Source organism: Persicobacter sp. CCB-QB2 (assembly GCF_001274635.1).
GTDB classification, from domain to species: Bacteria; Bacteroidota; Bacteroidia; order Cytophagales; family Cyclobacteriaceae; genus Persicobacter; species Persicobacter diffluens.
Window position 1 is genome coordinate 2,652,890 of record NZ_LBGV01000001.1, and the last position, 115,343, is coordinate 2,768,232.

The 115,343-nt window shown below is 42.4% G+C and carries 79 protein-coding genes, 12 tRNA genes and 1 pseudogene (1 of these 92 cut by a window edge); 15 read left to right on the forward strand and 77 right to left on the reverse strand.

The features are described 5' to 3' along the window. The 4 genes in view from NG22_RS11710 to NG22_RS11720 are tightly spaced (at most 59 nt apart) and all read right to left on the reverse strand, a layout consistent with a single transcriptional unit that may run on beyond the window. Positions 1–20: the 5' end (the start) of a NeuD/PglB/VioB family sugar acetyltransferase gene (locus tag NG22_RS11710; RefSeq protein WP_053405904.1), read on the reverse strand. 616 nt of this gene lie to the left of the window's left edge; only the first 20 of its 636 coding nucleotides appear in the window; its start codon is at positions 18–20; its stop codon lies off the left edge, out of view. 59 nt (positions 21–79) lie between these two features. After that, positions 80–211: a YccF domain-containing protein gene (locus NG22_RS18150; RefSeq protein ID WP_253275724.1), complete on the reverse strand. Its 132-nt coding sequence runs from the start codon at positions 209–211 to the stop codon at positions 80–82. After that, on the reverse strand, positions 157–447 hold the full coding sequence (locus NG22_RS11715) for a YccF domain-containing protein (RefSeq protein WP_253275687.1): 291 nt from the start codon (positions 445–447) through the stop codon (positions 157–159). The genes NG22_RS18150 and NG22_RS11715 overlap by 55 nt, the downstream gene beginning before the upstream one ends. Before the next feature lie 10 nt (positions 448–457). Next, positions 458–1,246 (reverse strand): class I SAM-dependent methyltransferase, encoded by a 789-nt coding sequence (locus tag NG22_RS11720; RefSeq protein ID WP_053406939.1) that lies wholly within the window; start codon positions 1,244–1,246, stop codon positions 458–460. 145 nt (positions 1,247–1,391) lie between these two features. Here NG22_RS11720 and rlmD point away from each other — a divergent pair, with 145 nt between their 5' ends. Then, on the forward strand, positions 1,392–2,798 hold the full coding sequence (gene rlmD / locus NG22_RS11725; RefSeq protein ID WP_053405905.1) for a 23S rRNA (uracil(1939)-C(5))-methyltransferase RlmD: 1,407 nt from the start codon (positions 1,392–1,394) through the stop codon (positions 2,796–2,798). A 13-nt stretch (positions 2,799–2,811) separates the two neighbouring features. Then, complete coding sequence (locus NG22_RS11730) at positions 2,812–3,198, forward strand: hypothetical protein (RefSeq protein ID WP_053405906.1); 387 nt, start codon at positions 2,812–2,814, stop codon at positions 3,196–3,198. 77 nt (positions 3,199–3,275) lie between these two features. On the opposite strand, the gene NG22_RS11735 is transcribed toward NG22_RS11730, so the two are convergent. After that, positions 3,276–4,550, reverse strand: coding sequence for a DEAD/DEAH box helicase (locus tag NG22_RS11735; RefSeq protein WP_053405907.1), 1,275 nt, complete (start codon positions 4,548–4,550; stop codon positions 3,276–3,278). Between the two features lie 490 nt (positions 4,551–5,040). Here NG22_RS11735 and NG22_RS11740 point away from each other — a divergent pair, with 490 nt between their 5' ends. Beyond that, entirely contained in the window at positions 5,041–8,400 is a 3,360-nt protein-coding gene (locus NG22_RS11740) for a malectin domain-containing carbohydrate-binding protein (RefSeq protein WP_053405908.1), read from the forward strand. 151 nt (positions 8,401–8,551) lie between these two features. Here the strand turns inward: NG22_RS11740 and NG22_RS11745 are convergent. The 13 genes from NG22_RS11745 to NG22_RS11805 all read right to left on the reverse strand — a co-directional run bounded on the left by NG22_RS11745 (position 8,552) and on the right by NG22_RS11805 (position 11,620). Further along, a tRNA-Asp gene (locus NG22_RS11745) sits at positions 8,552–8,625 on the reverse strand. A gap of 23 nt (positions 8,626–8,648) precedes the next feature. Next, a tRNA-His gene (locus tag NG22_RS11750) sits at positions 8,649–8,725 on the reverse strand. A gap of 107 nt (positions 8,726–8,832) precedes the next feature. Continuing rightward, positions 8,833–8,906: transfer RNA gene (locus NG22_RS11755), tRNA-Asp, on the reverse strand. Between the two features lie 23 nt (positions 8,907–8,929). Continuing rightward, positions 8,930–9,006: transfer RNA gene (locus NG22_RS11760), tRNA-His, on the reverse strand. A gap of 109 nt (positions 9,007–9,115) precedes the next feature. Further along, a tRNA-Asp gene (locus NG22_RS11765) sits at positions 9,116–9,189 on the reverse strand. Positions 9,190–9,212: 23 nt separating this feature from the next. Continuing rightward, a tRNA-His gene (locus tag NG22_RS11770) sits at positions 9,213–9,289 on the reverse strand. Between the two features lie 111 nt (positions 9,290–9,400). Continuing rightward, positions 9,401–9,474: transfer RNA gene (locus NG22_RS11775), tRNA-Asp, on the reverse strand. A gap of 26 nt (positions 9,475–9,500) precedes the next feature. Further along, positions 9,501–9,576 (reverse strand) — tRNA-His (locus tag NG22_RS11780). A 107-nt stretch (positions 9,577–9,683) separates the two neighbouring features. Further along, a tRNA-Asp gene (locus NG22_RS11785) sits at positions 9,684–9,757 on the reverse strand. A gap of 35 nt (positions 9,758–9,792) precedes the next feature. Then, a tRNA-Asp gene (locus tag NG22_RS11790) sits at positions 9,793–9,866 on the reverse strand. Positions 9,867–9,903: 37 nt separating this feature from the next. Beyond that, positions 9,904–9,977, reverse strand: a tRNA-Asp gene (locus NG22_RS11795). A 47-nt stretch (positions 9,978–10,024) separates the two neighbouring features. Further along, positions 10,025–10,098: transfer RNA gene (locus tag NG22_RS11800), tRNA-Asp, on the reverse strand. Positions 10,099–10,279: 181 nt separating this feature from the next. After that, positions 10,280–11,620 (reverse strand): dihydroorotase, encoded by a 1,341-nt coding sequence (locus NG22_RS11805; RefSeq protein WP_053405909.1) that lies wholly within the window; start codon positions 11,618–11,620, stop codon positions 10,280–10,282. A 101-nt stretch (positions 11,621–11,721) separates the two neighbouring features. Between NG22_RS11805 and NG22_RS11810 the strand changes: the two genes are divergently transcribed. Then, a complete protein-coding gene (locus NG22_RS11810) occupies positions 11,722–13,131 on the forward strand; it encodes a DEAD/DEAH box helicase (protein ID WP_053405910.1) in 1,410 nt (469 codons plus the stop codon). Positions 13,132–13,443: 312 nt separating this feature from the next. On the opposite strand, the gene NG22_RS11815 is transcribed toward NG22_RS11810, so the two are convergent. From NG22_RS11815 to NG22_RS11935, 26 genes and pseudogenes are all read right to left on the reverse strand, one after another. Further along, positions 13,444–13,935 carry a hypothetical protein gene (locus NG22_RS11815; protein WP_157601046.1) on the reverse strand — a complete coding sequence of 164 codons (492 nt, stop codon included), beginning with the start codon at positions 13,933–13,935 and terminating at the stop codon, positions 13,444–13,446. A 652-nt stretch (positions 13,936–14,587) separates the two neighbouring features. Then, positions 14,588–15,565: a SusE domain-containing protein gene (locus tag NG22_RS11820; protein ID WP_053405912.1), complete on the reverse strand. Its 978-nt coding sequence runs from the start codon at positions 15,563–15,565 to the stop codon at positions 14,588–14,590. Between the two features lie 10 nt (positions 15,566–15,575). Continuing rightward, positions 15,576–15,875, reverse strand: coding sequence for a RagB/SusD family nutrient uptake outer membrane protein (locus tag NG22_RS17640; protein WP_053405913.1), 300 nt, complete (start codon positions 15,873–15,875; stop codon positions 15,576–15,578). Beyond that, positions 15,869–17,242, reverse strand: a complete 1,374-nt coding sequence (locus tag NG22_RS11830; protein ID WP_053405914.1) for a RagB/SusD family nutrient uptake outer membrane protein — start codon at positions 17,240–17,242, stop codon at positions 15,869–15,871. The genes NG22_RS17640 and NG22_RS11830 overlap by 7 nt, the downstream gene beginning before the upstream one ends. 346 nt (positions 17,243–17,588) lie before the next feature. After that, positions 17,589–18,119: a hypothetical protein gene (locus NG22_RS11835; protein WP_053405915.1), complete on the reverse strand. Its 531-nt coding sequence runs from the start codon at positions 18,117–18,119 to the stop codon at positions 17,589–17,591. Further along, positions 18,080–18,952: a hypothetical protein gene (locus NG22_RS11840; protein WP_157601050.1), complete on the reverse strand. Its 873-nt coding sequence runs from the start codon at positions 18,950–18,952 to the stop codon at positions 18,080–18,082. The genes NG22_RS11835 and NG22_RS11840 overlap by 40 nt, the downstream gene beginning before the upstream one ends. Positions 18,953–19,237: 285 nt before the next feature. Then, positions 19,238–22,162 carry a TonB-dependent receptor gene (locus NG22_RS11845; RefSeq protein ID WP_082305069.1) on the reverse strand — a complete coding sequence of 975 codons (2,925 nt, stop codon included), beginning with the start codon at positions 22,160–22,162 and terminating at the stop codon, positions 19,238–19,240. Positions 22,163–23,287: 1,125 nt separating this feature from the next. Continuing rightward, a complete protein-coding gene (locus tag NG22_RS11850; protein WP_053405918.1) occupies positions 23,288–24,757 on the reverse strand; it encodes a SusE domain-containing protein in 1,470 nt (489 codons plus the stop codon). Positions 24,758–24,807: 50 nt separating this feature from the next. Further along, complete coding sequence (locus NG22_RS11855; protein WP_053405919.1) at positions 24,808–26,442, reverse strand: RagB/SusD family nutrient uptake outer membrane protein; 1,635 nt, start codon at positions 26,440–26,442, stop codon at positions 24,808–24,810. A gap of 11 nt (positions 26,443–26,453) precedes the next feature. After that, positions 26,454–29,405 (reverse strand): TonB-dependent receptor, encoded by a 2,952-nt coding sequence (locus tag NG22_RS11860; protein WP_053405920.1) that lies wholly within the window; start codon positions 29,403–29,405, stop codon positions 26,454–26,456. A 673-nt stretch (positions 29,406–30,078) separates the two neighbouring features. Then, positions 30,079–32,964, reverse strand: a complete 2,886-nt coding sequence (locus NG22_RS11865; protein WP_053405921.1) for a S8 family peptidase — start codon at positions 32,962–32,964, stop codon at positions 30,079–30,081. A gap of 2 nt (positions 32,965–32,966) precedes the next feature. Then, the gene (locus NG22_RS11870) at positions 32,967–33,341 is read right to left on the reverse strand and encodes a hypothetical protein (RefSeq protein WP_172674373.1); all 375 of its coding nucleotides are present in this window, start codon (positions 33,339–33,341) and stop codon (positions 32,967–32,969) included. Then, on the reverse strand, positions 33,311–33,481 hold the full coding sequence (locus NG22_RS17840) for a hypothetical protein (RefSeq protein WP_157601052.1): 171 nt from the start codon (positions 33,479–33,481) through the stop codon (positions 33,311–33,313). The genes NG22_RS11870 and NG22_RS17840 overlap by 31 nt, the downstream gene beginning before the upstream one ends. An 83-nt stretch (positions 33,482–33,564) precedes the next feature. Next, positions 33,565–34,167: a hypothetical protein gene (locus NG22_RS11875; protein ID WP_157601054.1), complete on the reverse strand. Its 603-nt coding sequence runs from the start codon at positions 34,165–34,167 to the stop codon at positions 33,565–33,567. Positions 34,168–34,189: 22 nt separating this feature from the next. After that, positions 34,190–34,417, reverse strand: coding sequence for a hypothetical protein (locus NG22_RS11880; protein ID WP_053405924.1), 228 nt, complete (start codon positions 34,415–34,417; stop codon positions 34,190–34,192). A gap of 22 nt (positions 34,418–34,439) precedes the next feature. Continuing rightward, positions 34,440–34,982 (reverse strand): RagB/SusD family nutrient uptake outer membrane protein, encoded by a 543-nt coding sequence (locus NG22_RS11885; RefSeq protein ID WP_053405925.1) that lies wholly within the window; start codon positions 34,980–34,982, stop codon positions 34,440–34,442. Between the two features lie 29 nt (positions 34,983–35,011). Next, the gene (locus NG22_RS11890; RefSeq protein WP_053405926.1) at positions 35,012–35,863 is read right to left on the reverse strand and encodes a RagB/SusD family nutrient uptake outer membrane protein; all 852 of its coding nucleotides are present in this window, start codon (positions 35,861–35,863) and stop codon (positions 35,012–35,014) included. Positions 35,864–35,875: 12 nt separating this feature from the next. Next, entirely contained in the window at positions 35,876–38,839 is a 2,964-nt protein-coding gene (locus NG22_RS11895) for a TonB-dependent receptor (RefSeq protein ID WP_072159067.1), read from the reverse strand. Between the two features lie 379 nt (positions 38,840–39,218). Beyond that, the gene (locus tag NG22_RS11900) at positions 39,219–40,655 is read right to left on the reverse strand and encodes an IS66 family transposase (RefSeq protein ID WP_053405928.1); all 1,437 of its coding nucleotides are present in this window, start codon (positions 40,653–40,655) and stop codon (positions 39,219–39,221) included. A gap of 58 nt (positions 40,656–40,713) precedes the next feature. After that, positions 40,714–41,058, reverse strand: a complete 345-nt coding sequence (gene tnpB / locus NG22_RS11905; protein WP_053405140.1) for an IS66 family insertion sequence element accessory protein TnpB — start codon at positions 41,056–41,058, stop codon at positions 40,714–40,716. Further along, the gene (locus NG22_RS11910; protein ID WP_053405141.1) at positions 41,046–41,366 is read right to left on the reverse strand and encodes a hypothetical protein; all 321 of its coding nucleotides are present in this window, start codon (positions 41,364–41,366) and stop codon (positions 41,046–41,048) included. Before NG22_RS11910 ends, tnpB begins: the two co-directional genes overlap by 13 nt. 123 nt (positions 41,367–41,489) lie before the next feature. Continuing rightward, positions 41,490–42,881, reverse strand: coding sequence for a SusD/RagB family nutrient-binding outer membrane lipoprotein (locus NG22_RS11915; RefSeq protein WP_053405929.1), 1,392 nt, complete (start codon positions 42,879–42,881; stop codon positions 41,490–41,492). Positions 42,882–42,900: 19 nt separating this feature from the next. Further along, positions 42,901–46,017 (reverse strand): SusC/RagA family TonB-linked outer membrane protein, encoded by a 3,117-nt coding sequence (locus tag NG22_RS11920; protein WP_053405930.1) that lies wholly within the window; start codon positions 46,015–46,017, stop codon positions 42,901–42,903. Positions 46,018–47,699: 1,682 nt separating this feature from the next. Beyond that, positions 47,700–49,591, reverse strand: a pseudogene (locus tag NG22_RS11925) (ABC-F family ATP-binding cassette domain-containing protein). Between the two features lie 1,114 nt (positions 49,592–50,705). Then, entirely contained in the window at positions 50,706–53,198 is a 2,493-nt protein-coding gene (locus NG22_RS11930; RefSeq protein ID WP_053405931.1) for an outer membrane beta-barrel protein, read from the reverse strand. A 196-nt stretch (positions 53,199–53,394) separates the two neighbouring features. Beyond that, the gene (locus NG22_RS11935; RefSeq protein ID WP_053405932.1) at positions 53,395–54,213 is read right to left on the reverse strand and encodes a helix-turn-helix domain-containing protein; all 819 of its coding nucleotides are present in this window, start codon (positions 54,211–54,213) and stop codon (positions 53,395–53,397) included. Between the two features lie 201 nt (positions 54,214–54,414). Between NG22_RS11935 and NG22_RS11940 the strand changes: the two genes are divergently transcribed. Further along, positions 54,415–55,893 (forward strand): carbon starvation protein A, encoded by a 1,479-nt coding sequence (locus NG22_RS11940; protein WP_053405933.1) that lies wholly within the window; start codon positions 54,415–54,417, stop codon positions 55,891–55,893. Positions 55,894–55,921: 28 nt separating this feature from the next. Here the strand turns inward: NG22_RS11940 and bshC are convergent, their stop codons facing one another. Beyond that, complete coding sequence (gene bshC / locus NG22_RS11945; protein WP_053405934.1) at positions 55,922–57,487, reverse strand: bacillithiol biosynthesis cysteine-adding enzyme BshC; 1,566 nt, start codon at positions 57,485–57,487, stop codon at positions 55,922–55,924. Positions 57,488–57,922: 435 nt separating this feature from the next. On the opposite strand from bshC, the gene NG22_RS11950 reads away from it, so the two are divergent. After that, on the forward strand, positions 57,923–60,805 hold the full coding sequence (locus tag NG22_RS11950) for a DEAD/DEAH box helicase (RefSeq protein ID WP_053405935.1): 2,883 nt from the start codon (positions 57,923–57,925) through the stop codon (positions 60,803–60,805). Positions 60,806–61,254: 449 nt separating this feature from the next. Here NG22_RS11950 and NG22_RS11955 read toward each other — a convergent pair whose 3' ends face one another. The 3 genes from NG22_RS11955 to rimO all read right to left on the reverse strand — a co-directional run bounded on the left by NG22_RS11955 (position 61,255) and on the right by rimO (position 64,536). Beyond that, positions 61,255–61,830 (reverse strand): outer membrane beta-barrel protein, encoded by a 576-nt coding sequence (locus NG22_RS11955; RefSeq protein ID WP_172674374.1) that lies wholly within the window; start codon positions 61,828–61,830, stop codon positions 61,255–61,257. Between the two features lie 297 nt (positions 61,831–62,127). Continuing rightward, complete coding sequence (locus NG22_RS11960) at positions 62,128–62,766, reverse strand: outer membrane beta-barrel protein (protein WP_082305072.1); 639 nt, start codon at positions 62,764–62,766, stop codon at positions 62,128–62,130. Between the two features lie 459 nt (positions 62,767–63,225). Then, entirely contained in the window at positions 63,226–64,536 is a 1,311-nt protein-coding gene (gene rimO / locus NG22_RS11965) for a 30S ribosomal protein S12 methylthiotransferase RimO (protein ID WP_053406940.1), read from the reverse strand. A gap of 938 nt (positions 64,537–65,474) precedes the next feature. On the opposite strand from rimO, the gene NG22_RS11980 reads away from it, so the two are divergent. After that, complete coding sequence (locus NG22_RS11980; protein ID WP_082305073.1) at positions 65,475–66,248, forward strand: sulfotransferase family 2 domain-containing protein; 774 nt, start codon at positions 65,475–65,477, stop codon at positions 66,246–66,248. Between the two features lie 117 nt (positions 66,249–66,365). On the opposite strand, the gene NG22_RS11985 is transcribed toward NG22_RS11980, so the two are convergent. After that, positions 66,366–67,334: an ABC transporter ATP-binding protein gene (locus tag NG22_RS11985; RefSeq protein WP_053405941.1), complete on the reverse strand. Its 969-nt coding sequence runs from the start codon at positions 67,332–67,334 to the stop codon at positions 66,366–66,368. Positions 67,335–67,518: 184 nt separating this feature from the next. Between NG22_RS11985 and NG22_RS11990 the strand changes: the two genes are divergently transcribed. Genes NG22_RS11990 through NG22_RS12000 form a run of 3 tightly spaced genes read left to right on the forward strand, consistent with a single transcriptional unit; the run spans position 67,519 to position 69,294 of the window. Then, the gene (locus NG22_RS11990; RefSeq protein ID WP_053405942.1) at positions 67,519–67,935 is read left to right on the forward strand and encodes a hypothetical protein; all 417 of its coding nucleotides are present in this window, start codon (positions 67,519–67,521) and stop codon (positions 67,933–67,935) included. A 23-nt stretch (positions 67,936–67,958) separates the two neighbouring features. Beyond that, positions 67,959–68,507, forward strand: coding sequence for a hypothetical protein (locus tag NG22_RS11995; protein ID WP_053405943.1), 549 nt, complete (start codon positions 67,959–67,961; stop codon positions 68,505–68,507). Between the two features lie 49 nt (positions 68,508–68,556). Continuing rightward, complete coding sequence (locus NG22_RS12000) at positions 68,557–69,294, forward strand: DUF6048 family protein (RefSeq protein ID WP_053405944.1); 738 nt, start codon at positions 68,557–68,559, stop codon at positions 69,292–69,294. A gap of 947 nt (positions 69,295–70,241) precedes the next feature. On the opposite strand, the gene NG22_RS12005 is transcribed toward NG22_RS12000, so the two are convergent. The 12 genes from NG22_RS12005 to rlmN form a co-directional block, all read right to left on the reverse strand. Further along, positions 70,242–71,672: a RagB/SusD family nutrient uptake outer membrane protein gene (locus NG22_RS12005; protein WP_053405945.1), complete on the reverse strand. Its 1,431-nt coding sequence runs from the start codon at positions 71,670–71,672 to the stop codon at positions 70,242–70,244. Between the two features lie 26 nt (positions 71,673–71,698). Further along, positions 71,699–74,653, reverse strand: a complete 2,955-nt coding sequence (locus NG22_RS12010) for a TonB-dependent receptor (protein WP_082305074.1) — start codon at positions 74,651–74,653, stop codon at positions 71,699–71,701. Positions 74,654–75,709: 1,056 nt separating this feature from the next. Next, positions 75,710–75,925, reverse strand: a complete 216-nt coding sequence (locus NG22_RS17650; RefSeq protein ID WP_053405947.1) for a hypothetical protein — start codon at positions 75,923–75,925, stop codon at positions 75,710–75,712. Next, positions 75,910–76,830 carry a RagB/SusD family nutrient uptake outer membrane protein gene (locus NG22_RS17655; RefSeq protein ID WP_053405948.1) on the reverse strand — a complete coding sequence of 307 codons (921 nt, stop codon included), beginning with the start codon at positions 76,828–76,830 and terminating at the stop codon, positions 75,910–75,912. Before NG22_RS17655 ends, NG22_RS17650 begins: the two co-directional genes overlap by 16 nt. A 5-nt stretch (positions 76,831–76,835) precedes the next feature. Then, positions 76,836–77,321 (reverse strand): hypothetical protein, encoded by a 486-nt coding sequence (locus NG22_RS17660; RefSeq protein ID WP_157601056.1) that lies wholly within the window; start codon positions 77,319–77,321, stop codon positions 76,836–76,838. Between the two features lie 4 nt (positions 77,322–77,325). After that, complete coding sequence (locus tag NG22_RS12030) at positions 77,326–80,541, reverse strand: TonB-dependent receptor (protein WP_082305075.1); 3,216 nt, start codon at positions 80,539–80,541, stop codon at positions 77,326–77,328. Between the two features lie 686 nt (positions 80,542–81,227). Then, on the reverse strand, positions 81,228–82,721 hold the full coding sequence (locus NG22_RS12035) for a SusD/RagB family nutrient-binding outer membrane lipoprotein (protein ID WP_053405950.1): 1,494 nt from the start codon (positions 82,719–82,721) through the stop codon (positions 81,228–81,230). A gap of 17 nt (positions 82,722–82,738) precedes the next feature. Next, on the reverse strand, positions 82,739–85,900 hold the full coding sequence (locus NG22_RS12040) for a SusC/RagA family TonB-linked outer membrane protein (protein WP_053405951.1): 3,162 nt from the start codon (positions 85,898–85,900) through the stop codon (positions 82,739–82,741). 535 nt (positions 85,901–86,435) lie between these two features. Further along, on the reverse strand, positions 86,436–87,236 hold the full coding sequence (locus tag NG22_RS12045; RefSeq protein ID WP_053405952.1) for a hypothetical protein: 801 nt from the start codon (positions 87,234–87,236) through the stop codon (positions 86,436–86,438). Between the two features lie 2 nt (positions 87,237–87,238). After that, positions 87,239–88,621, reverse strand: coding sequence for a RagB/SusD family nutrient uptake outer membrane protein (locus NG22_RS12050; RefSeq protein WP_053405953.1), 1,383 nt, complete (start codon positions 88,619–88,621; stop codon positions 87,239–87,241). 12 nt (positions 88,622–88,633) lie between these two features. Continuing rightward, a complete protein-coding gene (locus NG22_RS12055) occupies positions 88,634–91,597 on the reverse strand; it encodes a SusC/RagA family TonB-linked outer membrane protein (protein WP_053405954.1) in 2,964 nt (987 codons plus the stop codon). Between the two features lie 829 nt (positions 91,598–92,426). After that, complete coding sequence (gene rlmN, locus NG22_RS12060; RefSeq protein ID WP_053406942.1) at positions 92,427–93,476, reverse strand: 23S rRNA (adenine(2503)-C(2))-methyltransferase RlmN; 1,050 nt, start codon at positions 93,474–93,476, stop codon at positions 92,427–92,429. A gap of 447 nt (positions 93,477–93,923) precedes the next feature. Between rlmN and NG22_RS12070 the strand changes: the two genes are divergently transcribed. Beyond that, the gene (locus NG22_RS12070) at positions 93,924–95,075 is read left to right on the forward strand and encodes a lactonase family protein (protein ID WP_053405956.1); all 1,152 of its coding nucleotides are present in this window, start codon (positions 93,924–93,926) and stop codon (positions 95,073–95,075) included. 160 nt (positions 95,076–95,235) lie between these two features. Here the strand turns inward: NG22_RS12070 and NG22_RS12075 are convergent, their stop codons facing one another. From NG22_RS12075 to NG22_RS17945, 8 genes are all read right to left on the reverse strand, one after another. Beyond that, the gene (locus NG22_RS12075) at positions 95,236–95,994 is read right to left on the reverse strand and encodes a hypothetical protein (protein WP_053405957.1); all 759 of its coding nucleotides are present in this window, start codon (positions 95,992–95,994) and stop codon (positions 95,236–95,238) included. A 1,187-nt stretch (positions 95,995–97,181) separates the two neighbouring features. Further along, complete coding sequence (locus tag NG22_RS12080; protein WP_053405958.1) at positions 97,182–97,928, reverse strand: DUF3575 domain-containing protein; 747 nt, start codon at positions 97,926–97,928, stop codon at positions 97,182–97,184. A gap of 282 nt (positions 97,929–98,210) precedes the next feature. Then, a complete protein-coding gene (locus tag NG22_RS12085) occupies positions 98,211–98,918 on the reverse strand; it encodes a haloacid dehalogenase type II (protein ID WP_053405959.1) in 708 nt (235 codons plus the stop codon). Between the two features lie 74 nt (positions 98,919–98,992). Continuing rightward, positions 98,993–99,949, reverse strand: a complete 957-nt coding sequence (ftsY, locus tag NG22_RS12090) for a signal recognition particle-docking protein FtsY (RefSeq protein WP_053405960.1) — start codon at positions 99,947–99,949, stop codon at positions 98,993–98,995. A 183-nt stretch (positions 99,950–100,132) separates the two neighbouring features. Continuing rightward, a complete protein-coding gene (locus NG22_RS17435; protein WP_071932164.1) occupies positions 100,133–100,282 on the reverse strand; it encodes a DUF4295 domain-containing protein in 150 nt (49 codons plus the stop codon). A 2-nt stretch (positions 100,283–100,284) separates the two neighbouring features. Next, complete coding sequence (gene rpmG, locus NG22_RS12095) at positions 100,285–100,467, reverse strand: 50S ribosomal protein L33 (RefSeq protein WP_053405961.1); 183 nt, start codon at positions 100,465–100,467, stop codon at positions 100,285–100,287. Between the two features lie 55 nt (positions 100,468–100,522). Next, on the reverse strand, positions 100,523–100,762 hold the full coding sequence (gene rpmB / locus NG22_RS12100; protein WP_053405962.1) for a 50S ribosomal protein L28: 240 nt from the start codon (positions 100,760–100,762) through the stop codon (positions 100,523–100,525). A 1,234-nt stretch (positions 100,763–101,996) separates the two neighbouring features. Then, on the reverse strand, positions 101,997–102,170 hold the full coding sequence (locus NG22_RS17945) for a DUF5522 domain-containing protein (RefSeq protein WP_172674375.1): 174 nt from the start codon (positions 102,168–102,170) through the stop codon (positions 101,997–101,999). A gap of 98 nt (positions 102,171–102,268) precedes the next feature. Between NG22_RS17945 and NG22_RS12110 the strand changes: the two genes are divergently transcribed. Together NG22_RS12110 and rocD are read left to right on the forward strand one after the other, a co-directional pair. Further along, complete coding sequence (locus NG22_RS12110; RefSeq protein WP_053405964.1) at positions 102,269–102,691, forward strand: hypothetical protein; 423 nt, start codon at positions 102,269–102,271, stop codon at positions 102,689–102,691. A gap of 202 nt (positions 102,692–102,893) precedes the next feature. After that, the gene (gene rocD, locus NG22_RS12120; RefSeq protein WP_053405966.1) at positions 102,894–104,144 is read left to right on the forward strand and encodes an ornithine--oxo-acid transaminase; all 1,251 of its coding nucleotides are present in this window, start codon (positions 102,894–102,896) and stop codon (positions 104,142–104,144) included. A gap of 274 nt (positions 104,145–104,418) precedes the next feature. Here rocD and NG22_RS12125 read toward each other — a convergent pair whose 3' ends face one another. The 5 genes from NG22_RS12125 to NG22_RS12145 form a co-directional block, all read right to left on the reverse strand. Then, positions 104,419–104,886: an energy transducer TonB gene (locus tag NG22_RS12125; protein WP_053405967.1), complete on the reverse strand. Its 468-nt coding sequence runs from the start codon at positions 104,884–104,886 to the stop codon at positions 104,419–104,421. A gap of 73 nt (positions 104,887–104,959) precedes the next feature. Further along, entirely contained in the window at positions 104,960–105,454 is a 495-nt protein-coding gene (locus NG22_RS12130) for an energy transducer TonB (RefSeq protein ID WP_053405968.1), read from the reverse strand. A gap of 76 nt (positions 105,455–105,530) precedes the next feature. Next, positions 105,531–106,985 carry a M56 family metallopeptidase gene (locus NG22_RS12135; protein WP_053405969.1) on the reverse strand — a complete coding sequence of 485 codons (1,455 nt, stop codon included), beginning with the start codon at positions 106,983–106,985 and terminating at the stop codon, positions 105,531–105,533. Between the two features lie 43 nt (positions 106,986–107,028). Then, positions 107,029–108,489, reverse strand: coding sequence for a M56 family metallopeptidase (locus NG22_RS12140; protein ID WP_053405970.1), 1,461 nt, complete (start codon positions 108,487–108,489; stop codon positions 107,029–107,031). Between the two features lie 16 nt (positions 108,490–108,505). After that, complete coding sequence (locus NG22_RS12145) at positions 108,506–108,877, reverse strand: BlaI/MecI/CopY family transcriptional regulator (protein ID WP_053405971.1); 372 nt, start codon at positions 108,875–108,877, stop codon at positions 108,506–108,508. Positions 108,878–109,038: 161 nt separating this feature from the next. Between NG22_RS12145 and NG22_RS12150 the strand changes: the two genes are divergently transcribed. Beyond that, a complete protein-coding gene (locus tag NG22_RS12150; protein ID WP_053405972.1) occupies positions 109,039–109,608 on the forward strand; it encodes a 5-formyltetrahydrofolate cyclo-ligase in 570 nt (189 codons plus the stop codon). On the opposite strand, the gene NG22_RS12155 is transcribed toward NG22_RS12150, so the two are convergent. The 3 genes from NG22_RS12155 to NG22_RS12165 form a co-directional block, all read right to left on the reverse strand. After that, positions 109,605–109,880, reverse strand: a complete 276-nt coding sequence (locus NG22_RS12155) for a helix-turn-helix domain-containing protein (RefSeq protein WP_253275689.1) — start codon at positions 109,878–109,880, stop codon at positions 109,605–109,607. The two genes, NG22_RS12150 and NG22_RS12155, sit on opposite strands and share 4 nt — an antisense overlap. A 23-nt stretch (positions 109,881–109,903) precedes the next feature. After that, the gene (locus NG22_RS12160) at positions 109,904–110,263 is read right to left on the reverse strand and encodes a type II toxin-antitoxin system RelE/ParE family toxin (RefSeq protein ID WP_053405974.1); all 360 of its coding nucleotides are present in this window, start codon (positions 110,261–110,263) and stop codon (positions 109,904–109,906) included. 92 nt (positions 110,264–110,355) lie between these two features. Further along, positions 110,356–113,697 (reverse strand): exodeoxyribonuclease V subunit beta, encoded by a 3,342-nt coding sequence (locus NG22_RS12165; protein ID WP_053405975.1) that lies wholly within the window; start codon positions 113,695–113,697, stop codon positions 110,356–110,358. A gap of 96 nt (positions 113,698–113,793) precedes the next feature. On the opposite strand from NG22_RS12165, the gene NG22_RS12170 reads away from it, so the two are divergent. Beyond that, positions 113,794–115,005 (forward strand): acyltransferase, encoded by a 1,212-nt coding sequence (locus NG22_RS12170; protein WP_053405976.1) that lies wholly within the window; start codon positions 113,794–113,796, stop codon positions 115,003–115,005. The last annotated feature ends 338 nt before the right edge of the window (positions 115,006–115,343 follow it).

Genomic DNA, 115,343 nt, shown 5'->3' on the forward strand with positions numbered 1-115,343 from the left:
ATAATTACCGGATTTTCCATTTTATTTCTTCATGCTTAATTTCGTGCGCAAAGATAGTAAATCTTCTTGGTAAAAAGGTTTAAACTATCTCCCGACCAAAAGGTCTCAAAGCCAAACCGGCTAATTTAAAATGTTGCTTCCCAAAAGGAATACCTATTATAGTAATACAAAAAAGGATGCCAAAACCAATATGGGAAAGCCAGATCCAGATTCCCCCACAAAGAACCAGACGATATTCATGATCGTCCACAGACAACCATGATCCGTCTCTCTTTTGCGGACTTCCTTCCCAAATGGAAATAGTGCCAACTCCGTTAACTTTATCGACTGCAAACCAAAGGGAATCCCCACTACCGTGAGCATCATCGCCACGCTGGCCAATAAATATTCTATGGCAATAAAAACACCGCCAAAAACAAACCAGATAATATTACCCAGAAGACTCATAACTAAAGATTTATTTTTTCATTTTTAATGCATACACCATTGGGATCAGGCCTTCCATCCCTTTAATCTGATAGCCTTTTTTGCTCTTCACCGTATTGGGAAAGCAGTCATAGGGAGAATAATCAAATTCCTGACATACTTCCAGTTCCAATCCGGCATCCAATAGCGCCTGAATCACTTCACTCATGCCATGGTTCCAGCTGTAGGAAGTGTTTTTAATAGGAGCTTCACGATCCGCATAAGTTCCTTCTATTTCCTCCACTATGGTATCTGCCTTTAAATAAGGATAGGTAATTTGGGTAAAATTATCATCAAACATCCAGACCACCGGATGAAACTCCGCGAAAATGAAAGTTCCACCAGGCTTCAGGTGTCGGGCAATTTGCCTTGCCCAAAGATTAATATCATGCAACCAGCCTACCGTTCCGTAGGAGGTAAAAACCATATCAAAAGTTTTACCTTTTAACACCTGATCCATTTCCAAAACATTCCCCTGATGAAAAGTAGCCGCCAATCCGGTCTGACTACTTAAATCCTGCGCCGCCTTTATCGCTTCATCGGATAAATCAACACCAGTAACCTCTGCCCCCATTCTAACCAAAGAAAGACTATCCTGCCCGAAATGGCATTGGGGGTGAAGAATACTTTTGCCCTTCACCTCTCCCAAAAGGGCTAATTCTATCTCCATCAGCGCATTCCTACCGTCAACAAAGCTCTCATTATCATAGAATTCCGATTCCAGATGATGCGGTGTTTTCGCATTCCAAAGTGCGCGATTGGCTTCTATATAATTATCCATAAAATCTAATTGATGTGGGTAAACAATCCTCACTTCCTCGGTTTTTTTATAAAAAAATCAGGGCTAAAGATCGGATTTCCTTATCTTTGCGCGTTAAAATAGTGATTTAGCGTTGGTTGTCCAATTGAGGACAATAATTTGTATTATGGCGAGAAAGAAACTGAAAGATATTAAGGGATTGACCATTGAGAAGGTAGCAGCAGAAGGCAACTGCCTGGGTCATGATGAGGAAGGTCGAATTGTGTTTGTATCCCATGCAGCACCCGGAGATGTGATGGATGTGCGCGTGGTAAAAAAACGCAAGAAATTTATACAGGCTGCTCCCGAGGTAATTCATACTTTCTCGGATTTGCGACAGGAACCGTTGTGTGAGCATTACGGCCTTTGTGGTGGCTGTAAGTGGCAGCACCTGAAATATGAGCATCAGGTAGAATTTAAAACGCAGGTGGTTCGTGAAACTATGGAGCACCTGGGAAAAATTGAAATCCCGGAGATTCCATTGGCGCTTGGCTCAGAAAAGACCGAATTCTACCGCAATAAAATGGAATTCTCTTTTACGAATTTCCGTTGGTTGACAAAAGAAGAAATTGCTTCAGAGGAGAATCAGGATCGTCGTGGCCTTGGCTTCCATATTCCGGGTGGCTTTGATAAAATTATCCATGTGAACAAGTGCTGGTTGCAGCCGGATCCATCCAACGCCATCAGAACGGCGATTGATACTTTCGCCAAGGAAAATGAAATCCCTTACTACAATGTAAAATTTCAGGAAGGCCATTTACGAAATGTGACCATTCGTACGGCCAATACTACCGGCCAGATCATGGTGATTTTACAAGTGTTTACTGATGAGGAGAAGTGGACCTTACCTTTGGTGGATCATTTGAAAGCAGAATTCCCGGAAATCACTTCTCTTTACTATGTGGTGAACAAAAAAGGAAATGAAACCATTTTTGATCAGGAATTGATTTTGCACCACGGCACCCCTTATATTGAGGAGACCATGGAGGATCTGACGTACCGTGTGGGACCTAAATCTTTCTACCAAACCAATTCAGAACAGGCTTATCAGCTGTATTCGGTTACGCGTGATTTTGCCGGACTAACCGGAGAGGAAGTGGTTTATGACTTGTATACCGGTACCGGAACCATTGCCAATTTTGTAGCCAAGAAAGCGAAACAGGTCGTGGGAATTGAATATGTGGAAGCTGCGATTGAAGATGCCAAAATCAACTCCGAAATCAACAAGGTGGAAAATACCTTATTCTACGCCGGAGATATGAAAAACGTATTGACGGATGAATTTGCCGCTAAGCACCCTGCGCCGGATGTAGTGATTACTGACCCTCCGAGGGCAGGAATGGATACGGAAGTAGTGGAAATGTTGTTGAAATTGGCCCCTAAACGCATTGTTTATGTGAGCTGCAACCCCGCTACCCAGGCAAGAGATCTGAACCTGTTGGATGCCAAATATAAGGTAACCAAAATTCAGCCGGTGGATATGTTCCCGCACACCCACCATATTGAAAATGTTGTCGCACTGGAATTGAAATAAAAGAAAACGACCTATGCATAATGATCCGGAATTAGACGGTAAATACCTGGGCACCATCACCCAGGATTTTGCTAAAATCGCAGATAATTTGAAGGAAGCTTCCTATGCGGTTCGCCGTAAAGGGTTTTCTGACTTTCCTATTTTCCCTATTTCCAAAATGGGAATGCCTGTCGGGCAGGTTTTCCTAAAAATGGGAGAGCTTGATTTGCAATGGAATTACAACATTACCTTCCTGGAAGAATTTGTTCAGAGAGGCCTGATTGAAAAAGGAGAGAAAGAAGAGGGCTTTAAAAAATCTTATAAAAATCCGGATGAGTTTTGTTGCTTGTTCGTGATGGATGGGGCTTTCACGAATTTTGTCTTTATTCCTTATCCGGAAGATGATAAAGCCGTGCTGTAAAACCGGTTGAAAGCCATAAAAAAAGGTTCGGGGAATAGTCTCCGAACCTTTTTTATTTTCTTTAACACCAAAAACAATTAAGCATCTTGGTTTTTAGGGCGACGGTTGTAATTGCCTTTACGGCCTCCGCCACCTTTATTTCCGCTGTAGTTTCTTTTCTTATTGAAACGTCCGCCATTTCCTCTGCGCTCCGTGGAATAGCTTGGCTGTCCGCCGAAAGATTCCGGCAATGGCACCTTCATCACTTCTTTTTCAATCAACTCCTCAATTCTGCGGAACTTGCCACAATCCCTCGGGTTTATCAAAGTAACCGCAAAACCTTTACGCTCTGCTCTTGCTGTACGGCCCACACGGTGTACATAGTCCTCCGGGTCATTTGGCACATCATAATTGATCACCATCGATACGTCATCAATATCAATTCCTCGGGAAACAATATCGGTAGCCACCAAAACCTGGAACTGCTTGTTTTTAAAGCTCTGCATGATCTGCTCACGCTCTTTCTGCTCCAAATCCGACTGGAATGGTTCAGCCTTCAAGCCCCATCGTTTCATTTCATGGCCCAGCTCCTTTACTTTGGATTTAGTAGAACAGAAAACGAATACCGTGGGCAATTTCTCCTCATTCCCAACCAGAATACCTTTCAAAATGCTGGCCTTTTGCTCATCATAAGCCATAAAAGCTCCCTGAAGCACTCCCTCAGCAGTAGTAGATACTTTAAAGGTAATCTCTTCCGGATCTTTCAGGATATTTTTGGCTAAGCTGCGAATCTTTGGTGGCATGGTTGCAGAAAACATCAAGGTCTGACGGCTCTCCGGAAGTTTTCCCACAATTTGGTTAATATCTTCCTGGAATCCCATGTCCAACATTCTGTCAGCTTCATCCAGTACCAAAAACTGTAAATCATCTGTTTTCAGATAGCCCTGGTTAAAATGCTGAATCAGACGGCCAGGCGTGGCTACAATAATATCAGCACCATTTTTAATGGCTGAGCGCTGCTTTTCCCAGTTCCCTGCATCATTCCCTCCATAAATGGCCACTGTACTCAAAGGGGCAAAATAACTCATGCCTTCCAATTGCTGATCAATCTGAATGGCCAGCTCACGAGTTGGGGCAATGATAATGCAACTAACCGAATTACTTTTCGGAGCATCTCCCTCCAACAATTTGTGCATTACCGGCAATAGATAAGCTGCCGTTTTTCCGGTTCCTGTCTGTGCACAGGCGATCAAATCCTTTCCTTCTATCGCAAGAGGAATAGCGGCCTCCTGAATGGGCGTCGCATCTTCAAACCCCATTGCCAGAATGGCATCCTCTATGTTGGGGTTAAGATCAAAGTCTGTAAATTTCAAATCCTATGGGTTAATAAGTTTTTATTGGTCCAAAGGGATTTAAAATGATACCCGACCCTTCGGACGACCAATTTTTTTTTCACTATGTGGTCTCTATCAAATGTAAATCTAAAAAAAAGCAGGCATTTAATGCAGTTTTACTGATTTTTTAGGAAGAAAGGCCCACTGATCCACAAAGACACTAAATATTTTACGATAAAATATAACTAAATAAAGTCGTTTATGTGATATTTTTTAAATGATTAAATTAAAAGGCATAAAAACCATATTTAAAAATTGATTCATCTTGACAATGAAGGCTTTAGGTGGGTTCAATAGAAATTCTTGGAATTGATCAAAAAACACCAAAGCAGGTAATGATTAAGGTTTTAGTGACTAACAGCCGTTAATCGGCAGGGTTTGAACAGTGATATCTCTTGAAATAGGCATGAAAGAAGTCCATGTAATGTTTAAGCGAATTTCACCAAATCACTATAACCATAATTATCACATGAAAGAAACCTACTTTAATCAGATTTTCAGAAAAAAGTCATTTTTGGCTGTTCTGGTCTGTATGATGATGGTGGCCAGCCCGGGTTTATGGTCATCTATGGCAAAGGCGGATCCCGTCGATATTTTTGAATGTCTACCGAATATAGAGGTAAATAACGATGCCGGACAATGCGGAGCAATTGTCCATTGGGAATATCCGGCCGAGCCTGATGGAGTTTATTGGTCTTCCACGCATGAGCCTGGCTCTTATTTCGAAGTAGGAACCACCAAAGTCACCATTACGGCCAAAGAAAACGGAAATGAAGCATCCTGTTCTTTTTATGTTACAGTAAAAGATAATGAGAAGCCCAAGCTAAAAGTGCCGGATAATTTCACCGTTTATGCGGGCTCCGGACTTGACGACGGAGAGGTTTGTTATGCGAAAGTAATGTATGAATATAAAGTCTCGGATAACTGTGAAATCGCCTGGACCAAAGTGGTGAAGGGTAATGAATCCGGAACTATTTTCCCACTTGGTGATACCGAGGTAGAAATATTGGTTTGTGACGTCAATGGAAACCGTAAAAGCAAAAGTTTTATTGTGACGGTAAAAGACGGCAGCAAACCTGTACCCGCCAAGGAATACTTACCTGTCGTTGAGGGTTATTGCAAAGTGGAAGTAACGGATATCCCAAAAGCCTTCGATAACTGCGATGATTTAATCCTGGGACAAACACAGGATCCTTTGTATTACGATCAAAAAGGGGAGTATGAAATTTCCTGGTATTATGCAGATGCTGCAGGAAATATTTGTGAGCAAAAACAAACGGTCATCGTAAAAGCCAGCCCCCTTGCAATCAGTATTAAGAAAAATCAGCCTTCCTGCTATGAAGGAACCAATGGATCCATAAAGGTAATTGTTGAAGGTGGCTGTGAACCCTACGCCTACAAATGGTATTACGAAGGCCAGGAAATGGTTGGGGAAGAAGGGAATTATCAGGGAGACCTCCTTGCCGGAACCTACAAAATTAAGGTTTGGGATGCTGCAGGGCAGATGATTATGAAAACTGTTGAGCTCAAGCAAAAAGATGAACTGGTTGTCAAAGTAGTAGAAGTAAGCAATCTGGAATGCCGCAATGATGACAATGGAATTGCGGAGGTCTATGTTGAAGGAGGAAAAGCACCTTATAATTATGCTTGGTATGAAATTGATGGCAGCCAAATTGAAGGGGAAACCGAAAGTAGAATTGAAACCCTCTCCAAAGGGGAATATTATGTATTGGTAACGGATGCCCGGGGTTGTAATAAGGTGTGTTATTTCACCATGATCAATCCTCCACGATTGAAAGTTGAGTTAGCAACTACTGATGCGCTATGCTATGGAGATGCCAACGGAATGGCCGCTGTAAAGGTTACCGGCGGAACGGGTATGTATATGGTGGAATGGTTTGACCGCAATGACAGACCTATTCAGTCTATTGGAGACAAATTCTCCATCATGGGATTGGCGGCCGGAGACTACAAAGTAGTGGTAACAGACGCGAAGGATTGTAAAAGAACCAAAAGATTCACCATTGGGGAACCGGACTTATTGGAACTAGTACAGGGGCAGGCGTACGGCGCTTCTTCTTATTCAAAAGCAGATGGTGGTTTTGAAGTAAGTGCGCAGGGTGGCACTCCTCCTTACCTGTTTAAATTAGAAGGAGGGGAATACCAGGACCACGGTAAATTCATGGGACTGAAACCAGGGACATATAAAGTCTATGTGGAAGATGCCAATGGTTGTGAGGCGTACATTGAATGTGAAGTTCCGGTAACCGGACCAAAATGTCTTAATGCTTGCGGAGGAGAATACCGCTCGGATGCCGGCATTCCTTTTTATGCAGATGATCATTATGTAGAAGGTGGACGTTGTTATTCCCGCGAAGCCAGAATTTACAATACTCAGGATCCTTACCTATACCAATCTGAAAGATACGGGCATTTTACCTACCAAATTCCGGTGGATAACGGAGCCTATGAGGTTGAGCTTCATTTCGCTGAAATCTATTGGGACCGGGAAGGCAAGCGTAAGTTTGCAGTAGACATCGAAAGAGAAAATGTTTTAGACTGCTTCGATATTTATAAAGAAGCCAATGAGGAGAATCACGGACAAGGGGGTAAAAATGTGGCCATCGTACGAAAATTCACCACGGAAATTTCAGATGGCTATGTGAATATCCGCTTCTATGGAGGTAGCTGTAACAGAGATTATCCAAAAATCTCGGCCATTTGTATCAAACCAAAAGAAACGTTACCGTATAATGCTGCGCCGAAAATCGTCCAGATGGAAAATAAAAAAATATATGTGGATGATTACGTGAGTTATTATGTGTCCGCTCATGATGAAGAAGATCATAACCTGCATTATTATGCCACTAACCTGCCTTACGGTCTGGAAATTGACGAATACACCGGACAGATCCATGGTACCGTTGCTTCAGAAGCCGGGTATTATGAGGTTGAGGTAAGCGTTAAAGATGATGGATATCCATCACGGGAAGCTAAGATGAAATTCCAAATAGAGGTATGTATCACCCCCGAACAATGGGGCAAACTTTGCATCAATGCCAATGGACGTGCACTTATAGATGAATATGGCAACGAATTCAAAGCAGATGATGGGTCTTATTTTATTGGGGCTAACCGTTATAATGTAAGCCGTGAGATCTATGGTACTGATGACGACGCCCTCTATCAAACAGAACGTTGGGGGGAATTCTATATGGAATTGAGAGATCTTCCAAATGGAAAATATAAGGTGACTATCTACTGTGCCGAAATTTACTTCCGAGAAGCGGGACAACGAAAGTTCAATATATATGCCAATGGCGAACAAAAGTGGTATGATTACGACCCATTCTATGAGTCCTATGACAAAAATGGCTATGGCAAGGACTATGCAAATTATGACTACTTCTATTGCATCGTAGAAAATGGAAGGCTGAAGTTGGAATTCAAAAGAGGAAGAGCCAATTATCCGAAAGTTTCTGCTATCTGTATTGAGGGTGTAAAATACGAATACACAGATGATAATCGCACCATTGCAGATGAAAACCTCCTGAATGGGTTTGATCAGGAAGAGGAAGCCGGCGTTTATCCGAATCCTGTAGTGGATCAATTTACCGTGAAGTTAGAAAATGCCACCTCTACTTTACCTGCAGTAAAAATTGTCGATGGTGCCGGAGCTGTAAAAGTTTTAGCTACCCAACAATTAAAACTGAAAGGAAAAGAACTAAAAGTTAACCTGGGGGGCGATCGCTTCAACTCCGGTGTTTATCTCATGGAAGTTTCAGGTCAGGAAGGCTGGAAACAAGTGGAGAAAGTGATGTTTAAATAATAGAAATCAACAATCGAAAAGGGGCTGTCTCAGGGTTTGGGACAGCCTCTTTTTTATTTTTTAGGATCTGAATCTGAAAACTGTCCATCACCAACATTCCTGATTCAAACCCCCAAACACAAAAAAGCCCGGAATCATTTCCGGGCTTCTGCGGTCTGGACGGGACTCGAACCCGCGACCTCCTGCGTGACAGGCAGGCATTCTAACCAGCTGAACTACCAAACCAGGCTTTTTAAGGGGCTTAGCCCTGGGGTGAAAGACCGGTCTCGAACCGGCGACCTCCGGAACCACAATCCGGCGCTCTAACCAACTGAGCTACAATCACCATTTATGCTTTTCGGAATTATCTTAAATCCTTCCAGTACAGAAAGGGCATGCCCTTTCTCTACGTATTATTGAAATGATTCTTACTTCAATAATTCCACACTTCTGCGGTCTGGACGGGACTCGAACCCGCGACCTCCTGCGTGACAGGCAGGCATTCTAACCAGCTGAACTACCAAACCAAGCTTTTTAAGGGGCTTAGCCCTGGGGTGAAAGACCGGTCTCGAACCGGCGACCTCCGGAACCACAATCCGGCGCTCTAACCAACTGAGCTACAATCACCATATGCTTTTGCGGAATTATTTTAATTCCTTATGGTACAGACAAGGCATGCCTTGTCTCTACATTTTAATATTGAAATACTATCTATTTCAATAACTCCACTCTTATGCGGTCTGGACGGGACTCGAACCCGCGACCTCCTGCGTGACAGGCAGGCATTCTAACCAGCTGAACTACCAAACCAGGCTTTTTAAGGGGCTTAGCCCTGGGGTGAAAGACCGGTCTCGAACCGGCGACCTCCGGAACCACAATCCGGCGCTCTAACCAACTGAGCTACAATCACCATATGCTTTTATACGGAATTATCTAAAATCCTTCCAGTACAGACAAGGCATGCCTTGTCTCTACATTTTTATATTGAAATACCATCTATTTCAATAATTCCACTCTTATGCGGTCTGGACGGGACTCGAACCCGCGACCTCCTGCGTGACAGGCAGGCATTCTAACCAGCTGAACTACCAAACCAAGCTTTTTAAGGGGCTTAGCCCTATGGGTGAAAGACCGGTCTCGAACCGGCGACCTCCGGAACCACAATCCGGCGCTCTAACCAACTGAGCTACAATCACCATATGCTTTTATACGGAATTATCTAAAATCTTTCCAGTACAGAAAGGGCATACCCTTTCTCTACGTATTATTGAAATGATCTTTATTTCAATAATTCCACTCTTCTGCGGTCTGGACGGGACTCGAACCCGCGACCTCCTGCGTGACAGGCAGGCATTCTAACCAGCTGAACTACCAAACCAAAAAAGCAAAAGCTTTGTTATGTGATGAATTTTGCGGTCTGGACGGGACTCGAACCCGCGACCTCCTGCGTGACAGGCAGGCATTCTAACCAGCTGAACTACCAAACCTTTGCATTAGATTTATCAAGAAGCTCCGAAGAGCTAGCGGTCTGGACGGGACTCGAACCCGCGACCTCCTGCGTGACAGGCAGGCATTCTAACCAGCTGAACTACCAAACCTAAATAAATCTTTTGCTAAAACATCAAACACAAACTGCTATTGCTTGCGGTCTGGACGGGACTCGAACCCGCGACCTCCTGCGTGACAGGCAGGCATTCTAACCAGCTGAACTACCAAACCAATAATTTATGCAAACAGTGTGATGATCTTTTTATAGTACAAAACTCAATCACCAAAAATTTCAAATATTTCAGGAGAGCTATTCTCTTCCTAACCCCTCAGGCAACTGTTGTTGTCTTTTGGGATTGCAAAGGTAGAATCGTTTTTTTAAAACGCAAAACTCTCCTGAAAAAAAAGTCGATTATCTGTCAAAAGTTAAACGTTTCCCCTTAACTGATTCGTTGAAATTTCCATCTTTATAGGCATGATGCCCCGAAACGATTGTATGCTTCACAGAGGACTTAAAAGTTTGACCCTCAAAAGGAGACCAACCACATTTAGAATGTACATTATCCCTGCTCACGGTCCAGGCATCTTGTAAATCTACCAAAACGATATCAGCAAAATAATTTTCACGGATATAACCCCGTTTTTCTATCTCAAAAAGAATGGCTGGATTATGACACATTTTTTCTACGATTTTTTCCAATGTGATTTTGCCGGCATGGTACATTTCAAGCATAGTCACCAAAGAATGCTGCACCAAAGGCCCACCTGATGGCGCTTTGAAATAGCTGTTATCTTTTTCTTCCAAAGTATGAGGAGCATGATCGGTCGCGATCACATCGATTCGGCCATCCAATACGGCTTTAAAAATTTCATCGCGATCATTGGCGGTTTTCACAGCGGGATTCCACTTAATCAGGGTGCCTTTTTTCGCATAGTCTTCCTCCGAGAACCACAAATGGTGCACACAGGCTTCTGCAGTAATGCGTTTTTCTGTTAGGGGCGTTTGATTCTCAAACAACTCCAACTCCTTTGCCGTAGAAATATGCAAAATATGAAGTCGGGTGTTATGTTTCTTCGCCAGCTTCACCGCCATGCTGGAAGACTTATAACAAGCCTCTGCTGAACGAATCTCCGGATGGCAGGCAATCGGCACTTCTTCTCCGTATTTTTCCTTATAAGCCTCCGTATTCGCTCTGATGGTCGCCTCATCCTCACAGTGGGTCGCGATCAACATGGGCACCTTAGAAAACAGTCCTTCCAACGTCGCCTCATCATCTACCAGCATATTTCCGGTGGAGGAGCCCATAAAAGCTTTGATCCCACAAACATTTTTAGGGTTGGTTTTCAACACTTCCTCAAGATTGTCATTGGTCGCCCCCATAAAGAAAGAATAATTCGCTAAGGAAACTTCTTCCGCCCGCTTATATTTATCCTCCAACAGCTCCTGGGTGACCGCCTGAGGTACCGTATTAGGCATTTCCATAAAAGAAGTAATCCCTCCGGCCACGGCCGCTTTGGCCTCGGTATAAATTTCCGCCTTATGCGTCAGGCCCGGCTCACGGAAATGTACCTGATCATCAATTACGCCCGGCAACAGGTGAAGACCGGTCGCATCTATGGTTTCATCCGCCTCTTCGGTCAACTTTTCTCCGATTTTTGCAATCTTTCCGTCTTTGATTAAAACATCGGCCTGAAAGATCTTATCTTCATTGACTATATTTGCATTCTGAATGAGAATAGAGGGAAGCTTCATTGGTATTGTATTTATTTGATGAATATCCTTTCCCCGCTCTCTGACAGGTGAATCGCAGAGGCGAGGAACACATTTCCACAAAGATACAAGGCTAAAAACAGATGGCAACAGAAATAAAGAGTTTCGAGGACTTCAAACTTAACCGTCAATTATTAAATGCGATATCAGAGGCCGGCTATGCTGAGCCCACTGAAATCCAGCAAGCCGCCATTCCCCTGACCACCTCCGGGCATGATTTATTGGGTATTGCGCAGACGGGAACAGGAAAAACTGCTGCCTTTGTGCTTCCTTTGTTAATGAAAATAAAATACCCGCAGGGAAATGATCCCCGCGCCGTTATTTTAGCACCTACCCGCGAGTTGGTCATGCAGATTGATGCCAACATCAGCGAATTGGCCAAATACACCGAAATCCGACATGTGCCGCTTTATGGAGGGCAGGGACCCAAGCGACAAAAGGAAGCGGTAGAAGCCGGCGTGGACATCATCGTGGCCACCCCCGGAAGGTTTTTAGACATCTATAAGACGGGCGCTTTCAATACCAAGCAGATCAAGACCATGATTCTGGATGAGGCCGATAAAATGATGGACATGGGCTTTATGCCACAAATCCGGAACATACTGGAGATCATTCCTACCAAGCGACAAAACTTATTATTCTCTGCCACTTTCCCTCCACGGGTGGAAGAATTGTCCCATGAATTCCTTGAATTCCCGGAAAAAGTGGAAATCGCCCCGCAGGCCACCACTGTGGATACGGTGCAACAGCAGGCCTTTAAAGTGCCGAACTTCCGCACCAAAATTGAAATGGTGGGACATTTTCTGAAAGAGGAGGAAGTATTCAAAAGAGTCATCATTTTTGCGAATACCCGGACTACGGCGGATAATATTTTCAAATTTATTGAAAGAAAAGTCAAAGGAACGGTAAAAGTTATCCACGCCAACAAAGGACAGAATACCCGTATCAACGCCATGGAGGAATTCAAGTCCGGCAATGTGCGGGTATTGGTGACCACCGATGTATCCGCCCGCGGGATAGATGTCTCGGAAGTCAGCCACGTGATTAATTTTGATGTACCTCCCATTTATGAGGATTATGTGCACCGTATTGGGCGTACAGGACGGGCAAAAGCTGTGGGAAATTCCATCACGTTTATAAATCCGGCAGAGGAATATCATTTCAAAAAAATTGAGGAACTGATTCAAATGGAAGTTCCCCTGGCTGAAATACCGGAAAGCGTCAAGATTTTTGACACCCCAAAAGAAGAACAACAGGGCTATCTCCGCCATATTGATGACCTGAAGAAAAAAGAAGATCCTAACTTTAAAGGAGCTTTCCATGAAAAAAAGCGGGTGATTCAGGCCAGAGAAGATAAGGAAAGAAGGAGAAATACCGGCAACGCCTTTAGTAATTCCTCCAGAGGCAGGAGTAAAGGGGGCGGCAAAAACCGGAACCGCTCGGGAAGCAGCCGAAATGCCAAAAATCGCGGAGGAGGAAGAGGAAAAAGGTAATCAGCATTTCCCAAAGAAAGGCCCTTTGAAAAGCAAAAAGCCCTCAATATGTTGAGGGCTTTCTGTTTTCCTAAAAGTTCAGAGCCTATTGAATCCGAATTATGCACCGACAGACTCACCAATACACTGTTACAAGTGTTTTTCCTTTGATGTTTAACAAGCCAAATAGGGCAAACTTAGTTTCTCTCTTTCGTACCCTTACCTGGAACAACCGAAACAGGGACGCTTTCTTTCATTTTTCCCGCATTGCAGCTAAAAGAGGATTATAGCATGATTAATTCGGCTTATGAAAAAGCTTATGATTATCGCCTATTACCTGGCAATAAACTCTAATTCATGAGTGCCATAGTATCGGGGATCATCCGCACTTTCAACCCGAAATCTCACCAAAATTTTGCTTTGATTATTGGGTATTTGAGGATTTCCGCTTTCATCCACAAAAATAATTTGTGGATAAATCACATTGGCATTCTCTCCACTTAATTTAATTGTATAATAGGTTCCGTTGACATACTCCCAATCTGTTCCTAAATCAAGCCCCTCAGGAACATTACTCCCATAAATCTTCCCTGAAGCTGTTCGTGGGCTACTACATAAAATGGAAAGCTCAAGGTCGCTGAACAAATTATTCACATCGGACTGCGCATTTAAAGTCCAATCTCCATGAATCGCCCGGGCGAAATCAGCCTCCGGCCTATCTTTTGAATCACTAGAAGTCTGAGGAGAAACAAGGGTATCATCATCCGAGCAAGAGAAGGTGAACAACAAAACACAGATTCCGAGTAAATACAATAAGTTTTTCATAATAGTGGTGTTTTAAGGTTTGGTATTTACCACCACTATTGCCAAGGGAGTGCCAGAAATCAAAAAGGCTTCTCAGGAAGCTAAAACCCTATTTTCTAGAAAACGATGCTTCAACTGTGTTCAATATTAATACACTTATTGTAAAGGATCCGTACAGCTGTAACAAAAGATCCTGTTTTCAAAAACGAACATTATTAAACTACAAATCAATGAATTCCAAAACACCCACAATAAAACATTGGGAAAATTAAAATCCATTTAGCTTTTCAAGCCCAATATCCTCCCATCGTCTACCTCAAATCCTGGAGGTTTTTAAAATCCACCTTCAGCATTTGCTACTTCAACTTATCATAAGCCTGCTTCAGCGCTCTAAATGCATTCGACTTTACGGGCGCGAACTCTATAGCCGGGTATATGCTGCTTTCGTTTAGGCTTTCGCTGGCTGAAATGACATAAAAGAGGGCATAAAAAAACCCACCGCAATGGGTGGGTTTTTGAATTCTATTATAACAGATCTATTATTTCGGAGTCACTTCAAATGTTCCGGCACGCTTATCAACAACCACATTGTAGGTTCCTGTTGCTCCAACAAACAAAAAGTTTGGATCATCATGACCTTCGGCAACGATCAAATAATTCTCATCAAATGTAGTCAAAACGTTCCATCCATAACCAACAGGCCCCAATCTTTCTGCTCAAAGCATCTGAAAGCACCATCTTGATTAAAAGTAACCTCACCTTCCCAAATTTCATGTCCTACCCATTTTAGCTCAGTGGTGGAATCCCAGTTCCAACCATGAACTGCATCACCGGTTAGATATAATATTGGCTCTGAAACAGCTTCCATTTCTATTGTTCCTGTATTTCGATCTACTTTTAAGAAATAGTATCCAGATTCTCCTAAAAATGTAAAGTTACTGTCCTCATTTGCTCCTGGTTGAGGAGCCAGTAAATCAGTCGGATAATTCGTAAAGACATCAACTCCTCCCAAATTTGACCCCCAATCCGGTGCTGTGAAAAATCTGAAATAAGGATAATCAGAAGATGCAAAATAAGCGATTGTCTCATAAATATTTTCTTCTCCCTTATTCGCTACCTCAACCGCCTTATTTGGATCCCAACCGCCAACAGCCTCTCCAATCATGTAAATTGATGGAAAAATGGTGGAATAGGGAGACACTGAAAAACCAACTACTTCCGAAACTTTTCTTTCAGTTTGGTGATTCAATTGAGTGGTAACCCGAATCTCCACATCACTGGCTTGTTCGCTAGGTAAGCCAAGCCCCAAAGCCTCCACATTTAATTGACCATGAGTAAGTGAAACGAAGTTATCAGTCGTTATTCCTAAAGCACGTGTTTCAGCGAAATCAGTACCTGCTACCGCCATTTCAACAACATAATTCAACACTACAGACTGATCATAACTAATCTCTGACCACTCAACTTTTAATGCTTCATCGCCTTGTGTTTCTCTGGAAAGAACAATACTTGATCCTTCAAATGATTTGTCAAGTTTCGGAGCTCCAACAGTAGAGTCCTCCACAATTTTCGTCAACTCTTTCTCAGGACTACAAGACCAAGTTGTTAAGACCCCTAAGAAAATAAATATATTTAAAAAATTCTTTTTCATGATTCAAGGATTAATAATTTGGATCATTTTGTTGTGCATTAGGATTGGCAGCCAATTCTGACGCCGGAATCGGATAAAAGGCACGGTGATCAGCCAGACCACGACCATCCTTAATTCCACCTTTCCATTGCCATAAATCTTCAGCAGCTGAAGAGGTAAACTTACCCCAACGATTCAAATCCTGACGACGGTAACCTTCCCAGTAGAACTCACGACCTCTTTCATCAATCAAAAAGTTTAAAGTTAATTGAGATTCAGAAATGTTACCTCCATTACTTCCGTATGCACGGGTTCTAATTTTATTTACCAACTCAGTTGCTGTTGCTTTAGAGCCCCACCACCGCGAAGTACTGCCTCTGCATACATCATATAGGAGTCAGCCAAGCGGAACATTGGCCAGTCAGTTGCTACAAAATAAGTTTCAGTGAAACCGTTAGAAGACCCGTCTGCGTTCTTGTTTCTGAATTTAGTTACATTCAGGCCATGAACATAATTCAGTGGATCTTTCATATCCAAATCATCATAGATCGCAAGAAAAGTGGTATAATCCGTCATCTCCTTATCATCATCTGCCATTCCTCTCATGTCCTCGGTTTTTCCTCTCATATCACCAGCTGGTTGATCCTGGAACCAATCATAAATTTCACGTGTTGCATGGTTTCCTCCCCATCCGGCACTACCTGCAATCCCAACATGATTTGCATAAAAGCCATTGGTACCAGCCGATATTACATATTGCGTAGCAGAGAAGCCTTTAGTATTTTCAGGGTGCAAAGGAACAGAATGAATAATTCCTTTTGCCTCCTTATTATCAGCAGAGAACAACTTCAACAAATTTTCTTCGAAGGTATAAGCAGCATTAATCTTCTCCGTAAGTGCAATTACTTCACTTAAAGAAGTTACACCGGAAACCGGGTTATCCTCCCCAGTAAAAACCTTAGCATTCAGGAACATTTTTGCTTTCACCATCCAAAGAGTTCCTTTGTCCATACGACCATACTCTGCCATATTCGCTTCAGGAAGCAATTCTTCGATAGCATTTAATTCCTCAATTACGAAGTTAAATAACTCCTTTTCTGAAACCGGTGTTGGATAAGCCTCATTAGAGAACTCGGTAATAATCGGTAACTTTCTGTAGAAATCAAGCCCATGGTAATAAGAGATCGCACGGATCAATCTGGCTTCAGCACGCATCTGCGCAACCTGCTCTTTCAAAGATCCCTGACCTCTCTCGTCTAATTTCGCATCGCTGGATTGGGACAAGAACTCATTAGACAAGGCTATCATATAGAATAATCTATAGAACATACCAGCCACATACTGGTTATCGGCAGACCACTGCCCATTTTGCAATGGAATCAATCCACCATCACCCCAGGCATTCATGGCCTCACCGGTAGGCAATTCCTGAAGGTTCCAATAATTTCGCAAGTAAGAAGACATACCACCATCAGGAATAGTAGACACATCACTTTCATTATCATCACCTTTCTGACCTGCTACATGGTAGCCTGCATATAATTTACCCAATACCTGCTCGTAGCCGGTGATATCTTTAAAGACATCCTGCTCAAAATCCAGGTTCGGATCAATAGGATTTACATCCAAATCGCCAACGCAAGAAGAAAACATTGCAACAAAGGCGATAACAAATAATCTTTTTATATTGATTTTCATTATTTCAAAAAATTAGAAGCCAACATTAAGACCTAAAAGGAAAGTAGTCGGACGAGGATAGATATTATTATCAATACCTGAGAATACCTCTGGATCCAAACCGGAATAATTAGTGGCTGTAAGAAAATGAAACACAATATTTTAAAATATAACAGAAACAATATTGTTGTGCACTATTGGTATGGCTTGATTATTGGATATTTATCCTTTGATTGCTAAAATCTATCATTTTTGACAGAAGAAGACATTGAAGGTTATTTTACGACAATTATTTGAAAATTAAGACATACAGAATTTAGCCTTTAGTAAATCTAGAGGCTTTATTCCATTCTAAAAGGCAGCTTCTTTAAGCGGCAGATATAATTTTTTTATATCGTGTTTTTTCCTTTTTAATTTTTATTTCATTTAATCGTTTTCCTATTTTATGCAAATTATATGCTGTAATTCCCAGGGCTACATAATTTCGAAATTGCTCAGGAGATCTATTTGGACACCTATCTAACCCTCTATTCTCCAATTCATTGATGTTAGATTCTATAGCAGAGTGCGCATTTTTTAATAATTTAAAGGGTTTACTCTTTTCTTCAGCCTCTTCCGTTTTATTTCGTTTACCTAGTTTAGGCATTATCAACTGCAAATCAGGGAAAACTTCCTGAATTAACGCTTTATTTTCTTTTGAAGAAAATCCTTTATCTGTACTCCAAGATGATACTAATTGATATTTTTCTAGTACTCGATCAATAATATCCATAATCGAATCTCTGTCTGATAAATTATCCCCAAGACAATGATCAACAATAAGCCCAAATTGATCTGTTGTGACAAATAACTTTTTCCCTATTTCAATTGGGGGCGTTTCTTTCCCTTTTTTATCCATTCTGTGAAAGGAAGATAGAGGGAATAGACTTTTTCTGATGCTGGGATTTTCTCTTGGCCAATTATTCTTCGCTCCAACAAGTTTATATGTTTTTCAAACATCAACTTAAACCACTCAACTTTAATAAGAACCAACAGTGTCTTTTGGTCAATAAGCAATGCCGGCATATCTTTTTCCCAAAAATCAGCAACCTTTTTGTATAGTGATTTTGCTTTATTCAAATATGCCTGGCAAGCTTCAATTTCATTTTTAGCTTTATTTTTCCCACCTGCTGAGGTAGCTCTCCCAAAAGATCTACAGAGTGATTTTAATTTACTTGATTCGCTTTTTACTTCTCTCCAACCTTTTACTTTATGCTGTTTTGCTATTTCACCGATCATATTTAGGCATTTGCGACCAGCTTCAAAAAGTAATACATAATCCGATGGAAAAGTCGTATTTGTTTCAACAACAAAACTATCTGTTTTTAAGGATAATGGATCCGAGTCTTTTTTTTTAAATATACCATGTCCAAATTCAACAATAACAGCATTAATTTTTTTTAGTGTTTCATCATCAACCAAGCTAACATTATCATAAATATTTTGAAAGGTATATTCATCCACTGATTCACCAGCAAGACCAAGATTAATTTGTTTTCCCAGCATCCTTCGAACCAAAACGTTATAATTTGCCAAATTTAGAAGATCATCGTATGATAAATTCTGACACAATCGTAATTGAGCCAAAACAAAAACTTCCCATAATCCCATCCCTTTCCTTCCTGAAGTCTGACTAGTCCCAATGGCCTCTTGCAAAAGTTTTTCTATGCGAACACTAATTTCCTTATTCATGTAGATCGCTTGAAGAGCCCGTAATAAATTAACAATATGATCTCGTGTGTTGCTAGGAAATTGAACCTCACTTATAGGTATTGTGTTAATTTTGAGTTGTTGGGTGAATCCGCTGCGCATAGTTAAAAAAAGTATGAGTTTTGAGCCTTAAATGAGTGTTATCCGTGTATTACGATTAAATAAAAGCATTTTCTTTGACTTTTTCGAAAAAACTCATTTTCAATTATCACTAAAAATCGATGATATTAGGCCTATATAAACGATTTTAGAGTTTTCGGACAAGCACTAATTAGAGATTACAAACAGGTTCTGGCCAGTGGCATAAACTCTCATATTTGTTTTCTCCATGCCGAAGAATGAATCGAAATTGTATCCAATGGTAATATTATCCATTCTGAAAAAGTCTGCATTTTCAATCCAGTGCGAGGAGAATGCTCTCTGGTTGTCCGTATACAAAAACTGCGTATCACCAGAGTTGGCCATTTTATTAGACAGCGCCTGAGTAGTAGGGTTATACACCATGTTCCAGTTCTGACTTCCCTGAGCCACCTGATTGTAAATCTGAGCACCTAACTGCAAACGACCGCTTAAGCTCAAATCCCAGTTTTTATAGCTCACTTTAGTATTTAAACCGATCAGGTAATTAGGAACGGAGCTACCGTAGTGTACCAAATCCTCAGAGTTGATAATACCGTCTCCATTTTGATCCACATAAACCCCTTCCAAAGGATTTCCAGCCTGATCATAAACCTGCTCATATACGTAGAAGGCATTTACAGAACGACCTACGCTATTCATTTGAATAAAACGTCCATCTCCGATCTCACCCGTTGGAACACCAGCATAAGATGGGTCATCAACAGCGGTTAATTGAGTAATTTCATTCTGATTGTAAGTAAGGTTAGCACCAACTTCCCAGTAGAAATCATCCGTCATTACCGGAATACCCAACAAGTTCACTTCAAAACCCTGATTCACCAATGAACCAATGTTTGATACAATTCTGTCCGAGAGGTTTGTACCGGCAGCAACTGTAATCGTGTTGATCAAATCATTCGTAGTTCTGTGATACACATCAAAGGAACCTCTTAATCTCTGCTCCATCAACACAAAGTCAATACCCATGTTAATGTTAGTTGTTTCCTCCCATTTCAGGTTCGGATCCAAACCATTCGGACGGTATGTATTGAACCATCTGTCTCCAAAGACGTATCTTGCACCATTATCTGAAAGCGTATAAGTTGCATAACCTACATAATCGTTTCCGGAAATATCTTGCTGGCCTGTGATACCCCAACCTGCACGCAGCTTCAATTCGTTAACAAAATTACTACTTTTCAGGAATGCCTCTTCATGGATTTTCCAACCTGCAGCTACAGATGGGAAAGTACCCCAACGGTTATCCGCATTGAATCTGGAAGTTCCATCCTGACGAACAGTACCTGTTAACAAGTACTTATCAGCAAAAGTATAGTTAAATCTTCCGTAGAAAGACACTAAGTAGTTCTCTCCGGCAAATGGAAGGTCTTGCAACGGTACAGGACGTGCGTTATCAAAATCATTCTTAAAATTATGACCTTCATTTAAGAAATGCTGCCATGAATAACCACCCATGATATCGAAACGGTGCTTACCTACTTCTTTATCATACTTAGCAAACAAATCAAATACAGTATTTGACTTATCCTGAGAATAAATATACTGCTCACCAAAGAATGCTGGAGACTCATCATCAGAGTTTGCCCCGATATAGGCAAAAGAAGCATCTCTTGAAGTCCATTTCTCTCCACGGCTTTTTGCAATATCCACCCCAATATTCATATTCACAGACAAATCAGGAAGGAAGTGTAATTTATAATCCAGTCCTAAATTTCCAATGAAACGATTAACGTCAGAACGATCATCCACCTGATTTAACATTGAAACCGGGTTAGTCGGAGTAAATGCCTTTGGATTTCCACCGTTATCTAACCATTGCCAATAACCACCCCACTGATCAGTTCCAGAATAAACTGGTTGTGTTGGGTCAAAGCCTAAAGCTGCACCGATAGCACCTTCATTGGCAAATTGATTCTTCACAAAAGTTCCTTTTGTGCTTAAATTCACTTTTAAATGATCATCTAAGAAGGTAGGATTCAAGTTCAAACCTAGGGAAACACGTTCAATATTAGATGTTTCCAATACACCATTTTGATTGCTATAACCAACAGACAATCGGTATGGTAAAGCCTCAATACCACCTGAAATACTTACGTTATGGTCTGTTCCGAAAGCTGGACGATAAATTTCATCCTGCCAGTTAGTATTCGCCTCTCCCAAAGCAGCGATTGCTGAAGGATTATTCTCAATCACTGGGTTATCTACACCATACAATTTATTAACCAAACCACGGTATTCATCAGCTCCATATACCTCAATTCTGTTTGAAGTTACACCTACTGAAGCGTTAGCTGAATAATCAACTTTCACACGGTTACTGCCTTTTCCTGTTTTGGTGGTAATAATGATTACACCATTAGAGGCACGAGAACCATAAATTGCGGTAGCGGAAGCATCTTTCAAAATAGTGAATGACTCGATATCGTTCGGGTTAATGGTTGCCAATGGGTTGGCCATACCATTAATTCCATCAGAAGCTACTGGTACGCCATCTACAACGATCAAAGGATCATTGGAAGCCGACATAGAAGCCCCACCACGAATACGGATAGTAGCGCCAGCACCCGGAGCACCACCCGCTGTGGTAATCTGAACACCGGCCGTTTTACCTACGATCAAATCCTGAGGGGAAGTAATCGCTCCTTTGTTCAAATCTTCAGCGGTAATCGCTTGTACAGACCCCGTAGCATCCTGCTTTTTCACGGAACCATAACCGATAACCACTACCTCTTCCAGATTGGTTACATCCGTAGCAAGTTTCACATCAATTCTTGTTTGTGTGCCCACCGGAATTTCAGTTGGAGAATATCCGACGAATGAAACAACCAGAACATCCTGATTTGACGCCTCCAACTGGAAAGCACCATTAAAGTCAGTGATAGTACCGGAAGCAGTACCTTTGATTAGCACGTTAGCCCCAGGGATGGGCTCATTGTCCTCTGCCGATGTTACCGTCCCGGTAATCATCTTTTGTGCAAATGCTGCCACCGAAAACAAGGTGAAAAGCACAGCCAGCGAGAACGTTCTACGCAATTGGTAGTATTTTGTCATAGCTGTTGGTTGAAAATAGTTTTATTGGACTTTATTAAAAAAATGTAAAAAGTAAGTTTTGAGCATTTTTTGCGAAATAATCTGATTTCAGGTCTTTTTTTAAAAAGTTTTAAAAACAGGAGTCCTTTGTCAGTAATTATTTATACAATCTTAAAAAAGATTTAAGTCAGAATCTCCGCACGATATAGAGTATTTAGCAAAAAAAGGCCGCAATCGTTTTCGGGCAGATCGATTAAAACAATAGCAATTTTCAACACCAAGAAACCCCTGAAATGTAAATACCAGCAATAATATTGGTTGATTATTAACAATTCTTTAGTCAAAAAATGAGAACCTTCGCCTTTTCCCCTAAAAAATGAGATATTTTTAGCCTTACTGCGGATTTTTCAAAAAACCGGGAATTAATTTAACCTTAAACAATAGCCTGAGGCTCATTCCAAATTTTAAAAAAACACCTCCTTAAATTAAAATTCCAATAATAAGTCTATTCCTCTATTATCAATTTTAATATTGAGTCATTTTAAGGTTCCATAAGGACATTACTATCCGGCGCTATCAGTGATTAAAGCTCAATATTGGAAGTCTAAGAAGCGATCGGTCAAAAAATAGAAGTCCGGCTGCGGTTTCTTGACTTTAAGGGGTTCATCATTAATTCTGACATCCGGCCACAGCCGAATAAGACCATAATTTGGACTTTCGTAATATCTTCAAAAAATAGGAAGTAAAATTTCAGCCCCATCATTTGCTTAGACCGCTGCTTGTTTAAAAAAATGTATATACCCTGCGCCCCCTAAACTTGTTTTTTTTAATATCAGATAAAGTAGAATTAAAACTGAGTAATTCGCTGTTAGCTTTCGTTAGTCTCAAAAAAGAACCTGTCATCGATTTATTGCTATCTATATTACTGAAATATCAAAAACCCCAATTCGGAGAACTAACTTTCTCCTCATTCCTCTACCGCCTTGGCAAAAAACTCGAAACAGGAAGTTATTCCTTCATTTTTCCCGGCAAGTGGTAAAAAGAGGATTTAACCATTAATAACTCAGGTTATATAGGAATAGCTCAGAAACAAAAAAAACCGCCACTAGGGCGGTTTTAAAAGAAATGCGATAAGGTATTAAATGCTTATTGCGCTATTACCTCCAGTATTCCGGCAGCTATATCCATTTTCATGGAATAGGTTCCGGTGCTTCCATTGAACTCAATGTTACCATCACCTGATAATTCAGGAGATTTCACTGGGAAAGTAGCGCCACTTAGTTCTCCGTTCCAGCTACCTGCCTCAGGAACAAACTTAAACTCTTCTCCAGAGACAAAATCAAGGGTCCCCTCGAAAACGCCGTCGTAACGCTTATAAAGCTTGAATTGATCGTAGTTCGGGTTGGAAGTATCATTCCAGCCATTTTCAGAACCTACTTTATAATATATATCCTCGGACTCAATTTCTTCGAAGAAAATAGTTTGCGCGTTATCATCAACCACCAATTTTCTTACTTCAGATGAACCATTATATACAAGGTTTCCATCTCCATCTTCTGAGAAATCTGCATCTGCACCGCCTGAGAAATAGGCATAACCCAACCAGTCCTTTCCAGGTAAAAACATCTTGAAGTTTTCTCCAGCTTCAAATTCGTGAATGCCAGTGTACACTCCTTTTTCTAATTCATAGAAACGGAAAGAATCCTGATCACCGGGATCCCAACCATTACGGCTTCCAACTTTCCATCCAAACATTGGCATATCCAGATAAGGCAAAATACTTACCGCGTCAGAAGCCTCAGAAGATAAAGTTTCGTACGCAATACCATCTTCCTCGCCGCCTTCCACCATCGCATTAATGGTAAAGGAAACCTGTCCTACTTCATCAGCCCCAATGCCTAATGCCAATACGGCGCGGTTCACTTCCTCCACGGTAACGGTAAGCTCGGAAGCCTGACCAGAAACCGATTTCACATCAGCAACTGCCGCTTCGCCATTTACCTGCGCATGTGCTACTACCGTATATTTATAGGAAACATTCAATCCGTAGTCGGCCAACTCCCAGGAGAATGTTGCCCAGTCACTTTTTGCATTTTCCTTCAGCAACTCTTCCTCCACTCCTGCGAGGTCAGAAGTTTGAACCGGAGAAACGTACGCATAAGGCGTTACATTAAATGGCTTTGCCATGGAAGACAAATCATAGCCATCTACTACATCATTTTTGTCATTATACACTTTTGAGGTAACGAAAATATTCAATTCGCCTGTAGTCCCCGGCGCAATCCCTAATGCTATTGCAGCATTATTAACTGTTCCGTTTAATACCTCCGTGCTTGCCTCCGGACGGCTTACTTCCGCGATTGTGATAGGAGACTGATCTTCCACCGCCAAATTCACATAGTATTTTACCGCTAGTGACAATCCATAGTCTGCATCAGACCAGGCCACATTGTCCCATTGCTCATTGGCATCAGTAATTTCAAAACTGTTCTCAGCTTGAATATCTGTAATGATTTCTGGCGAAACAGGGTCAGAAGCCACTACATGATCATCTTCTTTACATGATGTCGACAAAATAGACAAGGCCGACAACATATAGATCATATATTTTTTCATGATGATAAAATCAAAGATTAGTAGGCCTGCCAGTTGACAGGCCCGGAAAATTAATATCCTTGGTTTTGGGTAAGGTTCGGGTTAGCCCCCAAATCTGCTGCCGGGATTGGATACAAAGCAAAATGGTTAGCAACATCAGTTCCTTCTTTGCTTCCTCCTTTAAATGGCCAGCTCATGCCCTGGGTAAATTTCCCAAAACGAATCAAGTCCGTACGACGGTGACCTTCCCAGTAGAGCTCACGGTTACGCTCCTCCAGAAGAAAGTCGTAATTCCACGAGCCATTGTGGGCTTTGGCATTGGAACGGGCACGTACCTGATTGACCAATCCTTGTGAAGTAGCCGTTACTGCTCCTGAAATTCTCAGGTCAAACTCCGCCAACATCAGGTAGGCATCTGCTAAACGGAAAACCGGAATATTGGTCGCACAAAATACGCCATCATTATTCTCTCCATCTTCTCCGTTTTGCTTCACATTCTTCCATTTTTTTACACCATAGCCCTGGGTGAACTGCTCATAAGCATCAATTTCCAGCGACTGGCCTTCCTCTTCCGTAGCAAAAATGGCACGATCTCCGGCATTATCCGCATCAAAGTTTTCCACCATGGTCTTCGTTGTACGGTTACCGGCCCAACCGGAACCAATTCCCATTTCAGCGGCATCCATTTCTCCACCGGTTGCAGCAGCAATCATATAAGTTGTGCCTCCCCAGTGCGTCATATTCAATCCATCAGACATGATCATGAAGATGGCTTCCTGATGCGTTCTTTCATTATCCGCCATAAACAATCGCTGGTAAGCAGAAGAAGCATAACCATTATCGGAACCGCCCTGCGTATATAGGGAATAACCTCCTTCAGCAATCATTTTATTCAAGTAGTTGCGTCCGGCCTGATAATAACCTTCCACTTCTCCACCTAAATAAACGGCATGGTTCAAATATAATTTTGCCAAAACCATATAGGCAGCCCCTTTGTCAGCACGACCCAACCAGGCTGTTTTCGCTGCCGGAAGCACCTCTTCCTGGCTTTCTCCATCCCCAACGATTTCCTTCAATTCCTTTTCAATAAACATGAAAAGCTCTTCACCTCTTTCCTGTGTACCTGCCGGATTTGGGAAAAATTTCCCAATCGGATCTTCTTCCGTTACGAAAGGCACCTTATTTCCAAAGAAATCTAATGCATGCCAGTAAGAATATGCTCTTAAGAAACGTGCTTCCGCTTTCCATGCAGGTAGATCCTCATAGCTTGCCGGCGCATTTTTAGCCTGACGCAGGAACTCGTTTGTGGCAGAGATCTGATAATAGATGCGGTTATACAATCCCAAAACGAATGGGTTGTTGGCCGACCAGGTCATGAATGACATCTGAGGAGCTCCCTCATCGGTCCAGGTATTCACCACTTCATCAGTAGGAAATTCCTGAGCGTTCCAGAACACCCGCCAGTATTGGGTGGCTCCTTCATCGCCTCCCCCCAGGTCACCGCCAGCGTTACCACCCTGACCTGTGTTCGCCAGACCTGCGTATAGCTTCACCAAATACTGAAAGAACTCTTCTTCGGTGTCGATGGTCGTTTTATCGTTCGGATCGATTGGTTCCAGATCCAGTTTACCAAGACAGGAAGTCAACAGGGTAGCCGCCATTAAAACCACGGCTACCATTGCTTTATTGATATATGATAATTTCATTTTGCTTCAGATTAGAATGTCAAATTCACTCCTAACATATAAGTTCTTGGACGAGGGTACAGGTTGTTGTCCATACCACCGAATACCTCAGGATCCAAACCACTGTATGGGCTGAAAACAGCCAGATTGTTTACGGTACCGTAAACGCGGGCGTTCATATCAGAACCGAATACATTGAAGAAGTTGTAACCGACCATCACGTTGTCAATACGGAAGAATGAACCATTCTCCAGATAGTGATCTGACAACAATTGTGGGTTTTCAAAACCAGTCTCCAATACGGATGAGTGTACGTTGTTGGTGATCTGACCAGAAGTGTGCATGGCGTTATAGTTCCCTTTGTCCGAAGAAACGTTGTTGTAGATTTTATTCCCAAGGTAAGCACGGCCGGCCATAGAGAAATCCCAGTTCTTATAGGTTAGTTTAGTTGTGAAACCAAGCATCCATTTCGGAGCAGGGTTACCGGAGTAAACCAAATCGTTTTCATCAATCACGCCATCACCATTCTGATCCACATACATTCCTTCCACAGGTGTGCCATTGGCATCATATACCTGCTCGTAAAGGAAGAATGAAGATGCCGGATAACCTACGCGGTGACGCTGCGCATATAAATCCTGTCCACCAGCAATACCTCCGGTTCTAACCCCTTCATAGTTCGGGTCATCCGTCATGGTCAAGGAAGTGATTTCGTTGACATTATAAGTCGCATTGATACCGAAATCCCAGTGCAAATCAGAAGTCTGGATCAATTTGGTGTTAATATCAAATTCGAAACCTTTGTTCATCATTGCCCCAACGTTAGTGGTCAGCATATTGGTCAGGTTAGAACCTGCCGGTACCGGCACATAGTTCAACAAATCATCTGTTGTTCTGTAGTAAACCTCCAGGGAACCGGTTACGCGGTCATTGAATAAACCGTAGTCCATACCCACGTTCCAGGTCGTGGTTTCTTCCCACTTCAAATTCTCATCGTATCCGGAAGGACGCATGGTATCAAAAATCTCCCACTGACCGGTGGTCGGATTGTAGAAAGAATACTGATGACCAGGACGAGAAGTAGAATAAACCGGCATATAACCGAAGTTAGATCCGATATCCTGCTGACCGGTGATCCCGTAACCCGCACGGATCTTCATGCTAGAGATCGCCTCAACACTGGAAAGGAAACCTTCTTTGTCAATGTTCCACCCCAAAGCCAAGGAAGGGAAGATACCCCAACGGTTCTCTTGGTTGAATCTTGAAGAACCATCGGCACGAACGGTCGCAGTTACTAAATATTTACCTTTAGCCGAGAAGTTGGCTCTGGCAAAGAAAGACTGCAGGTTGTTGTGGTTACGGAAAGTTTGAACGGAATCCTGTTGCCAGTTACCGTTTCCGAACATATTCTCGGCATAATCCTCTGTTCTGAAATACTGGTAGGAATAACCTCCCATCACATCGAACTTACCATCAATTGCTGGCAGGTCATCTGCGTATTGTAAGTAGAAATCCAACAACTCATTTCTTTTGGTTTGCTCGTAATTACGGATAGTTCCGTCATTACGCGCCGCACCCTGATCGAAACCAGCCTGACCGGAAACCAATATATTTCCGTTGGATTTGGAGTAATCGTAACCCATGTTCAGGTTCGCCTTCAGTTTAGGAAGGAAATGGAATTTATAATCCAACTGTAAGTTACCCACCGAACGGAATACATCTGCCTGATCAGCACGCTGATCAATCAAGGCCATTGGGTTGCCCGGCGCAATAGAATACTGAGGCGTTCCATTGGCATCTAACCAGGTGTAATAACCACCAAAATTGGCATACTTATCATCTCCTGAGCGGATAGGTTGCGTAGGATCAAAAGAAGTGGCTGCCCCAATGGCTCCTTCGTTGGAGAAGTTATTGGAAACACCCATCACTTTTACCGAAGCATTTGTGCTCAGGTGATCATCAAAGAATTTAGGGTTCAAATTCAATGCAAGCGTGGTACGCTCCATGTCTGAATCCTCTAAAACCCCCTGGCTTTTATTGTATCCTACTGATACGCGGTAAGGCAAAAAGTCTTTTACAGAACCCGCTAAAGAAACATTGTGATCGGTAGACACTGCCGTACGGAATACCGCATCCTGCCAGTCTGTATTCGCATCTCCCAAAAGGTGTGCATTTTCCGGGAATACCTGCTGTGTTAATTCACGGTACTGATTGGCATTCAATACATCAGCCGTCTCCACCACCTGACCTACCGATACCGTTCCTGTATAATCCACTGACATCTTACCCTGAGCTCCTTTTTTGGTGGTAATGATGATTACCCCGTTGGAGGCACGAGAACCGTAAATAGCAGTAGCGGAAGCATCCTTCAATACGGTGAAAGTCTCAATATCATTTGGGTTAATGGTGTTCAATGGGTTACGCATACCGGCTACACCACCGTTATCCATTGGAACTCCATCAATAATGATCAAAGGATCATTGGAGGCATTCAGGGATGCTCCTCCACGAATACGGATGGTTGCACCAGAACCGGGAGCACCACCAGCAGTGGTAATTTGTACCCCTGGTACTTTACCGTTCAATAATTCCTGAGGAGAAGAAATGGCTCCCTGGTTAAAATCAGAGGCGGTAATGGCCGTCACAGATCCGGTAAGGTCTTCCTTCTTTGCCGAACCGTAACCGATTACCACGACTTCTTCCAGGTTTTTCACATCTGTGGATAAAACCACATCCAATTTCTCTTGGTTCCCTACCAAGATCTCTTGTGGCAAATATCCGACGAAGGATACCTGAACCACATCATCATTTTCGGCTTCCATTTGAAAGGTTCCATCAAAACTGGTGATGGTTCCGCGGGTAGTACCCTTGATCAACACACTGGCACCGGGAATAGGCTCACTATCATCTCCTGAGATTACCGTTCCGGTAATTACTCTTTGTGCAAAACCTGTTAATGTTAATAAAGTGAACAGGATTGCCATTGAAAGCGACCTACGGATTAAGTAGTAATTAGTCATTGCTTACATTGGTTAATAAAGTTTCCATCAAACATCACATTAGAATAATACAAATAGGGGCGTTTTGAAAATTTCAAAATTTGACCGTATTAAACCTTTGTAATTTTGCTCAATTTTAAAAAATAGGAAGTCAAACAATGCACAATAAGGGAGGACTGAGTTGATTAATTTTCCGCAATCGTTTACGCATCCGATTGCGAAAACCATCATAATCCATGGATTTTTCTACTAAAAACTCAAGTAAAACAGGATTTTGATTAGATTTGAATTAAGAATCGTGATATAGATTTGACTTCAAACAATCTGATTTAAAAAAATCAGGAGGAAACTAACTGTTATTGATGTTTAAATTCAAATAATCAAAGATGACGATTATCATAAATTAAACTAACATTAAATAATGCAAATTCAAGGATTCACACTAAATATCAATCACTTACCAACAAGTAAAGGCCTACAAACTTCCCCCTCTTTTTCCAACAAAAAAAACCGACCTCAAAGAGACCGGTTTTTTCAACAATTTCTAATTTTATTTTATGAACCAAGCAGATACACGCTATAAAAGAGTAAAACGTATTTAATCAGGTTATTCCAACTCTCTCCACTCGAGCATTATCATTTTCACAAAATACCCGTCTTATTTTTTCACAAATCGCAAAACCTTGCGATTTCCTTCTGTGATTATTTCCAGCAAATAGACGCCGGTGGGCAGCTGATCCGTCAATAAATTCAATTCTTGCTTATCTGAAAAATATTGTCGATCGAGGGCCACTCCCTGATGATTTAATATCACCAACTCTACCTGGCCCATTACATTTGGCAAAAACAAGGAGGCCTGGTCGGTCACTGGATTGGGCACTAATCTGACCTGGTCCAGCGAATCTACAGATAAGACATTTTCATAGGAAAGCACCACTCTACAAGTACCATCGGCGACAAAAAGCTCAATATTCCCCACCTCTCCTTCAGGCTGAAAATAGCCTTGATTATAATCCGGAATAACCTCCCCGTCCACAATCCACTCATAATCGGTTCCTACGGTTTGGGTAATATAAAAGCCGGATTCCTGCACCAATGGGCGCGCATTAATGGTATTCTCCGCTACCCAAACAATTTCCGAAAAACTGTCTCGCTCATTATTTTCATTGGAGATGCTTAAATTCACCTCATATTCTCCTGACTCCGGGAATACAAAATCAACATCCTCCCCCTGAATCACTTCTGAATAATCCTCCTTGGTGATGGTCCAGGTGGTTTCTGAAATCCTCCCTGAGCTCAGGGAAGTCAAAGAAGCCACCCCTTCTGCACAAGCAAAGTCCACGTCCATTTGCGCGAAAATGATGTCATCACAATCTTTTTCCACCCAGCCTGTCGCATTGGTAATAAGACTATGATCTCCGGAAGCAAATACCGCCGCCCCATCCACACTCAGGCCGTCTATATTCAGATAATCCATGCAAAATCTGCGGGCATTACTATACAGCACCGAAGCCGCTCCGCCACTGATATTCATCAAGGCTCCTTCCTGCCCCATGCCTTCCATATGTTCGGAAATACTCAATCGCTGGTCCGCCTGCACCTCCAGTGCCGCCCCAGTCCTTAGGAAGAGGCTGTCAATGGTGGCATCACTCAGAACGTTTAATGGAGAAGCGGTTACAATCGACTGAATTTTACCCTCACCTCCGGAGAGGTTAACAGGCACATTTGCGGCAATTGCGCCCAATAGGGCATCTCCCGTGGATAAACTAATGGTGCTACTGTTATCATTGGTCAGCGCCAGTCGTACCTGATTTAAGTCTGCATTTCCCCCACTGGAAAAATCTATTCGATTTGCCACAGTCCAATCCCCTTCTGAATACATCAATGTAGGCGCATTCGTATTGCTGACCTCTATATCTTGTAAACGCAGATTTTCGATATAATAGGTTCCTCCGTTGAGGTTCAGGCTTTGGGCATTCAGCTCACCACGGATATTCCATACGGCAGATTCCGCCCCGGTGAGGTTAATGCCTCCATTGACAATTTCATTTTGAACATTTACATTAATTAAATCTCCTCCTGAAGCCCGAAGGTCGATCACCCCTGAATTACTGATTTGACCAATCCCCTTTAATATTAATGCCCCATTCAAAGCCAGGGTTCTGTTGGATAAATTCAGATTTCCGGCAGAAATGGTCAAAGAATTAGCCACCGGTGCTCCAATCAGGGCTACCGTAGGGTTACCGGAATTGGTATCAATCAATACATCGGTTCCTTCATCCGGAATTCGATTAACCGCATCCCCACCGGACTGCTCGGCCCAATGCGTACCGTCTGTCCAATCTCCACTGCCACCTACCCAGTACAAAATATCTTTTTCTTCTTCTAATGGACCAGCAGAAGTAATCAAACTAAAAGACTGCCCTCCATCTCTTAAGGCACCTCGATGCGATACCTCTACCGTATAGGTTCCTGCGGCAGGAAGGGCGATTTCAACTTTTTCATTATTATCCACATCATTTTTGGCAGCATTGGTAGCGGCTCTGGAAGGAAATTCCGGATCTAAAGACCAGGCATAATAAGAGGTCCCGGCCTGATCTTTCACCACTACATCCAGATTGTTTACCAGTACCGGATCCCGCGGATTCAAAGATTTTGCCGGAGAGCTTCCTTCCGGATCTGTCCAGGAAAGGGTGACCATTAAAGGGTGCTGTCCGTCACTTACTACCTCATAGCGCTTGGTCTGACTCTGAATTAAGGAATCTTCCAATATTTGATAATTCGCCTGGTGTTCATTCTGAATTAAATAAGCCGCTCGATCGGCTGCAAATAAACCAAAACCAAAGGAATAATCGGGCCCTACTGAGGAACCTGCTTCTCTGGCAGCATGAATGGCCAAACCTTTTAAAGTAGCGGCCCGCATATATTCTCCCTGATGATAAAGCCCATACAATTCCTGCAGAATCAAAAGAGAACCAGCCACATTAGGAGCCGCCATGGAAGTCCCCTGAAGGGTTTTATAAACCTCATTATCCAACTCAAAAGAGGAATTATAGGCCGCCGCAGACAGCACGCCTACCCCATTCCCCACCAACTCCGGCTTAATGCGGCCATCATCTGTAGGCCCCCAGGAGCTAAAATCACTCATGTCCACATCTTGGGGCCCGGAATAATTCAACACTTCCCTTACCGCTCCGATGGTCAGGCTATTTTTGGCCGTCGTTTCCGGAGGTAAGCAATCATAGGGACCGTCCACTCTTTTTTCCACTTCAGGGCGAACGGTGGAATTGGAGGGAGCATCTCCCCGGTCATTACCTGCCGCCCAGACGATTAAATAGTGTGGCGCATTATAGGCCAGGCGATCAATATCCTGTGCCTTGGAATCATAAAAACCGAATAAGTAATCTTCCTTGGTCGTAACACTGGCATCCCCGAACCAACGGTCTCCGTCCCATCCACGGATGGTGCCGTAACTATGGTTAGAAATCAACAAACCTTCCTCCGCCTGTGTGGCCATTTTATTCAAGTCTCCTGCTGCTGACATGCTCACAAGCTGCGCCTTGGGGCCATTCCTTTAGCGTCGGCATTTACTCCGACGCCCACCATGGTTCCTCCGACATGCGTTGCATGGTCCTGAGATCCCGGTGTATTGGAGGAGGAACTATTCCCAAAACGTTCAATATGGCCCACCAATTCCACATGGTTAAAATTCGGATCGCCGATTTCCACCAGGCCGATACGCATGCCCTCCCCCTCTAAATCCAGGCGAAAATCACCACCATCCCCCAGCTTTACCGTCCCGGTGGTTATGGCGGCTTGCTTATTATAATTGGTGATATAAATTAGCTGTTCGCCCCGGTGTCCATCCAAAAATGCCGTCCGACCATCTTTCAATTTAAAAGACAGGGGCGCATTTTGCATTCGGCCAAAGCACGGGCTTTTTCCATATTGAGCTCATAGGCTACTTTTAAGTCACCTCCAACCTTCCGGAGGTTATCGGTACTTTGGGCCATCAGGAAAGAAGGCAGGCAAATAAAAAGAAGTCTTATTAATATTTTCATTACTGTTGTGTTAGGCAAAGTTTATAGGTTAAGCTTTCTCTTTTCCTTATTAATTTGGAAAGAAATCAGGACTATTCCATACACTAAGGTGTAAACTCGGTGTAGATATCATAGGGATCATCACTGAAGAGCCCCACTTGCACCATATGAATAAGGAAGCGGTCTTCACAAGGGTCATAGATGGCTTCCATTTCATCCACCAAAATTTCCACATCTTCAAACCCAACCATTTGCGCATCGATAATGGTCACATTTCCCTGTTCGTCAATTCGAAAATCCATGGTAACCGGAAATCCTCCGGAGAATTCCGGGTTTTCGGTGAGATAAGCCACATAGTCGCCCCATATATTATTAAAGCGATAAACCCCATTCGAGATTTCTTCCAGCCGCGCCGGGAAAACGTGATTTCCGTCCCCAACGGTTCCAAAGGTAGATTGCACCACTTCTCCTCTATACCGCTCTGAAAGCAGTACCGGGCAATCATTATCCCGAAAATTCACCAGCAGAGAAGAATAAACGGTTCCATTCTCATAGCCGATGACCAACTCTTCCGGCGCACTGACCTCTATGATGCGAATGGTCACCGAACGGCTCTCGAAATTTTCTTCCGTATCTTCCAGGGCCTGAATGATCAGTTCCCCTACTTGTTTTCCTTTGGGGATAATCACCTGCTTGGTGCTCAACACATAATCCACGCCTTCTCGGCATTCACCTCTTCCAGCTTAAAGCTGATTTTTGTATCTTCTTCTCGGGCAATGACATATTGACCTCCAGCAGTACGCCCTCCCCTTCGGTCAGGTCAAAAACGGCGGCATCTGTCAAATTAAAAGTGACATAATTAGCCCCTTCATAGTATTCGCTAGGGGTATCCGCACAGCCTGATAGCATTAAAGGAAAGCTCAGCGACAGGATTAATATTTGAAGTATATTTTTCATCTGTTCAGTTGCTATATAAGGTTTAATAACCGGAGTTTTGTCTCATATTATCATTGGCCAACATTTCATGTTGCGGGATGGGCATCACAAAGCGGTGATCTGAAGACACCAGCACTTTGGGGGTGTTGACCGTGGTCACGTCTACCCGAATGACCGGATCTCCCCACCGTCTTAAGTCGAACCATTGGTGCCCTTCAAAGCTCATTTCCAAAAGCCTTTGTTGCTTAATAGCATTTAAAATACTAAGACCATTTTCTCCCCCATTGGTAAATCCGCTAATGCGCTCTGACCTCAAACGGTCAATATCCTGCAGGGCATTGGATTGCTGATTATTGAAGTAATAAGCCTCGGCACGAATCAACAACATCTCCGAAGACCGAAAGACGATCAGATCTCCTGCGTTGACCGCCGAATTTCCACCAATATATTTCCCTACAATTTGCGTTTGCTCAATTTGATCGGCATCCTCTGCGACCTGTACTTCAAAGCGGACATCCAGCTCCGGATCTCCAAAGGAATTAGAAGCAAAGGCATTGATAAAATCCTGTGTCGGGAAGAAATTCACCAGTCCGCTATTATCCCGCCAGAGATTCCCTATTCGACCGGACTCCGCGGGATGTCAAATTTGAATAAAACTTCCGCATTATCAGGGGCATCAAAGTCAAACATATCGGCATAGTTACCCTGCGGAATAATGTCTTTCACGTTCAAAACCTCCGTGGCTTTCTGTATAGCCGTGGGATAGTCTTTTTCATATAATGCGATACGAGCTTCCAGGGCTTTGACGGCATTTTCATTGAAATAAATGTACTCCAATTCATTATCCTCCCGGCTCCCCTGCTGCTGAAAGGCGGCAGATTGCTGAAGGTCTTCTTTTAAGAAGGCGTAAATCTCCGCCACCGTATTCCTGGGGGGCTCCCCTACTTGTGGCGCCAGCATATAAGGCATGGCAGAAGCTCCTTCCTGCGTATAGGATTCTGAGAATATTCGAAATAATTCAAAATGCGCTAAAGCCCTTAATCCATAAGCTTCCCCTTTAATTTGATTGGCCAAAGCCACATCAGCATCTGTTGGTAAAGGCACCTGATCCGCAGCGATTAATAACAAGTTCAGCGCATTAATAACACTATAATAACCGGACCAGCCATAATCACTCATCAGGCTGGGCGTATCCGGAGTATATTGCCAGTTATAGGCCGAAGAGCCAATATTTCGCCCTTTGGAGGCCATCTTACATAAAGCCGTCTGGTAGGTGGAAGTCCGAAGGGTTGGACTTTTGGGAAATAGGGCATAAACCGCTGCCAGGCCCGACTCCAGATCAGCTACATTTTCATAGGCCACCCCACTGTCGATTAAATCCGTGGGGGCGATTTCCAGGTCATTGGTACAGCCCCAAACGAAAAGAACTGTCAACAACAAAAATATTTTTTGATATGATTGATTCATGTCATGGGGTTTTTAAAATCCAACGTCAATTCCCAGGGTATAAATTTTCGGTGTAGGGTACTGGAATTGGGCAATATTATTTCCAATCTCCGGATCAAAGCCCGTAAATTCCGTCCAGGTATAAAGGTTCTGCCCTTGCAGGTATATCTTCAGTCGATCCAGTCTGATTCTGGATATCAATTTTCGCGGAAAGTTATAACCTAAAGTCACGTTTCTTAACCTTAGGAAAGAGGCATCTTCAATATCCTGAGAGGTAAACTGTCTTTGATATCTGGGAGAAGGAATGTTGGTCACATCTCCTTCTTCCTGCCACATGGTCAACATCACCGTGGACTGATTATAAGGCACATTATGATTTTCTATGAAGAAAGATTGGTTATTGAAAAGGGTATGCCCGGCCTGAAAGTTAAAGAAGAAACTAAACTCAATACCTTTAAAGGTAAGGGTATTGGTCATACCGCCCACATGCGGAGGGTTGGAGGTTCCCCAATCAGAAGTGGCATTGGAAGAATTAAAAATCGGTGTCGGATTGCCGAATTGATCCAAATACAGGGGCTGTCCATTGGCCGGATTTACCCCTGCCCAACCCACCGAATAATGAGAACCTAAAGGATAACCTTCCCGCACCAGGGAAGTACCGAACTCAAATTCTGTCACCTGCCCCAAGTCCAGAATTTCATTATCATTATAAGCATAATTGAGATTAGTCGTCCATAAGAAATCACCAATGGAAACATTGGTGGTATTCAGCGTAATTTCCACTCCTCGGTTACGCATTTTACCGGCATTCCGCCTTACGGAGGTAAAACCGGCGGTGGCAGATAATTTTTGATCTAAGAATAAATCCGAAGTAATGTTATTGTAAGCTTCAAAAGAGCCACTGATGCGATCCTTGAAAATGGAATAGTCCAGGCCCACATTCAGCTGATTTGAAATCTCCCATTGCAAATCCGGATTCCCTACTGAAGCCGGATAAATCCCACTCACCCCGGCATAAGTACTCGTCGCTACAAAGGTCTGTACACTTTGAAAATCCCCTACCGAACTATCGGTATCATCCTGATTCCCTGACTTTCCATAAGAGGCCTTTAGCTTCAGGCTATTCACCCAGGAAGCACCAAAAAAATCTTCCTCCGAAATATTCCAGGAAGCCCCGACCGACCACAAGTTTGCCCATCGATTATTCTGACCGAATTTAGAGGAACCATCGCGGCGGGCACTTAATGCCAAATTATATTTACTTTTATAAGTATAGTTTCCGATAAAGAAGTAAGAATTCAGGGCATTCTCTGTATTCCCTCCTCCAACGGTTGGAATAAAGCCATTGGAGGCAGTTCCGGGCGTAATCGCTGCTGGTGTATTGGGTAATTTGGAATTCAGACCAAATCCGGAATAACCAAAGGAGGATTCCTGCTTACGGATTAATTCCATATACAAACCACCGGAAAAATCATGATCTCCAATGGTGCGGGTGTAAGTTACGCTATTCAGCCAGATGTATTTGAAATACTTATTATCTGAGGCCCCGTAGGAACCTTCCTGTCCGCGCTGGCTACTGCCGGGCTGGGAGTCCGGACTGATATAGCTGGTGGATTTGGAAGAGCGATAGTCCAGACCAATTTTTGATTTGAAAGAGAATCCCTCATAAAAGTCATAGGAAACATCAAAAGTCAGATTGGTTTTTAATTGTCCTTCCTGAAATGAGGTTTTTTCATCCCATTCCAGAGGATTGGCATCCAAAGGACCATAGGTATAATTCCCTTCTGCGTCCAATGGAGGTTGATAAGGCATATTCAAAGTGGAAGCGAAAGGGTTGGCGATGCTTAAAGACTCCGAGGGCAGGAAATCAGATTGAGAATAACCTACAGAAGAGACCAGGTTAAAACGTAAGCGTTTGGAGGCTTCGTGGGCAATATTGACCCTACCGGTTATTCGCTCTAAAGCAGAGCCAATACCCACGCCTTGTTGTTCCAAATATCCGCCGGAAATGAAAAAACGGGTTTGTTCTTTTCCTCCCTGAGCACTTAACTGGTGCTGCTGTGTAAAGCCGGTGCGCGTAACGACATCTAACCAATTGGTATTGTACTGACGAAGACTGTCCAGAGAATTATCGGAACCTGACGGTCGTTCCGGATTATTGGGAGAAAAATCCCAACCCGGACCATTCTGCACCATTTCTTCATACTGCAAACGCTCCTCGGTATTCATCATATCATATTTCCAATCCCCAATTTCGGAAACACCAAACTGACCGGAGTAGTTAAACTTTGTCTTTCCAACTTTTCCTTTTTTTGAGGTAATCACAATCACCCCATTCGCCCCACGAGAACCATAAAGGGAGGTAGCGGAAGCATCTTTCAGCACACTGACACTTTCAAAATCATTGGCATTTAAGGCTGCAAACTCCGCTGCTTCTATCGGCACTCCATCCATCACAAATAAAGGGGTATTGCCTCCCAAAATGGAGCCGTTCCCCCGAATACGTACCGTGGCTGCGGCACCGGGTTGCCCTGAACCGGCATTGACATACAAGCCGGCGGCTTTTCCCTGTAACACCTGATCAAATGAGGGCATCGGCACCGATTCAATTTCGGAGGCATCAATGGAGGATATCGATCCGGATAATCGTTTTTTATTAATATCGGTATAACCGGTCACGACCACCTCTTCTAATTCTTTGAGGTCTGCTTCCATGTCTACATCCAAAACCGATCGTCCCTGAACAGATAGTTCCTGGGATTCCAGGCCGATAAAGGTGAAAAGTAACACCACATTTTCATTGGGAACACTCAGAGAATAGTAGCCGTCCACATTGGTGACCGTACCAATAGAAGTGTCTTTCACCATCACATTCACCCCGGGTAAAGGCTCACCATTTTCAATGGATTTGATGGTACCGCTGACGGTATGTTGAGATTGGGCTTCCGCTGCGAGGCAAAAAAGCAACAGTAGCAAAAAGGGTATAATCCGCTTCATGCAAGGATAGGTTAGATGTTTTGGGGCCAAGGTTGATGCCCGGGTTTTAGGAGTCCTCCAAGGTAACCGAAACATTTTCAATCGCTTGGATAAAATTAATAACGAATTAGAATGAGCAATGAACAACGCAGGTAAGGTTTTACTACAATAAACCCTAGCTTACTCCAATACCATTCCCCCAATTTGAGCCAGCGCTAGGGAAAATCTACACATGGTCTGTTTAATACCCATTTTACTAATTAAAAAGGTAATCCAGCCCAACGAACATCTACCAAAGGAGCAGGTAAGTTTTCCTAAAATAATGGCAGAAACATCTAATTTTCATCAAAAAAAGAATACAAAAAAAGTAAACCTTCAGCCAACCACACTTGCAAAAAAATCAAAGCCATTGAGGGTTGGCGGCCAAATTTTCATTTAGCGGGAGGAGCTCCCTGATTTTGGAAATAGAATGGTTATTAATTCTTCGAAGCACATCCTCCAGCCATTTGGATGGATTTATTCCATTAGCTTTACAGGTGCCGAAGAAGGAATAATACATCGCAATATTTTGGGCAGCAGCATGTGAGCCCGCAAAAAGAAAGTTCTTTTTTCCGAGGGCTAAAGGTCTGATCAGGTTTTCAATCAGGTTATTGTCCGGATGTAATTGGGGATCTTGTGTAAAGGTGATTAATCGATCCCAGAGGTTAAGCATATAGTTAATCGCTTTTCCGATGAGCGATCTTGGAAGCGCATCTTTCTGTTCTTTAAGTGCCCAACTTTTGAGTTCCTCCAAAATCTTTATGCTATCAGATTTTCTCATTTTCAGGATTTGTTCCGGGGAAAACTGCTCCTCTTTAGCTTTGGTCTCCAGGGCATAAAGCCTCCCTATTAAATCCAGTGCAATTTGCGCTTTCTTCCTGTGGTTTTTGAGTGCGGCGTCAAACTTTCTCCGGACATGTGCCCAGCAAGCCAGCAAGTTGATATTCGGAATTTGACCAAACTGATCATAGGCGGCGTAACCATCGGTTTGCAGGAAATCAGGCAGCTTTTTTAATAAATCTTTTGGGATTTGCTTCCCTCTCCCTTTGGCATAATCAAAAATGACCAAACCGCTTTCGGGGACATGCCTGACCCACATATATCCCCGGTGAGAGGAACCAGGTTTTTCGCCATCAAGTACCTGAATGGGTGATTCATCCATTTGTAAGTATCCCGCCTCTAGGGCCATTTTCACGGCCTCTTCAAAAAGTGGTAGCATTAAACGGCTCACATTGTTGAACCAGTTAATCACGGTACTCGGTGCAAGGGATTCACCGGTTTCACGAGCTAAAATTTTAATCTGTCTGTCCCAAGGAAGGTGGTCGTCAAATTTGCCAATAAGCAAATAAGCAATTAATGACGCATCTGCACCACTCTTAGGCAAAACAATATCCGGAGGAAAATCAGCGATAACGATATCGCCGTTTGGCAGCTTGTATTTATAACGGATGATCTGTCTGACCACCATCCGTTCGGGATAAATCTTCCTATATTCGGAAACCTCTGTGCCTAAAAAATGAGCTCCCGGGATCTCCAGCTTACAATGTTCAACCTCACGCTCCAAATGGTCGCTAATCGGCTTTCTTACCGGTGGGATAGAACCTTCTTTTGGAGCTTTTCTGGCAGGCTTTTCGATATCAGAATCTTTGGGCGATTTTTTTCGTTTTTCGGACTTACCTGTCTTTAGTAATTTCAGGACGGCATCCAATTGTTGTTGCAGAGAATTAACCTGTTCTTTCAATGAAAGAATTTCATCATCCTTCTCTTTAATAACTGATTCAAAATGCTGCTCTGACATACCTAAAGATACGAAAAAACCGCCTTAAAACATAAATTAAGGCGGTTTTTGATGTCTATCAGGCATATCTTTTTCTCTGAATTCTTTGCTCCAAACTTATCCCACAGAGCATCATTTCCAAGGTGTGTTTCGGGATTGGAATGGATTTATCTCCAGCTTTATGACTCGGAATTTCAAACGTCCCTTTTTCCAACCTTTTATAGTAAATGGCAAACCCTCCAGCTTCCCATTGCAATAACTTGATTTTATTTCTCGCCTTATTAATGAAAATAAATATCTCTCCATTGGTGGGGTCTCTTTCCAGTTCATTTTCCACCAGGCCACTCAGGCCATCAAAACCTTTTCTCATATCTACAGCCTCCGCATAGAAATTGAGTTTATCGTTAGGACCTACGCTAAGCATGTGGAAAGAATTAATTCAATAACATGTGACGGTGCGGAGACCGGAATTTCTATAGCATTACCAGTCTTCAGCCTGAATACTATCACTGCTGAAGCATGGGCTGCTTCTTCTAAAATCATATCGGTTTTGATCTCTACAAAACGCGGTTCTGGTGTTTTTTCAACATCCTGCTCTTTCCTCCAGGCAGCTAACCACCCTCTGAAGGACCCTGAAGGGATCCCATTTTTCCTACAGTAATCTGCCTGACTCAATCCACTCATCTCCCACTTTTTGATATGAGCCTCTTTAACGGCCTTTGTTTTCCTCATTTTTTTTAGAGCAAAGGTATGTGATGGGGAGGTTGGAGGAAACAGTGGTTAGCTGAAGGCTTACCAAAAAAACCCCGGAAGGAATCTCCCGGGGCTCAACATTATCCATTCTTAATTTATATCTTAATTAACATCCCACCACATTCTTTGTAGTAGTCCGTCCTCTTTGTTCAAATCAGGAACATTAACTGCATTGTACAAATACTCTGACTCTGCATAAGGAAAACGACGTGGAATTTTCCCTGATGGAAGCTCTGAGTTATCCGGAGGAGTCAACATTGGGTAACCTGTTCTTCTGTAATCCACCCATGATTCAGGGTGCGTGAAAAGGGCCACATATTTTGCCTCCATTACTTGTTGTAACTCAGTACCGGAATTCAAAGTACCGTGTGCCATCAAATAAGCATCAGCATCTGCTTCATCTACACCTACTTTAGCCATATGAGAACCGATTGCTTCTTGGAAGGCCATTTCTGCCTCTGTGACCATATTCAAAGAAAGGTAAGCTTCCGCCTCAATGAATTTCAACTCTTCATAAGTCATAAAAGCGATAGGAGAAGTTGGTGAGCTATAGAATCCTTCCTCTGGTACGTCCACTGTTCCGGTTACAACACCATCCTCTTTCACTTCTTCGAAAGGGCGATAGATCGTCAAGCGAGGGTCCATATCTGCTTCCATCATGTCGAACATTTTACCTTCGAAACGGATATAATCCGCACGATTCACCAAGAATCTATTCCACAAGTTAGACTGCTCTTGAGCGGTCTCAAAAGTAATCTCAGCAGACTCAGAAGAGGCTGCAAAAGAGTTCCCTAAAAGATCCAATACCTCTTGAGCATCATAACCCGCCACTTTAGACAAGTGAAGTGTATAACGCGCTTTTAATCCCCACGCTAGCTTGGTCCATAAGTCCAAGTTACCGTCGTAGATGAAGTCATCAACACTCGGAGAAGAAACACTGGCCTCTGCAGACAAATCCTCAATAGCATCAGTAAGCAACATCTGAATCGTCTGGTAAATCTCCTCCTGACTATCGTACTTCGGTTTCAAATTAGCATCACCTTGGAAAGCTTCCGTATAAGGGATGTCTCCAAAAGCATCAGTCAATACACCCAAATTCACCGCCAATAACACTTTTGCTACCCCTGCATAGTGTGGAGAACCCTGTGCGTCTGCCACCGCAATAATGTTCTTCAAACCTTTCATCGCACCCGAGTAGGCACTACCCGACCAAACTTGGTCGAAGTCTCCGCGCTGGATATTATAACGGTTTACAGCAAGCATCTGGCGGTCAGCACCGGTTACCTGCTGCATCACTACTGCAGTGTAACGAGCGATGTCATCCGACTGCGTATAAACCGTAAATAGTTCAGAGGAAGACAACATCAAATCCATTGTAACGTCCAGCGGTCTTGTAGGGTCATCCTCAAAGCCATCGACGAAACTATCACATGATGCTAGAAAAAGCACCGCTACAAGAGCCGAAGCCCATTGAAATAATCTATTATTTTTCATTTCAGTCAGTTTTTAGGGATTAGAAAGTTAATCTAATAGTTCCAGATACCCCCTTAGTGGAAGGCATGTTGAAATAGTCTGCACCCTGAGCGTTAATCGATCCACCCAAGTTGGTTTCAGGATCTACACCTGTATAGTCGGTCTTCAACCAAAGGTTTCTTCCCGTTACAGAAACATTCACTCCGGATACACCTGGGATTCTGCTCACCAAGTTGCTTGGCAAAGTGTAGTTCAAGGAAAGCTCACGTAAACGAATCCAACCACCATCTTCAATATATGGACTAGAAGGACCTGTAAATCCAGAGCCCGGTCCTAATACGTACCAAGACTCATCTTTTGCAATTGACGTTTGGTTAGGAGAACCAGCCTCTACAGACTGACCATCTGGCGTCTGGCCACTTTCCGCATAAACTCCTTCGAATAAGAATTCTTCGCCACGACCGTCTACAGACTCCTGTGACATACCGAAGTAATTCAGTGCACCACGCGTACCATTCCAGATATCTCCACCCACTCTTACATCAATCAAAGCGGACAGCGAAAGTCCTTTATAGGATAAGGTATTACGGAATCCCATCAACCAGTCTGGGTTTGGATCACCAATTACCGCTTCGCCAGCAGCTACTTTAGGCACACCGTCAAGACCTACCAATACACGACCTTGCTCATCTGTCTCCCAAGTCGAACCATACAAAGTACCGTAAGCCATGCCTTTCACCAAACGCTGGTTAGCACCGGAGAAACCGTAAGGTAAACTTACTACATCTACCCCTTCAGCCAATTCCAATACTTCGTTCTTGTTTTTAGACCAGTTCACATTCATATCCCACTGGAACCCTGAAGGAAGTTTCACTGGTGTTGCATGAAGGGCAATCTCAACCCCTCTGTTTTCCATTACCCCTGCATTCAAATACTGTGACTCATAACCGGTAGAACCTGCTACTGGCACCGAAATGATCAAGTCTTCAGAACGCTGAACATAGTAAGCCACATCAAAACCAACGCGATCTTCGAAGAAGTTCATTTCTAAACCGATTTCTTGAGAAATTAGCTTCTCTGGACGCAATTTAGAGTTTCCTAACAAGTTAGACTCTGTAAATGCTACTTGCCCTTGGAATGGGAAGTTGAAGTAATCAATGTATGGAGAATATGGAGAGGAAGGCGTAAAATACGTTTTCGTTACGTAAACAGGTGGCTGGTTACCTACCTGAGACCAGTTCGCTCTAACCTTACCGAAAGAGATCACATCATTTGAATTCAACAAGTCAGAGAACACGAAACTTGTAGAGAAGGAAGGATAGATAAATGCGTTATCTGTTGCCTTACCGAAAGTTGAAGCAGCATCACGACGAACAGTAGCACCTACAAAGAAGATGTTTTTATAATCGAAAGAAGCATCAAAGAATGAACCCGAAGTTCTGATCACATACTTATCTTCTGTGGAAGTCACCGTTTTTGCATTGGAGATGTTATAGAAATCTTTAATCGCTAAGTTATCTCCTTGTACACGGTTAGACTCATTCTGACGGTGGTTCAAAGAATGACCAAGCATCAAGTTCATTCCAATATCACCAAAAGTCTTATTGTAATTGATCATGAAATCAGAAGTAATCTCTGTATTGAATACATCGTAGTTGATGATACTACCAGCTGAATTCGCATTGGAACCAACCGCAAACTGCTGCTTACGCTTATCAGAATAATGATCCATTCCGATACGGTAAGTTACTTTCAGATCCTCCAAAGGTGTTACTTCTACTTGAGAGTATCCCATGATACGGTTTACATCATCTGTCAATGGGTTTTGATTGATGGTCCAATAAGGGTTATCATAACCTGTTACCCCACGGTAAGAACGCTGTGACCCATCTGGATTCAAATAAGCGATAGGATCCTTAGGATCAGAAGCACCATTGGAGTTATCAAAAGAAGGTGTTGTTCTCAACAAACCAAGCATCAAACCGGATACATTGGATCCTTGTTGGATTCTGCGTCCACCTGAATTAGTGTAGTTGGCAGAAGTGGTCAATTTCACATATTTACCAAGCTGGCCTACCCCTGTGATTCTAGCAGTAGTTCTTTTAAAATCATTCAATGGTACAACCCCTGACTGATCCAAGTGGGAAACAGATGCGAATACAGATGCTACATCATTACCACCAGAAATATTGAAGGAAGTCTCATTCTTAATACCTGTCTGGAAGAAAGATCCTACATTGTCATAAGCGTTCAAGTTTGCATCCTCAGAAATTTTAGGACCAAAAGACAAAGCATAACCTTCAATGAAGTCACCGCCCCAACCCTGACCATAAGCCATATTGGTTTCTGGTAACTTGTTTACGGTAGAGGCTTCAAAAGTGTAGGACAAACTCGCTTTTAGCTTTTGACCCATCGCACCTTTTTTGGTGGTGATCATTACCACACCATTTGCTGCACGAGAACCGTAAAGAGCAGCAGCTGATCCACCTTTTAGGACGGTCATATCAGCAATATCATCTGGGTTAAGGTCAATCAGACGGTTTGATTCCGCAGCACCATCACGAGGGTCTTCAGTAAAGTTCATCGAGTTGTTTACCGGTACACCATCAATCACGAACAATGGTTGGTTATTACCAGTCAAGGAGGCGTTACCACGGATTTTGATGTAGGAACCACCACCGGCAGCACCTGAGGATTGCGTAATCTGAACACCGGCTACTTTACCGGAAAGTGCAGATACCACGTTAGTTTCCTGTGCGGATAAAAGTTCTTTTGCATCGACTGTCTGTACCGCGTAAGCCAATGCTTTTTTACTCTTCTCAACACCAAATGCTGTAACGACTACCTCTGTCAACTGCTTGATATCAGCAGTCATGGTCATATCAATTTTGGACTGGGAACCAACTTTTACTTCCTCACTGGCCAAACCAATGAAAGAAAAAACTAAGGTAGTGTTGGATTCTTCCACATTGATCGAATACTTACCTTCAATATCGGTAACAGTACCGGTCGCCTGACCTTTGATCAATACGTTCACACCAGGGATGGGATCCCCGTTCTCTTCAGCAGTTACCGTTCCGGTAACCACTCGGCCTTGCGCGAATGCTGCGGACATAGTAAGCAGCATGGCGAAAGCCATCAGTAAAGCTTTTTTCATAATAAGTGGTTAAGATTAGGATGACAAAAGAAGAGGTGTTCAAACAAAAAAATGAGCCTCTCTTCATTTTTATCTAACTCAAATTTAATACAATATTTTATTCCTTCGCAAAGATGCTTAGCGAAATTTTATTGGGAAATCAGCTCAGGAGGGCGCACAAATTGACCTATTGACAGAGTCTAACAAGAATAGCAGCGTTTCGCAGGAAGTAAATTAAGGCTACTTTATTTAAATTTTAACGCTTTATTAATTTGATTAATTCAAACAAAAAAAATTTTAATCTCCTGATAAATAGTCGATTATGATTTAAAAAATTGTACTAACTAATCCTCTAAAATCCCTAATAACAATAATAACAAAACATGACATTTATCATGCTTATCAACCCCCTAAAATTGCATTATTCTAATCTGATAAATTCTAAAAAAAAATAAAAAAGGGCGCTAATTACAAAATAGAAGAGATTTGATTTTCAACAATCCATTTCGAAAAACGAAAAATCATCAAAAAAACAAGCTGCTTTTTGCCAAATTAACAATCCTAGTTTTGACTACTTTTCCCAAGGATGACTAACAAGACCAGATTTTACCTCCGAAAAAAATCGGATTTCACTTTCGGCTTAAAATATTATTCGCTCAAACCACTAAAACATGAGATTTTCAAAAAGCAACTCCCCCCAAACCTCCTCCTCTATCCTCCCTATATCCATTTTAGTGAACATGGATCCTACAAAATAGTACCACACCTATATTTCATACCACCTGATTACCGACCAGGAAAACCATCTTTCATCAAAGAACCGTAAACTGCCTAGTCCATTTGAAAAATTAACCCGGATTAGTTCATGCTTAAATCCTCGTTTAGCTGTGAGGCGGAAAAAATGAAGGAATAGTTTCCTATTTCTAGTTTTTTCCAACGAAACAGATGAATGAGGAGAAAGCAAGCTTGCCCAAATTTGGGCTATTATCAACCAAAGAAAACAAATTACAATGAACTGAAAATAAACCCCTTGCACTTAATTAATAAGTATAGCGGTGAATAATTCGGGTTAATGTCCCCCTCATCTGAGATGCTTTTAAAAACCATATTATGTGATTTCAAATTTGAAATATCAGAAGTGAATTCGGATAATTTCCAACAACAGCGATACTATTCGCTTAAAATAAGCGGGAGTCTCTTCAATTCTAATTCTTCTTCCAATTTTTGGCAATTACCAATGCTCCCGCCGAAGAGATGCTTTATCCCCAATGGCTCAAGGTCAGAATTATCAACAATACACAGGCTACTCCTTTAAGCCGGATGACCCACCGCTAAATGCGCTACCCTAACCAAGTCTCCCCCGCCTTCAATTATTTACAGTTAAGCCAGCTTATTTCTGCATAAATCCCGGTTTAGCTGCAAGGCGGGAAAAATGAAGGAATTGTTCCCTATTTCAAGTTTTTTTCCAACGAAGCAGCTGAATGAGGGGAACGCAAGCTTGCCCTAATTTGGGCTATCAAAAATTTAAGAAAAGCACATTTAAAATCCTGAAGTAATCGCTTTGAACTGACTTAGTGAATATCAGCGGTGAATAAATCGGGTTAAAGAATGTATCGTCCGTCATTCACCTGCTAAGAAATATCAACCAAAAAAAACCGCCCCAAATAAAATGAGGCGGTTTCTAATTATACTATCACTTAAAACTATTCCGCAAATTCGGAAAGCTCTAACCAACGAAGCTCTTTTTCATCGAGTTGGTCTCCGATTTCCTCAATTTCCTTTGCCCAAGTAGCCAAATCCTCATGAGAGCCTGTTCCTGCATTCATTTTCTCGACCAGTTCCGCTTTTTGAATTTCCAGCTGCTCAATATCTTCTCCGAGCTGCTCAAACTCTTTTTGTTCTTTAAAGCTCAGCTTCTTTTTGGGCTGTTCTTTCTTTTGCTCAGCCTTCCAATCCGCCTTAGGTTTTTCTACCGCTTTGGCCGCCTCCACTCTTGCTCTTTCTTTTTCCGCCTCCTCAGTTCTGAAATCAGAATAATTACCGGCAAAGTCACGGATCAACCCCTGCCCTTCAAAAACAAAAGTATGATCTACCAGGCGATCCATAAAATAACGGTCGTGAGATACCAGCATCAGACAACCTCCGAATTTCGCCAGGAAGTCTTCCAAAACATTCAGGGTGATCAGATCCAGGTCGTTGGTCGGCTCATCGAGAATCAGGAAGTTCGGATTCTTTATCAACACCCGCAGCAACTGCAGCCTTTTGCGCTCTCCCCCGAGAGTTTCCCGACCACATTATACTGCATTTTCGGCGGAAAAAGGAACAGGTTCAAAAATGCCGAGGCACTCAACGTTGATCCATCAGCCAATTCCACCACCTCTGCGACATCCTTGACCACATCAATCACCCGGGCTTCCGGATTAAAACTTGCATCCTCCTGGCGATAGTAACCGATATGAGTATTGATTCCCCGGTCAATTTCTCCGCTATCCGCTTCCAGTTGGCCGGTAATGATATTCAAGAAAGTGGATTTACCCACCCCGTTTTTACCAATAATCCCAATACGGTCTTTCTTTTTAAAGATATAGGAGAAATCCTTCACGAATGGCTGGCCGTCGTAAGACTTGTTCACCTTGTCCAGCTCCAGAATTTTCCCGCCCAGGCGTCTTTCCTGAACACTGAGCTCCATTTCATCTTTTTTCAAATTCTTATGCGCCGCCTTTTTCACATCCTGAAAGGCATCCACACGGTATTTGGCCTTTGTCCCACGCGCTTTTGGCTGACGACGAATCCAGTCCAGCTCCTTCTTATATAAATTCTTAGCTTTATCAACCTCAGCAGCTTCAATCTGCTCCCGCTCCGCCTTTTTCTCCAGGAAATAGGAATAGTTGCCCTGATACTGGAAAATCTGACCACCATCCAACTCTATAATATGGTTCGTCACTTTTTCAAGAAAATAACGGTCGTGCGTCACCAGGAGCAAAGCCATATTGGCCGTAGATAAGTATTGCTCCAGCCACTCAATGGTCTCCAGATCCAGGTGGTTGGTCGGCTCATCCAGAATCAAAAAGTCTGGTTTTTCAATTAATGCTCTCGCCAGAGAGATCCGCTTGCGCTGCCCGCCGGAAAGTTCACCTACTTTCTGCTCCAAATCATGCAGCCCCAGCTGCCCTAAAATTGTCTTGACCTGTGCCTCATAATCCCAGGCATTGGCCGCATCTATCTCCCCAATCAACTCCTGCAGACGCTCCGCAGACTTTTCATCCGTTGCAGAGCGCTCCAAATGGTATTCATAATCCCGAATTAGTGACAGTGTAGAATTCTCCGCATCGAAAACGGCCTCCCGAATGCTATCCCCTTCCTTAAAAACAGGTGACTGGGCCACAAAGGCGACTTTCACCCCTTCCCGAAAGGCCACAACGCCCTTATCTGCCTCTTCTCTTCCGGCAATGATTTTCATCAGGGTGGACTTCCCGCAACCGTTCACCCCCACCAGGGCAATTTTCTGCCCCTGATTGATTCCAAAACTCACCCCGTTTAACAGCAACCGCTCGTCAAAGCTCTTGTGCAACTCTTCTATCGATAGGTAATTCAATGCTGATCTATTTTTATGCGGCAAAGCCGCTGTGACTCATTATATATCAGGGCGAAGATAGTGATTTTCTAGAGAGCATGTTAAAAGTTCAGATAGACAAATAAAAAATTGATCCCAAAACTTGGGCTTAATAGTCAGGCATCATTTCCACCATTATAATTGCTCCAAAAGAGATCCTTCCTTACCTCACTCATTATTGAAAAAAAACAGCCATCAACAATAAGCACCCCAACCATTACAGCCGTAATCACTGATATTTTAAAAAAAACAGTATTATTGAAATATAAATATTTTTTGAAATTACACCTATATTTTTTTCAACAAAACACAACATCTAACTGTAGGTATCCATTTTAGACGCCAAAATTATAACATCAAAAAGCTATTCACAGAAGACCTTGGACTTCCAAAGAAATAGAAGTCCATAAAGATTGAGTTTCAGTCCAAACAACGAGTATTTAATTTATTCTAAATCCCTTTCTCCCAATAGGTGAGACCTAAGTAGTCAAAAAAGGCTACAGGAATAAGTTTGATGAGGTACCGCAAGCCATTTCATCACTGGTAAGTGAGGTATAATAAAACGTACCCCCTGTTTTTGCTACTTCCTTATTGGTTCGGTGCACTCATCAAAAATAGGGATCAAAATTCAATAAATCTATGATTTATACATTACACCCAAAACAAAAAATTTATATTTTCATTACATTTAATACTATATCATATCAAAAAATAACAATCTTTTCCTGCCATGAAACCTCATTAAAACAATCCCACTTCAACCACTAATTATTAATAAGCATTATTCTCCGTCAGATACAAAAAGCACAACAAAGAAAATTATTTTCAGTGCAATGGTGGCCTATTGCTATTTTTTAATTTACCCAAATTGGGCTAGGCTTACTTTCTCCTCCTTCATCTGCTTCCCTGATAAAACTCGAAATAGGAAACTATTCCTTCATTTTTCCCGCCCTATTACCAAACGAGGGTTTTAGCATGAAGAATACAGGATAATCGAGGAAAATAGCCCACCTAAAAAGCTCACTCAATAAAAAAAGCACCTCATTGCTGAGGTGCTCGACGTTGTTGTTTGGAAGTAATATCAATTTCCGTAGTTCTAAAACTGCTCCTTACCAAATGAGCCGTTCGTCTTTTTCACTTTCTTCGATTTACCGGACTGGAATCTGTAGGTCAGGCCTAATTCCATGATCGGGCCATAGCGGTAGTATTCCGTATCCTGGAAGAAAATCTGATCTCCCTGACCGTTATATCCTGCAGTATTCAACCCCTTGATATTGGAGCCGAACACATCCTCTACGCGCAAAGCGATCTGTAATTGATCCATCTTCTTTGGCGTATAATTCAGTGCCACATTGGAAAGATAGAACAAATCATTTTCTCCTTGCGCGGTTACCGTAGCCGATTTCACCTGCATGTCCCAGGCAAAAGCCAGCCCCTTCACGATCGGTGCATTCAGGTTGGTATTGATCGTCCAGTTGGTGGATTTGGTATCAACGGTATAGTCAAAAATATCTCCCTGAATTGCGTAGGAATAAAGGGAACCACCCACGAACAATTTCACCTTGCTGCCCAGTCTCCAGTTGGTATTCAACTCCAGTCCCAGCGCCTGATCATTTCCTGCATTGGTATAAGAACGCATCAGTACGTTCTGCTCCTGATCCACGGTATTCACGCGGAAAATCGCATTCTCGGTAGCGCGGTAGAAGGCCGTCATCGTCACATCCACTAAAGCCATATCCTTGGAATAAGAAGCCTCAATATTGTTGATGTACTCTGGCTGCAAAGTCGGGTCACCAATTTCATACACCTCATAATGTCTTCTCCATAAGAATGGCGCCATATTCTTTGTTGGCGGACGGTTGATTCTTCTGGAACCGGAAAGGATCAATCGCTGATCTTCTGCCAATTGATAATCCAGCATCAAAGCGGGGAACAGGTTCGGCTGCTTGGTTTCATAAATCTTCTCGCCTTCGCGCTCCGGATCAAAGATATTTTGGTAGTCGGTATTTTCCAGCTCCAACTCCTGATCGGTATACTCAAAACGTAAACCGGCATTCATCTTCAATTTATTAAAAGAAGCGCCATAGTTCACATAAGCGGCATAAATATCACGACGCAGGTCTACTCCATTACTGTAAGGCGTTTCCCATTCCCCGGAGGAGAGGTTGTAATCTTCATAATCAAAATCACCACCCTGTCTCAACCACTGTGGTTGGAAACCAGTCTCGATTTTCTGATTCTCCGCTACCGGAATGGTAAAATCAAAACTCAGGCGATAACCGTCCAATGGGTTATTATCATGCTGACGGTAATGCACCAAAAGCTCACCACGGTCATGATCATGATTAGAGGCCTGATTTTTGTTATCCAAATCGCCCCAAAGTCTGGACTTTTCATAAAGACCGGCCACATTCAACTGAATGCCCGACTCCCATTTTTTCTCATAATCCATTGCCCAGGACTGGAAGGAACCTTTTTTGGCGTGGGTGTTGGGGTTAAAAATCACCTCATTTTCACGGCCGGCAATCGGATTTCCATCAATATCTCCGATGAAGTTATGGTAGTAATAGTCAGCAGTTCGCGTTTCTTCTTTAAAACCGTAGTAATAAGAAGCATTCAGTTTACTGCTCTCACTAAAATCATAAGATACGCCCAAATTTACCGTTGCATTTCTATGCCATTCCGGACGGTCACCGGCAGCCTGCATATGGTAGTAGCTACCATCTTCCTGCAAAATACGGGCATCCCCGGTACGACTTCCTCTTACATCACGGCTGCTATAACTTGCGCCTCCGTATAAGGTCCATTTGTCTTTGGCATGGGTAAAGTTCATCGAGCCCGAATATCTTCTTGGGTCCATTCCTTCATGCCATGGCGTTCCCCCACCCATCACATCCGCAGTGAAAGTAGTCCCCTGCATCACATTTCCGGTCGTGGTGATGTTGATGATGCCTGCATTTCCCTGTGCCTCATATCGTGCAGAAGGAACGGTGATCACCTCAATATTCTTGATAGAGGCCGCCGGAATTTGCTGTAACAAAACGGAGGGTTCAATTTGGGTCGGCTTCCCATCAATATATACCAGGAAACCGGAAGTTCCACGTAAACTCACTTCACCATCAGGGCTGATGCTTACCGAAGGAATATTTCTCAAAAGATCAGTAGCTGCTCCGGAGCGGGCAGTGGCAAAATCTTCTGCATTAAATACTTGTCGGTCAATCTGACGGGTGGCCGTTTCACGCTGTCCGGTGACCTCAACGGATTCAAGCTGTTTGGCATCTATCCCTAAACCGATTTTTCCCAATTTCAAATCTTCTCCTTTTGCCAGCTTCACGGCAGTCTGATGAGCATGATAACCCACGAAACTGACCTGTAATTGAAAGTCTCCCGCGGGTACTTTCTTCAATTCGAACTTACCATCCAAATCCGTCATCCCGCCGGTTACTAATTGGTCTTTTTCAAAAAGCGCCACCTGGGCAAATGATAATGGTGCCTGATTTTCTCCATCGACTACCGTCCCGGAAATTTTGGACTGCGCCCAAAGCAATTGGGGAACAAACAGCAGCAGGCTAAATAAAAAATGTTTCATTAATAATGTGTGTTTACAATAATTTTATCATTGATGACTTAGTGGAAAAGCACATAAGGAATTATCCAAATCCCCTATTACAAAATTAGGGCAGACTGGATGGACAAAATGGTGCAATTTTCCCAAAAAGTGGTCAATTTGAAAATCAAGATTAGATTTGCATTAATATTGGTTTTTTCAAAGTCAGATCGTGCTATTATTGTTCAGACTTAAACCGTTTTGGAGTAAGCCCCGTCTGCCTTTTGAAAAACTTCCCAAAATAAGAAGCATCCGGAAAATGGAACCTGTAGGCCAATTCTGCAATAGACTCCTCCGATGTTATCAGCCAGCGTTTAACCTGAAGCAGCAAATACTCTTCGATCAGCGCACCTGCATTTCGTTGAGCCGCTTTTTGACAAATTTGATTCAGACGTTGTGGGGAAATGTTCAGTTCCTGCGCATAGTACTTCACGGAACGCTCCGGAAATTCCTGTCCTTGTAACAATTTTTGAAATTCAGAAAATTTCAACTGGTATTCTTCCTTCTTACTGTCGCCTTCTTCCTGAGAGGCTAAGGCTAAATAAGTTTTGAGTAAACCCTGTACGATTTGCTTTTGCCAAGAACCACTTTGTTGCAAAGCTTCTGAAAGTTGCTGGAATAATAATTCATAAGGAGCAGCCTTACGAAGCCTGGTTAAATCTTCTGCCTGGAACTTTCTGAAAAGCACCAACAGATCAATATCCAGCATATCTTCCAAAAAGGCCTCTTTAAAAATCATGACATGGCCTTCCGCTTCCCTGGGCATATCAAAAGAATGTAACTGATCCTTCCCTACAAAAAACATACAAGGTGCATGAATAGGGTAATTAATATCATCAATTTTATGATAGCCTTCCGCATCTGAAAAGAAGATGAGCTCAAAATATTTATTATGGCGATGATGTGACGTTTTCAAGATATTTTTCCTGAAAGGAGCGATCTTCACCGCGGATTTTTGGTCAGATTTATCTTTCGTAGGGAGTTGCTCTTCACACATGTCCGATATTAATTTTGTACAAAAAAAGCACTTTCGTCACCACAAATCAATACAAAAGGCAAACTATTCAGGGGGGAAATGTTCATAAAAAATGGGCTATTGACTTTAATTGAAGAAATCCCGAATTTAATGAGAAATAGCATTGGCTATCTGACCAATATCATCTCCATTCAAGCTGTTTTCTAAAAAGTTATTAACCCCATGTGGACATTTTTTATTGCTATTGCCGCCCTGATCACCGGATATTTTTTGTATGGCCGCTGGATGGAACGCCTTTTTGAAGCCGACCCAAAGCGGCAGACTCCTGCTTTTAGCAAGGAAGACGGTGTGGATTTTCAGCCTATGCCCTTATGGAAAGTATTCCTGATTGAGTTCCTGAATATTGCCGGTCTGGGTCCCATTTTCGGAGCCGTACTTGGAGCGCTTTATGGCCCGATGGCCTTTCTCTGGATAGTGATCGGCTGCATCTTTATGGGTGCGGTCCATGATTATTTCTCCGGCATGCTTTCGCTCCGAATGGGCGGTGCCTCTATTCCTGAAGTGGTCGGAAAATATTTGGGACCTGCCGGCCGGCAGGCTATGCGCATCCTTTCCTTATTGCTATTATTAATAGTGGGGGTCGCATTTGTGGCAGGGCCTGCAGATTTATTGACCTCCTACACTGGCGGTGGGCTGGTCTATTGGCTGTATGGTATTTTTGCTTATTATCTATTAGCCACCCTGTTGCCGATTGACAAAATTATTGGAAGAGTATATCCCATCTTTGGAATTGTTTTGATGATCATGGCGCTCGGAGTGGCAGGGGCCATGCTGCTGGGAGAATTTAGTGGATCCGTTCAAATGCCGGAACTCCATTGGCGCCATTTATCCAATGCCCATTACCAGCCCGAAGTTCACTTGTTGTTTCCAATGTTGTTCATTGTAATTTCCTGCGGCGCACTTTCAGGCTTTCATTCTACGCAGGCCCCCATGATGGCACGCACCCTTAGCAATGAAAAAGAGGGGCGAATGGCTTTTTATGGCGCCATGATCGCCGAAGGAATACTGGCGATGATTTGGGCCATGGCCGCCATGACCTATTTTGGGGATGTAGAAGGGCTGAACCGGGAAATGCAAATAGCCGGACATGGACCGGCCTGGGTGGTGAGCGAAATTTGCAATAGTTGGATGGGAAAAGTCGGCGGACTATTAGCGCTCATTGGGGTGGTGGCCTGTCCGATCAGTACGGGTGATACCGCCTTCCGCTCGGCCAGACTCATATTGGCCGACATATTCCAATGGGATCAGGGAGCGATCAAAAACCGGCTTATGATCAGCATTCCCCTTTTTCTGCTTGCTTTTTTTATGAGTCAACTGGACTTTACCACCATCTGGAAATATTTGGGAATCACCAATCAGCTCCTGGCAGTTTTGGTATTGTGGACGATCGCCGTTTATTTACAACGATCCGAAAAAATCCATTGGATCTCCTCCATTCCGGCTACTTTTATGTCGGTGGTATGCAGTGCTTACCTTTTGGGAGCGCCTTTGAACCAGGGTGGTTTAGGTTTACCGGCGAACTGGTTTTACCCTTTAAGTATTATTTTCGGCTTAACATTACTGATCATCTTCCTTTACACGGGACGTAAAAAAGCCCAACAACAAAGGGTTTACCAATACAAAAAATCCCTGCAATCGTAATCGATCACAAGGATTTGCTCTGCTTGGTCTAGCTCATCACATTAAACCTGAAGTCAAAAGCGATAAAAGCTGCTTTCAGTTCTTCCAGAAAATCCTCATTATTCAAATAGAAATTCAGAAAGTTATCATGACGCTCCTGTAAGCCACCGCCCGGAAATAATTTTTCCAATACGCTGTCGATTTGCTTCAGGCCCGTTTCATGCTTGCGCTCTTCCGATTTTTTCAATCGCTTTTCGATATTATTCAAACTTTTCAAAGCTTTGGCTTCCTCTGCCCCAATAAAACCTTCCAGGCTTTGATCCACCTCGTGGGCTTTTGATTTAATGGCGGCAAACACCTCCGCTAAAGCCTTTACATTTTCCTCCAGATTGATTTCCTGCTCCGATTCTTTATTGATGTAATCGGCTTTGATGTCTTCCGCATTTCGGAAAATCTCATCTGCCGGCAGGCCGATCTTCTCCCATTTATGTTGCAAATTCTTACTGAAAATCATGCCGAAATGACGAGGCAACAAAATCGGGAAAGGCACTTTAAAATGCTCAAACATGGGCTTTAGCTGCAACCAATAAGCCAATTCTCCGGGACCACCGCAGTATCCCAAATTCGGTAGAATCCATTCCTGATACAGTGGACGCATTACTACATTGGGGCTAAATCTTTCCGGAGATTTCTCAATGAGTTGATCAATCTCTTTGGCACTCATTGTCCAGCCTTTGTTCAGTACTTCAAAATCGCCATTTTCATTCTTGACCAAACGCTCCCGAACATCCTTCATCAAATAGAAGAAATTGATTTCCCGGGGGTGTACCTGTGCTTTATATCCGGCATTGACCAGCTCTTCTGAAGTTTGCTGTACAATTTGCTGCGCCTCATGCTCAAAAAGATCTTTGCGAATCACCGGGCGAAACAACGATTTCAATCCATTATTATCTGCATCCAGCACTAACAGACCATCTTTTCCGAACAATTCATTCACATAGTGTGCTACTGCTTCCGCCAAAGTTTTCTTTTTCAAATAGGCTTCTTCAAACAAAGGTAAAGCCTCTGGCAGTGCTTCCAGAATGACTTTCAATTCCTGTGGATTCATTCGCCCCACGGCTCCGGACTGCTCTGTTTCCCACCGATATTTTTTCCCAAAAAGATGGAAATAGGCAATCTCGGCAAAATCATGATCCTCGGAAGCCATCCAGTAAACCGGCACAAAATTATATTCCGGATAGGCTTCTTTTAGCGCCTTACAGGTATTGATCACCGATACAATTTTGAAAATAAAATATAAGGGTCCGGTGAAGATATTCAGCTGATGGCCGGTGGTGATGGTGAAGGTATTTTTATCCTTCATCATTAATCGCAAATTTTCCTTCACCGCATCAAAACGCTGCAAAGAAGCGTATTGGTTACGCAAAACCTGTGCGGTAATCATCCGGTGCGCCATCGGAAAGGAAGCAGCCTTTTCCCTAAGCTGTTCTCCGAAGTTTTCTACTGTAGGAAATCGATGATAGAAGGGGCTTAATTCCGGTTTTTGATCCAAATAATCCAGGAAAAGGGAGGAAAAACGCTTGGTATCCTTCAGGGCGATTTTAGTAGTAGTCATGATTATTTTTTGAGCTTAAATTGTCCGCAGCAAATATCTACATATTGTGCTAAGAACAAAAAAAGTAGGGAGTCCGTTTTGGGGAATGTTGTTCTACTGACTTTTGAAAGGATGAATCCACCACCAACTTTTATTGGTAAGCCCCTATCCCGAATAAAAGGGCTTGCCTCTCCCCAATTATATAAATATCTTTAAAGCTGAATTATTCACCGCTGGATTTAATGATTCATTAAAAGCATCCTGGATGGGTTGACTGTTTTTTTTATAGCCCAAATTGAGGTAATCTTGATTTCTCCTCATTCCTCTGCTTCCCAGGGAAAAGCTCGGAATAGGAAAAACCCCTTCATTTTTCCTGCCTGGCAGAGCTATACGAAAATTTTAGCATGAATAATCCGGATAAAAACGATTTCCAATTTTTCATCAATACTCAGGTATATGCAAGGAGATTTTTATAGGGTAATTTTTGGTTTAAAAAGGGTTCCGGCTTTGGCGGTTTTTCATGGAACACACATTCCGGAGAGCTGGCCGAATATCATTGGCTTTACTTCAAAGGTGAATGCGAAAGACCAATTGATACAGGCGCCACGATTCCTTCGAAGCAAAAAGGATTTTAAGAAATCCGATGATGCCGCCGCCTATTTTGCTAGTGGTTTTGAGCGCATCATGCCGCTGGATTGGCTGAAATTTCTGCAAAGGAAGCGTAAACCTTCTGACTATACTCCCAAGCGTCAGGAGCTAATAGAGGCACATGAGCTGATGTGGGAAAACCGCAGGCAGCTGATAAATCTTACGCCTTATTTGTTGCCTGAAAATGCACGGCCTGATCATCCCAAATTGCATGAAAAAGCGCGGGAATTACACTGGATGGAGTATTTCCAATTAACCTTTGAGCAACAGAAGGTTAATCAAAAAATACAAATTCGGGCCAGGGTGAGCTACGGTCAACGAAGCTATCAACTGAAGAAATCATTAGGAATAGGATTGTGGTTATGCGAAAATGATTTGCTGGTATTATTCCCCAGAGAACAAGCCTTATTATTACATGACTTAAAGCTTGAGGAAACACTTTCTTTGGATAAAAAAAGTTTTCAATCTCTGGATTTATCCGTTATCGTCCGGCTGGAAAGCCAATATGACATCCAATTTCCGGAGGCATGGAAGGCTGCCCGGGGGCTAAAGTATCAGGCGCTAAAAAACAGAATTCTTTATCTGGATACACTGGACGGCTTTTTATTGATAAAACCTCGCGTTGGCTATGAAATTGAAGGGAATTACAAGGAATTTTCTCTATCGGAGGAAAAAACCATCATGTTTACCTCCCCAAAAGGGACGATCGCCTTCCATCGGGACCTCACGGGGGAAGCGGCTTTTCTGGATTCTCTGACCCAAATGCACCCGCGCTTTGGCAGGCAACGGCAAAATGACAAATTTTTATCCTTTAATGAGGCCCTGGATGGTTTTTGGTTTTTAAAAGCTATAGAAAGATGGAAAGAAGATGGGGTAATCGTTTATGGAGAGACCAACCTGAAGTCCTTCAATTTTTCGGCACATTACCCCAAAATGATGCTCAACTCTTCCAGTGGAGAAGACTGGTTTGACCTAAAAGCAGAAGTACACTTTGGTGAACAGCGGGTGGCCATTGCTGATATCAAAAAAGCCATTGATCGCAAGCAAAACTATGTGATGCTCTCGGATGGGAACCGTGGGCTCCTGCCCGAAAGCTGGCTGGATCAATATATGGATCTTTTCCGAGGGGCACGCATCACAAAAAAAGGGTTTGAGCTGAGTGCTTTTGATGTACACCTGATCAGACGCTATCAGGAGGAATTAGCACAACAGGAGCATATTGAAAAGCATTTGGAAAAAGTAGACCAACTCAAAAACTGGCACTCCAGCGAAACTATACAGGAATTACCCAAAGACTTTCAGGCCACCCTTCGTCCCTATCAACAAAGCGGTTTTCAATGGCTCAATAATCTACAACAAATTGGATGGGGAGCCTGCCTGGCAGATGATATGGGACTGGGGAAAACGGTACAGGTATTGGCCATGCTACTGAAAATACATCAGAAGCATGCGGGGCAGCAATCTCTGATCGTGGTACCAAAGTCATTATTATTTAACTGGCAGCGGGAAATTGAAAAATTTGCCCCAAGCCTGAGCGCCTATGTACATCAGGGCCCGCTTCGAGATAAAAGCGGTGAAGCCTGGGCGGATTATGACTTGGTCCTTTCCACCTATGCCACCGTGCGCCAGGATATTTTGGTTCTGAAAAAGCAAACTTTTTTATATACAGTGCTGGATGAATCACAAGCCATTAAAAACCCGGCGGCACTCACCACCAAAGCCATCAAGCAGCTAAAAACACGCTACCGATTGATCATGACCGGTACACCGGTGGAGAACAATACTTTTGATTTATATGCGCAGATGGATTTTATTAATCCCGGCATGTTGGGAACCATGAGTCATTTCAAAAAGACCTTTGCACAGCCCATAGATAAAGATAAAAATGAACATGCTGCCCGCCAATTAAGGGAAATGGTCTACCCATTTATGCTAAGGAGGAAAAAAGAGGAAGTGGCCAGGGAACTACCGGAAAAAATAGAAACCACTCTCTATTGTGAAATGGAGGAAGAACAGCAGCAGGTGTATGATTACTACAAAAACAAAATTCGTGAGGAAATTCTGGACAATGAGTCAGAAGGAGGAATCTCCAGCCCCCTGACTGTTTTACAGGGTTTATCTAAATTGCGGCAAATATGCAATAGCCCTCAACTGATCACAGAAGGAGAAGAGGTTCGCTCCTCAGGCGTCAAATTAGAAATGCTGCTTTCCAAAATCAAAGAGATTCATCGGGAAGGGCATAAAATATTGGTCTTTTCCTTTTTCACCGGAATGCTGGACCTTATTGAACAGGCCCTCCATGAGCAAAACATTGGCACGGTCAAACTTATCGGAAAAAGCAAAGACCGGGAACAGCTGGTGGAGCAATTCAAATCCGAGGAAGACAAAACTGCCTTCCTGATTAGTCTGAAGGCGGGTGGTTTTGGACTCAACCTTACCGAGGCATCTTATGTCTTTTTGGTCGATCCATGGTGGAATCCGGCAGTAGAGCAACAGGCCATAGACCGTAGCCACCGAATCGGACAGGACAAAACCGTCTTCACCTATAAACTGATCTGCAAAAACAGCATTGAGGAAAAGATTTTGAATTTACAGGAAAAGAAAAAGCATTTGGCTGAAGAGCTAATCTCCACGGATGGGGCCCTGTTAAAACAACTGGATGGAACAGAAATAGCGGCGCTGTTTGAATAATAGCGATGAGAATACTTTTTCATCAATTTATGCGTGCCTAAATGAATAGAAATCCCCATTCAAATTATTGTTTGGGGATTTTTTCTTTGTAGCGTAGGGTACTTAAAGTTGATTCATATGCCTGTTTATATAAGCTGAATTCTACTTCACCCGGATCAATAAACCCAACAAGCTTATTCTCAACACACTAAAAGTATTTTCACCATTTTTTAAAGCCCGATTTTAGGTCAAATTACTTTCTTCCCATTCATCTACTTCCTTTGAAATAATTCGATGTAAAGCACTTTTCCTTCATTTTTCCCACTTTGCAGTTAAAGGAGGCTTTTAGCATGAATAATCCGGTTTAAGCTTACAAATTCAGGTTAAGCAAACCCAAATTATGGTTATTCAAACTAAACAACCCGCCCAACATCCATCAAAAAAATGAATTACACACCGAATGATCCGGTTTAAAAACAAAAACCGACGCTTAAACGCATCAATCGCTTTTCAAATTTCGCTTCTGAATAAGTATCACCATTGACATCCATTAAACCAATGTTATAGCTCAGGCCAAAATCAATTCGCTTTACGCGTATGGAACCTCCCAACGTCACACCAGCATCTAATTGGTGATACATGGCATCTTCATCTTCTTCTGGTCTTAAACTACCGTTATAAAAGTCGCCTCCCTGATAATCAATGGAACCGGTTCTACCTCTGACCACTCCAATATAGGGACCAAGAAAACCGGATAAAAACACCCCTTCCCGAACCATAAACGTCCCTTTTGCGGTAACTGGAATGGAAATATCCATTAGCATATTATCTGCAAAAGTATAGTCGGCAATACCATTAGTCGCTGCCGGATCTATACCATATATGGAGAAAATGGCCCCTGTCTCTATTCCTACTACAGGATGAATAGGAAAAAAGTGCACATAGCCTAAATGACCTCCCTTCATCGGGTTACCTTCATAGGTCCTGTTGCCTTCAAAAACCTGCATTTTCGCAAAATCTCCGCCAATAAAAACTTTATTGTGCATTCGGGATTCCGGTTTATACTTCCTTTTTTGCTTTTTTTTGTACTTATGCTTTTGAGCTAAAGCCGGTGATATTGAAATACAGCAAAGAAGTGCTATAAGTGTAAATAGGTTTTTCATGATAATGGGTATTAATGAAATGGCAAAGTAAATATAGTTTATTTATATAAAATATTGCACTATTCACCTCTACTATTCTCTCCAAAATCTTCGTGACTTGCGCCAGACACCCGTTAAAGCATTTAGTAAAAACAACTTACCCCTTTAAACCTTCCTATTAATGACGCAAAGCAATTTAGTCTAAAATATATATCCGAACATCATGCTGAAGGAGTAGTTCGACTTGCGTATTATTGGTTCTTCCAACTTCCATACATTGGTCACTCCCATATCATACTTCACTTCAAAGACCAGCTGTCTATAAAAGGCCCCTCCCCCAAAAGAAAAACCAAAGTCCCATGGGTTCATTTCCGGTTCCATCTCCTTAGGAGAGGTCGCCATTGAGGAACCCACATTTTGGGCACCATTGGGTTCAACCGTATCTCTTTTAGCGCTAAGTGATCTGGCTACATATGGACCGGCAAATGCATAAGCACTTAAATGCTCCTCCAGTTGTAGATTCGCCCTGAATCGCATGGGAAGTTGCAGGTAATAAGCCTGAATTTCCTCTTCTGTCACCACATCATCAAACTCATATTTGCTCTTAGCCCCAAAAGACTGCACACTCAGGCCGGTATAAAAGGAAATATCTTCTCCCAAATCCCAATCAGCAAAGAACTCCCCAGAAATTCCCCATTGCTCGTCCATGGATAGAATTTCCACATCATTACTGGCAGAAATCTTATGATTAGTGATATTGGGCCCAATCTTCACCCCATATTTTTGGGAAAAAGCAATGCCGGCCACCATTGTTAAAAGAAAGGTCAGTATTAATCTCATCCTGCAATATGCTTTTGATCGGGTGAAAAACCGCGCCTCACAAGGCAAATTTGAAGGATTGGAATTGATTTCGGATTACAATTCAACAATAAACTTTTTATTCTTAAAAAAATAAGCCTTTTGCCATGCTGCCCTCCTCAATTTTTCGTGATACTGCCCTGCTGCATTTTAGTCTAATTATTTCTGGATTACTCCTCGTTTAGCGGCAAGGCGGGAAAGATGAAGAATTGGTTCCTTATTTCGAGTTTTTCCAACGAAGTAGATGAATGAGGAGAAAGCAAGCCCACCCCAATTGGGCTGACTAAAAAAATCAGTGGGACCACTCGAAAGACATAGTCCTAAAAGCCCTTAGAAAAAAGCTGCTGAGTTTAGTGGTGATTACTTCAGCTGATACACACGCCATAAATAAAAAAGGCCGGTTAATAACATAACCGGCCTAAAAATATCGTGTAAAACGCTTTAAACTGGTTTTCCAAATAGGTCAAACTCAGAGGCATCTTCAATTTCAATATTAGCAAAATCTCCCAAACGCAATAGGTAATCATTCGCAGGAATCAACACCTCATTATCTACCTCCGGGGAATCAAATTCTGTACGGCCTACCCAATAACCGCCCTCTTTCCGGTCGATCATGGTTTTATAAATACGCCCAACTTTCGCCTGATTCAGTTCCAAAGAAATCCCTTCCTGCAACTGCATCACCTCGTTGGCTCTGGCTTGTTTAATTTCCTCAGAAAGGCTGTCTTCCATAGAAAATGCATGGGTGTTTTCCTCATGAGAATAAGTAAAGATACCCAAACGCTCAAAACGCATTTTCTCCACAAATCTCAGCATCTCTTCATGATCAGCCTCCGTTTCGCCCGGGTGGCCGGCAATCATAGTAGTACGGATGGCAATTTCCGGTACTCTTTCGCGAATATCAGTGATCAGCTGCTCCGTCTTTGGGCGATCAATTCCACGGCGCATGGCTTTCAGTACATTGGACGAACCGTGCTGCAATGGAATATCCAGGTAATTACAAATATTATCGCGCTCTGCCATTACGTCAATTACATCCATTGGGAATCCCGCCGGGTAGGCATAATGCAGACGAATCCAGTCGATACCATTGACATCAGAAAGACGACGCAATAAATCAGCAAGATTACGTTTTTTATAGATATCTAATCCATAATAAGTCAAATCCTGGGCAATTAGCAACAATTCCTTAGTCCCATTTTTGGCCAGACTTTCCGCTTGTGTCACCAAGTCTTCTATCGGTTGAGAAACATGCTTCCCTCGAATTAATGGAATGGCACAGAAAGAACATGGACGATCACAGCCCTCTGCAATCTTTAAATATGAATAATGGTTTGAAGTAGTGGTCACGCGATCTCCCAAAAGATTTGCCTTATAATCGGCTTTAAATCTTTGCAATAAAGCTGGCACTTCATTGGTACCGAAAAAGGCGTCAACCGTTGGAATTTCAGCGGTTAATTCTTCTTTATATCGCTGAGATAGACAACCCGTCACGAACAGTTTATCAATATTTCCGGCTTCTTTTTCCTCGGCAAATTTCAGAATCATATCAATGGATTCCTGCTTGGCATTGGCTATGAATCCGCAGGTATTGACGATGACAATATTGGAGTCATTCTTTTCTGACTCATGCTCCACATCAATATTGTTGCCCTTCAACTGTGTGATCATCACCTCAGAATCTACCAGGTTTTTGGAACATCCCAAAGTAATCACATTTACCTTATCTTTTTTAAGACCTCTAGCTTTCAAACTTTTATCGTATTTTTTTCGACTGCAAAGGTAGCTAAAGCATTTTACAAAAAGTAATTTGATCACTTTATTAGCTTGAATTCCTATTTTTTCAAATAATGTGAATGTAAGGCGGCGGACCTTTCAATGCTCCACAATTCGTAATTTAGCCCTCCTTAATTACCTCCTCCTAATTCTCAGCCTTTTGCTTAATAAAAAAAATCATCCCTCCAATTTCAACATCAATTCAGCTTAATAAACCGCCCTATTCACCACCGTCTCTTCCTCTCAGTACTATCAAAAATAATTAGTGATAATTTGTGTAATTAGTGCAAAAAAATCACCGCTCCAACAAACTAAAAAACACCCACCTAATCCACCTCCCCTACCAAACTTCTAAATCAGCTTCAGGCTTTTCTTTTTCATTTTTTCTTGATAAAAAACGAAACAAAAAAATCAAGGCTGTGATCAATGTTGGCGGGACGAGGAACCTGCTGTCGGAATCCATCAAGGCGACATTTGGATAAGGAGACAAACTAGTAACGACCTTGCTGAAATGTCGCTGTGATGCCTTCTTTTCGACAGCAGAACCCTCACCTTTCCGCCCATTGATCAAGGCCGCGGTTGTTGGAATCGAAGGTGACGAACAAAAAGGCGGTGGACAGAACAGCTTGTCTGATCAACTTTTTATTACGCCATTAATAAAAATCATTCGTGATAATTCGAGGCAAAAAAATCATCGCTCCAACAGACATACAGCTCCCCCACCATCCACGACAAAAAACTAAACACCACAAAATTAGCCAGCTCCAGCGTTGTTGATAGCCCTTGAGTTTGGCGATGAAACACCTACCTTAAAATCAACTATTCAATATTGATCATTAATATTCTTTGAAAATCAAGGGATATTTAACCTTTAGGCTAGGCAGGGGTATTAAATGTGAACAGAGCAGTTTAAAATGACCCTTATCAAACAAAGCCTTAAAAATATATGGGACGTCAGGTTCTTTCTTTATAAACAACCTCACCGATTGCTATTCGAGCATGTCCCTAAATGCGGAGGTACTTCAGTGGTAACCTACCTCAGACAACAATATCCCGGATTTCAAACCTTTTCCATGGACAATCGCGCCCCACTGGAATCGGTAGAATTGTTCCGTAAATTATCCGAAGAGAAAAGATTCCAATACCGTTTTTTATATGGTCATCAGGCGCACCTGATTAAGGATTTTGTCCATCCGGCTACCAAAAAGTTCACCATTCTCCGAGATCCAATCGACCGGATGGTGTCTCATTATTATTACGTTTTACGTCGCCCGACCCACTACCTTCATCAGGCTGTTATCGAGCAGCAGCTGGACTTAAAAGACTATATCACGCTGGAAATTAGCAAGGAGCTACGTAATAATTATGTGCACCGTTTTACCCAATTAGAGGAAGGTCAAATGTTGGAGTTGGGGGATGCTGCGGTAGATATGGCTTTTCAGGTACTGACGCAAGAATATGCCTATGTTGGTCTTTTGGAACAGCTGGAACAGGATTTGGCCGTGGCTAAAAAACACTTCAATTTTATTTCGGCTTTCAAGCCTGTTTTGGCCAATGCCACGGCAGGGAGAATTAAGGTGGAAGAATTGGATACAGTAACTCTGGAGCGGGTGCAGGAACTTAACAGATTGGATATTCTGCTTTATCAAAGAATAAAGACTTATCGTCAGAGAAGCTTTCAGTATTAGAAGTCCATTGTTGCGATCAATAATATTACAAAGCCCGCCAAGCTGATTTCAAGCTGCGGGCTTTTATGTTTCTGTATCTTCTCCAACCTGAATTTCCCTCACCACCTTATATTCCGGCTACTGAAGCGCCACATAACGCTTAATGGAAATATGCTCCTCAGGTGCTTTCGTGCTATTCAGAAAAAGCCTGATCCCCTCCGACTCTATTTCATATTGCGTTGTATGCCCTAAAAATTGGGCGGAAAGCACTTTTACCGGCATCCCTTCATTTTCCCAGTGGATATCCTGATGACGAATGCAGACCGATTGATCCGCAGACAAAGCCAAGCGATGGGCTTCCTCCCGGGATAGAATATTGGCATTTCCGAAAAAACCAGCCACATAGGCATTCCTGGGCTGCTCATACAGTTGTTGCGCCGTGCCACTTTGCACCACTTTTCCGGTATCCATCACCACTATCCGATCCGACATTCGCAAGGCCTCATCCATCAGGTGCGTCACCATGATGGCCGTAATGCCCAGATCTTTGATGATTTTTTTCAAATCCTGAATTAAAGCCAATTTGGTGGGCGTGTCCAGATTACTAAAGGGCTCGTCCATTAATAACACTTCCGGAGTTTTGGCAATGGCCTGCGCAATGGCCACCCGTTGCTGTTGACCTCCCGAAAGTGCGCCCGGTAGTTTATCTTCGAAGCCTTCCAGACCCACCAAAGCAATTAGTTCTTTTAGTCGCTTGTCCCTTTCCGCTCTGACTAAACCGCGAATGTGTTCGCCAATATTGCCCGCCACAGTATGAAAAGGCTTTAAATCAAAATGCTGCTGGATAAAACGAACATTCGGATGGCCCCGCAAAAGCTTCTTACTTACTTTCTCCGCCTGCTGATCACCAAACCAAATAGCCCCCTCGGTCGGATCATCATATCCGCCAATAAGGCGCAGCAAGGTGGTTTTCCCGCAACCGCTCCCTCCTACCAGGGATAAAATCTCTCCCCGCCCCACTGCCATATTGACCTCATGCACAGCAGGGAATTCCTCATTTTCGTAGGTTTTGCTAATATTTTCCAGCCGGATATGGCTCATCATCATCGCTCGTTTTGGTTGAAGGTGCAAGAAAAGCAATCAGCGCGGCACGGGCAAATTGATTGCTTTGATACCACCCGAGGATAAAACTATATCCATGGAATTATTAGGACATTTCACTGAATAAATAAATCGGAAACACTAACTTTGGCAGAATTAGTATATTTGAGGAGATGCCTCATTTTTGTTTATGAAAAATAAAAAATTTAGCCTTTTTCAACTTTTCTTCCACTTGCTGTTCATCGCCCTGTTTATGTTCAGTATTGCGGCCTGCCGTGATAATCAAGAATGCTTTGATGAAAACAATGCTTTCGTCGTGGGGACTTTTTTGATCACCGAAGCGGGACGTGAAACCGCAGTAGGGGCTAGCGTGGATTCCCTTTTCGCGATTACAGAATCGGAGGAAGGCCTCAGGAAAATTTATTATAATGACATTTCAGAAACCACCGGAGAATTATTGCCCTTCAATATGGGCGTTCCTTTTGGCCTGGAACTAAGTCCGCTAACGACAAAAACCACCTACTACCTTTTCCAAAAAGGCTACGGTACCCAATTGGATTTCACCTATAATACCACCCCCAGTTCCTATCGGAAAACTGCGGGGTAAGCTTCATTTTCAATAATTTGGAAATGATCCAGGATGAACAATCCCAGCAGGTACTCCCCAATGGGCAGACGGTCAATGATGAATTAAAAAACAATCAGACCAATATCCTTTTCACCTTAGAATGCGAAAAAGTGAAGGACAATAATGATTTTGTGAAGGTGGAGTTATTGGGCAGTGATGGTAATCCGGGAGTGGAATTTGATTCTATTTACACTTTTCGCCCCATTTTTAATGACACCCTGGTCATTGCCGGAACAGGCGCGCGAGTGTCATTGGATCTACCGGTGGTTATCCCTGCTGAAGATCAGGAGGCCTTTCAACAAACGTATTATTTTAAAAGAGGAGCAGCTGATTTCGCCGAGCCCGACTCTATTGTTATACAGGTGAATGCCCAGCGCTATTTTGCAGCTAACGGCTGTGGCCCGGGGGTGACTTTCACCGAACTCGATGTAACAGAACAATCCAAGATCACCATTATTAGCGATATTACAATTGGCAATGAAAATAAAAATCTCAGAGGGAGCGAGTTTAACTTTAATATTCAGTTTAATACTAATATTACTGAGCAGTAATTTTGCTTCGGCCCAGTATGTAGATCCTTCCAACCGAAATGATGGGATTATGGACAAGGATATATCCCTGGATTCCGCAGAGCTTGCCCGTATGCCCGCCCGTCCGGAGCGCGAGAAGCTGGGCGAGGAGTTCAAATTAAGGGCCGTTGAGGGCTGGTTTATTCCCTCCTACATTCGGGTAGGGACAGATATGGTCAGCTGGGGCAGAACCGCTTTTGAAAAAGGCTTCACCGATATGCGCATACATGCCGACACTGATATTGGCCGCTGGAATCTGTCCGTTGAAATGGGCCGATCCACCTTTTCCGCTAACCGAAGCCCAATTGAGGACCGTCCGCTGGAACCAATTTATGATTATGAAGCCCAAGGCCAGTATATCAAAGCAGGCATCGATGTTAACCTGACGCCAAGAAACTGGGACAACTCCATGATCTTCTTCGGAGTACGCCGGGCCGATAGCTTCTACAGTGAGGATTTTTCCTATGTGGTCAACAATGTATGGGGGCAAACGCAGGAAAGCCTCAGCCAAAGCGGCAATCACACCAGCTGGTATGAAATTTTATTTGGCTACCGTACACATGTTTGGCAAAACTTCTCCGCCGGCATGACCGGTGGCGTACAGCTCGCTACCAACACTCCCACTGATGATCTTCAAAGTTTTGTCCCTTCTTACGCCCCGGGCTTCGGACATTTGCAGAGAAACACCCGCTATTTCCTGGAGTTCAACATTTTCTACACCATCCGCTTCTGGGATAAGGGAAAACCACTAGCCAAGCCAAAGAAATAAAAAATACTCCAAGCCATTTGCGACAGCAGGTGGCTTTTTTTTGGGGCTGCTGCCGCTTAGCCCAAATTATTTATGCTTAAATCCTCGTTTAGCTGCAAGGCGGGAAAAATGAAGGAATTTTTCCTATTTCGAATTTTTCCCAACAAAGCAGATAAGGGAGGAGAAAGCAAGCTTGCCCAAATTTGGGCTATTACAAACCAAAGAAAATTAATTACAATGAACTAAAAATAAGCCGCTTGCACTTAGTCAATTAATTTAGCGGTGAATAATTCGGGTTAAAGCCATTTGTTCTGCAGGTGGCTTTTTTTGGGGGGCTGCTGCCGCTTAGACGTCAGCACCGGGCTGGCGCGGCTCACCCCATCGGCCTTTTGGGCCGCTGTGGTTTAAACAAGCCCGCTTCATCCCTGCCCCGGCCGGGCTATTCGCCCGGAAGGTAGCTCGAGTACAACCGGCAGAAGGATAGAGGCATTGTTGAAGCTCTTTTTTGCAGCCTAAAAGCGTAGCGGCTCGCAAAAAAAGCGACTGCCGAAAGCCTGGTGCCGAGCCTGGGCGAGGGACTGCCCCAAAAAAACGACATCTCAATCCTGATTATTCATGGATACCTCCTCGTTTAGCTGCAATGGAGATTAAATGAAGAAATCGTGCGCTATTTCCAGTTTCCCCCTCAACGAAATGGATGAAGGAAGAGAAAGCAATCTTGCCCAATTTGGACTATTAACAAGTCAGCAATACCAAGCCCAAAAACACAAGTGATCATCCTCTTGCCGCCATGTCCTGAATCTGGTGGTGAATCATTCGGGTAAAAAACTAAAAAAACAGATGGTCCTCCTCCATGCCGGCTTGGTACCCTTGGATAATATGCAAAAAAGCCGCCCCATGAAGGGGCGGCTTTCAACACTCAAAACAAGAACAATACTCAGTGCAAGAAGCCTCCTGCACCAAAAACATTAATATTTTGGTTGCACCAATGAAGTATTGGCCAACATGGAGCGCTGCGGAATGGGGAACCAGAACTGCTTGTCGCCAGCGGGGATGCTTGACAATTCCTCCACTTCCTTGTCTTTTGACCCGTCCACCAGGCGCACTAAAGTTACCCCCATATTGTGGCGACGCAGATCAAACATATAATGACCTTCATAAGCCAATTCTTTACGACGCTCTGTGAATACTTCATTTTCAATATTTGCTACCTCTACCGTTGGAGCAGCAGAAGTGTAACGGGCATCACGGATGGACTGGATGATCGCAGCTGCTTCTGCTGGCTTCGTTTCCATTAGCGCTTCTGCTTTGTTCAACATTACCTCAGTGAAACGCAAGATTTTTGGTGCGTGCATCCCCGTTACCCCATCCGTTTGGGCAAACTTGTAAATGTATTGCCAGCCTGGTTTATTAGGATCTACCTCTACAAAGTGCTTTTTACGAACATCCGCATCATCAAATAAATTAATGAATTCAGGATTTGCCGTATAAGCGCCATATCCAGAACCACCCGCATCCATATAGTAGATGTAACCGAAGTTATCAGATCCACGGCTTTGAGATTCTACCACCGCCAATTCAAAAATGGTTTCAGTGGCATTGTTCCCCTGATTCCAGAAGTACTCCTCAAAATCATTTGCCCCCACCATATCAACACCGGCCACTTTATCTGCAGCTGCCACTACATGTGCCAAAGCATCCGCACGGTCCGCAAGGCTTTCAATCTTAGCAAAGTCCGTTACTTCATCTGCAATGTACAAGTATACACGAGACAATAATGCATTGGCCGCATTTTGAGTAGGTGCAGTCACTTCCTCATTGGTGATCATGCTCGCCGCCATCTCTAAATCAGCAATCACCTGATTGTAAACCACTTCCATTTGATCATTCTCTGGACGGAAGTTCACCGCATCCTCAATGCTTTCCACTGGCTTCAATACCAATGGTACTGCATCAAAAAATCTTACCGCATCAAAAGAAGCCAAAGCTCTCAAGAAATACGCTTGCCCCTTATAGTTATCATCTGCCTCAGGGTTGACAATTACCCGGTTCGCCAAATTAATCACCTTGTAAATGTGATCGTAAAGGTTCGTTTCCCCAGAACCTACGGAGTTCGGCATTGCCTCATACTTCTCCATGCGAGATTCGAAGATGAAACGGTTAGAGTTATTCTCTCCTTCCACGATATTGTCTGTTCCAATATCACCAAAGATATAAGCGTTTCTACCGTAGTAAGCCACCCCATACATGGAGTTCATCACCCCGTTAATTTGATCTGCAGGATACTTGTTGGCATCATCAATGTCCAAAGCATAATCCGGCTTCACCTCCAGACTACATCCGGTTGCGAAAAGGGAAGCGGCCAAAACGCCCCCCATTAATATTTTATTTAATTTCATCTTATTCAATTTTTAGCGTCAAACGATTAGAAGCTTACGGAAATACCACCAGTTACTACTTTTCCTTCCGGGTATTCAAAGAAGTTGTAACCATCGTAATCCACTGTGGTTGGCGTATAACCAGAGTACTCAGTAGCCATCCACAAGTTCTGCCCTGAAACGAAGATTCTCATGTTAGACAATCCGATTCTGGAAATCAGGTGATCCGGTAGGGTATACCCTAAAGTGATGTTTCTCAACTGTAGGTAAGAACCGTTCTCTACATAGCGGGTAGAGTGCTGGTTACCCGTTGATCCGTATGCCGGACGATAAGCCACATCGCCTGGCTGTTGCCAACGATCTTCCATCGCCTCCACGGACTGGTTGTAAGGGGTGATCCCATCAGCGTCAATAAAACGACGCGTTCCGTTGTAAATCTTGTTTCCACCCGAGAAGGTAAACAAGAAGGAGAAATCAAATCCTTTGTAGGTGAAACGGTTGGTTAAACCACCCGACCAAACCGGTAGGGCAGATCCAGCATCGATACGCTCTGCTTCTGCATAGCTTGTCGTAGCCAACTGACCGTTAGGAGCTACGAACATATTCTCGGTCATGTCTTCCTGTGCCACCTCTTTGTTTACATACCAGGCCGCTTCTCCCGTTGCCGGGTTTGCCCCCATCCATTCCGGCATGTAGAAAGTATACATCGCCTTACCTTCTTCAATCGTGTTGAATGAAGTACGGATAGGCTCCAATCCATTCAGGGAAGTGACTTCGTTATCGTTGAAAGAGATGTTGAAATCAGTACTCCAGCTGAAGTCCCCCTGGTCAATGTTATTAGAAGTAATGTTGAATTCTACCCCTTTGTTCACCATAGCACCTGCGTTCATGGTCACGGAGGTAAATCCAGTCTCGCCTGCCAATGGTACATTCAACAACAAGTCTGTGGAGTTCTCGTGGTACAAATCCACATTCACATTGATGCGGTCCAACAAAGCCATATCAAAACCAACGTTGGCTTTATGCTTTATCTCCCAAGTTAAATCCGGGTTGGCGATTTGGTCGTGGATGGCAGCAGGACGGCCATTGTAGATGCCATAAGAATACATCCCGATAGATTGGAAGTTACCAATACCCGCATTACCCGTAGTACCGTAAGAAGCACGGATTTTCAAATCATCAATTACGGAAGAATTCCAGAAAGACTCATTGGAAACTTTCCAGCTCCCCCCTATCGAATAAAAGTTACCGTACTGATTTTCAGAACCGAAACGAGAAGAACCATCACGACGGTAAGAAACCGATGCGTAGTAACGGTTGTCATAATCATAAGTTACCTGAGACAAGATAGAGAAGAACTTATATGCTGTTCCCTGACCGTCCAAAGAGAATTGCTGCGTGGCAGAACCAATGTTGTTGATAGGTTCCGGGAAACCTGCTCCATACATATAATTCCACTCTTGCTTAGACTCCTGGTACTCCGTACCTGCCAAAGCAGAGAAGTTATGTAAGCCGAAGCTCGTTTCGTAGTTGAATAAGTTAGTCGTAGTGAAAGTACCACTGTATCCCTGATACAATGCCAAAGAACCCGGCGCTACAGGATCCGCACCATCGTAAGAAGTGGGATCACTCCAGTTGTCTTTTTTCATATTCTCAAAACGGTAAGCGTTTGTAGAACGGAAAGACAAACCTTCGATGATTTGGTAATCCAATTTACCGGAAACACCACCCCAAAGTGACTCTGACTTGCGGTAGTTTTTCTCTACATCAGATACGAAGTTAGCACGGATAGCCGTCCATGGACCTGAAGGTAAAATATCATAAGCATTGCCATTCTCATCAAATGGATTAATCACTGGTGCCTGCAAATAAGATCCCAAAAGTGGAGAAGAGTACAGGTTACCATCAGAAGCATCCGATTGGTAAGATTTGGACAAGTCCACCCCAAAAGAAACCTTCAAACGATCTGTCACCTGGTTGTCTACAGACAAACGACCGGAGAAACGCTCGAACTCAGAACCTACCAATATACCGTCCTGGTTAAAGTAACCACCGGAAGCATAATATCTTGTTTTTTCATTACCACCCGAAGCAGACAACTGATAATCAGAAGTACGTCCGTTTTGGAAAGCCAAATCACCCCAGTTGGTGTTTACGCCTGTGGCAGGATCCCAGGTACCTCCGTGGAATTCCGTGAACTGCTGTCCGTTCATCATCTCCAGGTTACCTTCGTAACGAGAAGTAAGCCCTTCACTTACCGAAGCAGTAAAGTTGGTTTTACCGGCTTTACCTTTTTTAGTCGTAATGACAATTACACCATTAGAAGCTCGCGCACCATAAAGTGCCGTTGCGGCAGCGTCTTTTAGGATACGGATATCCTCAATGTCAGTAGGGTTGATATTCGCCAATGGATCACGTTCTGCCTGCTGGTTAGCAGTGATAACCTCGTCTGAGTCCATAATCACCCCATCAATCACGTAAAGTGGGTTAGAATTACCGGTAATAGAACCGATACCACGAATACGAATGTTGTTTTTAGCACCAGGCTGTCCGGTGGACGCCTGAATAGTAACACCAGTAGATTTACCCGTTAAAGTTTGGGCAATGTTTGGGGTCACAATTTCTTTTACGTTTTCAATAACAGGAACAGTGGTCGCCTGGTCTACCTTGGTATAACCCACGATCACCACGTCCTCCAATTGCTTAATGTCAGCAGTCATGACCATGTCAATCTCAGTTTGTGAACCAAGTTTCACTTCCTCAGTAGCCAGACCAATAAATGAAAATACCAGGTAGTCATTGGGAGAAGGGGTATTGATGCTGTACTTACCATCAATGTCTGTAATGGTTCCGGTCGAAGACCCTTTGATCATTACGTTTACGCCAGGAATTGGCTCTCCGGATTCTGCGGCGGTCACCTGACCGCTCACTAGACGCCCTTGCGCATAGGCTGACATTGCTGTCAGCAGCATAGACAGGGCAAAGAGTATTGCTCTCTTCATATAAAGTAATAGGTAAAGAATGGATAATTCAATCGATCGATTAATTCGATCTCTAAGGCAAAAGAAGACAATATTTTATTTCCCCACAAGCTGATAGAGCGGAACAAAATATGGACAAAGCCCGATGATTTAAGCTTAAACTTGAATTATTCAAATTACCTAACAATAACGAGAAACGTTAAGTGTATATGAGTGGCGGAATTTAATTTTATTTTTCATTCAATCGACCGAACAAAAAATATATTACAGGGTTACATAAACCCTTTTTTTAGAAGCAGAACGTTATTCTCAATGTCAATATTGCAAAAACACATTCTATTTTTAATCCAATTGAATTTTTTCTTCATCTTAAGTTAATTTTTTTAATGTTTTTTTACTCAAACTCATTTAAAGACCTGAATATCCTAATTTTACAGCATAATCTTGTGAATTTGGGAATACCAAAGAAGAAGCTCATTGGAAAGAGATTAGCTTGAACATTAGATAAACCATGTTTTAACTAAAATTACGCCAAAAACCCAAAATAACAGGGACTCCTAATGGTAAAGACTGCGGGCATTGAAACTGACAAAACATCAACCCACTTTGTGTAGGACTGCTCCATCAGCAATAATGGTCGTCAGGTATAATATGAAAGCAGCCACCGCAATTCCTTAGCTGGTCAATACGACAGGAACTAAAATGCAGACCGCCTATTATGATAGCATCAACTGTAGTAAAGCCAACAGTAACCTAACTCCTGAATAAAGGGTTAAAAGCTCTTTGGAGCAGGGAAGTAGGAACAGCAAGGGAATCACAACTTTTAGTAGCGCTAATTTAAATGCCTGGAAAGGCTTAAGCCTAGCCCCAGGAAACCACGGAATCAGTAATCGGCTCCTGCTTTAGGTAGGCCACCTAGCTAGAAAGAGGGGCTTAGATGTGGAACTTTTTTCAGGATATGGAAAGAGTAGCGGCAAGCATTAGGATCTGAATACCCCATGACTAAGTATAAAAAAAAGGCCACACCAAAATCATTTTTGGTGTGACCTCTTTTAAGATCAATATTTAGTTGGATGATTATTTAATCGGAGCGGGAATATTAACTACCGGATTATTATCTCCCACTGAAATAGCATTATTCACATCAATTTCTTGTCTCGGTATGCGGAATAGTAGTACATCCAATTCATTCTCATTAACATTAATACGCATTTCATTCGGGAAGTTCGAACTATTACCATTCGCTACATCCACACGGATAATTGGCTTCTTCAATCTTAAAATGTCAAACATCTCAAAACCTTCTCCCAAAGCTCCACTCTTCTTTGGAACCAAACCTCGTCCTGAAGTTCAGTTGAGGATCCTGCTGTACACTTATAGGAAGGATCACGATATGTCTGAATGAAATTTTCTAAAATCTGTTTACCCTCCGCAACACGACCTGCCATACCCAGCGCCTCTGCCTGGATTAAAATCATTTCCTCTGCCCTCATTACCGCCCAATCACTTGCATTAACCGCATTGTTAATTATTCCTTTAGATGCCCCAAACTTCACATTGGTGTAGGGAAAATAGCCATAATAATCCTCCACGGGGTAGGGTTTACCCTTATAATCAATTGTTTTACCTTCCGTCAATGGTGATTTCAAATTTTCATCAATCCACCATCCCTTTCGGATGTCCGTATCTGGAATCTGAGCCCATAGATTTTGATTAATTGCGCGGAACTGCCCCACTAATGTACTATATCCATTTCCTGTAAAAGAACTTAGGTGAGAAGGCCAATTCAGAATACCTGAAGCCACCACATCATTAGTTTCATTGATCACATTGGCAAAAATCCAGCTTTTATCTCCTGAATCGTAAAATTGAGGTTCCGTCAAGTCCTCCAAGGTATAGGGAGTGTAACCACCCGACAATGCGGACAGTGCATCATCTGCAGCTGCCTGCCAATTGCCCATTACCAAATTGGCTCTCGCTCTTAAACCATATGCCACATCTTGATTAATCTGAGATTTATCACTCCTACTGGTTCCCGCTAATAAAGGAATCGCAGTATTCAAATCAGACATAATCAGTTCAAACACTTCTTTCACAGAGGCTCTTGGATTGTTATACATAAGCTCTTCAGGCGTATTTTCAGTTTGAATGACAACACCGGGGGCATTTTCATTTCCGATATAGGAACGCTGAAACATCTGAATCAAATACAGATAAGAAAATGCCCGGAGGCCAAAGCCTGACCGCGATAAGATTGCATTACCGGATCCTCTTTTTCAGGATCGATTACCCGTAAAATATCATTGGCCACTTTTATATGATTATAAAAAAGCTTCCAGGCCATCAAATTTTCATCTGAAGTATATACTCTGTTGGTAAATAATGTATTTTTTCTATACCAATTATAACCAGCATCAGGAGAAACCAAATCTTGCCCGGAGTGGTCCAACATCATGCAAACTGATGCAAAACCATAATCAAAGTGATTTACATATGAATTTCCAATAGTATTGTACTGAATCATATTGGCTGCCAAGCCTGAAATATGTGCTGATAATAACTCTGGATTCGCATCCATTAATTCATAACGTCTTGAATCAGACAACACATCTCCCTCCGGATCAATATCCATGTTAACACATGAGGAAAGCATCAAGCCGGAAAATAGAAATATTATTAATTTTTTCATGTCTTTAGAATTTTACAGATAAACCACCTGATACTGAGCGAACTGGCGCATAACGATAGGAACCAGCAGAAGTAAACGACTGTCTTGGATCCAATCCCTGACGTGCGGACCATAAAGCAACATTATCTGCCACCATATAAATTCTTAAATCGCCTAATTTTAATTTATCACTAATGGCCGATGGGAAAGTATAACCTACAGTGATATTCGCTAGACTCAAAAAATTAGAACTTACCATGAATCGGTCTGAGGTACTGTTTACGCGTACATCTCCACTTTTCAAACGTGGTACACCGGTATTTCTATTTTCCGGAGTCCAGGCATTCAGGATATCCTTATGCCAGTTTTTACCAGCATCTGAAGAAGTTCCCACGTGCATCAACTGCGCATAAGTATTATCATACACCTCTCCGCCCAACTGGTAAGCAAAGCCCATAGCAAAATCAAAGCCCTTATAGTTTAACTGCGTTCCGAAACCACCGGAAACTACTGGAAGCATATCTCCGGTAGCATAGAAAGAACCATCATCCCAGGAATCTGTGGTTTCCCTACCGGTCACCTCTCCTGTTTCATCATCCACAATATCTTTCCAGAATAAAGCTTTTCCTGTTTCCTGATCCACTCCCGCATAGGACCTAATGTACATTTGGTACATCGATTCACCCTCTCTGTAAATTCTGGTATCATCGATCATCTCTCCATCTAAGGACTCCTCCAGACTCAATATTTTATTCTTCATGAAGGTAGCATTCACATTTATTGCCCAAGAGAAATTGCGATTCTCGATAAGCTTCGATCTCAGGTCAATTTCCAAACCAGAATTCCGCATCGATCCGACATTAATCGGTAAGAAAGAATATCCCTCATGAGGTGGTACCGGCATATAATAGAGCATGTCAGTAGTTGTTCTGGAGAAATATTCAAGGCTACCGGATAGTTTGTTTCCGAACAAGCCAAAATCAAATCCAGTATTAAAACTATTGGCAGTTTCCCAGGTAATATCCGGATTTCCTTTATAATCTAAGGTAAGAGCAAAGTCACCACCCTGATTACTCAACTTATATTGATCTTGGTAGGGATAGAAATTGATATTATTAGGAGTATCAGCATAACCCTGATATAATAATCTGTCATTCCCCTGCTGACCAAAACTCGCTTTGAATTTCAATAAATCAACAAAATCTGAACCGATCATGAAGTCCTCCTTCGTGATCAACCATGCAAAACTCGCACTCCAAAAATTCCCCCAACGATTATCTGGATGAAAACGGGAAGAGGCATCTCTTCTGTATGAAAGAGATCCAAAGTATTTTCCAGCATAATCATACTGTACTCTGGATAAAAATCCCTGAGTGGCATAACGATCCGTTTTCGAATCATTCTGTGGATTTTCAATTCCATTACCTAATTCTGGTGCAGTAGGATCAAATAAATTCCCCCTGCTACCGCCCACGAATTGATAAGTATACTGATAATCTTCATAACCAGCCAAAGCCTCAATATTGTGCTCCCCAAAAGTTTTGTTGAAGTTTAACAAATACTGTTTTGTAAGCCCGAACCTTCTATAGTTATATACATTTATTAAGCCTCCCTGTCCTGCATACTGACCATAAAATCCATTATAAAGATAATGGTATCGCTGATTATCAGAATCTACACCGAAATTCACATTCAACCTTAAATAGTCGGTAAAAGAAAGCTCTGCATTCCCTCTTGCTCCGATTACATCAGAAACATATCTTCTGTCATCCAGCTCCATGGTAGAGGCCGGATTTGATTGCCCCATAAATGGACGACGATTATTAGTACTGGAAACGTCTCCAAAATCATAAACTGTAAAACCATTTCTATCGATCATCACATTTCCATCTGTATCCCGAACATAAAGCGGATAGATAGGCGCCATCATATTAGTAACATAGAAAAGATTCCCACTACTATTACTGCTGGTCTGATTTCTAGGAGCCTGCTGATCGTAGTGTGTATAATGGAAATTAGCGCCAAGCTTCAACCAGTCTTTTGCCTGATAATCACTCCTTAATCGCCCTGAATATCTGGTAAATCCAGAACCTGGTGCAATACCGGTATCATCCAGATACCCCAGAGACAAATAGTAATTCATTTTTTCATTGGCAGCGCCACTCACGCTAATGTTATACTCTTCTCTTCGGTTACCTGAGTCAAAGATTTCATCTTCCCAATTATCCGGACGGTAAAAATAGTCTCCATCTGAATAACCTACAGTAGCATTAGGGTTCATTTTCCCATCAGTTCCGATAAAATCTTGTCCATCCGGAACGGTATATACCTGATAACCCAATCCGCCATTATTATAATTAAATAACCTACTCAAGGCCGATTGATGAGCATCAACAGGATTCGGGTTATCATTGCCATAAATCTCGTTATTATACAAAGTCTTGTAAAAGGTCTCATAATACTGAGTTGGACTTGTCATTACGTCATAATTTGGAATCGCCCTTCTGTTCACTCCTACCTTTGCATCAAAGGATATATTTGACTTTCCTTTCTTACCCTTCTTGGTAGTAATCAAAACAACGCCATTCGCTCCTCTTGCTCCATAAAGTGCATTGGAGGCGGCATCCTTAAGTACCGTCAATGATTCTATGTCCTGAGGATTCACACTGGCCAACTTTCCATCAAAGGGAATCCCGTCAATAACATATAATGGTTGATTACTGGAGCTAATCGAACCCACACCACGAACACGAATATCTGCCGTTTCTCCCGGCTGACCTGTCTGGCTTTGTATCTGCACCCCAGCCAGTTGCCCAGCCAGCGCCTTTGTCACATCAGAGGATTGTCTGGTAATAATATCCTCAGATTTGATGGTGGCCGCAGAACCTGTAAAAGAACTTCTTTTGGCTGTACCATAAGCCACGACCATCACTTCTTCCAATTCCTTGATATCAGCGGTCATGACCATATCCACTTTGGAGCGATTCCCAATCACGACCTCTTCTGTGGCTAAGCCAATAAAACTAAACACTAAGCTTTTTGCACCGTCCACGTTTAGGGAATACTTCCCCTCAATGTCCGTAATTGTTCCTGTGGCAGATCCTTTGACAGTAACATTCACACCGGGGATGGGCTCCCCGCTTTCTTCTGCTGTTACGGTACCCGTAACAACACGCCCCTGGGCAAAAGCAGACATAGCAGTCCACAGAATTGCCAGAGCAATCAGTAATGGATTTTTCATAAGTAAAGTTTGGTTAAGATGGATAACACCTGATAGCGAATCAAAATACTATCTACCGCAAGTAAAGCAGTATTTAATTCTGTTCAAAAAGCGAAAACCCACACAAAAAACCATTCAACTGAATAATAAGATATCGATCAAAATAATAAACCAGTGCCATCTAATCTAAAACCAATACCCACTCCATCAAGCCAAAATCCATTATTAAAAACCACTTCTATCATTAATAAAAGATTAAAAAAGACGCGTATTAAATACCTTTGGAATGCTTGATTTGAAACTATTTTTTTTATTAAAAAACAATTAAATTATATAAGTTGATGTGCATTTTTTGCCAAAAGACCTTTTTACCATCAAATCCTCAAACAAACTTGAATTAACCCAAAATCAATTCAATAAATATCGACTTACGTTACGCATCTGTAAAGATGAGTAAAAGAAAAAAAGGAGGCGATTTTAATCTATTTGATAAAAATTAGGCTGAAAAAATAATCCTTTCGTTTTTACTCATTAGATTCAAAACACAAATAGATTAACCTGAACTATTCATACAGAAATATTGACTTGATCGTAATGAATGAAGTAATCAGCCCCCCTTTCAAGTTCCCCCAATAGAAATCAATGCATAAAAAAAGCCAGCGATTAACGCTGGCCTTTTATGCAAAACTATATATTACTTTATCGGATTAACGGCTTCCTTTTGCCCACCATACGTTTTCAGAGAAAACATACCTTCCATCACCATAGGCTTCCGCTACATTTCGGTTTGCCGTTACATCAGATCCACCATAGGTGAATCTCAAAGGAAATTGAGTAGCATTCTTTTCATTGGCCAATTCAATCACATGATCGCCCATGGCCTCTAGTCTACGATAATCATTATACGCCTCTACCACTTCTGCCTCGAAGAAGGCGAAATACTTTTGGTTCATCACCTCTGATAATGGATCAGCATCAAACAATGGCTTCACCTCATCAGTGATATAAGCCTGAATCATGGCAGCAAAATCCGCATCCGCTACGGATCCAAATACATATTTCTTACTCCAAAAAGCAGCTGTAATGGCTTTGTTTAAAGCAGCCTCCGCCTTTGGAAGATCTCCTGATCTAACATATGCTTCCGCTTTTAAAAACTCCAGCTCGTGATAACTCAACAAATAAGTTGGGGCAGTAGGCGTACTTAGTGCAGAAACGGCATATCTATTCTGCGCCTGAGCCGGATCCCCATTTACAGCGAATTCAATGGTATCTTTTTCCAATTCTGGGTGCTTTACCCAATATACTTCTGCTCTCGGGTCATTTCGTTCATCCAATTTGTTGTAAAAGCTTAAGCTGGCACCAAAATAATCACGATCAGTGAAAAACTTATAGAAAGGGCTAATGGAAGTCCCTCCATTATAATCAAATCGTGCTTCCTCTGCTTCATTAGCAAATGATTTCTCGATCAATGACACCACCTCCTGATAATTAACTTCATCCTGGGCCATTAATCTCATAGTGTACCTGGCTTTTAATCCATTGGCAAATGCAATCCAGGAATCAATGTCTCCACCATAAAAGATATCTTGTCCGGCAATAGGCTCATAAGGAAAAGCCTTTGCTTCATTTACCTCTGCAGCTTTGTTCAAATTAACAATAGCATTGTCCAGATGCATAAAAACATCCTGATAAATATCCTGCTGTTTATCCAGCTTTGGTTGGAAAATAATACCCGGCTGAAGGGCCTCCGACCATGGCGCATCACCGAAAAGGTCTGTAAGGATGGCTAAATTGTAGGCCGTCATCACCTGGGCAATTCCCAAATTCCAGTGATTCCCTGCTTCATTTCCATCATCCGAACATTTTTCAACCACCTGCTTCAGTACCAACAAGTTTCTATAAATGCTATTCCAGGAATTATTATAGGTACTGTGCGCTATAGGCTCCCCGGAACGAATCTCTGCATTATACAGTTGATTATAAATTCCCACATTGTGTTCCATGTAGGAGGAAGCGTAAAAGGCGAGATCACTCCCGGTTACGGAGAAAGCACTTTTTACGAAAACATCCGTCAACATCAAATTGGTTGGTGAATCAACAGGATTATTCGGATTAGAATTAATATTGTCCATAATATCTTCTGAACAGGAAGACATCAAAACAATGGCCAATAGACCTAATATATATTTAAATTTAGTCATGATATTCAATTTTGGGATTAGAATTTAAGATCGAAGCCAAAACCAAAACTTTGCGTTTGCGGCATAGAGAATCGCTCAAATGAGCCTCCCATATTATTATTACCCTGAGATGATTCCGGATCAAAGTTTGGTAATGCTGACCATAGCAAAATATTTCTAGCGAAAGCATTCACCCCTAATTCCAAACCGCTTTTGAATCTTGGTAGGCGATAGCTCAAAGTTACCTCTCTCAATTTCACAAAAGAGTTGTCATAAATATAGGCTTCATCAATATTACCCAAGGCATTTGCATATAGGTTTTGATAAGCAACAGCGTCCTCTTCTCCACCTCTCTGAATATCATTGGGAGTACCATCAGATTTAAAACCGGGGTAAATAAAAGGCGTAGAACGGTCTGCTGTTTTTTCAGAAACGCCATATAGATCCAGTAATCCATTTGAACCGGAGTACATTTGCCCTCCATTTTTCCACTCAAAAGTAGCGCTTAAGCTAACTCTCTTATAAGAAAAACGAGTTGAACCACCCATAATAAAATCAGGAGCTACATTTCCGATCACGTCTGGCTCTCCCGGCATTGGCATACCGTAATTCCAAGCGTTAGGATTATCATTCACCAAAATTCTACCCTGATCATCTCTTGCATAAGCAGTACCATAAATCACTGGGAAGGTATACCCAATACCAGCTCTTACCTGAGGGGTTACGAAACCACCTAAAAAGATGCTTTCCACACCATCTGCTAATTCATCCACCACATTCACAATTCGGGAAAAGTTTACACTTAAATCCCATTGGAAATCTTTGGTTTGCACAGGAGTGGCAGTTAAAACCAATTCATGCGCATCCGTATGTACCGCTCCACCGTTCATCATTCTGCTGGAAACACCAGTAGAGCCTGCTAATGGTACTTCGAAAATCTGATCGGTAACATTCTGACGGGAATAAGTGTAATCCAGTCCGAAGCGGTCATTGAAAAATCTCAATTCTGCACCGATCTCATAGGATTGGGTATTCTGAGGTTTTAATTCCGGATCATACTGCACGAAATAGGGGATAAATGAATTCACACCACCCATTGGGTAAGTAATTGGGGCGTTAGCCCAAAATCCTCCACCATAAGAGGGAGTGTACAGGTAATTGTCTCGATATGTTCCTGCTTGCCCCACCTCTGCATAAGATGCTCTCAATTTCGCGAAAGATAGTGCAGGAATATCACCAATAGCCTCTATCTCTGTCAAAACAAAACCCAGGGAAACCGAAGGGTAAACAAATGAACGATTCCCTCTAGGCATTTGAGAAACAATATCATTTCTGCCTGTAGCAGTCAAAAACAACATTTTCTTATAGTCTAAAGAAAGCTGACCGAAAAATCCAACGGTTCTATTCCCCCATTGTTCTTCCGAAGCTTGTTGGATATTAGTATTGTTAATATGAGACCAGCCACCAAAGTTGAAATCATATCCATTTTGAGAATATTTCTTTTGATTACTGTCATTGATTTCATTACCCACTAAAGCATTTAAGGAAAGATCATCATTAATAGACCAACCAAAGTTCACCGTTGTCAAACTATTAACCGTTGCGGAAGTGACACCATAATTCTGCATGAAACCAGTCCCACCCCGATGACCATAACCATAAATATCCTGTAAGTGGGTGGTATAAGTGTCTGCTCCAATTTGAGTTTTCACTTTCAAACTCATATCATCACCAATCTCTGGGGCAAACTCTAAATAACCATTACCAAAAAAACGGTTGGTTTGCTCATTAAAGGTCATATTATCTACGGCCCAATAAGGATTATTAAAAGTCAAAGAACGGTAATAAACCTGATCATATGGATCTTCTGGTGTACTTGAGGGGATTCCCTTCAAATCATAAGTAGCAGGAGCGGCAAATACACCCGCGAGAATGGCATCATTACCTGCAGACAATTTATCAATATTATTCTGCATATAATTCGCAGTGAAACCCGTCGTCCAATAGTCATTTAACTTGGTCTCCACGTTTCCTTTCACATTATAACGCTCCATACCCGTACCTGGAGCAATACCTTTTTGAGTAGAATTACCAATACCAAAAGAATAATGACCTCTATTGGTCGCTTGGCTAATGTTAGCTGAATTCGTTACCGTATGCCCCGTCCGGAAAAAATCATTGAAGTTATCATAAGTCTGAGGAGTCGTCCAGGGGTCTAAGCCCGCACTTGCACGTTGTGGGACATAGTACATGCCATTTTTGCCTTGGCTATTGCCACCATAGTTAATATCATTAGGTAGCTCTGACAATTTTGGGCCCCATGCCATGGAAGAATAAGGATCAAATGCACCATTATAGCCTTGCGCATAACCGCTTTGATATTCAGGAGATCTGGAGACTACATCAAAAGAGGTGAAATTTGAAAAAGTCACCACAGGCTTTCCTTTCACATTGCCTTTTCCACTTTTGGTGGTAATGACCACCACCCCATTAGAGGCACGAATACCATAAAGTGCTGCTGCAGCCTGACCTTTCAAAATGTTGATACTCTCAATATCATTTGGATCAATATCCACTGCACGGTTAGAAACATCCGCTCCGGTAACAGAGCTTCCAGTATTAAAATCCGGCGTAGAAGAAACCGGCATTCCGTCAATCACATATAAAGGTGTATTGTTTCCAGTAAAGGAACGCGCTCCACGAATAGTAATCTGAGAAGATGCCCCCGGCATACCGGAAGAAGGCTTAATATCCACACCGGCAATTTTACCCTGCATGGCAGTGGCCAAATCCGCATTACCGGCCTTGGTCAATTCCTGATTACTCACCTCCTGCACCGCATAACCCAAAGACTTCTTGTCGCGCTTCATTCCCATAGCAGTTACTACCACCTCACCCAACTGCTTGATATCCGCAGTCATGACCATATCGATCTTAGACTGACCACCCACTGCAACTTCTTCCGTGGCTAAACCAATAAAGGAAAATATAATTTTATCTGAGGAAGAAGCATTAATGGAGTAATGCCCCTCGATATCAGTAATTGTACCGGAAGCGGTTCCTTTTACTAATACGTTCACTCCGGGGATGGGCTCCCCGCTGTCTTCTGCCGTTACGGTACCCGTAACCACACGCCCCTGCGCATAGACGGACATACCAGTCCATAGCACGGCCAGGGCAATGAGTATTGCTCTTTTCATAAAAAAAATGGTTAAGAATGGATAACATTATAGAACAATTGCTTTTGTTCCACGATGCAATTAAGGCAGAATTTTATTTTACTCAAAAACGAATAATCAATACATTATTTTGTTCAACTGAATAATTGGAATTCCAACTTTTGCTCCAAGAAAGGACGCTTTAACCGAAACTTAATCTCTCTCAAAAAAACGAGTAAAAAAACGAGGGACGTGCGTAAATACCTTCACTGAATTAACGGGAGATTAAAAAATATTTAGGAGCGCCTTAGCAAAGAATGGTTAATACTCAACAATATTTTTTTTGAAAAAATTTCTAAAAAAAGTAGACTTAAAAACAAATCCATACCAAAAAGTCAAAAAATCGTTATTTCTTTCAACAAAACCGATATTTCAGTAACAGTCTTTCAACAAAAAAGCACTCTTCGGAAAAATAGCGCTCCGCTAAACGGCTTGGTAATTCACAAAAAGGCAATAAAAAAGCCCTCAATAATGAGGGCTTTTTAATCTTAATATACTTCACTTATTATGATAAGTCTTAATTTACAACTTTCTCCAAAGCTACCTCCATCTTATATGGACCTCCCGAAAATACTCCGGAATCCCAAATAACAATATCAAAAGTGCCTTCCGCCTCATCGAATACCAAACTCTCAATTTGGCAATAAGCCGATTGACCTGTTATTGTAACAGAGTTATCTTCTTCAAGGACAAAATCCACTGTAGCCTTGTACTGACCAGCATAGTCAGACCCCAGGTAAAAAGCAACATAGTCTCCCCAAGCGTTATCTAGCGTATAAATACCTTCGCCATAATAATACAACTCTGATTTGACTACCCACTCGTTACCATCATTGGCCAATCCTTCATAAAAAGAGATCTCTTTTTTATCCTGGATTTCAGCTGAAACGGCAACCTTTTGGGTTCCATCCAAAAAGCCTAATTGAATCATATCATTATTCGTACCGGTGATGGTGAAGGTCAAAATTCTATCTTCAAACACTAATTCGGGATCGAAAACAGCTTTTACTTCTACAAATCCATTTAATTCCCCTGCTGGAATAACAATCTTTTTTGCACTTAAGGTGTAATCCTCTCCTTCCACAACATTTTCTTCTGCTACCTCAAAAAAGATCTCCAAATCCGTACTCAGGGCCTTATCCAAAATAGCGGTTACACGTGCAGATTCCCCATCCTCTTGGGCTACTAATGGCTGCGAATAATCCCATTGCACTCTGTAATCCCCTTCATACAATGTTTCGTGAATATTCTCCTCACAGGAGAAAAAACTGAAGGAAACCACTAAAAAGCCGAGTATATATTTATTAAATAACTTCATAATTAATTCGTTTGATATCCTGGATTTTGAACCATTGAAGTATTTGCCAATAATTCGTGATTAGGAATTGGCATTACAAAGCGATAATCCCCTCCGGACAATAATTTTGGAGTAGTCGCGGCAGTTACATCAACACGAATGATGTCATCCCCCCATCTTCTAATGTCAAACCAACGATGCCCTTCGAAAGCTAATTCAATAGCACGCTCGGTTTTGATGGCCTGTAATAAATTAGCTCCACTTTCTGAACCCGCAACATATGATTCTAGGCGAGCTGTTCTCAGCGTATTCAAATCCGCTAAGGCTTTCGCTTCATCTCCTGAATAATAATATGCCTCAGCCCTGCTTAATAAAATTTCCTCCGCTCTGAATACAAAGAAATCACTTGCCCCTACTGCTGCATCCGTACCTAAATACTTTCCTACAACATTTAACCCATCATATTCTGATATATTGATATCCTGCCTAACATCAACATAGTCGGTGCTGAATTTATTTATGAAATCCTGGGTTACTTCAAAGTTAACCGTCCCGTTAGAGTCCTGCCAAATAGCCCCAATTCGACCACCATTATCCGGAATTGCAAACTTAAATATTACGCCTGCTTCACTGTTTATGGCACGATCGAAAACTTCACCAATCTCCATAATATCCGCGATATCATACATGCCCAAAAGGGTATCCGCAATAGCAATTACCTTTGTGTAATCCTCCTGATAAAGGGCTAACTTCAATTCTAAAGCTTGCAAAAACGAGGTACTCACATAAATAGGTGTAGCAGGGTCATATCCGGCTAAAAGCGATTTAGCCTCCTCAATATCTGCTTCTAACTGACTCACGAATGCACTCACCGTCAGTCTTTCCGGAGAACTGATCACAGATTCGGTCATATAGGGAGCCACCAGCTTACCTCCATCCGTATAACTTTCAGCATAATTTCTAAACAATTCAAAATGAAGATAAGCTCTCAAGGCAATCGCTTCCCCCTTGATCTGCTTATGGCGTTCCATTTCTTCCTCTGAGGGAACGATAGATTCAACTCCGGCTAACAACAGGTTAATGCCATTGATGGCAATATAGTTTGTCGCCCAGCCAAAAGTAAATTCCACTCCGGTTCCCAGGGCATTATAATTCCAATTATACTGCGTAACCCCAATATTACGACCACCAGTGGCCATTTTTGTCATATCAGTTTGATAAGAGGAAGTCGAAATAGCACTAGTTCCTGATGCAGAGGAATATGCTCCAGCCAAACCGGCCTCCAAATCGTCAAAAGACTGGTATGCCCGAGAGGTCTCAATAGTATCTGTTGGTTTTAAGTCCAACTTATCTGAGCAAGCCCCCAGTAAAACTACCAGGGCTAAGGTTAATATTTTATATTTCATAGTGATGTCGGATTAGAAAGATAAATCAATACCCATTGTATAAATTCGAGGAATTGGATACTGGAATTGCGCAATGTTATTTCCGATTTCAGGATCAAATCCAGAGAATTTCGTCCATGTCATCAGGTTTTGTCCTTGCGCATAAACTCTTAGTGAGCTAAAAGGAGTCTTGCCTATTATTGCGGAAGGAAGGGTATAACCCAATTGAACGTTTTTCAATTTAATAAATGAACCATCCTCAATATCATAAGAACTAAACTCTCTTGCATATCCTGGAGCTGCAATATTAGTTACGTCACCTGGCTGTTGCCACATATCCAACATCCTTGTGGTTTGATTATAGGGAACATTATGGTTCTCAATGAAATAAAGTTGATTATTAAATAATTTATGACCTGCCTGAAAACTAAAGAAGAAAGAAAAGTCAAAACCTTTATAAGACATATTGTTGGTGATACCACCAATATGAGGAGGGTTCGATGTCCCCCAATTAGTCGTGGAGTTATCTTCAGAATAGGTAGGCGTTAAAGCTCCATCAGCGGTTAAGTAAAGTGGTTGTCCATTTGCAGGATCTACTCCTCCCCAACCTACACTGTAATGAGAGCCAAGTGGCTTTCCTACTTCAACAAGGGAGGTTCCATTCTCAAACTGGGAAACCTGACCGAGATCCATGATTTCATTGTCATTATAGGAATAATTCATACTGGTAGTCCATTTGAAATCACCTATTTGGACATTAGTCGTATTCAATACGAATTCAATACCACGGTTTCTCATTTCACCCGCATTAATTCTCAACTCTCCCTGACCTGAAGTATAGGACAGCTTTTGATCAAGGAATAAATCTGAAGTAATGTTATTGTAAACATCTACCGCCAAACTAACTCGATCATTAAAAGCAGAAACATCAACTCCTAGATTAAACTGGGCAGAAGTTTCCCATTTCAAATCAGGATTTGCAATACTTGCAGGTACAATACCTGCAGTCCCCGCATACCCACTCGTATTTTGGAAAACGCCATATCGTTGGTATGATCCAATACTTTCATCTGTATCATCTTGGTTACCCGCAACACCGTAAGAAGCCCTTACTTTCATAAAACTGATCAAGCCACTATTGAAAAAGTCTTCATCAGATACTACCCAAGAAGCTCCCACAGCCCCAAGTGTTGCCCATTGATTATTTTCTCCAAATTTGGAAGAAGCATCTCTTCTCAAAGAGAAGGTTAAGTTATACTTTTCATTATAGGAATAATCTCCTACTAAGAAATAGGAAAGCAAAGCATTTGACTCCTTAAAACCGCCAACAGAGGCAATAAAACCATTATCAGGATCTCCTTGTGTAATACCACCCGGAGTATTTGGCAATTTTCCGTTTATTCCATAACCGGTGTAATTATGTCCTGAGTAAGTCTTTTGAATCAATTCAGAATTAATCGAGGCCGCCAATTTGTGTTTACCAAATTCTTTGGCATAACCAATCTGACCTAACAGAATTGGAGAGAAGAAAGAGTAATCATTAAAACTATACAAACCCTCACCTCCATTACTAACTCCGGATCCCGGTCTATACTCTGGATCTCTCCATTGGTTTGACTTTCTATTTCTATAATCCAGGCCTAATCGTCCACTGACGAAAATACCATTCCACACATCCAATTTTGCATTTAGGGAAACATTTGCTTTCAATTCCCCTCTGCTGTTAGAGGTATGGTCTCTCCATTCTAATGGGTTTTGCCCCAAAGGCCCATATGTATAATTCCCATCATCATCAATAGGCTTTTGGTATGGCATATTCAAAGACTGAACCATTGGGTTTGCTACGGATAACCCTTCACTTGGTACATAATTCAAATCCGAATAACCAATGTAAGAGTTCAAGTCAATCTTCAATCTATCAAAAGAATCATTCTTGATGTTAAATCTCCCTGAGTACCTGTTCAAATCAGACCCCAACAGTACACCATCTTGTTGAAAATAATTTCCGGAGATATAAAAGGAAGTTCCTCCTTTGCCTCCAGTCATAGATAACTGGTGATTTTGAGAACGACCTAATTGCGTTGCTACTTCTGCCCAATCGGTATCAATCGCCTTTAATTCGGCCAATTTTTCCGCTGCATCATCCGGAGCGTTGGGATTATTAGGAGAATAAGCCCAGCCGTTACTTCTTTGAGTCATTTCCTCGTAACGCAATCGCTCTTCGGTATTCATCATGTCATATCTCCAATCTCCAACTTCCGTAATACCGTATTGGCCGGAATAATTGAAACGAGTTGCACCTGATTTACCTTGTTTGGTAGTAATCACAATTACACCATTGGCTCCACGAGACCCGTAAAGTGCGGTAGAAGAGGCATCTTTCAAAACATTCACTGAGGAAATATCATTCGGGTTGATCGCCGCAAAAGCATCTGCCTCAATTGGCACACCATCCATAATGTACAAAGGATCATTCCCCCCTAAAATAGAGCCGTTGCCACGAATACGGATTGTGGCTGCAGTTCCAGGTTGTCCTGAGCCAGCATTAATATAAAGACCTGAAGCTTGTCCTTGCAACATTTGATCGAAAGTTGCTACAGGTACATTCTCTAATGCTTTTTCATCGATAACTGCTATCGAACCCGATAAACTCTTTTTATTAAACTCACTGTATCCGGTTACGACTACCTCTGTAAGCTGGGTAAACTCCGCTTTCATGGTCAAATTAATCTCGGACTGCCCTCCTACTAAAACCTCTTCAGTAGCCAAACCAATAAAAGTAAAAACTAATCTTGTATCCTTTGAGGGAACATCAAGGGAGTATTTACCTTCAATATCCGTAATAGTTCCGGAGCCTTCTCCTTTAATGAGAACATTCACGCCCGGAATGGGATCCCCGGACTCTTCTGCGGTAACGGTACCCGTTACCACCCGGCCTTGAGCATAGGCCGAAAAGGCAAATAGCGTAGCCATTGCCATCAGTAGCATTTTTTTCATAATGGTTAAGATTGGGTAATACTAAAGTGATTTGGTTGATCACTATGGTTAAGTTAACGTAAATTTAATCCAAAAAAAAGATTAAACACAAGCCTCAACTGCTAATATTTATTCTGCTAAAAATGGTTTTGGAGAAATTTAATTCCGCTAAATAACTCATCAACCTCCAATAAAAGGAAGTGCCAATAACTGATTTTTAATCAAAAACCAATACATGAATCCTCCTATAAACATAAAAATTTACATAACGCCACAGCTAGGCCACTTTTAAAACACAGAGGAGGTAGCTTAATAGCATTTTAATAACATTAATTAAGTTTAATGTTATTAAAACACTTCCAGTCCTAGATTAAACGAATCAAATACTTACACAAAAAAGCCAAGACACTCAAATCCACTAAACCCATAAACCACAAAAATCGATATAATATTGAATTATATTTTGCCCTCCTCTTTTAGTAGCTTCAGCACTCATTACCCATCCATCTCACAAGCTTAAAAACACCTTTATTAGAGCGTAAAAAAAATATTTACAATTGTCTTATTAGTGACCAAAAACAAAAAAACCACCCCAAAGAGGTGGTTTGTAGTCATTATAATTATGCCCGAATTATCTTTAATTCAATCCGGGCTTAGCTGCAAGCCGGGAAACAAGAAGGGGCTTTCACTATTTCGATTTTTTTCCAACACATCGGCCGAATGAAATCAAAGTAAGTTTACCCCAATTTGGGCTCTTTAAAATCCAGGAACAAAATCCTCCAGAGCCTAAAAACGAAACTCCTTCTTTTGATCCATTGAATCTGATAGTTATTAATACAGGTTAATAAAACTAGTCTTTTCTATTGGCCAACTGTCCGCAGGCAGCATCAATATCCTTACCGCGGCTTCTTCTTACCACGACTATCACCCCGTTTTTCTCCAGATAGTTGGCAAATTTATCGAGTTTATCTTCTTTGGCGTTAACGAAATCAGCCTCTTTGATGGGGTTGTATTCGATAATATTGACCTTTGAAGGCACCTTGCGACAAATTTTCAATAAGGCTTTGGCATCTTCAATGGAATCATTGAAATCATTGAACACGATATATTCGAAAGTCACCCTACTCTTTGTTTTGGCGTACCAATAGTTCAATGCCTCCACCAACACCTCCAGATTATTGGTTTCATTGATCGGCATGATACGGTTCCGCTTCTCATCCGTGGGCGCATGCAGCGAAAGGGCCAAATTAAACTTGGCGCCATCATCCGCCATTTTGGTGATCATCTTGGCAACGCCAGCAGTAGAGACGGTAATCCGCTTCGGGGACATATTCAAACCCTCTTCGGAGGTAATCTTCTCTATGGACTCCCAAACGTTTTTATAATTCAACAAAGGCTCCCCCATTCCCATATATACAATATTGGAAAGTGGCTGGCCATAATTTTCTTCTGCCTGCCTGGCAATGGTCACTACCTGATCATAGATTTCTGCAGCATCCAGATTACGCTTGCGATCCATATAACCGGTAGCACAGAACGAACAAGACAGCGAACAACCTACCTGAGAGGACACACAGGCCGTCATCCGGTCATCGGCAGGGATAAGAACACCCTCGACAACATGCTCATCGTAGAGCTTAAAGGCCGATTTAATGGTACGGTCGCTGGATACTTGAGCCTGATCCACGGCAATTCCATTGATCACGAAATTATCCTCCAGCCATTCTCTGGTCTTTTTGGAAAGATTGGTCATCTCCTCAAAACTAGTGGCAGATTTTTTCCACAGCCACTCAAATACCTGCTTGGAGCGAAAGGGCTTTTCCCCCATCTCCACAAATTTATCCTTTAACTGCGCCTTGGTCAGTTTTCTTATGTCCTGCTTTTCAGAAACGGCTTTCATCATCTTCTTATTCGATATCCATTGCCTTTATGACAATTAGTACAAAGATAGCCAATATTTATCAAATCAAATGCCAAAGGATGACAATCCCCAAATTCACCTGAAAAGGACAAAAATTCTTAGCCCGGATTATTCAATCTTAAATCCTCCTTTAGCTGCCAGGCAAGAAAAATGAAGGGATTTTTCCTATTTAGAGTTTTTTCTAACGAAGCAAATGAATGAGGATAAAGCAAGCTTGCCCACATTTGGACTCTTAAAAAATCAGCAACCACGACCTTAAAGAAGGGTATACCAAGCCACTTAAGGCGAATTATTTCATTTTGCAGGGAAGAATTCGGCTTAGGCGCCAGACCTGAGCCCTCCCTTCTGGAAAAAGACAAAAACTTCCGGCCGGACAAAGTCAAAATCATAAAAGCTTGTATCTTTCTGCCTGAAGTAAATCAAACCATGAAAAAGACCATCTATTTTTTTTGCGCGCTACTGCTTTCTTCCTGCGGGGAAAAGCGTGAACAACAAACTAACAACAATCAACAGCCGATAGTGGAAAATGCTATCCCTTTAGCCATTGGCACCTACACGAGGAAAGAAGGGCATGTTGACGGAAAGGCGGAAGGGATTTATATCTATAGTTTCAATCCTGCCAATGGCGCATTGGAGCATCTTTCCACCACCGGAAATATCACCAACCCCTCTTACTTAAACGTACACCCTAATGGCAAGTATATTTATGCCGTAAGTGAGGTAGCGGATGATGAAAAGGGCGCTCCGGTTTACGCCTATCAGTTTGAGGCCTCTACCAACACTTTGGCCTTACTGAATGAATCTTCAACACTCGGGAACTATCCTTGCTATGTGGAAGTCTCTCCATCGGGAGAGGTACTCGCGGCAGCCAACTACGGAAGTGGCAACATTACTTTGATTCCACTGGAAAAAAATGGCACCCTTGGCACCCCCTCCTCAGAAGATCAGCACAGAGGCCAGGGCCCTAATGAAGCCCGACAAGAAAGCCCTCATGCCCATATGGCATATTTCAATGGGGCTAATCAAGTATTGAGCACCGATTTGGGTACGGACCAAATTCATATCTATAGTACGGAAAATCAGCAGTTAAAAATTGAAAAAGTACTTTCCCTAAGTGCTGGAGCTGGCCCGAGACACCTTGCGGTTCATCCCCAAAATCAACAACTGTATGTCGTGGATGAGTTAAAAGGAAACGTGAGCACTTTCTCCGAAAACCATGAACTCATTGCCGAAACCAGCTATTTAAAGAATGAAGGAGAGGAGGCCGCAGGCGGTGATATCATTATTGACCAGGCAGGAAAATATCTATATGTTTCCAACAGAGGCAATAGTAACAGTATCACGGTTTTTGAAATTAGCCAGGAGCTTAAAAAGGTGGGACACTTCTCCACTTTGGGTAAAGCACCACGAGCCATCACCTTCAGTCCGGATGGGAAATTTCTTTTGGCTGCCAATCAGGACAGTGGAGACATTGCTGTATTTCAACTCCATCCTGAAAGCGGACTTCCCATGAGTGAAGGGAAAGTTTATAAAATCCCGACGCCGGTTTGTATGAAATGGATATTACCGAAAAAGTAATAGTAAGAATTAATGCCCGCAGGGCTATTGGCCCTGCTTAGCTTAGGGATGGTGCGGGTTTGTATGAGCTCCTTGAGCGTTGGAATACTTTGAATACCACTAATATTCTAAGGCTCAAGAGCGAGCCGCCCCAGCCCGACCGACGGCAGGAGGGAAGCCCCTAAAAATAAATCCCAACCTGAATCACATAGCGAAAACCAAATCCGGCAGTTCGCATCCTCCCCTCGCGGGTAATTTCCTGATTCTGCAGCAAACCTTCCACCCAGGGAAAGCGATCCAGGGTAGCGTCTCTAATGGCATCCAATACTTCTTCCTGAATTTCAGGATCCAGATCTCCCTTTAAATGAATACGCCCATAATACCAGGAGATGGATGGACCGATAAGGATAAAATCGATGGAAACGCGCTTTTTAATGATAAACTGGTAGCCCAGTTCAATACCGATATTGTCTGCCTGCAGAAACGCCTCCGTCCCAAAAGAACCTATTTTTGCTCCTGCACCATCTGTAATATTATAACTTCGATCCCAACGGAAGACATAGTGCGCATAATAAGGGCCTATATAAACACCATCCGGTGCCCCGAATTTATTACGATTCAAGTAGAAGCGGAAATCAGCGGCAATACTCGCCCCTCCCTTACTTCCACCGTCAGCACGAATAAAATTGGGCGCAGGATTACTCACAAATTTTGGAAAAACCAATCGCCCTACATTCAGGGAAGCACTCATATTTTTATTAATAACGCGCTCATAACCCACCACAATGGAGGCATTTTCCCACAACAACCAGGGCGTCATGTTCCAGCGCACAACATTCTTTCGCTCTTTCACTGATTGGGCAACTGCAGGCCGGGAAAGGAATCCGGAGACTAAGATTAACAGGGCAATGACCACGGGCAACACCAATGATCTTCTCATATACAGAAAAGCCCTCCAATGGAAAAATTGTTAGTAAAACGTCTCCCTTAGATCGATTTTATTTCTAAGATGACACCGGGAATCTTCCGGTACACTTTTCACCTACTTTTTGCCGGAAAGACAAACTATACATTAATGCTATTATTTGAGTATCCCGGGGCTTTTTCATAACTAGCTAGACCAGCCATTCATTTCCTATTATTTAAGCCGAATTATTCACCGCCAAATACATCAAATCAACCCAAGAAATTCACTTTCAGTCTATTATATGTATTTTCTACACTGGTTGTAGCATGCTGCTACGACCTCAAATTTTTGGAGCGTCCGCTCCTTAAATAATAACCACGCTTAAGAGAAATGATTCCATCCCTCCTTATTTCGAAAAAGCTTATCGGCCTAAATGGCTTGTTAATTATCTGTGGACCAACCCTTTCTGTCGACTCAAAAGCACATTTTCGTTAAATGCATGAAAAAAAAATGGAGGGGGGAGTAAAAAGGGGGGGGGAGTAAAAAGAGCGGACGCTCCAATAGTTTTGGGTCTTAGACAGGAGCCTAAGACCAGTGGATTACTTTCTCTTCACTCATCTGCTTCATTGGAAAATACTGGAAACAGGAAAATCCCTTCACTTTCCCGCCTGGCAGCAAAAGAAGGATTTAGCAAACATCATTCGGGTTAATACACAATCGTTTCTTTTTCATTTATTCTTGATAAAAAACAGGGCGAAAAATCCAGGCTGTAATCAATTCTGAGGAGCTACCGAACCCGCTACCGGAATCCTTCAAGGCGGTATTTGACGATTGGAGCGAATGAAAGAAAATAATGTAAAATAAGGCGATGATAAATCTCTTCGACAGCAGAGCCCATGGCTTTTCGCCCATTGATCTAGACCGGACTGTTGGTGTGGAAGATTTTGCCTAATAAAACCTATACCGTCAAAGATAGTTGCCTAACGCGTAACAAGCACTCCAATCAAATAAACCTCATTTGGAACTGGAAATTTCTTATAATTTGTCGTTTCATGAAAAAATCGTATTCAGCACCCTGAATCTATTAGTAAATATTTCAGGTAAATATCCTCTTGATTCAATGGAGCAATCGCAGCACTTGACCCTCAGTTTTACCAACAATTAGTAATTGATTCTGCCAAAGCAATGTCTTTTTCCGGAAATTCAACTGGACAGCCTCTTTAGAAATAATAACCCACCTGAATTAAATATCGAAAGCCAAAACTCCTGGCATTCATTCTTCCCGAGGTCGCTATGGTTTGCTCATTTATCAGCTTTTCCATCCATGGAAACTGCTCCATTAAACCCGCAACCATATCCTGCACAGTTTCATCTTTAATTTCAGGATCAATATTTCCACCCACTTTTATTCGCCCGTAATACCAGGATAGCGATGGCCCAAAAAGCACAAAATCCAAAGCTAGCCTTTCCTTAATGATAAACTGGTAGCCCAGTTGTATACCCCAATTATGCGACTGAAAATAGGCATCGGTATAAATATTTCCCAGCCCCACCACAGTCTGCCGATCCTGAAGAACAAAGTCTTTTTCAAAGCCAAAATTGAAATAGGAATAATAGGGCCCCACATAGACCCCATCAGGAGCCCCAAACTTATTCCGATTAAAATAATAACGAAAGTCTGCCGTTACACTCACCCCCGAAGTTTTACTTTGGGTATTTAGTATCATATTGGGCAAGGGGCTCCGAAAAAACTGTGGAAGCTCAAGTCTGCCCGCATTAACGGAGGCACTCATATTCTCTGTAAGCACGCGTTCATAGCCCAAAATCACAGAGCCACTCTCCCACAGCAACCAGGGCGTCATATTCCAGCGGATTATGTTTTTCTTTTCCGCCACAGACTGTCCAATGCCGTCCGCAACACGCAAACATAACAGCAAGAGCAAGATAATTCTTAAAGGTCGGGTCATAACAATAGGTTTAGTATTTTAAATCTAAGCTATTTTCCGGACCATTACCATAGGCTATATTTCCTAAATCTTACTTATCCTGAATAATCCCCCGACGGAAGCCAAAAACAATGCTAAAAAAATCTCTATCAATATAATTCGAGAGGGGATACTGATTTTTAAATCGCCCAACTTTGGATAAACCAGCTTTCTCCTGATTCATCTGCTGCCTCGAAAAAATCTAAACAGGAAAAATTCCTTCATTTTTCGCTCCTTGCGGTTAAAAAAGGATTTAAGCTGGCATTATCCGGCTTCATTTTCATCAAAATATTCTGACCTGGAACAAAGAAAAGTATACAGTCTTTCAAAATCCTCCACCACAACATCCGGCTCCAGGCCCCAGGGGTCGAATATCTCCCCAGCATCCCGCCTCACCCAATATGCGGATAAACCAGAGCTTTGCGCCCCGATTAGATCAAAAGGGTTACTGGAAATAAGGGCAACCTCCTCCAACTCTGCCCCGGATTGCTGCAACAAATACTGATAAGCTGCCGGCTGTGGCTTGGTTAACTGCACTTCATCCAGTGAAACAATACCATCGAAATAAGCAGCCAGGTGATTTTGTGCTAAAAAATGAGCGATAGAAGGCGCTGCGCTATTGGAAAAAGCAAATATCTGAAAACCGGCCGCCTTCAGTTTTTTCAGGGCGCCTTTCACCTCGGGAAATGCAGACAACTCTTTCCCTGCCGCCAACAGCTGCCGTTGCTCCCCGGAAGAAAGCGAAAGATGAAAATACCGCAGGCAATAATCAAAGGCCTGCTGATGCCGAAGAGCCTGTGGCTGGTATTGATCCATCAGCGCCGCCCGGAACGCATACTCCACATGCTTTTGCTTCCAAAGCTTCATAAAATCCGCTGCCAGATCCCCCAATACCCTACCGGCAACACACCCTGCCTGTGAAGTATTCGCTAATGTCCCCAGCACATCAAAGGCCAGTGTTTTTACTTTCATTCCAACTCCGGTTTAGCCAACAAAAAAGGCAGCCCCAAAAGACCACCTTTAAACTGTTTTTATTTTTATCCGCCCTATTTCTTGAATAAGGAATCAACAAATTCATCTTTATTAAAAATCTGCAGATCTTCGATTTGCTCCCCAACGCCGATATAACGTACCGGAATCTTGAACTCATCAGAAATGCCAATCACCACACCGCCTTTAGCTGTACCATCCAATTTGGTAATGGCCAAAGAACTCACCTGTGTTGCCTTGGTAAATTCACGCGCCTGCATCACGGCATTTTGCCCCGTAGAACCATCCAACACCAACATTACATCGTGCGGAGCCTCCGGAATGAATTTTTGAATGACCCGCTTAATCTTGGTCAACTCATTCATCAGATTCACTTTATTATGCAAACGACCGGCGGTATCGATCATCACGATGTCATAACCTTCTTCTGCTGCTTTCTTTGCTGCATCAAAAGCTACCGCTGAGGGATCTGTATTCATCCCGTGAGCAACCACAGGCACCCCTGTACGTTCCCCCCAAAGTTTAATCTGATCCACCGCTGCCGCACGGAAAGTATCCGCTGCACCCAGCAATACTTTATACCCCTTATTTTTAAACTGAGCGGAAAGCTTACCTATCGTGGTGGTTTTCCCGACTCCATTCACCCCTACTACCAAAATCACATAAGGCTTTTTCACTCCGGCAGGGATTTCAAAATCACTCAGCTGCTCGGTTTGGTTCTCCGACAATAAGCCGGCAACCTCTTCGCGCAGGATCACATCTAGCTCGTCCGTACCCATATATTTATCACGGGCCACACGCTCCTCAATACGGCGAATCACCTTCAGGGTAGTATCTACCCCAACATCAGAAGTAATTAAAATCTCCTCTAATTCATCCAAAACGTCATCATCCACCTTGGATTTACCCACGACGGCTTTACCGATTTTGGAAAGTAAGCTATCCTTACTTTTTTCCAGACCTTTGTCCAGCTTTTCTTTTTTGTCTTTAGAGAAGAAACCGAAGATTCCCATAAAAATTGATTTACTAAAAGTAGTAGTCCTTATTGCGGTAATGGACAGAAGATTAGTAATCAGCAAATTAAATATTACCGACACTCTTCCGGCATACCGCAAAATATTTTCTTTGCAATATATAACAAAAAAGTCCCATAATGAATACGGGACTTTCTTTGTATTGAAATATTTTGTTATCGATTACTTCAAACGCTCTTTTACAAGGTCCTCAGTAACGATTTCTTCGCGGAAAGTGTAAGCTCCGGTTTTCTCAGACTTAACAGCCTTTACCACCTTAGCGTATTTTACACCACCTTTTTGCTTCAAAGTTGCAACTACTTTCTTAGCCATGATTATTTAATTTCTTTGTGGATAGTGTATTTGTTAAGAATCGGGTTGTATTTTTTCAACTCAATACGCTCCGGAGTGTTCTTACGATTCTTAGTTGTGATATATCTTGAAGTGCCAGGCTTACCTGATTCTTTGTGCTCAGTACACTCCAAAATTACTTGAACTCTGTTGCCTTTCTTAGCCATGTTCTAATAATTTAAATTGTTAATAATTTACTCTTCTCAGAAGATAGAGTGATGATTATACGAGCACGTTACCGTTAGCTCTTGCTTTCTTCAATACTGCAGTGATACCATTTTTGTTAATGGTACGGATTGCAGATGCAGATACTTTCAAAGTAATCCACTCACCTGTCTCAGGGATGAAGAATCTTTTCTTCATTAGGTTAGGTAGAAACTTACGCTTCGTTTTTCTGTTAGAGTGGGAAACGTTATTTCCTACTTGAGGTCTTTTACCTGTGATTTGACAAACTCTGGCCATGATATAATTTTATTCTCTCTCGAAAATTTATTTCTAATTACCAAACGGTTGGCAAAATTCGGAATTAATTTCCAAAAGATCAAAAATTTAGAGGAGAAAAGGCATGGAATCTTTCTCAAGCACCAGGAAGCTTGGCGCCTAAACCCTTGATCCGATTTTGCAGGGACGCAAAAGTACAAAAATTCATTGATTAAAAAAAAGCATCATGCTTTTTTATTGTACAATCCTCACGCTATCAAACCGCTGTTGATTCCTATCAAATTACTTACCAATTCATTGCTATTCTTGCAATTACTGCATCTTTTTTTTTGAATCAGCACAAAAAAGACAACAAAGCGAGCGGTTCGCCCCCTAACTTAGAACATTACAACTTCAAATCACCTGCGTATCCTAAAAGATACACTGCCGGATTTATTTCGCTCAAGGCTTGTATTTTTCAGTATGTTATTAAGTGTTTTCCCGATTTTTTCATAGCCCCAATAGGGGGGCTGGCTTAGTCCGCATTTTGCAGCTTCCTAAAAAGGAACTCGAAAATGGGGAAATTCCTTCCTTGTTCCCGCAAAACAAGAATTAAAGCATGCATCATTCAGCTCACGGCTTTTTCATAAAACCACAAATGGACAAATTATAGGAATGATCTAGTTCCCAATGAAGGGCAATTTGAGCACTTGTTTAATAGTTAGCTTACTATCTTTTACAGTATTGTCTTTAAGTATAAAATCTTCCACATCAACCCTCCGGCCTTGATCAATGGGCGGATAGACAGTGGTTCTGCTGGCGACAAGAAGGCATCACAGCGACATTTTAGTCCTATTTCACCAGTCTCCCGCCCTGTCCAAATGTCGCCTTGATGGATTTCGTCAGCAGGTTCTTTGTCCCGTCGACATTGATCACAGCCTTGATTTTTTTGTTTCGTTTTTTATCAAGAAAAAATGAAAAAGAAACGCTTGATGATTAAATATAAGGTATTGAATGGTTGATCTAGCTTTTTATGAAAAAGCCCTGTCATTCAGCTTAACCCGAATTATTTATGCTTAAATCCTCGTTTAGCTGTAAGGCGGAAAAAATGAAGGAATAGTTTCCTATTTCGAGTTTTTTCCAACGAAACAGATGAATGAGGAGAAAGCAAGCTTGCCCAAATTTGGGCTATTATAAATCAAAGAAAAAAAATTATAAAAAGCTAAAATTAAGCCTCTTACGTTTAGTTAGTGAATTTAGCGGTGAATAATTCGGGTTAACCCTTATTGCTTTTAGGAGATTTAGGATAAGGGCAGTGTTTACAACCATTTCCACAGCAATAGCCCCTTTTTAAATGAAATTGCGCCGTAAAGACCATTAATCCCTGCTCATTGATATAATAGTCTTCGTTGGTGGAAGATTGGCCGGATGATTGCTGATGTTGTTTCATACTTTTTAAACAGACCTTTATTTTACGTTAACGTGTGAATAACCTTGATTTCCTAACTTTGACTTTGAATTTTCAAGCACAGATTTCAACGCTTAATAATGAGTAAAAGAATTCTTTCCTCCAAAATATACCATTTAAAAGTAAGCCTTCCGGTTGGTTTAGGATTAATCACCCTGGTGGCGATGGTACATTTCCCATTCACAACAGCGCTGATGTTTTTGGCGATCTCCCTCATCATCATGATTTTGCCCTGGCAGCTGTACGAAGTTCACCAACGTGGAAATTACTTTGTGGCTTATAATCCTCACTTTAATAAAGAGGTCAATGAGATAGAATTTTTGAAGAGCGAAGTGAAAAATATGGAAATGCGCAAGCTTGCCGCAGGTTACGCTTTAATTCATATGACGGTTCATGATCCCGAATGGACAAAACCTAAAACTGTTATTTACCCGATTGAAGAAAAAAACTATGCAGAACTAAAAAATATTCTGTTACCCGCCGCTTCTGCAATGGCGGTTTAAAAAGTTTTAGCGCCTGAAATGATCGAAAGACAGGTCAATTGAAGCCTCCGAGGGAATGGGCAGTTTTTTCCTTCGGAGGCTTCTTTGTATATTAAATCGATTTTTCGGATACTCTTTCTCCGATTCCAGACGAAAGGGAGGCCTTTTCCAATACCGGAACAGGCGATATTTTTAATCATAAAATATAAACCCAAAAAAAATCATGATGCAAAAAGTGAGCAGTCAACAAGCCATGGCGCTTGAAAACGAGTATGGATGTCACAACTACCATCCGCTACCGGTAGTATTGGAGCGAGGCGAAGGTGTTTTCGTTTATGACTGTGAAGGAGAACGCTATTACGATTTCCTTTCGGCCTACAGTGCAGTGAATCAGGGGCATTGTCACCCAAGAATCATCTATGCGATGATTGAGCAAACCAAAAAACTGACCCTGACTTCGCGCGCATTCTATAATGACAAACTTGGACAGGCAGAAAAATATGTATGCGAGTATTTCGGATACGACAAAGCCTTATTTATGAACTCCGGCGCAGAGGCCAATGAATCTGCGATCAAAATTGTAAGAAAGTGGGGGTACCTGAAGAAGAATATCCCGAATAATGAAGCGGTAATCGTGGCGGTGGAGCGTAACTTCCATGGCCGTACCACTACCATTATTTCTGCTTCTACGGATGAGCAGGCCACTAAAAATTTTGGCCCATTCATGCCGGGCTTTCAGGTGATCGCCTATGATGATTTGGCTGCTTTGGATGAGGCTTTGGCCAACCCTAATGTAGCCGGGCTGTGGATTGAACCTATTCAGGGGGAAGCGGGCGTATACTTACCACAGGATGGCTATTTGAAAAAAGCACAGGAGCTTTGTAAAAAGCACAATGTGATTTTGATGATGGATGAAATCCAGACCGGTGTGGCACGTACCGGCGCTATGCTGGCCTCAGACCATGAAGGCGTTCATCCGGACATGTTGATTCTTGGAAAAGCCATTTCCGGCGGTACCATTCCGGTATCTTTGGTGCTTTGTAATGATGACATCATGGACGTAATTCACCCGGGTGAACACGGTTCTACCTATGGTGGAAATCCATTGGCCGCTGTAGTCACCGTAGAGGCCTTGCAAGTCATTAAAGATGAGAAGCTGGTAGAGAACTCCAACGCCATGGGTGAGGTATTCCGTGGCCGCATGCAAAAGCTTGTGGAGAAATCAAAGCTGGCCACCTTAGTGCGTGGTCGCGGACTGATGAACGCTTTGGTGGTCAATGATACCGAAGACAGCTCAACCGCCTGGGACATCTGTGTGGCCCTGAAAGAAAATGGCTTAATCGCCAAGCCTACCCATGGTAATATCATTCGTTTCACTCCTCCATTAATTATTACCGAGGAGCAAATGAACGAATGCTGTGACATTATCGAGCGTGTGGTACTAGAATTTGAATCGGCAATGGTAGAGGAGTAATCCCTATTTTGTACGATAAAAGATACAACTTAATCCCGAAGGTCATGCTTTCGGGATTTTTTTAGCCCCAGCGAAAGGCTATTGGCCCGAATTATGCATGCTTCAATCCTCGTTTAGCTGCAAGGCGGGAAAAATGAAGGAATAGTTTTCTATTTCGAGTTTTTCCAACGAAGCAGATGAATGAGGAGAAAGCAAGCTTGCCCAAATTTGGGTTATAAAAAAATCAGTCGACTCAAATGCAATAAATTGACAGAAATCTAGTTAAGGCAAGCCACTAAATCTGGCGGTGAATAATTCGGGCTAGGAGCACTATGCGTACATTTCGGGCCACTCCCTCGTGAGTGCCGGGCACCCATCGTGGTGAATTACTAAACACCCTTAGCATCTCTTCATGATAAGCCTTAGCCGCAGGATGAAGCGTACCATCCTCCAGTTGGTCTCCCAATCCTTTAATAATTTTCGGAGACACTAATTTCCCTTCTTTGGAGACCACAAATTCCACCCAAACTTTTCCCCAAATAGCTGACTCCTGACAGGTAGCAGGCAGTTTGAAATTTTTCCCAATGTATTTATAAAAGGCAGGCAGTCCTCCTTCAAATTCAGGCGGGCTGTCTACTATCGACATCACCTTTTCAACCTCAGCATTAGCAGCCTCTATTTGATTCCAATTACAAGAGGAGGCAAAACACCCCAATAACAGCGCAAGGAGGCAATCAAATAATAATGGAGCAGTGACTTTCATAATAAAAGAGGTAAGTGTTAAAATAAAAAATTTGCTCGGAATAGGGAGAATGCTAAAGGTTAATTAACTGTACTTAGCCCAAACACACCACCACCGCAAGCTGCATACGTACATTTCGGACCACTCCCTCATGAGTGCCGGGCCTCCACCGTGGTGAATGGCTAAACACCCTTAGCATCTCTTCATGATAAGCCTTTACTGCTGGATGAAGCGTGCCATCCTTCAGCGGGTAGGCCAACTCTAATCCTTTAATAATTTTCGGCGACAGCACTTCTCCCTCTTCGGAGACGATAAATTCCACAAAAACTTTTCCCGAAATCGCTGACTCCCGACATGTTGCTGGCAGTTTGAAATTTTTCCCAATGTATTTATAGAAAGCAGACATTCCTCCTTCGAATTCAGGCGGGCTGTCTACTAACGTCATCACCTCCACACTATCTCTTTGTTGAAGAATTGAGAAAAGCACACCTGAAGCATAAGCATTTCCCTGATTTAGAAGGAATAGACAAATAAAGATCAGTCGAAAAAGACTAAGCTGATTACCAAAATTGTAAAGGAAGTTTGACATGCATTCACCTCATGGATTAATTCTTAAATATATAGCTTTAATCCTAAAAACAATCTAATTCCCAACAGCAGAAATATTAACTTAAGCCATCAATGGCAAAATGCACCGGCAACACCATCTTCACGCTTACCGGCGCACCATTTTTCATCGCAGGTTTCCAATTTGGAGCATCCTTCACCACTTTCACGGCTGCATGATTGATATAATTTCGACAATAACGGAGTAAACTAACGTATTTATTGTTCTCCCGCCCATCAAAGGAATCCCCGGAAAGATGATGAAATAACACTTCATCCAAATTGGAGGCCTGTTCTGCAGGTCTTTTCAAGGTATAATTTCCTCCATTGCGCATGTTAATGACAAAACCCTCCTCTTTCCCGGCCTTTTCCGACCTGTTAATATTAATTACCTCATTCGGCCGGAGTTGATCAAAAGCGGAAAATAACGTACTTCCCTCCCCAATCCCTTGAAGTAGCTTCACATTTCTTACTGCTCCAGTTTCATCCACTTCAAATTGTATGAGTACCTCACCTTCAACCCCATAAGCTTGTATATCCTTTGGATAATTTAAATTAGCCTTGATATACTGTTGAAAACCCGCTAATCCTCCCTCAAACTCCGGTAATATATCTACTTGCTGGCCTTCCACCAACTCCAGTCCCTGCTCGGATTGCGGATTCATTTCTTCATACTGACAGGCCCAAAAACCTACCATGACAAACAGCCCTACAACCAACAAGCCACGTTTGATCGATATTTTTTGATCTGATTTTATCATTCTAATTCTCTTTAAACTTTTGGAATTAAAAAAGGGGTGTCCCACGCCAAAGCCAAACTGCCCTAAAGTATTGCTCGCTAACAACTGCGCATAAGCCTTCTTGTCCGGGTATTCCTTGAGGCTATAAGCATCTGCCAGATATTCATGTTCTTCCTCCAAGGCAGATTTCATCAACCAAATGGCCGGGTTAAACCACCAGATCAAACTACAAAAATCGAAAAATAAACGATCCAGAGAGTACCATTGGCGGATATGCCCCAGCTCATGCGCGAGGATCCGCGACTGATCTTCCACCTTCAAGTCTGTCGATGAAGGCCAGAATAGAAAATTAAACCAAGAGCAAATAGGGAAATCGGTTTGGGAGTAAACGCGAATATAATCGGCTTCTACCTGCCACTTCTTTCTTAATAAGTGAGAAGTAAACTTTCCAAATTGAACTAAAAACCGAAAGACTAAAACACCAAAACACAACCAATAGAGCAACATCAAGCTATCGACTTCACGGGTTACCGTCTCCACTGTTGCATTTATTTCTACCGGAGACAATAAAAGTGCACTTGAAGCTACCACCACTTCCGGCTCAAAAAGGGAAAAGTGGAGCGAAGCCAAGCCGGGCATTAACAAAGCCATCAGACAGGACAAGACCAGAAATATCCGATTAAATTGCCCTCTCTTTCTGCCTCTTAACAAAAAATAATATAAGGTGGTGGCCACCAATAGACTCAGGTGGGTAGTGAAAATGGTGGAAGTCATAAGCAAGAGGGAAACATCCCCGGCCGAAGCCGGGAATATAGGATTAGCTTAATTTAAAAGTAATCGGCAGGATCATGCGAACATTCACCTTATTTCCTCTTTGCATACCCGGGCTCCATTTCGCTGGTGAGTTGACGATTACACGTAAAGCCTCTTCATCCAAATCCTTGGCCGCTTTTTTCAGCTCAGAGGTAATCGCATCTGGTGAAATTTCATACTCATCACTCTTGGTACCGCTATAGCCCACAACCAATACCTCCTCCATATTGCTGTAAGTATCTTTTTCTTTCTGAACCACCTGTTCTGTTCCGTCTTTCATCTTCACGGTAATAGTCGCAGAGCCATCTTCATTTTTCTGTACATTCATGGACTCAATATCTTCGGGCTTTAATTTCGACAGGGCTCCAAAAGCGACATTGTCATCCGCAATACCCTTGATCACCTCCGCATTCACCACATTACCTTCCTTATCAATCACAAACTGAACGAAAACTTTGCCTCCAAGTCCTAGCTTTCTTGCGGATAAGGGATATTTCATATTTTCTCCAATATAATGGTAAAAGGCTTTCATGCCACCCTCAAACTCAGGTCGGTCCTCCGCGACAGTAAAGACCTCTCCGTCCAGAGCCACCTCTGCGGTTTGTAAGGGCTTCACTTCTTCTTTCTGGCAGGCCCAAAAGCCCACCATAGCAAACATCCCAGCTACCAACACCACACGTTTTAACGATAATTTTTGATCAGACTTCATCATGGTAATTCTCTTTAAACTTTTTGAATTAAAAAACGAGTGTCCTACGCTTAAGCCAAACTGTCCTAAGGTGTTGCGCGCTAACAGCTGTGCGTAGGCTCTATAATCAGGATGCATCTTCAAACTATAGGCATCTGCCAAATATTCATGCTCTTCTTCCAGAGCAGATTTCAATAGCCAAATGGCAGGATTAAACCACCAAATCAGGCAACAAAAATCCATAAACATCCGGTCCAGCGAATGCCACTGTCGGATATGTCCCAACTCATGTTCTAAAATCCGGGACTGATCTTCTTTTTCCAGGGCTAAATCCTCCGGCCAGATCAAAAACTGAAACCAGGAACACACCGGTAGTCGCTTCACGCCTTTCACCCAGATGAATCCATCGCCAATGGACCAGGAAGATTTCAATAAATGAAAACTTAAGATTACAAAACGAAGCAAAAAGTGAATAACCAATACTACAATACCTCCCCAATAAATCCACTTGAGCCAATCATGTTGACTAACGGTACCTTCAAAAGTGGCATTGATCTCTACCGGAGACAGCAGGATTGTAGTGCTTTCCCCTGCCGCAGGTGTTGCTCCAAATGAAAAGTTCAAAGCCGGAAGCCAGGGAAGCAACAAGGCCGTAAGCATCGTGAGTAGAATGAAAATTCTGTTCTTCTGACCGGATTTTTGCCCCTGTAATACCATCTTATACAGCAAAACCGCAGCGATCAGGATGATATGGGGTGTGAATTGAAGCGTATTCATAGTTCCATTGATAAGGTTATTGGTCCTGATCCTTTTCCGGATCCAGTTCTTTTAATAAGGCTTCATATTCAGCCAGATTCAAATCCTTCTCTTTGGCAAAGAAAGACACCAAGCCCTTCAAAGAGCCGCCAAAATATCCATTCAATAAATTGGTCAGGGAATACTTACGATACTCATCCTTGGTCATCAATGGAAAATATCGGTGCGACCTGCCATAGGCCTCATGTCCTACGATTTCCTTCTTTTGTAAAATCCGTACAATCGTCGACACCGTATTGTAGGCCGGCTTGGGCTCCGGTAATTCCTCGATGATATCTTTAATGAAGGCCTTCTCCTTTTTCCAGAGCACCTGCATGATTTGTTCTTCGGCTTTTGTTAAGTCTTTCATATTCAATCTATAGCTATGGCGTAAATGTATAACTATTTTTTTAGTTTCAAAACTAAATCATTAGTTAATAAAGAAAAAATGACTCAACAAAAGCGAACAGCTATTTGATTAATTAAAAAAATAAGCGGATATAGAACACTAAACACACAGCGAGCACCATAATGTACAAAAAGGAAATTCGGAAAAAATTTTTAGCGCAACGGAAATCTTTCAGTAATGAAGACTTCCAAAAAGCCTGTGAAGCAATTACCAAGGGCTTCTTTGCCTATGCCGATTTATCAAAAGTGCAATTTCTGCATAGTTTCTTGCCCATCCTCCATCACCATGAGATTGACAGCTGGCAAATTATCAACCAATTGCCCGCACACCTTAAGGTCGTGGTTCCCAAAAGTGATTTTAAAGATTGCAGCATGCAGGGCTATTTATTGGAAAAAACAGATCTCCATACCAATGAATGGGGCATTCCGGAGCCTTCCGGGAATGGAACGCCTATTCCGGATCAGGAAATAGATATGGTGATTGTGCCATTATTGGCTTTTGATCAAAAGGGCTATCGGGTGGGTTATGGCAAAGGTTTCTATGATCGTTTTTTTAAAAACTGCCGTAAGGACATCCAAAAGGTGGGGTTGTCCTTATTCCCACCGGTGGATACGATTGAGGATTTGAACCCTTTTGATGAACCACTGGATACGGTCATCACGCCGGATCAGGTATATAGCTTCAAAAATTAAAGTTCAATTTCAATTTTAACTTTTCCGCCTAATCCTTTCTCTACCAAATCAAAAAGGGTTTTCAAAGTAAGATTGGCAGCATCGTTCTCTACTCTGGAGATATATGTACGCTTTTTTTGCACCAGATCTGCCATTTGCTGCTGAGTGAGGTTTTTATCTTCCCGAGCCTTTCTTAAGAGCACGCCTATTTTGAAGGCTTCGGATTCCCGCTCTAATTCATCCCTTCTATCAGTTCCTTTGGAACCATAAACCTCATTTTTGATCTCTTCCAAGACTTCGTATCCATTTTTCTTTCTTATTTATTGTCCTGCCTTTTATCTTCAAAGTATTCAAACATCAATCGCTGCGCCTTTTCTATTTCACCTCTGGGAGTTTTCTGATCCTTTTTCTGAAATCCATTTAATAGAACAACCAACCGGCCTTCGTCAAAAAAACAGAACACCCTCCAAATATTAGAGCCCAATTTTATTCTGGCCTCGTATAAACCATGCGTTCCTGTTAAATGCTTAAGATATTGAGTGGGAATTTGCTCCAACACCTCGATCAATTCAATAACCTTAAAAATTTTGTCCTGAACCTTTCGTGGCTGCTTTTGTAGGAATTTCTGAAAATAATCCCGGTAAGCAATTACTTCCCTTACTTTCTTAAGACTCATACGTTACTTTAAAGTTACTTGAAAAATGCTTTTTTACTAAATAATTCTCAACAAACAACATATAAGACAATAAAAAGTTGGTTAAACCATAATCAAAATAAACTCATCTGCCCGTCCTCCTTTGCTTTCTTAATAAAGACCTCTTTCGTTCGGCCATCATTCAGGTACAACAGGTACCCCTTTACTTGCTTATAGCCCATATCACGCATCATGTACATATAGGATTGTACCTGCCGGATGTCCTGCGATTTCTCCAGGCCCGTTTTATAATCCACAATGGTCGCACTGTCTTCAGAAAGCACGACCCGATCCAAACGAACGGCTTTTCCTTCCTTCGGCAAAACCGGAACCTCAGTTTTAATAATCGGGCCGGGCGCAAACCAGGAGGCCACCAAAGGATTTTTCATCAATACGTCAATCTGCTTTTTCAACTGCCCTTCCTGCTCCGCATCTATTTCGCCTTCCATGCGGGCCAAACTCAGGGCATTCTCCACCTGGTCTATGGTCCGGATTCTGGACAAAATATCATGCACCAGTACCCCGTAATTCACCTTTTCTTCCGTTTCTAAAAAATCCTGATTCAAAATCTCGGACTGTCGGCTGATCTTCAATCGGTCATTTCGCCAGTCAAAGAAAGAAAGCTTCTTTAGAATACGCTCTTGCTTACCTTTTTTATCCTTGATTTCAGCAGATCCAATGGTTCCCCGTCGGTAAATATCTCCTTCTTCTCCTAACTCCCATTGTGCCTCCTCTCCAAACCTTTGCAGGGACATTTTCAATAAATCAGCGGCATTACTAATTTTCTCCCCTTTGGACTGTGGGCTCAGCGTCAATAAACCTTCCTCTGCCCGAGTGGTGGCCACATAGAGAATATTCAGGTTATCAAAATGAATTTTCACCCATTCCTCCAGATAATCTTCCCAGAATGGCGATTGCGCCAAATCCTTGGTATAGCGCACCGGAACCCGCTCCAATGCATTCAATGGCGCCTGATCCGCACTCGCCCACAACGTAGGGGCTTTAGTGGCCGAGTGATCCATATCCCAATTACAAAAAGGAACCACTACAATTCGAAATTCCAATCCCTTTGATTTATGGATCGTCATGATCTGCATGGCATCCAGACTATCGGGAATACGAATGGCCTTTCTTGCCCCGGTCTTATCCCACCATTCCAAAAAAGCATTCAGATCATCATACTCCCCCTGACTGAATTCCATCACCGCATCCAAAAAAGCCTGCACGTAGGCGATCTCCACATTTCCAATTCCCTCCTCCGATTTGCAAATTCCAAGCAAATCAATCAGTTGTTCTGCCAATTCGAATAAAGGCAATTTCAAAAAGGAATGGCATGCCTCTTTTACCGCTTGTGGGAAAAGCGGGTCTTCAACACCCGCCACAAAACAAGCGTGCTGATCAATCTCCGATTGAAAAACCTGCTGGTAAGCAAATACCAGCTGTACAATGGCCTGAGGATCCTCCTGCTTCACCAGCCAGCGCATACTGGCCAAAAGCAATTGTACCGAACTCGCCTCCCCAATGTACAGGGATTCTGAAGAAACTACCCGGAACAAATCCTCCTGACCGCTATCCTGACCATAAGCCAGTAGGCGGGCAGCCACTTCCTGTCCCTCGCTTTTAGTGCGCACCAAAAAGGAAATATCCTTCGGGCGATAACCATTTTGGAAATAATGTTCCAGCAAGGAAGGTAATTTTTCAAGGGCCTTTTCCTTGAACTCCGTACTACTTCGACTATTCTCCAGCTTGATAAAATGGCTTTCAACAAAGCCCTTCACCTCATGTGCTAATTTTCCAGGACTCACCCGTTGCGCTACCCCTTCGTAAGCCTTCTCAATATCATCTGCCTTTTCTTCCACAAAGGCAATCCCTTCTGCAGAAAGATCCCCTTTCCCCTGGCGTAAGAAATCGGCCAACAAGACAGGCGCCTCCTGAAAAAGGGCATTATTAAACTCAATAATATTTTGATAAGAACGCCAATTGGTGTCCAGCAGGCAATCTGTTGGGCGAGGATTCTGGATATCACTGTAAATCTGATTCAGTAAAAGGCGCCAGTCCCCGTTTCGCCACCGATAAATGGACTGCTTCACATCTCCTACCACCAAAGAGGTATGACCTTCGGCCAGGGCATTGGTGATCAACGGGCGGAAATTTTTCCACTGAAAGCCGGAAGTATCCTGAAATTCATCAATCAGAAAATGGGCATATTTACTCCCTACCCGCTCATAGATATAGGGCGGAATCGGACTATCCTCAAAATCCTGATCTTCTCCGGCTCCATTGTAAATGATCTTTTTCAAAAAATCGGAGGTATCGGAAATCAGCATCATATTCTGCTCTTCCCGATAAGCCTGCAACTCCTCCAGAATTCTGGCAAACAAGCCAATATAATAAACCTGAGAACGGACCATCTTGCAAATGAAATAGCGGCCATAATCCTCCTGTACGATAGAAATAGCTTCTTTCAATAGCGCATTTACGGGCTCAAAAAGGGCCGTAATCGCCGCCTCATTGGGATCATTCTTTTTCTTCATCCACTTGGAAGGCTCATCTTGCGCGGCCAACACCCGGGAACCCGCTTTATAATCCTTCCGTTCTTCCTGGATCTTCACAAAAAAGGAAGCGAAGGAAGACGCCTTATAGGGAAAAGCCTCCAGGCTTAGCCCATGCTGTTCAATCAGTCCCATGGCCTTTTTGCCTATACTGTCCAGTCGGTTTTCAAAGTTGCCGACTATCTTTTGCAGGACATCCCGGAAAGATTTAATCTTATCTTCTTCCTTCACCTGCTGTCGTAAGGCTTCTTCAAATACCTTAAATTCCTCTGAAAGCAACTGACTGGCGAACCGCTGAAGACCGTCCCGCACATCCCAGCGCTCATTATGCTCCAGTTTTTCCTCCGCAAAAGCCACCATCCAGCTGGTCAGTTCGGCATCCCGCCCCAACTTATTCATCAGGCGCTCCACCACATTTTCCATGACTGAGGCCTGATCCAGCTCAATGCGGGCATCCCCGTGCAGTCCCAAATCTTTGGCAAAGGCACGCACTACCTCCTGAAAAAAGGAGTCAATGGTTGTCACTCGAAACTGAGAATAGGCATGCAATATATTCTTCAATTCTTCCGCGCAGCGTCTCTTTACCTCCTGTTCCGACAGGCCAAGATAATTTTGCGCAATATCCTTACACATTTCCTCCTGACGGCCTTGCGCTATTTCATGCATAAAAAGCAACATCCGGTCTTTCATCTCCTGCGTTGCCTTATTGGTGAAGGTTACCGCCAAAATATGACGAAAATGATAACGCTCGCTAATGGCTAAAGCGATGAATTCTTTGGCAAGCGTATAAGTTTTTCCGGAACCTGCGGCGGCCTTATAAACTTTGAATTCTGCTGCTTTTTCTGACAAGGTAGAGATGGACATGAAGTAAATGAGATATCGAAAATCCGTAACAATAATTTAGAGGTTCAGTTTAGCTCAAACACAAACCCGAAACATTAACCAAAAATAAGCCCCTGTATGGAGCAATCAAAAAAGAAAATCTATTTTAAAGGATTAAATGGGGTGCGCTTTTTCGCCGCCTGTGCCGTGATCTTCCATCATATCGAACATCATAAATACTGGCTTGGCTTGCCCAATTTCTGGGGAAATACCACCGTAGATGCCCTTGGCCACAAGGCCGTTTCTTTGTTTTTTGTTCTTAGTGGCTTCCTGATCACCTATCTCTTAATGGCGGAAGTCCAAAAAACAGGAAAAATTGCCTTTTTCAAATTTTATGTCCGGAGAGCACTTCGCATCTGGCCACTCTACTTTTTAATTACTTTTATTGCTTTTTTCTTACTTCCCATCATGGTGAATCTGGATGACTTCGGGATTAATCTGTACCAAGATTTTTGGGGAAAATTGTCCCTCTATCTGGTCATTTTACCCAATATCGCCCGCCAGGCTTTTGAACCCGTTCTGGGTGCCAATCAGGCCTGGTCCATAGGCGTGGAAGAGCAATTTTATCTGGCCTGGCCCATATTGGTATGGCTATTCCGGAAAAGACTGCCTCAGTTCCTGCTTGGTTTTATCGCCTTTAAAATGGGAATTGATTTAGTACTGTACCTTGCGAAAGATGCCGTACTTCCTTCCAGCGGATGGTATGTCCCGCTGAACTTCGGCTACCGCATTATGCATACTTTCCAAATAGAACAGATGACGGTCGGAGGGATAGGCGCCTGGATCCTGTTTGAAAGAAAAGCACAATTTCTCCAATGGATCTATCATCCTATCACCCATTATGGAAGTATGGTGCTTTTGGTGGCCATGCTGTTTATTCCCATGCATTTCTTTGGCGCCTCTGTGGTGGAAGCTATTGTATTCATTTTATTCATTATGAATGTTTCTACCAACCCGAATGCCTCCAATAGCCTGGAAGGACCTGCTTTTACCTTTCTCGGGAATTTATCTTATGGAGTGTATATGTATCATAACATTTGCATCATTTTACTGATCAAATTGCTGATCTATTTTGAAGTGCCCGAAATGAGCAATGCTTTTTTTAATATCAGCCTGTACGGCGGAAGTGTCATTTTCACTACTTTCATTACTGCTCTGTCCTATGAATTCTTTGAATCGAAAGTACTGAAATACAAAAGTAAATTCATGGTGGTTAAAAGCGGTACCAGTGGAGAAACTCCTCCAAAGCCTATGCCGGAGACGGTGAAGAGTTTAAGTCCTAAATCATAAAATAAGCCTGTCGTAACAATGAGCGACAGGCTTTTTTTAATCTATGGATTGGTCTTTTAAGGCTTTAGATGCTGTCATTGAGAATGGCCATTCAATGCACTGTATTGAAAATTCACCCCTTCTATTTTTCATTTTTTCTTGATAAAAAACGAAACAAAAAATCAAGGCTGTGATCAATTTTGGCGAGCCATCGAACCTGCTACCGGAACTCATCAAGGCGTTATTTGACCATCTAGCAATTAGAAGGAAGCAGTGTGGTAATAACGCTGTGATGACTTCTCATCGGCAGCAGTCCCCATGGCTTTTCGCCAATTGATCAAGGCCGTCGGGTTGAAGTG

Bases quoted from the DNA above. Each gene is read 5' to 3' on its own strand.
- NG22_RS11715 (WP_253275687.1), bottom strand. From the start codon at position 447: ATGAGTCTTCTGGGTAATATTATCTGGTTTGTTTTTGGCGGTGTTTTT.
- NG22_RS11720 (WP_053406939.1), bottom strand. From the start codon at position 1,246: ATGGATAATTATATAGAAGCCAATCGCGCACTTTGGAATGCGAAAACA.
- rlmD (WP_053405905.1), top strand. From the start codon at position 1,392: ATGGCGAGAAAGAAACTGAAAGATATTAAGGGATTGACCATTGAGAAG.
- NG22_RS11730 (WP_053405906.1), top strand. From the start codon at position 2,812: ATGCATAATGATCCGGAATTAGACGGTAAATACCTGGGCACCATCACC.
- NG22_RS11740 (WP_053405908.1), top strand. From the start codon at position 5,041: ATGAAAGAAACCTACTTTAATCAGATTTTCAGAAAAAAGTCATTTTTG.
- NG22_RS11805 (WP_053405909.1), bottom strand. From the start codon at position 11,620: ATGAAGCTTCCCTCTATTCTCATTCAGAATGCAAATATAGTCAATGAA.
- NG22_RS11810 (WP_053405910.1), top strand. From the start codon at position 11,722: ATGGCAACAGAAATAAAGAGTTTCGAGGACTTCAAACTTAACCGTCAA.
- NG22_RS11815 (WP_157601046.1), bottom strand. From the start codon at position 13,935: ATGAAAAACTTATTGTATTTACTCGGAATCTGTGTTTTGTTGTTCACC.
- NG22_RS11820 (WP_053405912.1), bottom strand. From the start codon at position 15,565: ATGAAAAAGAATTTTTTAAATATATTTATTTTCTTAGGGGTCTTAACA.
- NG22_RS11830 (WP_053405914.1), bottom strand. From the start codon at position 17,242: ATGAAAATCAATATAAAAAGATTATTTGTTATCGCCTTTGTTGCAATG.
- NG22_RS11835 (WP_053405915.1), bottom strand. From the start codon at position 18,119: ATGGATAAAAAAGGGAAAGAAACGCCCCCAATTGAAATAGGGAAAAAG.
- NG22_RS11840 (WP_157601050.1), bottom strand. From the start codon at position 18,952: ATGAATAAGGAAATTAGTGTTCGCATAGAAAAACTTTTGCAAGAGGCC.
- NG22_RS11845 (WP_082305069.1), bottom strand. From the start codon at position 22,162: ATGACAAAATACTACCAATTGCGTAGAACGTTCTCGCTGGCTGTGCTT.
- NG22_RS11850 (WP_053405918.1), bottom strand. From the start codon at position 24,757: ATGAAAAAATATATGATCTATATGTTGTCGGCCTTGTCTATTTTGTCG.
- NG22_RS11855 (WP_053405919.1), bottom strand. From the start codon at position 26,442: ATGAAATTATCATATATCAATAAAGCAATGGTAGCCGTGGTTTTAATG.
- NG22_RS11860 (WP_053405920.1), bottom strand. From the start codon at position 29,405: ATGGCAATCCTGTTCACTTTATTAACATTAACAGGTTTTGCACAAAGA.
- NG22_RS11865 (WP_053405921.1), bottom strand. From the start codon at position 32,964: ATGTCAGCAGCAGGAGACTTGAATAAAATGGCCACACAGGCGGAGGAA.
- NG22_RS11870 (WP_172674373.1), bottom strand. From the start codon at position 33,341: ATGCAAAATGCGCCCCTGTCTTTTAAATTGAAAGATGGTCGGACGGCA.
- NG22_RS17840 (WP_157601052.1), bottom strand. From the start codon at position 33,481: ATGAAAATATTAATAAGACTTCTTTTTATTTGCCTGCCTTCTTTCCTG.
- NG22_RS11880 (WP_053405924.1), bottom strand. From the start codon at position 34,417: ATGAAAAATATACTTCAAATATTAATCCTGTCGCTGAGCTTTCCTTTA.
- NG22_RS11890 (WP_053405926.1), bottom strand. From the start codon at position 35,863: ATGAATCAATCATATCAAAAAATATTTTTGTTGTTGACAGTTCTTTTC.
- NG22_RS11895 (WP_072159067.1), bottom strand. From the start codon at position 38,839: ATGAAGCGGATTATACCCTTTTTGCTACTGTTGCTTTTTTGCCTCGCA.
- NG22_RS11900 (WP_053405928.1), bottom strand. From the start codon at position 40,655: ATGTCAGAGCAGCATTTTGAATCAGTTATTAAAGAGAAGGATGATGAA.
- tnpB (WP_053405140.1), bottom strand. From the start codon at position 41,058: ATGCTTAGCGTAGGTCCTAACGATAAACTCAATTTCTATGCGGAGGCT.
- NG22_RS11910 (WP_053405141.1), bottom strand. From the start codon at position 41,366: ATGAGGAAAACAAAGGCCGTTAAAGAGGCTCATATCAAAAAGTGGGAG.
- NG22_RS11915 (WP_053405929.1), bottom strand. From the start codon at position 42,881: ATGAAAAATAATAGATTATTTCAATGGGCTTCGGCTCTTGTAGCGGTG.
- NG22_RS11920 (WP_053405930.1), bottom strand. From the start codon at position 46,017: ATGAAAAAAGCTTTACTGATGGCTTTCGCCATGCTGCTTACTATGTCC.
- NG22_RS11930 (WP_053405931.1), bottom strand. From the start codon at position 53,198: ATGAAACATTTTTTATTTAGCCTGCTGCTGTTTGTTCCCCAATTGCTT.
- NG22_RS11935 (WP_053405932.1), bottom strand. From the start codon at position 54,213: ATGTGTGAAGAGCAACTCCCTACGAAAGATAAATCTGACCAAAAATCC.
- NG22_RS11940 (WP_053405933.1), top strand. From the start codon at position 54,415: ATGTGGACATTTTTTATTGCTATTGCCGCCCTGATCACCGGATATTTT.
- bshC (WP_053405934.1), bottom strand. From the start codon at position 57,487: ATGACTACTACTAAAATCGCCCTGAAGGATACCAAGCGTTTTTCCTCC.
- NG22_RS11950 (WP_053405935.1), top strand. From the start codon at position 57,923: ATGCAAGGAGATTTTTATAGGGTAATTTTTGGTTTAAAAAGGGTTCCG.
- NG22_RS11955 (WP_172674374.1), bottom strand. From the start codon at position 61,830: ATGCACAATAAAGTTTTTATTGGCGGAGATTTTGCGAAAATGCAGGTT.
- NG22_RS11960 (WP_082305072.1), bottom strand. From the start codon at position 62,766: ATGAGATTAATACTGACCTTTCTTTTAACAATGGTGGCCGGCATTGCT.
- NG22_RS11980 (WP_082305073.1), top strand. From the start codon at position 65,475: ATGACCCTTATCAAACAAAGCCTTAAAAATATATGGGACGTCAGGTTC.
- NG22_RS11985 (WP_053405941.1), bottom strand. From the start codon at position 67,334: ATGATGATGAGCCATATCCGGCTGGAAAATATTAGCAAAACCTACGAA.
- NG22_RS11990 (WP_053405942.1), top strand. From the start codon at position 67,519: ATGAAAAATAAAAAATTTAGCCTTTTTCAACTTTTCTTCCACTTGCTG.
- NG22_RS11995 (WP_053405943.1), top strand. From the start codon at position 67,959: ATGATCCAGGATGAACAATCCCAGCAGGTACTCCCCAATGGGCAGACG.
- NG22_RS12000 (WP_053405944.1), top strand. From the start codon at position 68,557: ATGGACAAGGATATATCCCTGGATTCCGCAGAGCTTGCCCGTATGCCC.
- NG22_RS12005 (WP_053405945.1), bottom strand. From the start codon at position 71,672: ATGAAATTAAATAAAATATTAATGGGGGGCGTTTTGGCCGCTTCCCTT.
- NG22_RS12010 (WP_082305074.1), bottom strand. From the start codon at position 74,653: ATGAAGAGAGCAATACTCTTTGCCCTGTCTATGCTGCTGACAGCAATG.
- NG22_RS17650 (WP_053405947.1), bottom strand. From the start codon at position 75,925: ATGTTTGACATTTTAAGATTGAAGAAGCCAATTATCCGTGTGGATGTA.
- NG22_RS17655 (WP_053405948.1), bottom strand. From the start codon at position 76,830: ATGTTTCAGCGTTCCTATATCGGAAATGAAAATGCCCCCGGTGTTGTC.
- NG22_RS17660 (WP_157601056.1), bottom strand. From the start codon at position 77,321: ATGAAAAAATTAATAATATTTCTATTTTCCGGCTTGATGCTTTCCTCA.
- NG22_RS12030 (WP_082305075.1), bottom strand. From the start codon at position 80,541: ATGAAAAATCCATTACTGATTGCTCTGGCAATTCTGTGGACTGCTATG.
- NG22_RS12035 (WP_053405950.1), bottom strand. From the start codon at position 82,721: ATGACTAAATTTAAATATATATTAGGTCTATTGGCCATTGTTTTGATG.
- NG22_RS12040 (WP_053405951.1), bottom strand. From the start codon at position 85,900: ATGAAAAGAGCAATACTCATTGCCCTGGCCGTGCTATGGACTGGTATG.
- NG22_RS12045 (WP_053405952.1), bottom strand. From the start codon at position 87,236: ATGAAGTTATTTAATAAATATATACTCGGCTTTTTAGTGGTTTCCTTC.
- NG22_RS12050 (WP_053405953.1), bottom strand. From the start codon at position 88,621: ATGAAATATAAAATATTAACCTTAGCCCTGGTAGTTTTACTGGGGGCT.
- NG22_RS12055 (WP_053405954.1), bottom strand. From the start codon at position 91,597: ATGAAAAAAATGCTACTGATGGCAATGGCTACGCTATTTGCCTTTTCG.
- rlmN (WP_053406942.1), bottom strand. From the start codon at position 93,476: ATGAAAGCCGTTTCTGAAAAGCAGGACATAAGAAAACTGACCAAGGCG.
- NG22_RS12070 (WP_053405956.1), top strand. From the start codon at position 93,924: ATGAAAAAGACCATCTATTTTTTTTGCGCGCTACTGCTTTCTTCCTGC.
- NG22_RS12075 (WP_053405957.1), bottom strand. From the start codon at position 95,994: ATGAGAAGATCATTGGTGTTGCCCGTGGTCATTGCCCTGTTAATCTTA.
- NG22_RS12080 (WP_053405958.1), bottom strand. From the start codon at position 97,928: ATGACCCGACCTTTAAGAATTATCTTGCTCTTGCTGTTATGTTTGCGT.
- NG22_RS12085 (WP_053405959.1), bottom strand. From the start codon at position 98,918: ATGAAAGTAAAAACACTGGCCTTTGATGTGCTGGGGACATTAGCGAAT.
- ftsY (WP_053405960.1), bottom strand. From the start codon at position 99,949: ATGGGAATCTTCGGTTTCTTCTCTAAAGACAAAAAAGAAAAGCTGGAC.
- NG22_RS17435 (WP_071932164.1), bottom strand. From the start codon at position 100,282: ATGGCTAAGAAAGTAGTTGCAACTTTGAAGCAAAAAGGTGGTGTAAAA.
- rpmG (WP_053405961.1), bottom strand. From the start codon at position 100,467: ATGGCTAAGAAAGGCAACAGAGTTCAAGTAATTTTGGAGTGTACTGAG.
- rpmB (WP_053405962.1), bottom strand. From the start codon at position 100,762: ATGGCCAGAGTTTGTCAAATCACAGGTAAAAGACCTCAAGTAGGAAAT.
- NG22_RS17945 (WP_172674375.1), bottom strand. From the start codon at position 102,170: ATGAAACAACATCAGCAATCATCCGGCCAATCTTCCACCAACGAAGAC.
- NG22_RS12110 (WP_053405964.1), top strand. From the start codon at position 102,269: ATGAGTAAAAGAATTCTTTCCTCCAAAATATACCATTTAAAAGTAAGC.
- rocD (WP_053405966.1), top strand. From the start codon at position 102,894: ATGATGCAAAAAGTGAGCAGTCAACAAGCCATGGCGCTTGAAAACGAG.
- NG22_RS12125 (WP_053405967.1), bottom strand. From the start codon at position 104,886: ATGAAAGTCACTGCTCCATTATTATTTGATTGCCTCCTTGCGCTGTTA.
- NG22_RS12130 (WP_053405968.1), bottom strand. From the start codon at position 105,454: ATGTCAAACTTCCTTTACAATTTTGGTAATCAGCTTAGTCTTTTTCGA.
- NG22_RS12135 (WP_053405969.1), bottom strand. From the start codon at position 106,985: ATGACTTCCACCATTTTCACTACCCACCTGAGTCTATTGGTGGCCACC.
- NG22_RS12140 (WP_053405970.1), bottom strand. From the start codon at position 108,489: ATGAATACGCTTCAATTCACACCCCATATCATCCTGATCGCTGCGGTT.
- NG22_RS12145 (WP_053405971.1), bottom strand. From the start codon at position 108,877: ATGAAAGACTTAACAAAAGCCGAAGAACAAATCATGCAGGTGCTCTGG.
- NG22_RS12150 (WP_053405972.1), top strand. From the start codon at position 109,039: ATGTACAAAAAGGAAATTCGGAAAAAATTTTTAGCGCAACGGAAATCT.
- NG22_RS12160 (WP_053405974.1), bottom strand. From the start codon at position 110,263: ATGAGTCTTAAGAAAGTAAGGGAAGTAATTGCTTACCGGGATTATTTT.
- NG22_RS12165 (WP_053405975.1), bottom strand. From the start codon at position 113,697: ATGTCCATCTCTACCTTGTCAGAAAAAGCAGCAGAATTCAAAGTTTAT.
- NG22_RS12170 (WP_053405976.1), top strand. From the start codon at position 113,794: ATGGAGCAATCAAAAAAGAAAATCTATTTTAAAGGATTAAATGGGGTG.